At 70.3% G+C, this 89,877-nt stretch carries 80 protein-coding genes and 1 pseudogene (1 of these 81 cut by a window edge); 53 read left to right on the top strand and 28 right to left on the bottom strand.

Features of this window, described 5'->3' with window-relative positions; all coding sequences use genetic code 11:
* Positions 1 to 86 precede the first annotated feature (86 nt).
* Together ACX80L_RS07630 and ACX80L_RS07625 are read left to right on the top strand one after the other, a co-directional pair.
* A pseudogene (locus tag ACX80L_RS07630) lies at positions 87 to 1,331 on the top strand (AMP-binding protein); the annotation flags it as partial.
* The gene (locus tag ACX80L_RS07625) at positions 1,328 to 2,644 is read left to right on the top strand and encodes an AI-2E family transporter (RefSeq protein ID WP_459288783.1); all 1,317 of its coding nucleotides are present in this window, start codon (positions 1,328 to 1,330) and stop codon (positions 2,642 to 2,644) included. The pseudogene ACX80L_RS07630 and the gene ACX80L_RS07625, both read left to right, overlap by 4 nt.
* Positions 2,645 to 2,814: 170 nt before the next feature.
* Here ACX80L_RS07625 and ACX80L_RS07620 read toward each other — a convergent pair whose 3' ends face one another.
* Positions 2,815 to 4,311, bottom strand: a complete 1,497-nt coding sequence (locus ACX80L_RS07620) for a sodium:solute symporter family protein (RefSeq protein WP_459288781.1) — start codon at positions 4,309 to 4,311, stop codon at positions 2,815 to 2,817.
* A gap of 168 nt (positions 4,312 to 4,479) precedes the next feature.
* Here ACX80L_RS07620 and ACX80L_RS07615 point away from each other — a divergent pair, with 168 nt between their 5' ends.
* The gene (locus tag ACX80L_RS07615; RefSeq protein ID WP_133083190.1) at positions 4,480 to 5,058 is read left to right on the top strand and encodes a helix-turn-helix domain-containing protein; all 579 of its coding nucleotides are present in this window, start codon (positions 4,480 to 4,482) and stop codon (positions 5,056 to 5,058) included.
* A gap of 6 nt (positions 5,059 to 5,064) precedes the next feature.
* Here the strand turns inward: ACX80L_RS07615 and ACX80L_RS07610 are convergent, their stop codons facing one another.
* Positions 5,065 to 6,873 carry an amino acid permease gene (locus ACX80L_RS07610; protein WP_133083208.1) on the bottom strand — a complete coding sequence of 603 codons (1,809 nt, stop codon included), beginning with the start codon at positions 6,871 to 6,873 and terminating at the stop codon, positions 5,065 to 5,067.
* Positions 6,874 to 7,261: 388 nt separating this feature from the next.
* On the opposite strand from ACX80L_RS07610, the gene speB reads away from it, so the two are divergent.
* The 3 genes from speB to ACX80L_RS07595 all read left to right on the top strand — a co-directional run bounded on the left by speB (position 7,262) and on the right by ACX80L_RS07595 (position 10,219).
* Entirely contained in the window at positions 7,262 to 8,260 is a 999-nt protein-coding gene (gene speB / locus ACX80L_RS07605) for an agmatinase (protein ID WP_133083191.1), read from the top strand.
* On the top strand, positions 8,261 to 9,952 hold the full coding sequence (locus tag ACX80L_RS07600; RefSeq protein ID WP_459288779.1) for a thiamine pyrophosphate-binding protein: 1,692 nt from the start codon (positions 8,261 to 8,263) through the stop codon (positions 9,950 to 9,952). It begins immediately after the preceding gene.
* 63 nt (positions 9,953 to 10,015) lie between these two features.
* Positions 10,016 to 10,219 carry a hypervirulence associated TUDOR domain-containing protein gene (locus tag ACX80L_RS07595; RefSeq protein WP_133083193.1) on the top strand — a complete coding sequence of 68 codons (204 nt, stop codon included), beginning with the start codon at positions 10,016 to 10,018 and terminating at the stop codon, positions 10,217 to 10,219.
* Between the two features lie 81 nt (positions 10,220 to 10,300).
* Here the strand turns inward: ACX80L_RS07595 and ACX80L_RS07590 are convergent, their stop codons facing one another.
* Positions 10,301 to 10,645, bottom strand: a complete 345-nt coding sequence (locus ACX80L_RS07590) for a DUF3140 domain-containing protein (protein WP_208740586.1) — start codon at positions 10,643 to 10,645, stop codon at positions 10,301 to 10,303.
* A gap of 136 nt (positions 10,646 to 10,781) precedes the next feature.
* On the opposite strand from ACX80L_RS07590, the gene ACX80L_RS07585 reads away from it, so the two are divergent.
* Positions 10,782 to 11,321 carry a hypothetical protein gene (locus tag ACX80L_RS07585; protein WP_133083195.1) on the top strand — a complete coding sequence of 180 codons (540 nt, stop codon included), beginning with the start codon at positions 10,782 to 10,784 and terminating at the stop codon, positions 11,319 to 11,321.
* Between the two features lie 106 nt (positions 11,322 to 11,427).
* Here ACX80L_RS07585 and ACX80L_RS07580 read toward each other — a convergent pair whose 3' ends face one another.
* From ACX80L_RS07580 to ACX80L_RS07570, 3 genes are read right to left on the bottom strand one after another with little or no spacing between them, the layout of a single operon-like run.
* Positions 11,428 to 12,564, bottom strand: a complete 1,137-nt coding sequence (locus ACX80L_RS07580; RefSeq protein WP_459288777.1) for an FAD-dependent oxidoreductase — start codon at positions 12,562 to 12,564, stop codon at positions 11,428 to 11,430.
* A complete protein-coding gene (locus tag ACX80L_RS07575) occupies positions 12,557 to 13,285 on the bottom strand; it encodes a class I SAM-dependent methyltransferase (RefSeq protein ID WP_459288775.1) in 729 nt (242 codons plus the stop codon). Before ACX80L_RS07575 ends, ACX80L_RS07580 begins: the two co-directional genes overlap by 8 nt.
* A complete protein-coding gene (locus ACX80L_RS07570; protein WP_133083198.1) occupies positions 13,282 to 14,511 on the bottom strand; it encodes a 3-oxoacyl-[acyl-carrier-protein] synthase III C-terminal domain-containing protein in 1,230 nt (409 codons plus the stop codon). Before ACX80L_RS07570 ends, ACX80L_RS07575 begins: the two co-directional genes overlap by 4 nt.
* 82 nt (positions 14,512 to 14,593) lie before the next feature.
* Between ACX80L_RS07570 and ACX80L_RS07565 the strand changes: the two genes are divergently transcribed.
* Both ACX80L_RS07565 and ACX80L_RS07560 read left to right on the top strand, forming a co-directional pair.
* The gene (locus tag ACX80L_RS07565) at positions 14,594 to 15,493 is read left to right on the top strand and encodes an SDR family oxidoreductase (protein WP_459288773.1); all 900 of its coding nucleotides are present in this window, start codon (positions 14,594 to 14,596) and stop codon (positions 15,491 to 15,493) included.
* A gap of 120 nt (positions 15,494 to 15,613) precedes the next feature.
* A complete protein-coding gene (locus ACX80L_RS07560) occupies positions 15,614 to 16,282 on the top strand; it encodes a hypothetical protein (RefSeq protein ID WP_459288771.1) in 669 nt (222 codons plus the stop codon).
* A gap of 110 nt (positions 16,283 to 16,392) precedes the next feature.
* On the opposite strand, the gene ACX80L_RS07555 is transcribed toward ACX80L_RS07560, so the two are convergent.
* Together ACX80L_RS07555 and fdhA are read right to left on the bottom strand one after the other, a co-directional pair.
* Complete coding sequence (locus ACX80L_RS07555; protein ID WP_208739344.1) at positions 16,393 to 17,088, bottom strand: LysM peptidoglycan-binding domain-containing protein; 696 nt, start codon at positions 17,086 to 17,088, stop codon at positions 16,393 to 16,395.
* Between the two features lie 409 nt (positions 17,089 to 17,497).
* The gene (gene fdhA, locus ACX80L_RS07550) at positions 17,498 to 18,715 is read right to left on the bottom strand and encodes a formaldehyde dehydrogenase, glutathione-independent (RefSeq protein ID WP_133082908.1); all 1,218 of its coding nucleotides are present in this window, start codon (positions 18,713 to 18,715) and stop codon (positions 17,498 to 17,500) included.
* A 179-nt stretch (positions 18,716 to 18,894) separates the two neighbouring features.
* Between fdhA and ACX80L_RS07545 the strand changes: the two genes are divergently transcribed.
* Positions 18,895 to 19,704, top strand: a complete 810-nt coding sequence (locus ACX80L_RS07545) for an SDR family NAD(P)-dependent oxidoreductase (RefSeq protein WP_459288768.1) — start codon at positions 18,895 to 18,897, stop codon at positions 19,702 to 19,704.
* Between the two features lie 90 nt (positions 19,705 to 19,794).
* Here ACX80L_RS07545 and ACX80L_RS07540 read toward each other — a convergent pair whose 3' ends face one another.
* Complete coding sequence (locus tag ACX80L_RS07540; RefSeq protein WP_459288766.1) at positions 19,795 to 20,211, bottom strand: hypothetical protein; 417 nt, start codon at positions 20,209 to 20,211, stop codon at positions 19,795 to 19,797.
* 223 nt (positions 20,212 to 20,434) lie between these two features.
* Here ACX80L_RS07540 and ACX80L_RS07535 point away from each other — a divergent pair, with 223 nt between their 5' ends.
* From ACX80L_RS07535 to ACX80L_RS07500, 8 genes are all read left to right on the top strand, one after another.
* Positions 20,435 to 20,698, top strand: coding sequence for a YegP family protein (locus ACX80L_RS07535; RefSeq protein ID WP_459288764.1), 264 nt, complete (start codon positions 20,435 to 20,437; stop codon positions 20,696 to 20,698).
* A gap of 122 nt (positions 20,699 to 20,820) precedes the next feature.
* Positions 20,821 to 23,661, top strand: coding sequence for an aconitate hydratase AcnA (gene acnA / locus ACX80L_RS07530; protein WP_133082904.1), 2,841 nt, complete (start codon positions 20,821 to 20,823; stop codon positions 23,659 to 23,661).
* 100 nt (positions 23,662 to 23,761) lie between these two features.
* Positions 23,762 to 24,427: a GntR family transcriptional regulator gene (locus ACX80L_RS07525; protein ID WP_459267383.1), complete on the top strand. Its 666-nt coding sequence runs from the start codon at positions 23,762 to 23,764 to the stop codon at positions 24,425 to 24,427.
* Between the two features lie 2 nt (positions 24,428 to 24,429).
* A complete protein-coding gene (locus ACX80L_RS07520; protein WP_459267384.1) occupies positions 24,430 to 25,464 on the top strand; it encodes a nucleoside hydrolase in 1,035 nt (344 codons plus the stop codon).
* 193 nt (positions 25,465 to 25,657) lie between these two features.
* On the top strand, positions 25,658 to 26,500 hold the full coding sequence (locus ACX80L_RS07515) for an ECF transporter S component (protein ID WP_347876225.1): 843 nt from the start codon (positions 25,658 to 25,660) through the stop codon (positions 26,498 to 26,500).
* A gap of 3 nt (positions 26,501 to 26,503) precedes the next feature.
* A complete protein-coding gene (locus ACX80L_RS07510) occupies positions 26,504 to 27,259 on the top strand; it encodes an energy-coupling factor transporter transmembrane component T (protein WP_459288762.1) in 756 nt (251 codons plus the stop codon).
* Positions 27,256 to 28,764, top strand: coding sequence for an ABC transporter ATP-binding protein (locus ACX80L_RS07505; RefSeq protein WP_459288760.1), 1,509 nt, complete (start codon positions 27,256 to 27,258; stop codon positions 28,762 to 28,764). The genes ACX80L_RS07510 and ACX80L_RS07505 overlap by 4 nt, the downstream gene beginning before the upstream one ends.
* A gap of 42 nt (positions 28,765 to 28,806) precedes the next feature.
* A complete protein-coding gene (locus ACX80L_RS07500) occupies positions 28,807 to 29,661 on the top strand; it encodes an alpha/beta fold hydrolase (RefSeq protein ID WP_459288758.1) in 855 nt (284 codons plus the stop codon).
* Between the two features lie 6 nt (positions 29,662 to 29,667).
* Here the strand turns inward: ACX80L_RS07500 and ACX80L_RS07495 are convergent, their stop codons facing one another.
* Positions 29,668 to 32,964 (bottom strand): DEAD/DEAH box helicase, encoded by a 3,297-nt coding sequence (locus ACX80L_RS07495; RefSeq protein WP_459288756.1) that lies wholly within the window; start codon positions 32,962 to 32,964, stop codon positions 29,668 to 29,670.
* A gap of 161 nt (positions 32,965 to 33,125) precedes the next feature.
* Between ACX80L_RS07495 and ACX80L_RS07490 the strand changes: the two genes are divergently transcribed.
* Positions 33,126 to 34,427, top strand: coding sequence for a cation:proton antiporter (locus ACX80L_RS07490; RefSeq protein WP_459288754.1), 1,302 nt, complete (start codon positions 33,126 to 33,128; stop codon positions 34,425 to 34,427).
* Here the strand turns inward: ACX80L_RS07490 and ACX80L_RS07485 are convergent.
* Positions 34,424 to 35,629: a benzoate/H(+) symporter BenE family transporter gene (locus tag ACX80L_RS07485; protein WP_459288753.1), complete on the bottom strand. Its 1,206-nt coding sequence runs from the start codon at positions 35,627 to 35,629 to the stop codon at positions 34,424 to 34,426. The two genes, ACX80L_RS07490 and ACX80L_RS07485, sit on opposite strands and share 4 nt — an antisense overlap.
* Before the next feature lie 74 nt (positions 35,630 to 35,703).
* Between ACX80L_RS07485 and ACX80L_RS07480 the strand changes: the two genes are divergently transcribed.
* The gene (locus tag ACX80L_RS07480) at positions 35,704 to 36,258 is read left to right on the top strand and encodes a helix-turn-helix domain-containing protein (RefSeq protein ID WP_459288751.1); all 555 of its coding nucleotides are present in this window, start codon (positions 35,704 to 35,706) and stop codon (positions 36,256 to 36,258) included.
* On the opposite strand, the gene ACX80L_RS07475 is transcribed toward ACX80L_RS07480, so the two are convergent.
* Positions 36,259 to 36,420: a hypothetical protein gene (locus ACX80L_RS07475; RefSeq protein WP_459267392.1), complete on the bottom strand. Its 162-nt coding sequence runs from the start codon at positions 36,418 to 36,420 to the stop codon at positions 36,259 to 36,261. It abuts the gene before it with no gap.
* A gap of 141 nt (positions 36,421 to 36,561) precedes the next feature.
* On the opposite strand from ACX80L_RS07475, the gene ACX80L_RS07470 reads away from it, so the two are divergent.
* Together ACX80L_RS07470 and ACX80L_RS07465 are read left to right on the top strand one after the other, a co-directional pair.
* Entirely contained in the window at positions 36,562 to 37,551 is a 990-nt protein-coding gene (locus tag ACX80L_RS07470) for an LLM class flavin-dependent oxidoreductase (RefSeq protein WP_208740632.1), read from the top strand.
* Positions 37,552 to 37,761: 210 nt separating this feature from the next.
* Entirely contained in the window at positions 37,762 to 37,965 is a 204-nt protein-coding gene (locus tag ACX80L_RS07465) for a cold-shock protein (protein WP_026533290.1), read from the top strand.
* Positions 37,966 to 38,127: 162 nt separating this feature from the next.
* On the opposite strand, the gene ACX80L_RS07460 is transcribed toward ACX80L_RS07465, so the two are convergent.
* The gene (locus ACX80L_RS07460; RefSeq protein ID WP_459288816.1) at positions 38,128 to 41,691 is read right to left on the bottom strand and encodes a TM0106 family RecB-like putative nuclease; all 3,564 of its coding nucleotides are present in this window, start codon (positions 41,689 to 41,691) and stop codon (positions 38,128 to 38,130) included.
* A gap of 208 nt (positions 41,692 to 41,899) precedes the next feature.
* Here ACX80L_RS07460 and ACX80L_RS07455 point away from each other — a divergent pair, with 208 nt between their 5' ends.
* The 3 genes from ACX80L_RS07455 to ACX80L_RS07445 are packed head-to-tail and all read left to right on the top strand — an operon-like array spanning position 41,900 to position 42,981.
* Positions 41,900 to 42,358 (top strand): DUF3817 domain-containing protein, encoded by a 459-nt coding sequence (locus tag ACX80L_RS07455; protein WP_459267393.1) that lies wholly within the window; start codon positions 41,900 to 41,902, stop codon positions 42,356 to 42,358.
* 10 nt (positions 42,359 to 42,368) lie between these two features.
* Positions 42,369 to 42,725: a hypothetical protein gene (locus ACX80L_RS07450; RefSeq protein ID WP_133082891.1), complete on the top strand. Its 357-nt coding sequence runs from the start codon at positions 42,369 to 42,371 to the stop codon at positions 42,723 to 42,725.
* Positions 42,718 to 42,981, top strand: a complete 264-nt coding sequence (locus ACX80L_RS07445) for a DUF3253 domain-containing protein (RefSeq protein ID WP_133082890.1) — start codon at positions 42,718 to 42,720, stop codon at positions 42,979 to 42,981. Before ACX80L_RS07450 ends, ACX80L_RS07445 begins: the two co-directional genes overlap by 8 nt.
* A 202-nt stretch (positions 42,982 to 43,183) precedes the next feature.
* Here ACX80L_RS07445 and ACX80L_RS07440 read toward each other — a convergent pair whose 3' ends face one another.
* The 3 genes from ACX80L_RS07440 to ACX80L_RS07430 form a co-directional block, all read right to left on the bottom strand.
* The gene (locus tag ACX80L_RS07440) at positions 43,184 to 44,212 is read right to left on the bottom strand and encodes an isopenicillin N synthase family dioxygenase (RefSeq protein ID WP_459288748.1); all 1,029 of its coding nucleotides are present in this window, start codon (positions 44,210 to 44,212) and stop codon (positions 43,184 to 43,186) included.
* 44 nt (positions 44,213 to 44,256) lie between these two features.
* Positions 44,257 to 44,700, bottom strand: coding sequence for a DUF1232 domain-containing protein (locus ACX80L_RS07435; RefSeq protein ID WP_459288746.1), 444 nt, complete (start codon positions 44,698 to 44,700; stop codon positions 44,257 to 44,259).
* A 130-nt stretch (positions 44,701 to 44,830) separates the two neighbouring features.
* Complete coding sequence (locus ACX80L_RS07430) at positions 44,831 to 45,475, bottom strand: TetR family transcriptional regulator (RefSeq protein WP_133082887.1); 645 nt, start codon at positions 45,473 to 45,475, stop codon at positions 44,831 to 44,833.
* A gap of 65 nt (positions 45,476 to 45,540) precedes the next feature.
* On the opposite strand from ACX80L_RS07430, the gene ACX80L_RS07425 reads away from it, so the two are divergent.
* From ACX80L_RS07425 to ACX80L_RS07415, 3 genes are all read left to right on the top strand, one after another.
* Positions 45,541 to 46,389: an ATP-binding cassette domain-containing protein gene (locus ACX80L_RS07425; RefSeq protein ID WP_459288744.1), complete on the top strand. Its 849-nt coding sequence runs from the start codon at positions 45,541 to 45,543 to the stop codon at positions 46,387 to 46,389.
* Between the two features lie 3 nt (positions 46,390 to 46,392).
* A complete protein-coding gene (locus ACX80L_RS07420; protein ID WP_459288742.1) occupies positions 46,393 to 48,735 on the top strand; it encodes a YhgE/Pip family protein in 2,343 nt (780 codons plus the stop codon).
* A gap of 97 nt (positions 48,736 to 48,832) precedes the next feature.
* Positions 48,833 to 49,153 carry a putative quinol monooxygenase gene (locus ACX80L_RS07415; RefSeq protein ID WP_133082883.1) on the top strand — a complete coding sequence of 107 codons (321 nt, stop codon included), beginning with the start codon at positions 48,833 to 48,835 and terminating at the stop codon, positions 49,151 to 49,153.
* Positions 49,154 to 49,171: 18 nt separating this feature from the next.
* Here ACX80L_RS07415 and ACX80L_RS07410 read toward each other — a convergent pair whose 3' ends face one another.
* Positions 49,172 to 49,726 carry a GNAT family N-acetyltransferase gene (locus ACX80L_RS07410; RefSeq protein WP_459288740.1) on the bottom strand — a complete coding sequence of 185 codons (555 nt, stop codon included), beginning with the start codon at positions 49,724 to 49,726 and terminating at the stop codon, positions 49,172 to 49,174.
* A 93-nt stretch (positions 49,727 to 49,819) separates the two neighbouring features.
* Positions 49,820 to 51,622, bottom strand: a complete 1,803-nt coding sequence (locus ACX80L_RS07405; protein WP_459288738.1) for a bifunctional metallophosphatase/5'-nucleotidase — start codon at positions 51,620 to 51,622, stop codon at positions 49,820 to 49,822.
* A 156-nt stretch (positions 51,623 to 51,778) separates the two neighbouring features.
* Between ACX80L_RS07405 and ACX80L_RS07400 the strand changes: the two genes are divergently transcribed.
* The gene (locus ACX80L_RS07400) at positions 51,779 to 52,765 is read left to right on the top strand and encodes an alpha/beta hydrolase (RefSeq protein WP_459288736.1); all 987 of its coding nucleotides are present in this window, start codon (positions 51,779 to 51,781) and stop codon (positions 52,763 to 52,765) included.
* 149 nt (positions 52,766 to 52,914) lie between these two features.
* Here the strand turns inward: ACX80L_RS07400 and ACX80L_RS07395 are convergent, their stop codons facing one another.
* The 4 genes from ACX80L_RS07395 to ACX80L_RS07380 are packed head-to-tail and all read right to left on the bottom strand — an operon-like array spanning position 52,915 to position 56,782.
* Positions 52,915 to 53,490 carry a dihydrofolate reductase family protein gene (locus ACX80L_RS07395; RefSeq protein ID WP_459288734.1) on the bottom strand — a complete coding sequence of 192 codons (576 nt, stop codon included), beginning with the start codon at positions 53,488 to 53,490 and terminating at the stop codon, positions 52,915 to 52,917.
* 42 nt (positions 53,491 to 53,532) lie between these two features.
* Positions 53,533 to 54,426, bottom strand: a complete 894-nt coding sequence (locus tag ACX80L_RS07390; RefSeq protein WP_459288732.1) for an alpha/beta fold hydrolase — start codon at positions 54,424 to 54,426, stop codon at positions 53,533 to 53,535.
* Positions 54,423 to 55,274, bottom strand: a complete 852-nt coding sequence (locus tag ACX80L_RS07385) for an SDR family NAD(P)-dependent oxidoreductase (RefSeq protein ID WP_459288730.1) — start codon at positions 55,272 to 55,274, stop codon at positions 54,423 to 54,425. Before ACX80L_RS07385 ends, ACX80L_RS07390 begins: the two co-directional genes overlap by 4 nt.
* On the bottom strand, positions 55,271 to 56,782 hold the full coding sequence (locus ACX80L_RS07380) for a flavin-containing monooxygenase (protein WP_459288728.1): 1,512 nt from the start codon (positions 56,780 to 56,782) through the stop codon (positions 55,271 to 55,273). Before ACX80L_RS07380 ends, ACX80L_RS07385 begins: the two co-directional genes overlap by 4 nt.
* Positions 56,783 to 56,852: 70 nt before the next feature.
* Between ACX80L_RS07380 and ACX80L_RS07375 the strand changes: the two genes are divergently transcribed.
* Together ACX80L_RS07375 and ACX80L_RS07370 are read left to right on the top strand one after the other, a co-directional pair.
* A complete protein-coding gene (locus ACX80L_RS07375; RefSeq protein WP_459288727.1) occupies positions 56,853 to 57,962 on the top strand; it encodes an AraC family transcriptional regulator in 1,110 nt (369 codons plus the stop codon).
* Positions 57,940 to 58,923, top strand: coding sequence for a LacI family DNA-binding transcriptional regulator (locus ACX80L_RS07370; protein ID WP_459288725.1), 984 nt, complete (start codon positions 57,940 to 57,942; stop codon positions 58,921 to 58,923). Before ACX80L_RS07375 ends, ACX80L_RS07370 begins: the two co-directional genes overlap by 23 nt.
* Positions 58,924 to 59,101: 178 nt before the next feature.
* Here the strand turns inward: ACX80L_RS07370 and ACX80L_RS07365 are convergent, their stop codons facing one another.
* Positions 59,102 to 60,994: an adenylyl cyclase gene (locus ACX80L_RS07365; RefSeq protein ID WP_459288723.1), complete on the bottom strand. Its 1,893-nt coding sequence runs from the start codon at positions 60,992 to 60,994 to the stop codon at positions 59,102 to 59,104.
* A 225-nt stretch (positions 60,995 to 61,219) separates the two neighbouring features.
* On the opposite strand from ACX80L_RS07365, the gene ACX80L_RS07360 reads away from it, so the two are divergent.
* A complete protein-coding gene (locus ACX80L_RS07360) occupies positions 61,220 to 61,534 on the top strand; it encodes a DUF6457 domain-containing protein (protein ID WP_459288721.1) in 315 nt (104 codons plus the stop codon).
* Between the two features lie 10 nt (positions 61,535 to 61,544).
* Here the strand turns inward: ACX80L_RS07360 and ACX80L_RS07355 are convergent, their stop codons facing one another.
* Both ACX80L_RS07355 and ACX80L_RS07350 read right to left on the bottom strand, forming a co-directional pair.
* Positions 61,545 to 62,804, bottom strand: a complete 1,260-nt coding sequence (locus ACX80L_RS07355; RefSeq protein WP_459288719.1) for an MFS transporter — start codon at positions 62,802 to 62,804, stop codon at positions 61,545 to 61,547.
* Between the two features lie 64 nt (positions 62,805 to 62,868).
* Positions 62,869 to 65,286, bottom strand: coding sequence for an FdhF/YdeP family oxidoreductase (locus tag ACX80L_RS07350; protein ID WP_459288717.1), 2,418 nt, complete (start codon positions 65,284 to 65,286; stop codon positions 62,869 to 62,871).
* Between the two features lie 343 nt (positions 65,287 to 65,629).
* Here ACX80L_RS07350 and ACX80L_RS07345 point away from each other — a divergent pair, with 343 nt between their 5' ends.
* The 19 genes from ACX80L_RS07345 (at position 65,630) to ACX80L_RS07255 (ending at position 86,707) form a co-directional block, all read left to right on the top strand.
* Positions 65,630 to 66,193: a MarR family winged helix-turn-helix transcriptional regulator gene (locus tag ACX80L_RS07345; RefSeq protein WP_133082865.1), complete on the top strand. Its 564-nt coding sequence runs from the start codon at positions 65,630 to 65,632 to the stop codon at positions 66,191 to 66,193.
* On the top strand, positions 66,193 to 68,106 hold the full coding sequence (locus ACX80L_RS07340) for an MDR family MFS transporter (RefSeq protein ID WP_459288714.1): 1,914 nt from the start codon (positions 66,193 to 66,195) through the stop codon (positions 68,104 to 68,106). The genes ACX80L_RS07345 and ACX80L_RS07340 overlap by 1 nt, the downstream gene beginning before the upstream one ends.
* Positions 68,107 to 68,326: 220 nt before the next feature.
* Complete coding sequence (locus ACX80L_RS07335) at positions 68,327 to 69,343, top strand: LacI family DNA-binding transcriptional regulator (RefSeq protein ID WP_459288712.1); 1,017 nt, start codon at positions 68,327 to 68,329, stop codon at positions 69,341 to 69,343.
* Between the two features lie 117 nt (positions 69,344 to 69,460).
* Positions 69,461 to 70,762 carry an extracellular solute-binding protein gene (locus ACX80L_RS07330; protein WP_133082863.1) on the top strand — a complete coding sequence of 434 codons (1,302 nt, stop codon included), beginning with the start codon at positions 69,461 to 69,463 and terminating at the stop codon, positions 70,760 to 70,762.
* Positions 70,763 to 70,855: 93 nt separating this feature from the next.
* Positions 70,856 to 71,818, top strand: a complete 963-nt coding sequence (locus tag ACX80L_RS07325) for an ABC transporter permease subunit (protein WP_133082862.1) — start codon at positions 70,856 to 70,858, stop codon at positions 71,816 to 71,818.
* The gene (locus tag ACX80L_RS07320) at positions 71,818 to 72,726 is read left to right on the top strand and encodes a carbohydrate ABC transporter permease (protein ID WP_459288710.1); all 909 of its coding nucleotides are present in this window, start codon (positions 71,818 to 71,820) and stop codon (positions 72,724 to 72,726) included. Before ACX80L_RS07325 ends, ACX80L_RS07320 begins: the two co-directional genes overlap by 1 nt.
* Before the next feature lie 2 nt (positions 72,727 to 72,728).
* On the top strand, positions 72,729 to 75,077 hold the full coding sequence (gene yicI, locus ACX80L_RS07315) for an alpha-xylosidase (RefSeq protein ID WP_459288708.1): 2,349 nt from the start codon (positions 72,729 to 72,731) through the stop codon (positions 75,075 to 75,077).
* 9 nt (positions 75,078 to 75,086) lie between these two features.
* A complete protein-coding gene (locus ACX80L_RS07310; RefSeq protein WP_459288706.1) occupies positions 75,087 to 75,821 on the top strand; it encodes a glutamine amidotransferase in 735 nt (244 codons plus the stop codon).
* A 180-nt stretch (positions 75,822 to 76,001) separates the two neighbouring features.
* A complete protein-coding gene (locus tag ACX80L_RS07305) occupies positions 76,002 to 76,364 on the top strand; it encodes a hypothetical protein (protein ID WP_459288704.1) in 363 nt (120 codons plus the stop codon).
* A gap of 170 nt (positions 76,365 to 76,534) precedes the next feature.
* A complete protein-coding gene (locus ACX80L_RS07300; RefSeq protein WP_459288702.1) occupies positions 76,535 to 77,794 on the top strand; it encodes an NAD(P)/FAD-dependent oxidoreductase in 1,260 nt (419 codons plus the stop codon).
* Between the two features lie 213 nt (positions 77,795 to 78,007).
* Positions 78,008 to 78,367, top strand: coding sequence for a nuclear transport factor 2 family protein (locus ACX80L_RS07295; protein ID WP_459288700.1), 360 nt, complete (start codon positions 78,008 to 78,010; stop codon positions 78,365 to 78,367).
* Between the two features lie 100 nt (positions 78,368 to 78,467).
* Positions 78,468 to 79,607 (top strand): NAD(P)/FAD-dependent oxidoreductase, encoded by a 1,140-nt coding sequence (locus ACX80L_RS07290; RefSeq protein ID WP_459288698.1) that lies wholly within the window; start codon positions 78,468 to 78,470, stop codon positions 79,605 to 79,607.
* Positions 79,608 to 79,612: 5 nt separating this feature from the next.
* On the top strand, positions 79,613 to 80,521 hold the full coding sequence (gene sigJ, locus ACX80L_RS07285) for an RNA polymerase sigma factor SigJ (protein ID WP_459288696.1): 909 nt from the start codon (positions 79,613 to 79,615) through the stop codon (positions 80,519 to 80,521).
* 139 nt (positions 80,522 to 80,660) lie between these two features.
* Positions 80,661 to 83,390 (top strand): LuxR C-terminal-related transcriptional regulator, encoded by a 2,730-nt coding sequence (locus ACX80L_RS07280; protein ID WP_459288694.1) that lies wholly within the window; start codon positions 80,661 to 80,663, stop codon positions 83,388 to 83,390.
* Positions 83,391 to 83,611: 221 nt separating this feature from the next.
* On the top strand, positions 83,612 to 83,914 hold the full coding sequence (locus ACX80L_RS07275; protein WP_459288692.1) for a hypothetical protein: 303 nt from the start codon (positions 83,612 to 83,614) through the stop codon (positions 83,912 to 83,914).
* Positions 83,911 to 84,678: a DUF4386 domain-containing protein gene (locus ACX80L_RS07270; RefSeq protein WP_459288690.1), complete on the top strand. Its 768-nt coding sequence runs from the start codon at positions 83,911 to 83,913 to the stop codon at positions 84,676 to 84,678. Before ACX80L_RS07275 ends, ACX80L_RS07270 begins: the two co-directional genes overlap by 4 nt.
* 133 nt (positions 84,679 to 84,811) lie before the next feature.
* Positions 84,812 to 85,156: an ArsR/SmtB family transcription factor gene (locus ACX80L_RS07265; RefSeq protein WP_459288688.1), complete on the top strand. Its 345-nt coding sequence runs from the start codon at positions 84,812 to 84,814 to the stop codon at positions 85,154 to 85,156.
* Positions 85,153 to 85,641: an SRPBCC family protein gene (locus tag ACX80L_RS07260; protein ID WP_459288686.1), complete on the top strand. Its 489-nt coding sequence runs from the start codon at positions 85,153 to 85,155 to the stop codon at positions 85,639 to 85,641. Before ACX80L_RS07265 ends, ACX80L_RS07260 begins: the two co-directional genes overlap by 4 nt.
* A 64-nt stretch (positions 85,642 to 85,705) precedes the next feature.
* On the top strand, positions 85,706 to 86,707 hold the full coding sequence (locus tag ACX80L_RS07255) for an acetamidase/formamidase family protein (protein ID WP_459288684.1): 1,002 nt from the start codon (positions 85,706 to 85,708) through the stop codon (positions 86,705 to 86,707).
* Between the two features lie 106 nt (positions 86,708 to 86,813).
* On the opposite strand, the gene ACX80L_RS07250 is transcribed toward ACX80L_RS07255, so the two are convergent.
* Complete coding sequence (locus ACX80L_RS07250) at positions 86,814 to 87,647, bottom strand: alpha/beta fold hydrolase (RefSeq protein WP_133082841.1); 834 nt, start codon at positions 87,645 to 87,647, stop codon at positions 86,814 to 86,816.
* Positions 87,648 to 87,743: 96 nt separating this feature from the next.
* Between ACX80L_RS07250 and ACX80L_RS07245 the strand changes: the two genes are divergently transcribed.
* Positions 87,744 to 88,322 (top strand): TetR/AcrR family transcriptional regulator, encoded by a 579-nt coding sequence (locus tag ACX80L_RS07245; RefSeq protein WP_459288682.1) that lies wholly within the window; start codon positions 87,744 to 87,746, stop codon positions 88,320 to 88,322.
* 50 nt (positions 88,323 to 88,372) lie between these two features.
* Here the strand turns inward: ACX80L_RS07245 and ACX80L_RS07240 are convergent, their stop codons facing one another.
* Both ACX80L_RS07240 and ACX80L_RS07235 read right to left on the bottom strand, forming a co-directional pair.
* Positions 88,373 to 88,666, bottom strand: a complete 294-nt coding sequence (locus tag ACX80L_RS07240; protein ID WP_208739221.1) for a GNAT family N-acetyltransferase — start codon at positions 88,664 to 88,666, stop codon at positions 88,373 to 88,375.
* A 344-nt stretch (positions 88,667 to 89,010) separates the two neighbouring features.
* A complete protein-coding gene (locus ACX80L_RS07235) occupies positions 89,011 to 89,388 on the bottom strand; it encodes a SpoIIAA family protein (RefSeq protein ID WP_133082837.1) in 378 nt (125 codons plus the stop codon).
* Between the two features lie 127 nt (positions 89,389 to 89,515).
* Between ACX80L_RS07235 and ACX80L_RS07230 the strand changes: the two genes are divergently transcribed.
* On the top strand, positions 89,516 to 89,877 hold the 5' portion of the coding sequence (locus tag ACX80L_RS07230) for an SDR family oxidoreductase (RefSeq protein WP_133082835.1). The gene runs 397 nt beyond the window's last position; the window shows 362 of its 759 coding nt (coding positions 1-362); the start codon lies at positions 89,516 to 89,518; its stop codon lies beyond the right edge, outside the window.

Genomic DNA, 89,877 nt, shown 5'->3' with positions numbered 1-89,877 from the left:
CTCTTTCCCCCTCTCTCCCCCTATCCCCCCTTTCCCCCGCACTCGTGCTCTCGCCCTTCTTCGCCGCGCTACCGCCCCCCTGACACCTGGCCCTGAAGCTCCCCGTGCGACGTGCCCGGGAGGCGAAAGGGGCGCTCACGACGTCGGAGAAGCTCACGGGTCCGCGGAAGCTCGTGCCGTGGCAGGCCCTGCTCCGCCACCGTCCCCTGCCCGCGATGCATCCGCGCCCCGCCGCGGAGGACACGGCCGTCCTCCAGTACACCAGCGGGACCACCGGGGTGCCCAAGGGCGCCATCCTCTCGCACCGCAACCTGCTGGCCAATGCCGCGCAGGGCCGGGCCTGGGTGCCGGGCCTGCAGGCGGGACGGGAGACCGTCTATGCCGTCCTGCCCATGTTCCATGCCTACGGGCTGACCCTGTGCCTGACCTTCGCCATGAGCATCGGCGCGAGGCTCGTGCTCTTCCCCCGGTTCGACGTCGGCCTGGTGCTCGACGCCGCGCGGAGGAGCCCGCCCACCTTTTTGCCTGCCGTGCCGCCCATCTACGAGCGGCTGGCGGCCGGCGCGGCGGAGCGCGGGGCGGACCTCCGCAGCATCCGGTTCGCGATCTCCGGCGCCATGAACCTCCCGCAGTCCACGGTGGAGACCTGGGAAGCGGCGACGGGTGGCTACCTCATCGAGGGCTACGGGCTGACGGAGACGTCCCCGGTGGCGGCGGGCAACCCGATCGGTCCCACCCGGCGTCCCGGGACCGTCGGTGTGCCGTTCCCCGGTACCGACGTGCGGATCGTGGATCCGGAGGACCCCGGCCGGGACCGCGCGCAGGGTGACGCCGGGGAGCTGCTCATCCGTGGACCGCAGGTGTTCCAGGGCTACTGGCGCAGGCCCGACGAGACCGGGGCGGTGCTGCTCGACGGCGGATGGTTCCGGACCGGGGACATCGTGCGGATGGACGACGACGGCTTCCTGACGATCGTCGACCGGATCAAGGAACTCATCATCACCGGCGGGTTCAACGTGGCGCCCTCCGAGGTGGAGGACGCCCTCCGTGCGCATCCGGGCGTGGCCGACGCGGCCGTCGTCGGGCTGCCCCGGGCGGGAGGCGGCGAGGACGTCGCGGCCGTCGTCGTCCTGGCGCCCGGCGCGCGCCTCGACGTCGAGGCCCTCCGCTCGCACTGCCGCGGCGCGCTCGCCGCCTACAAGGTCCCCCGCATCATCGTGCAGGCGGAGGACCTGCCCCGATCTTTGATCGGCAAGGTCCTCCGGCGCGAGGTGCGCACCCAACTGCTCAACGATGGCCTCCGTGCCGAAGGAAAAGGTGACAGCCGATGACATCCTCCCCATCAGCGCGGGCGGGAACACCCGCCCCGAACGGCCCCTGGCGTGACAGCCTCGGGAACGCCAGCATCCGTGCGGCGCAGGTGCTCCTGCTCCTGGTGCTGGCCGTGGTGGCCGTCTACGCACTGGTCCAGGTCCGCCTCGTGGTGATCCCGATGCTGCTGGCACTCATCCTGGCAGCCGCGATCGGTCCCTTCGTGAACTGGCTGCGGCGGAAGGGCTGGGGACCGACGGTCGCCACCACGGTCTCCTTCCTCCTGCTCCTGCTCGTCTTCGGCGGACTCATCACGGGCATCGTGTTCGCCGTGGTGGGACAGGCGGGCGAGCTCGCCTCCAGTGCCACCGAGGGATTCGACAAGCTCTACGAGTTCGCGCAGAACGGTCCCATCCCGATCGACGACGGGCAGATCCAGCAGGCACGGGACTGGGCGGTCGACTTCGCGACGAGCAGCACCGTGGGCGCGGGCGCCATCTCCGGCCTCAGTGCGGCGGGCAACTTCACCGCCGGGGCGCTGCTCATGGTGGTCATCCTGTTCTTCTTCCTCAAGGACGGCGAGAAGATCTGGGCGTTTATGCTGCGCGCGTTCAAGGGCAAGCGCCTCGTGAAGGCCCGCCGCGTCGGCTACAGCAGCATGGCCGTCCTGGGTGGCTACGTCCGCGGAACCGCGATCGTGGCCCTGGTCGACTCGGTCTTCATCGGTCTCGCCCTGTTCATCCTCGGCGTCCCGCTCGCCCTGCCGCTGGCGGCGATCGTCTTCATCGGCGCGTTCATCCCGTTGGTCGGGGCGACGCTCGCCGGTGTCCTCGCCGCCCTGATCGCCCTCGTGGCCAACGGCCCGTTCGTGGCACTGATGGTCATCATCGTCGTGATCGTGGTGAACCAGCTCGAGGGGAACTTCCTGCAGCCCGTGGTCATGGGCCGCACCCTGCAGGTCCACGCCCTCGTCATCCTGATCGCGCTGACGGCCGGCACCATCCTCGCCGGCATCATCGGCGCCATCCTGTCCGTTCCCGTGGCCGCCGTGGGGTGGGCGGCGATCAAGGCCTGGAACCAGGAGAAGGACGACGAGATCACGGAGGCCGAGGTCGACGCGGCCGAGAAGCAGACGGCCCTCGACGAGACGGGCCACGGCCTGAGCAGCACGCCCAAGGAGGAGCAGGGGGCCAAGGTGGCCGCCGCGGGCGTCGCCGCGGAGGAGGCCGAGGGCCGGCCGGGCACGCAGGAGCGCAAGATCGACCCGTCCGCGGGCGGTTCGGCCGGTGGCTCCGACGGGGGCCGGGGCGGGTCCTCGACGGCGGGTCGCTGACCGCCCGTCCCCGTATCCGCCAGGGACGGTTACGGCGCAGTCGTCCCCGGCCCCGCGCCTCCACGGAGGACGGCCGCACGACGCAGGAGGGCTCCCGGCAGATGCCGGGAGCCCTCCTGCGTTCCGGTCGCGGGGTGTCGCCCGCGTCACCGCGTCCGTGTGTCGCCCGGTCAGTGGGCGACGCCGACGGGGGCGTCGTCGGGCACCTGTCCGGCGACCCGGCGGTCCCAGGCATCCATCACCTCGGGTGCGGTGGGGCGGGTGAGGAACGAGACGACGACGTACACCAGCGCCGACGCGGCCAGGCCGAAGTAGATCGGCTCGTTGGCGTAGATGCCGTCGTACTGGTTCTCGGCCGTGATCTCGAGGTAGGCCATGACGCCGAGGGTCACGAGGGTCCCCGCCGCCATGGAGGCGCCGGCCCCTATCCCGTTGCCCCGGCGCCAGACGAGGCCGCCGAGGATCGCGACGAGGAGTCCGCCGACGAGGATGTCGTACGCGATCGTCAGCGCCGCCACCACGTCCTGCACGATCACGGCCAGCGCGATCGTGACGATGCCGAGACCGAGGACCCACCAGCGGCTCGAGCGGACATCGTGGTCCGACGTCGCACGCTCCTGGATGTCCCTGCCGAACCACCCGGCGACGAACGGCACGACGTCGGTCCGGGCGACGGTGGCGGCCGCGATCAGCGCACCGGACGCCGTCGACATCATGGCGGCGACGGCAGCGGCGAGGACGAGTCCGCCGATGCCGACGGGCAGGACGTTCAGGGCGATGTCCGCGTAGACGTCGTCACGCGACTCGATCGCCGGCAGGATGACACTGGCACTCATGCCGATGACGGCTCCTGCGACGCCGTAGAGGATGCAGTAGATCCCTGCGGCGGAGCCACCCCAGCGGGCGATCTCCGGCGTCCGCGACGTGAAGACGCGCTGCCAGATGTCCTGGCCGATCAGCAGTCCGAGGGTGTAGACCACGAAGTACGTGATGATGCTCTGGGCGCCGATGCCGGTGATGCTGAAGAATTCGTCCCCGGCGCGCTCGGCGATCCCGGAGAACCCGCCGGCAGCGGCCAGCGAGAAGGGCAGCATCAGGGCGAAGACGCCGATCGTCTTGATGATGAACTGTGCCATGTCGGCCAGGGTGATCGACCACATGCCGCCGATCGTCGAGTAGATCAGTACGATCACGCCGCCGACGGCGATGGAGAGCGCCCGGTCCCACCCGAAGAGCACCACGAAGATGGTGGCGTAGGCGCCGGTCGACGTGGCACAGAGCATGAGGGTGTAGGCGAGCATGACGATGCCCGAGACCCGCGTGGCGCGGTGCCCGTAGCGCAGCGTGAGCATCTGCGAGACCGTGTAGATCTTCAGCTTCTGGATGGTGGGGGCGAACAGCAGGCTGAGCAGCAGGACGCCGGTGCCGATGGCCACCACGAGCCACATCCCGGAGATGCCGTACTGGTAGCCGAGGCCCACGCCTCCGACGGTGGATGCCCCGCCGAGCACCACGGCGGCCATGGTCCCGGTGTAGAGGAACGGTCCGAGGCGGCGTCCGGCCACGAGGTAGTCGCTCGCGTCGCGGGTGCGGGACTTCCCCCACCAGCCGAAGCCGAGCATCGCGACGAGGTAGGCCACCACGATGCCGATATTGAGTGCCTGCATGGGAAGTCCTTCGGTTGAGGTCCTGAGCGATGCCCCGTGGGCAACTATTGTTGACCTGTAAGCTACTCGTGACGGGTGTCACGGGTCAATCATGGCAAGCTCGTGGAACGTCCGGATTTCCGTACTGGATCGGACGGGTTTCCCTGATCGTCGGAGGAGAGGACGAGCATGAAGGCACTGCCTGTTGAGCCGACCAATGCGCCGGTCGCCATCGGCTCCCGCATCCGTGCAGCCCGCCAGGCGCAGCGCATGACGATCGAGCAGGTGGCGGCGTCCACCGGCCTGACCAAGGGATTCCTCAGCAGGGTCGAGCGGGACCTCACGTCGCCGTCCGTCGCATCGCTGGTCACGCTGTGCCAGGTGCTGTCCATCTCGATCGGCGACCTGTTCCTGGTCCCCGAGACGCACCTGACGCGGCTGGAGGAAGCGCCGCGGATCAGCCTCGGCGGGCAGGGCATCAACGAGCGCCTGCTGACGGCCCGCTCCGAGCGGAGGCTGCAGATGATCCGTGCCGTCGTCGAACCGCACGGCCGCGGCGAGGACGAGCTGTACTCCGTGGACTGCGAGGTCGAGACGCTGCACGTGGTGGAGGGCCGCTTCGTCCTGATCTTCCCGAACGACCGGTACGACCTGGAGGCGGGGGACACCGTCACCTTCCCCGGCCGCGAGCCGCACACCTGGCTCAATCCCGACGGCCGTGAGGCCGTGGTGCTGTGGACGCTCGTGCCCGCGGCGTCGGGGAAGTAGCCGGCCTCAGCCGACATGCACCCACGGGCGCCTCGTCACGTCCGGCTCCGCTGCACGCAGCACCTCGCGCGTCACGGGTGCGATCTCGCCCTCGCCCGTGACGAGGAACTTGAAGAGGTTCGCCACGGGATCGCCCTCCGTCCAGCGGAAGTACACGTGCGGCATGAGTCCCGTGATGTCGCGGATGTGCAGCATGACGGCGGCGATGGTGTTCGGCACGTTCGAGCTGTGCACCTCGAGGATGCGGTACCCGTGGCGGACCACGCCGCGCACGCGCAGTTCCGTCTCGAAGTCCGACGAGTCGTCGACCGTCACCTCGATGAAGAGGGGCTTCGCGGTGCTCGGGAAGTGGGAGACGGCGCACGCATGCTGGAGCTTGTGCCGGTAGGCGGAGCCGCTGAGCCGCTTGGGTTCGTGGGCGATCAGCAGGATGTCGCCGTCGTCCTGCGAGCCGACGAAGGACACCGCGGCCTCGTCCATGCGGATGCTCGTGGCCCGGAGCTCGAATGCGCGGCGCGACCGTGAGACGAACGAGATGACGATGATCCCGAGGATGAAGAACAGGGCGATCTTCAGGCCGTCGGGCCGCTCGATCATGTTGACGGCGGTCGTCAGCACGAAGACTCCCGTCGCGAGGCCGAAGCCGAGGGTCCGTCCGCGCTGGTGTCTGCGATGGGCCGACAGGGTGACCGCCACCGATGCGGAGGTGATGAGCGCCAGGACGCCCGTGGCGTAGGCGCCGCCCTGCGCCTCGACGTCGGCGCGGAAGAAGAACGTGACGACGATCGCGATGAGCGTGATCACCAGCACGAGCGGGCGGACGGCCTTGGCCCAGGCCGGTGCCATGCCGTAGCGCGGCAGGTAGCGCGGCACGAGGTTCAGCAGGCCCGTCATGGCGGAGGCGCCGGCGAACCAGAGGATGCTGATCGTCGAGATGTCGTAGACGGTGCCGAAGCCGTCGCCGAGGTAGAGGTGCGCGAGGTAGGCCAGGGCGCGACCGTTGGCCGGACCGCCCTCCTCGAAGGCCGCAGCCGGGATGAGCAGGGTCGTCACGAAGCTCGAGGCGATGAGGAATCCGCTCATGATGAGCGCCGCCGAGGTGAGGAGCTTGTGTGCGCCGGCGATGCGGCCGGCCGGGTTCTCCTCCGTGTCGCCGGGCCTGCCGTCGATCTGTGGCATGACGACGACGCCGGTCTCGAAGCCCGAGAGGCCGAGGGCCAGGCGCGGGAAGATGAGGACGGCGAGGCCGACCATGATCAGCGGGTTGCCGTGCTGCGTGGTGAGCGCCGTCCACCAGTCGGTCACGATGCCGTCCTGCGCCATGATCTGCCCGACGGCGACGACGACGACCACCAGGTTGAGGACGAGGAAGACCGCCACGATGGCGACGGCGATCCCAATGGCCTCGCGGAAGCCGCGGAGGAACACCACGGAGAGGAGCGCGAGGAAGATGACGGTGATCAGGATCTCCTGGCCGTGCAGCCACGTGGGGGCGAACGGGTTCTCGACCAGGTGGGCGCTGGCATCGGCCGCGGAGAGCGTCATGGTGATCAGGAAGCTGGTCGCCGCGAAGCCCAGCAGCACGAGCACGAAGATCTTGCCCCGCCACTTGGGCAGCAGCTTCTCGAGCATCGCGATGGAGCCCTCGCCGCGGGGACTCTCAGAGGCGACGCGCTTGTACACGGGCAGTGCGCCGAACAGGGTCACGGCCACGAGGATGAGGGTGGCGAGGGGGGAGAGGACGCCTGCCGCGGCCGCGGCGATGGCGGGCTGGTAGCCCAGGGTCGAGAAGTAGTCGACGCCGGTCAGGCACATCACCTTCCACCAGGGCTGGGTCCGTTCCGTCTCCGGCTGGTGTGCGGTGGGCCGGCTCGACTCGTCGAGGAGCCAGCGCTCGAGGCGCTTCCTGCTCTCGGGAAGGATCGGTGCCGATTGTCGGGTGCTCACAGTACTCACTGCTTCACCGTAGGACCGCACGAGCAGGCATTCCCCGGTCTTAACGCTTCCTTAACGGGCCATCGGGACATCCGGGTCACCGCCGCTCCTGCCCTGGCGCACGGGGGGGGGCGGTCGGGAGGGGGAGGTGTGCACCGGGTCCGCTGATGTCCTTGACCGGCGGAAAGAGCGCGAATAGCCTTATGCAAAACCTTTGATGCATATTGGGCAACTCCGCACGGGTGGGGGCCCGGATCGGACGGAAGCTGTGGAAGAACTGCGCATTACCGGAGGCGGGCACCTCGGCCCCATCGACTCCTCCCGCATCCCCCGCTATGCAGGGGCGGCGACCTTCGCGCGCCTGCCCCGCCTCGACCAGGTGGACCGCGCCGACATCGCCGTCGTCGGAGTCCCCTTCGACTCCGGGGTGTCCTACCGTCCCGGCGCCCGTTTCGGCGGGAACCATGTCCGCGAGGCGTCGCGCCTCCTGCGGCCGTACAACCCGGCGCTCGACGTCTCACCGTTCGAGCGCGTGCAGGTGGCCGACGCGGGGGACATGGCCGTCAACCCGTTCAACATCCACGAAGCCATCGAGACCGTGCAGCAGGAGGCCCTCGACCTGACGGCCGGCGGGACCCGGCTGGTCACGCTCGGTGGCGACCACACCATCGCGCTGCCCCTGCTGCGCGCGGCCGCGGAGCGTGCCGGATCGCCGGTGGCCATGCTGCACTTCGACGCCCACCTGGACACCTGGGACACCTACTTCGGGGCCGAGTACACGCACGGCACCCCGTTCCGCAGGGCGGTGGAGGAGGGGATCCTCGACACCGAGGCCATCTCCCACGTGGGGACCCGCGGGCCGCTGTACGGGGTACGGGACCTCGAGGACGACCGCCGCTTCGGCTTCGGGATCGTCACGTCCTCCGACGTCTACCGCCAGGGCGTCGACGAGGTGGTCGACAAGCTGAGGGCGCGCATCGGCAACCGCCCGCTGTACGTCTCGGTGGACATCGACGTGCTCGACCCCGCGCATGCGCCCGGGACCGGGACGCCCGAGGCGGGCGGCATCACGAGCCGTGAACTGCTCGAGATCCTCCGCGGGCTCCGCGGCCTGAACCTCGTCGGTGCAGACGTCGTCGAGGTCGCCCCCGCCTACGACCACGCCGAGCTCACCGGGGTCGCGGCATCGCACGTCGCCTACGACCTCGTGACGCTGATGGCCGACACCCTCACGCCGTCCGACGCGCCGATCCGCGGGGACAAGTAGATGGACATCACCGCCGGCGCCGCCTCGGCGCCCCCCACCCCCGTCAGCGGCCAGCGCAACGGCGGCGACCTCGTCGTCGAGACGCTGTCCGCCCTCGGTGCGACGACGGTGTTCGGCATCCCCGGCCAGCACGCACTCGGGCTCTTCGACGCCCTGTCCCGCTCCGACCTCCGGTTCGTCTCCTCCCGGGTCGAGAACAACTCCGCCTTCGCCGCCGACGGCTTCTCCCGCGCGACCGGCGACGTCGGCGTCCTCTTCCTCTCCACCGGACCCGGAGCGCTGACCTCGCTCGCCGGCCTGCAGGAGGCCTATGCCACGGGCGTGCCCATGGTCGTCGTCGCCAGCCAGATCCCCCTCGAGGGACTCGGCGCCCGCCGCAAGGGCATGCTCCACCAGCTCGACGACCAGAAGGCGTCGGCTGCGAACGTCACGAAGAGCCAGCGCCTGATCCAGCACGCCTCCGGCATCCCCTCCGCCATCCAGGACGCCTGGACCGAGGCGGTCTCCTCGCCCCAGGGGCCCGTGTGGGTCGAGGTGCCGCAGAACGTGCTGCTGGACCCCGTGATGGTGCCCGAGGTCGAGGACGCGCTCGCGGAGCCCTTCGACAATCCGCCGCGGATCGAGCTGGTGCGCGAGGCCGTGGCATGGCTCAGGGACTCGAAGCGGCCGGCGATCGTCGCGGGCGGCGGCGCACGGCGCGGCCGGGCCGAGACGTGGCTCCTGTCGATCGCCGAGAAGCTCGGCGCCCCCGTGGTCTGCTCGCCCGGCGGCAACGGCGCCTTCCCGTGGACGCACGAGCTGTCCCTGCAGTCGTGGGTGGAGGACCGGCACGTCACCGAGGTGCTCGAGGATGCCGATGTCCTCCTCGTCGTCGGGTCCTCGCTCGGCGAGGTCACCTCCAACTACTTCACGATGGAGCCCCGGGGCCGGATCATCCAGATCGACGCCGAGCCGCGTGTCCTGGAGTCCAACCGGCCGGCGCTCGGGATCCGGGCCGACGCGGGACAGGCCCTCGCGGCCCTCGACGAGGCACTCCAGCCGCTCGACCGGGATCGCCAGCCCGGCTACGATGCCGCAGCCCTCGTGGCCGAGACGCTCGCCCGGGTGGGCGCGCGTCTCGACGCGCAGGATCTCGGCAAGGAGCGGGCATTTCTGCAGGACATCCGGGAGGCCGTCCCCGCCGGCATGCAGACCTTCTGGGACATGACCATCTCGGCCTACTGGGCCTGGAGCTGCTGGGATGCCCGCGAAGGCCAGTTCCACTCGGCACAGGGCGCCGGAGGCCTCGGGTTCGGTTTCCCCGGCGCCATCGGAGGCGCCGTGGGCCTCGAGTCGCGCGGGCTGCCGGCCCGGGTCCTCGCGGTGTCGGGGGACGGTTCGGCGATGTACTCCATCGCGGAGCTGGCGACCGCGCGGCAGCACGACATCCCCGTCACCTGGCTGATCGTCGACGACGGCGGCTACGGCATCCTCCGCGAGTACATGGAGGGTGCCTTCGGGAAGGCGACGGCGACCGAACTGTCCCGCCCCGACTTCGTGGCACTCGCCGAGTCCTTCGGGGTGCCGGCCCGCCGTGTGGCACCCGAGGACATCGGTCCCGCGCTCGGCGCGAGCCTCGCAGCCGAGGGTCCCAACGTCATCGTCGTGGAGACACTCCTGCGCCTCTTCGCCCCCACCCACCTCGATCAGTAGGCTTTCCTTTTCCCTCCCCGGGTGAGAGTGTCGGAAGCACTATCGCCTCGAGGAAGGAACACCATGGCATTCAGCAAGGGGGACGAGGTCACCTGGAACACCTCCCAGGGAACGACCGAGGGCAAGATCGTGGACAAGCACGAGAAGGAGTTCACCTTCGACGACCAGAAGTTCAACGCGTCCAAGGACGAGCCGTACTACACCGTGGAGAGCTCGAAGTCCGGGAAGAAGGCAGCGCACAAGGAAAGCGCGCTGTCCAAGAAGTAGCCGGCGCACGGAGAGGGCGCCCCGCACCGTCGGGGCGCCCTTCCTCGCTCTTCGGGTGAACCGGGCCAACCGGGCGGAGCCCTATTTCAGGGGATCGTGGCCCCAGTTCATGAGCGAGTAGCGCCACTTCGAGGACTCGATGTCCTCCTTGGTGGGGCGCTGGGCCAGATGGCGGTGGACGTAGCCCACCACCTTGTGCATGTGCTCGACGTCGTCGTCCCCGAGGTCGTCCCGCTTCGTGGTCAGGATCTCGATGATGCGCCGGCCGGATCGATGGCCCACGGACTCGCCGCCGTCCTGCTCCTTCTGGCCGACCGACTGCGATTCCTCCGTGTCAAGCCATTTCTCGAGCTGGGACGCGCTCATGTTGACCGCGTCCTTCCACTGGGGCCAGACCTCGTCGAGATCGTTCGTTTCGTCCGCCATGTGCCTCGGGCCTTTCGTAGCAGTTCCGCGCGAAGGACTCCGCGCGTTTCCAAACTCGAGCTGGCGATAGCTTAATCCTAAGTAGGCTGATAAATGTAGAGGGTAGGTCGAACCAACGTCTAAGGAGCTCTACATCATGGCAGGAAACCTTTTGGCACGATCAGCCCACGACCTCGGCGCCGCAGCATGGTTCGGCGGCACCCTGATGGGCGCTGTCGGACTCAACGGTGCAACCGGCAAGGCGAAGGACCCCAAGGAGCGCACCCGGCTGTCCGCGCTCGGCTGGGCGAAGTGGACGCCGGTTCAGGTCGCCGCATTCGCCGTCCACGCGGTCGGCGGCATCGGCCTGATCCTCGGCAACAAGGGCCGCCTCGCGTCCCAGGACTCCGTGGGTTCGAACACCGTCTGGAAGTCCGTCGTCACGCTGGCGGGCATGGCGCTCTCGCTGTACTCGGGGATCCTCGGCAAGAAGGTCGGCGAGCTCGCGGAGCAGGGTGGAGAGGGCGCAACCGAACCGCGTCCCGGTGCCACCGACGAACTGGCCAAGGCGCAGTCGCAGCTGAAGACCACCCAGTGGCTCCTCCCGCTGATCAGCGGCATCGTCGTGGTGATGGGTGCGAAGCAGGGCGAGATGCAGCGTCCCACCAACGTCAAGAAGGGCCTGCTGAAGAAGTAGTCCTCCCGGCCCCCGGGTCAGCAGACCCCCGTACTGCCCTGTCGCAGGCGCCGATCCGGTGCCTGCGGCCGGGGGGTTACGGGGGTCCTGCTGTTAAGGGGCCGGTCTACTGCATGGTGAAGGCCCGGGCGACGCCGGCGTGGACGGAGTCATTGCGGATCAGCGCCCCGAGGATCCCGTTGCGTAGGCGCATCAGGGGCGTCGGCAGTGGCCGGCCCAGTGCCATGTTGATGTGCGCCTTCCGGCGCGCCAGGGCCGCCTGCGCCCTGCGCTCCTTCTCGTACGCCGCAAGCCTCGCGCCCACGTCCTGGCCGTCCCTCAGCGACGCCGTGATGATCGGCACCAGCCGGACGGCGTCGAGCCAGCCGAGGTTCATGCCCTGTCCGCCGATCGGTGACACCTCGTGCGCGGCGTCGCCCACCAGCACAGTGCGTCCGGCGACGAAGCGCTCGGCGAGCCGGGACTGGACCTCGAAGGCGCTCAGCATCGAATTGGTGCCCGGGTCGACGTCGACGCCCGTCCGTTTCCGGATCAGCTGGGTGAGTGCTTCCGCCGTCGGGCGTTCCACGGGGCAGCCGACGCGGGCCACCCACCGCCGGATCCCGGCGGGGAGGGGGAAGGACTCGACGATCCCGCCGTCCTCGAGGTACAGCACGGCATCGTCGCCGTCGCCCGTGGTGTCCTCGAAATCGCCCATGACGTAGCAGTCGGGGTATTTCCGTGCCGGTGCGCGGATGCCGGCGTCGCCCCGGAGCGAACTGCGTGCGCCGTCCGCCGCGATGACCAACCGCGTCTCCAGGACGGCGTCCTCGCCCCGGACGCGCGTGACGGTCCGGACGCGATCCCCGGAGTCGTGGGCGGCGACGACGGCGACCCCGCGTCGCAGGGTGCCGGGGAAGTCCTCCTCCAGCCGCCGCTCCAGGATCTCCTCGGTGACGGCCTGCGGTACGGCGAGGACGTACTGCTCTGCACCGGGCAGGGCGGCGAAGGACACCGTGCCCACGTGCCGTCCGCCGCTGCGGGCGATGCCGTCGCGGATCCGTACGCCGCGGCTCCGCAGCTCGTCGGCGATACCGCCGGCCTCGAGCGCCCGCAGCGCCGGCGGGTGGATGCCGATCGCGCGCGAATGGCTGCTGCGTTCCGTGCGGCGTTCGAGCACGACGGCGTCGAGGCCCGCCTGGCGTAGGAGCAGGGCCGTGTAGAGCCCGACGGGACCAGCGCCGACGACGACGACGTCACGCATCGCCGGCAGCCCCGCCCGACGTCCGATCGAGCACGAGCAGATTAATGAAGGGGACGGCGGTGCGGACCCGCCAGTGGTCCCTCCCGGCCACGGCCTCGCGCAGTTCGGTGGTCGCATAGCTCCGGCGGATGGAGGTGAGCCCGTCCTGTCGGATGTACGACCCGGGCAGCGGCAGCGTGCCCGCCGAGAACAGGGCGTACGCGAGGGGGTGGCGGGCGATGTCGCTGTGCACTGCGACCCGACGGGCCAGCTGCTCCGTATCGTCGAGGAGACCGGCGAACTCGCCGGGGTCGAGGTGATGGAGCACATGGTTGGAGGTGACGGCGTCGAATCGGGCGCCCTCCCTGACGAGTTCGGTGCTGAGGGCCCGACGGAAGGACAGCCCAGGGACGGCAGGCCGTGACGTCGCATAGGCATGGGCACGCTCGTCGGGGTCGATGGCGGTCACCTCGAGCCGGAAGCCGTCACGCCGCGCCCAGCGGGCGATGGCCCGCGGCACGTCCCCGCCGCCCGAACCGATGTCGAGGAGGGTGTTGGTGCGGTCCTGCGAGAAGGCCGGCCGGAGCAGCGAGGCGTACGTGCGGTGCCACCCCGACACGACGGCATTGACCACGCCGAACTGCGCGTACGTGCGGTCGAGCTTCCGAGGGTCGCAGTCGGGCCGATCCATCTCCTCGACGGCGTCCGGGTCCCGCTGCGCGAGGAACCCTGCTCCGCTCATGCGCCGGCTTGGCTGAGGATGGGCTCGAGGTCCTCGGGCACGGCGGCGTCGGCGTCGTCGGACACGCCGGCGGTCCGGGCCTCGGGAACCGCGGCGGACGCTCCGATCCTGGTGAGGAGCGCGGTCTCGACCGTGAGTCCCGGACCGAAGGCCATGGAACAGATGCGGTTGTTCCCCTCGCTCGCGGGCTGGTCCAGGATGGCCTTCAGGACGAAGAGGACCGTGGCGCTGCTCATGTTCCCGTAGTTGCGCAGGGTCTCGCGCGCCGGCACCAGCTGCTCGGGGCTCAGTCCGAGTTTGGCCTCCACCTTGTCGAGGATGCTGCGCCCGCCCGGGTGGATGGCCCAGTGCTCGATCTCCGAGTAGTCCAGGCCCTTCAGCGACGCGTCGCGGGCGAGCAGGGGTTCGAGGGCCCCGACGATGTGCTCGTCGATGATGTGCGGGACGTACGTGCCGAGGACCATCTCGAAGCCCTCGTCCCCGATGTTCCAGGCCATCGCCTCCTCACCCACGGGCGTGAGCACCGTCTCGAAGTGGTCGAGGCTCAGCGCCGGACCGTCCAGCGGGATGTCCCGCGCGGAGACGATCGCTGCCGCAGCGCCGTCGGCGAACAGGGAGGACCCGACGATGGTGTCGGGGTTGTTCGAGGAGCGGACATGCAGCGAGCACAGCTCGGCGGCGATCACGAGCACGACGGCGTCCGGGTCCGCATCGCAGAAGGCCTTCGCCGACCGGAGTGCGGGGAAGGCCGCGTAGCACCCCATGAAGCCGAGGTGGTAGCGCTGGACCGACGGATCGAGGTCGAGGGCTCGCACCACCTTATAGTCCGGCCCGGGGGCGAAGAATCCGGTGCAGGACGCCGTGACGACGTGCGTGATGTCCGCGGCCTCGATGCCCGGAGCCGCGTCCAGTGCCTTGCGGGCGGCCTCGATGAAGAGTTTGGTGCCCTCCTCCGCGTAGACCGCGTTGCGGGTCTTGGTGCTCGGCGTCAGGATCCGCAGTTCCTTCTGGTCGAAGAACACCGGATCGTCGGACGTCGCCTCGAGCGTGAGCTCCTTGACGGCGGTGTACCGGGTCTCGATCCCCGAGGAGTCGAAGGCCGCCCCGACGAGGCGCTGTGCCAGCCGCGTGAGGCCCGGCTGCGCAGCGAAGACGTCGCGCACCTGGGGCTGCACCATGATCGTGTCGGGTACAGCTGTTTCGAGGGATCTCAGGATCACTGTCATACGTCCATTACTAGAGGACTAACGCGACAAACACAATGACAGTAGGCTTAGTGTTCACCCCCGCAACCATCCCAGGAGCGCAATGGCCAACGAACCGTCAGGCACCCTCGACCAGGAGGACCCGCGCGGTCCCGCCGTCGACGCGTCCCCTGAACTGCAGGAGTATCCCGGCTTCACCGAGCGCATGGACCCGCGCCCCGACCACGGCGAGGACAGCTACACCGGGCACGGTCGGCTGGCGGGGCGGCGGGCCTTCATCACGGGAGGAGACTCCGGCATCGGCCGGGCCGTGGCCCTCGCCTTCGCACGGGAGGGCGCGGACGTCGCCATCGGCTACCTCCCGGAGGAGGAGGAGGACGGCGCGAGCTGCCTCGAGCTGATCCGCGCCGCGGGCCGGACCGCACTGGCTGTGCCGGGCGATCTCCGGGACGAGTCGTATGCCGCCGCAGCCGTCCGGCAGGTCGTGGAAGGGCTCGGGGGCCTCGACATCCTCGTGAACAACGCGGGCTTCCACATCGCCCAGCCGAACGGCCTCCCCGACATCGATGCCGACCAGCTGCGCCGTACCTTCGAGACGAACGTGTTCGGCACGGTCTGGCTGACGCAGGCGGCCCTGCCCCACCTGGGGGAGGGGTCCTCGATCATCAACACCACCTCCGTGCAGGGTTACCACCCGTCGACGAGCCTCATGGACTACGCCGCGACCAAGGCGGCCCTGAACAACCTGACCTTCAGCCTCGCGGGACTGCTGGGCGAGCGTGGCATCCGGGTGAACGCCGTCGCCCCCGGACCCATCTGGACGCCGCTGCAGCCCGCCACGACGACATCCGAGAAGCTGGAGTCGTTCGGCGAGGGTACGCCCCTCGGACGGATGGGCCAGCCGGCCGAGCTCGCCGGAGCCTACGTCTTCCTCGCCTCGAACGATGCGCGCTACGTGTCCGGGGAGATCCTCGGGGTCACCGGCGGCAAACCCCTGGCCTGAGGAGGTCCGGGTGCCGGCACGGTGGGGTGCTGAGCAACGAACCAAGCCGAACCGCGCTGTGGAACGAAGTGCAGGTATCAGCGCCGGCCTTCTCCTGTCCGGCCGACCGGAGGGCTGCTCGTGAAACTCCTGACCGCACTGCCGTCCCGGCGCCGCTCCGCGCTGGCTGCCGTAGTACTGACCGCCTCGCTGGCGCTCGCCGCCTGCGGCAGCGCCGAGGAGAACCCGCTCGGAGTCAATGCGGCCGGACGGGCCGGGACGGCCGAGGACGCCGCCTCCGCGAACGGCGGGCGGGCTGTGCCCGTCGGCGCCGATCTCGGCGAGGACCCGCTGAACGTGGGGGTCGACGGCGCGGAGCTCTGCGGTGTCCAGCCCGACGACAGCCGGCTGCGCTACACGGTGATGCTGCACAATCCGACGCTGGAGACCTTCACCCTGGGGAGGATGAGCCTGGGAGATCCGCAGGGCCTGGAGATCATCTCGTCGATGGTCCAGACGGCGAACCGCGAGGGGCACCACCATCCTGGAGCGGAGACAGACGCCCATGCGCAGCACTCGGCAGCACCGACGCCGTCGGCGTCACCGGAGCCCATCGGCCCTCCGGTCCCGGCCGAGGGCTACGAGTTCGAGCCCGACGCCCACGTGAACATCATCGTGACCGTCGAGCTCGCGCAGGGCGCCACGCACGGCAGCGCGGACAACATCCTCGTGGCATTCTCCTCGCCGGAGCGCGACTACGCGGTGGCGCACAACCTCAAGATCGACGTGGACGCGACGTCCTGCAGCTAGCGGCCGCGACCCCGGAACGAACGAAACCCCCGCCTCGAGAGGCGGGGGTTTCGTTCGTTCCGGACACAGCAACCCGCGAACGCGGCAACCGGCCGGATGAGGCCTGTGGACTAGGCCGGGAGCTGCAGGACGGCACCCGTGAAGATGAGGTCCGCGTGGATCACGGTGTCGGCATTGGCGGCGAAGAGTGCCTGCCAGCCACCGTTGACGCCGAGCTTGCCGGCGATCGAGCTGAGGGTGTCACCCGACTGGATGGTGTAGGTCTCGCCGCTCAGTGCGACGGGAGCAACGGGGGCCTGGGCGACGGGAGCCTGGGCGACGACGGGCGCCTGGACCTGGACCGGAGCCTGGACCTGGACGGGGGCCTGGACCTGGACGGGGGCCTGGACCTGGACGGGTGCCTGGGCGACGGGAGCGACCGGTGCCGGAGCCTGCTGGAACTGCACGTCACCCGGGGCAGCGGTGCTGCTCAGCCCGAGCTGTGCCGAGCAGGAGGGCCATGCGCCCCAGCCCTGGCCGGCGAGGACGTTCTCGGCGACGGCGATCTGCTGCTCGCGGCTGGCGTTCTGGGGAGCGCCCTGGCCACCGAAGGCGGCCCAGGTGGAGGGGGTGAACTGCAGGCCACCGGAGAAGCCGTTCCCGGTGTTGATGCCCCAGTTTCCGCCGCTCTCGCACTGTGCCAGTGCATCCCAGTCGCTGGCGGGGGCAGCGTTGGCCGCTCCGGCCGCTGCGCCGAGGCCGAGGCCGGTGAGTGCTACTGCTGCGAGTCCGCGACGGGCGCTGGTGCTGAAGGAGTGTGTATTCATGGGGTTACGATGCTCCGAAAGGCCACCCGCACTAGGTCCGTCCCCGGACTTCTTCGCGCCGCTGCTCACCTTGACTTGAATAGAGGTCATGGTTCGGCAGCCGCCTGTTGAGCAACGAGCGGTGGAGGGCGGTGCCGGGCATTCATCGCTGCTCGTATGACGGCAGCTTTTTCGCTTCCCCGGACGGGGAACTACCTCCACCGTAAAGTAATTTCGTTTCGTTGCCAAACCGGTACGGCGCGGCGCTTGACATCGGGTCGAATCGAGGGAAGAAAATGTGGCCAAACTGAGGATCCTCTGCGACACTTGCGCGCTGCGGGCCCCGGCAGGGAGCGCGGCAGCCCCACCGCCGCGGAAGGGGCCCGGGCACAGCAGCCCGAGCCCCTTCCCGTCCGTCCGGACGCGCCGGTCAGGCCGCTACGTACCCGTGTGGATCGAGCACGTACTTGGTCGCGGCTCCGGCGTCGAACTCCTCGTAGCCACGCGGTGCCTCCTCGAGTCCGATCGACTTGGCGTTGACGGCCTTCGCGATGGAGACGCGGTCGTGCAGGATGGCCATCATGAGGCTCCGGTTGTATTTCATGACCGGACACTGGCCCGTGGTGAAGGACAGTGACTTCGCCCACCCCGTGCCGAGGCTGAGGGACAGGGAGCCCACCTTCGCGGCGTCGTCGCCCGCTCCCGGGTCGCTGGTGACATACAGCCCCGGGATGCCCAGGGCGCCGCCGGCGGCCGTGATGTCCATGAGCGAGTTCAGGACCGTCGCCGGCGCCTCGGTCGCGGAACCGGAGCCGTGGCCCCGCGCCTCGAATCCGACGGCGTCCACGCCGCAGTCCACCTCGGGAACGCCGAGCAACTGCTCGACCTGGTCGCGGGGATCGCCCTTGGACACGTCCACCGTCTCGCAGCCGAAGCTCCGTGCCTGCGCCAGCCGCCCCTCGTTGAGGTCGCCCACGATGACGACGGCGGCGCCCAGGAGCTGCGCCGAGACGGCGGCGGCGAGGCCGACCGGACCGGCACCTGCGATGTAGACCGTGGAGCCGACCCCCACCCCGGCCGACACGGCGCCGTGGTAGCCCGTGGGGAAGATGTCCGAGAGCATCGTCAGATCCAGGATCTTCTCCAGGGCCTGGTCGCGGTCCGGGAACTTCAGCAGGTTCCAGTCGGCGTAGGGGACCAGGACGTACTCGGCCTGCCCGCCCACCCAGCCGCCCATGTCCACGTAGCCGTAGGCGCTGCCGGGCCGGTCCGGGTTGACGTTGAGGCAGATGCCGGTCTTGCGCTCCTTGCAGTTGCGGCACCGGCCGCACGCGATGTTGAAGGGGACGGAACAGATGTCCCCCTTCTTAATGAATTCGACGTCGCGTCCCACTTCCACGACCTCGCCGGTGATCTCGTGGCCGAGGACGAGGTCCGCCGGAGCCGAGGTGCGGCCCCGGACCATGTGCTGGTCCGATCCGCAGATATTGGTGGTGACGGTCTTGAGGATCACACCGTGGTGGACGGCCCGGCCCACATTGGCCGGGTTCACCCCCGGTCCGTCCTTGAGTTCGAAGGTGGGGTAGTCGATGTCGATGACCTCGACCTTCCCTGGTCCCTTGTACGCAACAGCTCTGTTACCGCTCATGGAACTTCCTCTCCTGCCTGCACTGGTGCGTCCGGTGTGCCCGGGCGCCGTCGCCGGCGCGCCCCGACGAAGGCGACGCGCTGGTAGCGCCGAACCTACAGTGCGGGGGGTCGCATCGACGTTGCATCTCCGCCTCCCCGCATCTTGCGGCCCGGGGCGCGGCGGGGGAGGGTGGCTGTATGACTGGGACCGTGCTCGTGACCGGCGCCACCTCCGGTATCGGAGCTGAATTCGCGCGACAGTTCGCGGCGCGCGGCTGCGACCTGGTGCTGGTCGCCCGGGCCGCCGGTCCGCTCGAGGAGACGGCGGCCGCGCTGCGGACCCGCTGGGGCGTGCAGGTCGAGACCCTCGCAGCAGACCTCCTCGACGAGGACGGCCTGGCCCGGGTGCTCGCCCGCCTCGACGGCGGGCACGACGCGGGCAGTACCGGGTCCCCGGCAGCGGGTCGGTCGCAGCCCGGCGTCCGGCCCGTGACCGTGCTGGTCAACAACGCCGGGTACGGGCTGGTCCGGCCGTTCGCGGACAATACGCTCGACGACGAGGTCCGGCACCTGCGCATCCACGTGGAGGTGCCGCTCACCCTCGCCCACGCCGCCCTGCAGTCCATGCGCCCCCGCCGCGACGGGACGATCATCAACGTGGCGAGCGTCGCCGGCTTCACCCCGAGAGCCACCTACGGAGCGGCGAAGGCGGCGATGATCAGCTTCAGCCGCTGGGCGAACCTCACCTACGGGCCCGAGGGCATCCGGGTGACGGCGGTCTGCCCGGGCTTCGTGCACACCGAGTTCCACCAGCGCATGGGGGCGGACACATCGAGCGTGCCGGAGGTCCTGTGGCTCGACGCCGGGCTCGTCGTCCGCGAGGGGCTGAGGGACACGGCCGCGGGCAGGGCCGTGTCCATCCCGAGTCTGCGCTACAAGGCGCTCACGGCACTGGCGCGTGTGGCGCCGTCGTCGATCGTGGCACGCTTCGCGACGCGCGGCCGCTGACCGGCGGCACTCCGGCCCCTTCCACCGAGCGGCGGCGGACACGGGGCGCCCGAGGGACGCCTGCGCCGTCGTGCCCGTCGGCGGCCCTCGTCAGGACGTCGCTCCTCCGCTGTCCCAGCTGTCCGGCTCGGCCGCCGCGTCCTCGGGGTGGCGATCCTCGTGCGGGGCCGCGGGTGTGCCCTCGCCGTTGAACGCCGCCGGCACGGCGCCTGCGGCATGGGTGTCCTGCTGGTCGCGGATCGTGTCGGCGGGCTGCCCGGCCGATCCCGCGGAAGGGTCCAGGACGTCGTTCCGGCGATCCCCGTCGGGATGGCCGTCGCCGTGCTGACCGCCGGTCGCGTCCGACCCCGGGTCGGCCGTCGCGGGGGCGTCCCCGTTCCCGGAGCCCTGCTCGCTGCGCCGCGCCTCCTTCCCGGCAGGCGGGACCGGCACCGCGGGGCCGAGGGGATGATCGGCGGGAAGGGCTGCGCCGCCGGGGTTCCCTGCGCTGCTGCTTGACTCGGTCATCGTGCTCCTTCTGGTCGGTGCGTCGGGGCGGGCGTCGGCCGGCCCGGGCGGGGAGTGGCATCGCGAACACTACGCGAGGACCGTGGCCCCCTGCCGCCTGCCCGGCCGCTTGTCCAGACCCTGTCCTCTCCCGATGCCGGGACGGCGGGGAGAAGGTCGGTAAGTATGCTTATGATAAGGGACCGCAGGTGACGAAGGATGCCCCTTACAAGGAGGTAGGACGATGGCAGGTTACTTCAAACTGGTGGACGCTCACGATGACGGTTTCCGCGTGAAACTGACCGCTCCGGACGGAACGCTCGTGGCAGTATCCACCTTCTACGCTTCGAAGGAAGAGGCGATCGCCGGGATCGAACTCATCCGGGAGATCGCCGGGACCGGGCCCGTGGTGGACCACAGCCGGGTCGAATCGGTGGACCAGGACGAGCTCCTCCTGGGACTGCAGGAGACACCCGAACGACACGCGAGGGTGCGGCACGACGCCTAGGGGCCCGCCCTCCTCGACACACTGCAGGAGGGCTACCCGCGCGGTGTACGACTGTATACAGTGACGCCGGACGTGGAATAGGATGGGGCTATTCCACAATCTCTCTGAAGGGAGCCAACGTCATGTCGACCGCGGACTCATTCGGCGCGAAGGGCGTACTCGACGTCGCCGGCGCCCACTACGAAATTTTCAGGCTGAGCGCCGTCGAGGGCGCCGAGAACCTCCCGTTCAGCCTCAAGGTGCTGCTGGAGAATCTGCTCCGCACCGAGGATGGCGCGAACATCACGGCCGACCACGTCCGCGCGCTCGCGCAGTGGGACGCGGCGGCCGAGCCCGACACGGAGATCCAGTTCACGCCCGCGCGCGTCATCATGCAGGACTTCACCGGCGTCCCGTGCGTCGTCGACCTCGCAACGATGCGTGAGGCCGTCGCCGACCTCGGTGGCGACCCCAAGCGTGTGAACCCGCTCGCTCCGGCAGAGATGGTCATCGACCACTCCGTGCAGATCGACGCCTTCGGCAATGCCGGGGCCCTCGAGCGCAACATGGAGATCGAGTACCAGCGCAACGGGGAGCGGTACCAGTTCCTCCGCTGGGGACAGACCGCGTTCGACGACTTCAAGGTCGTCCCGCCGGGCATGGGCATCGTCCACCAGGTCAACCTCGAGTACCTGGCCCGCACCGTCATGACCCGTGAGGTCGACGGCGTGGTGCGTGCCTACCCCGACACGTGCGTCGGCACCGACTCCCACACCACGATGGTCAACGGCCTGGGCGTGCTCGGCTGGGGCGTCGGCGGCATCGAGGCCGAGGCCGCGATGCTCGGCCAGCCCGTCTCGATGCTCATCCCGCGCGTCGTCGGCTTCAAGCTCACCGGTGACATCCCCGCCGGCGCCACTGCGACCGACGTCGTCCTCACCATCACCCAAATGCTGCGCAAGCACGGCGTCGTCGGTAAGTTCGTCGAGTTCTACGGCGAAGGCGTCGCCTCCGTGCCGCTCGCCAACCGCGCCACCATCGGCAACATGAGCCCCGAATTCGGTTCCACCGCCGCCATGTTCCCGATCGACGACGTCACGCTCGACTACCTGCGCCTCACCGGCCGCCCGGCCGAGAACGTGGCACTCGTGGAGTCGTACGCCAAGGAGCAGGGCCTCTGGCACGACCCGTCCCGCGAGATCCGCTTCTCCGAGTACCTCGAACTGGACCTCTCGACCGTCGTCCCGTCGATCGCCGGACCGAAGCGCCCGCAGGACCGCGTGGAGCTCAGCAAGTCCAAGGACCAGTTCCGCGAGGACCTGCGCAACTACTCGAACGACCCCGACCTGACGTTCGCTCCGGGCGGCACCGTGGACGAGTCCTCGCAGGAGAGCTTCCCGGCATCGGACTCGCCGAGCTTCACGCCCGGGACGACGTCGTCGGTCACGGACGAGAACTCCGAGCCCCGCGAGACCGTCGGAGCGGGTGCCGGCTCCACTCGGCCGTCGAAGAAGGTCGCGGTCACCATGAAGGACGGCCGCGAGTTCGAGCTGGACCACGGCGCCGTGAGCATCGCGTCGATCACGTCCTGCACGAACACGTCCAACCCGTCGGTCATGCTCGCCGCCGCCGTGCTGGCGCGCAACGCCGTCGAGAAGGGCCTCGTGTCCAAGCCGTGGGTCAAGACCTCCGTGGCCCCGGGCTCGAAGGTCGTCACCGACTACTACGAGAAGTCGGGTCTGATCCCGTACCTCGAGAAGCTCGGGTTCTTCACGGTCGGCTACGGCTGCGCCACGTGCATCGGCAACTCCGGTCCGCTGGAGGACGAGATCTCGCAGGCGATCCAGGACAACGACCTCGCCGTGACGGCCGTCCTGTCCGGCAACCGCAACTTCGAGGGCCGGATCAACCCGGACGTCAAGATGAACTACCTGGCGTCGCCGCCGCTGGTGGTCGCCTACGCCCTGGCAGGCACCATGGACTTCGATTTCGACACCGAGCCCCTCGGCCAGGACGAAGCCGGCAACGACGTCTTCCTGAAGGACATCTGGCCGAACCCGGTCGAGGTCCAGCAGGTCATCGACTCCTCGATCGACGAGGACATGTTCACGTCGAGCTACGCGACGATCTTCGAGGGCGACGAGCGGTGGCAGTCCCTGCCCACGCCCGACGGCGCGACCTTCGCCTGGGATCCCGAGTCCACCTACGTGCGGAAGCCACCGTACTTCGAGGGCATGCAGCGCGAGGCGAGCCCGGTCGAGGACATCGACGGCGCACGCGTGCTCCTGAAGCTCGGCGACTCGGTCACCACCGACCACATCTCGCCCGCGGGATCCTTCAAGTCGGACACCCCGGCCGGCCGCTACCTGACCGAGAAGGGCGTGCAGCGCAAGGACTTCAACTCCTACGGTTCGCGCCGTGGCAACCACGAGGTCATGATCCGCGGCACCTTCGCGAACATCCGCATCAAGAACCAGCTCCTGGACGGCGTGGAGGGCGGGTTCACGAAGGACTTCTCGCAGCCGGACGCGCCGCAGGCCGCCGTCTACGACGCCGCCGAGAATTACCGCGCGGCCGGCACGCCGCTGGTGGTCCTCGCCGGCAAGGAGTACGGCTCCGGCTCGTCGCGTGACTGGGCGGCCAAGGGCACCGCGCTGCTGGGCGTCAAGGCCGTCGTCGCCGAGAGCTACGAGCGTATCCACCGGTCGAACCTGATCGGCATGGGCGTCCTGCCGCTGCAGTACCCCGAAGGCCAGAACGCCGAGTCCCTGGGCCTCACCGGCACGGAGACCTTCGCGGTCAGCGGGGTCACCGAGCTCAACGAGGGTCGCACCCCCCGCACGGTGAAGGTCACGGCGACCCCGGCCGACGGCGGCTCCGCCGTCGAGTTCGATGCCGTGCTGCGCATCGACACGCCGGGCGAGGCGGACTACTACCGCAACGGCGGCATCCTGCAGTACGTGCTGCGCCAGCTCGCGAGCTAGCGTCCACGAGGTTCCGGGCCGGGGGTACCACCTCCCGGCCCGGACCGTCTGCAGGGCACCTGCCCTGCCCACCCGAACCACGACGAACCGAGGGGGCGCCATGGCAGAGTCCACCGATCTATCGGCGCGCGTGGACGGCGACGCGATCTTCCGCGTCCTCCGCAGCGAGATCCTCGCCGGCGTCCACCCGCCGGGGACGGCGCTGCGCGAAGTGGTCATCTCCGAGCGGTTCGGCGTCTCGCGGACACCCGTCCGTGAGGCCCTCAGCAGGCTGCAGCACGAACGCCTGCTCGAACGGGCGGCGCGGGGACTCCAGGTGCCGCAGATCGACCCTCAGGAAGTCATCCAGATCTACGACCTGAGGGTCATGCTCGAGGAGGAGGCCGCCGGGCAGGCGGCCCTCAACCGGGGTACCGCGGACATTATGCGGCTCGAGGCGCTGCTGGAACGGGACCGCGGCGTCGTCGAACCGGACGACACCACCAAGGTCACGAACAACCTCGAGTTCCACACCTCGCTCTGGTCCGCAGCCCGGAACCCCATCCTGATGGACCTCCTGCAGCGGCTCTCCACCCACCTCATCCACACGCCCCGTTCCACGCTGTCCGTCGGGCACCGCTGGCAGGAAGTGCTCGTCGAGCACGAGGCGCTGATCAGTGCGATCACCGATCGGCGCAGCGACGACGCCCGTGCCATCGCCCGCACGCACCTCGAGAAGGCCCGTACGCTCCGCCTGCACCTGCTCCGCACCACCGCGGCGGACTGAGCGTGGCGGACCACCGGACGCGGCTCCTGCTCGACGTCGACACGGGTATCGACGACGCCGTCGCCCTGCTGTACCTGCTCGCCACACCGGGGACGAGCATCGAGGCCATCACCTGCACGGCCGGCAACGTCGGGGCGCGGCAGGTGGCGATCAACAACCTGGCCCTGCTCGAGCTGTGCGGCCGTGCCGGGATCGAGGTGGCCCTCGGCAGCGAGGTCCCGCTCGAGATCCCCCTCGTCACGACCGAGGAGACCCACGGCGACCAGGGGATCGGCTACGCGGTTCTTCCATCCCCCCGCGGGCATATCTCCTCCCGGCACGCGGTGGACGTGTGGCTCGACGCGGTGCGCTGCCACCCCGGGCAGATCACCGGACTGGTCACGGGACCGCTCACCAACCTGGCCCTGGCCCTGCGCGCGGAGCCGGATCTCCCGATGCTCCTGAAAGGACTCGTGATCATGGGCGGGGCGTTCCACCATCCGGGGAACACGACACCGGTGGCGGAGTGGAACACCCATGTGGACCCGCACGCGGCCAAGGAGGTCTTCGCCGCCTACGAGGGCCTGCCCCTGGAGAAGCTGCCCGTGGTGTGCGCGCTCGAGACCACGGAGCGCATCGAGTGCACCCCCGCCCACGTCGACGCCGTCGCGCGGGCGGCGGGCGCGGCGCCGGAGGTCCTGGACCCGGACGACCCCGACGGCACCCGCAGTGGCAGCGACAACGCCGTCGTCGCCTGCATCTCCGACGCCCTCCGCTTCTACATGGAGTTCCACCGGCTGTACGACCAGGGCTACATCGCCCACCTGCACGACCTCTTCGCGGCGATGGTGGCGACCGGCGAGGCGGGATTCGAGGAGCGGCTCGCGACGGTCGACGTCGAGACGGAGTCCCCGCTGACGTTCGGGCAGACGGTCGCGGACGTCGCCGGGATGTGGAAGCGGGCGCCGAACGCGCGGATCGTCACGCGCAACGATCCGGCGGCGGTGTTCGATGTGATGGTCCGCCGCCTGTCGGACCTGGCGAGGATGCACGGCTGAGGGTGTCCGCCCGTGCCTTCGGCAGGGCATGGCTTCCAACTGCGGCGCACCGCCGTCCGGAGGCACGGCCGGACGCCGGGACCGACGCTCGCGGCGGGGCCCCGGTACACTGGTAGCTGCCCGCACCGCCGCGCGGCCGGCGCCGAGGTGACATGAGGTGCGTCCTCCCCGTCCATCGCGCCCAAGGAATATCGTGAGTTCATCCCTGACCCTCGCAGCCGGCACCGCCGTGCAGCGGCCGCGACGCCTGCTCCTCGCCCTCGGCGGAGCACTCATCGTCGCCACCTACCTGTTCCTCGTGATCGTCCAGCCCGCGGAGATCGCCGGCGGCATGGGCAGCACGGCGTCGCTCGTCTCCCTCTTCGGATTCCTCGGCGGCGGTGCGCTCCTGGTCGGCGGCATCCTGCCGATGCTGAGCACCAGCTCGCTCGTGGTCATGCCCCTCGGTATCGCCCTGAACATCGCCATCGGGCAGGTGGCCGGGACGCTGGGCCTGCAGATCTACCTCGATGCGATCGGGACCGTCCTCGTCGCCGTCCTCGCAGGTCCCGCTGCCGGAGCGGCCACCGGAGCGATCAGCAACGCCATCTGGGGGCTCTTCAACCCGTTCGCACTGCCCTTCGCGGCCGGCGCCGCACTCATCGGGCTGCTCGCCGGCATGGCGGCGAAGTACGGTGCGTTCCGCAGGGTGTACCTGGCGCCGGTCGCGGGCCTCGTCGTCGGGGCGATCGGCGGACTCGTGGCCGCACCGGTGGCCGTCTTCATGTTCGGCGCGGCAGGGACCTTCGGGACCAATGCGATCATCGCGGTGTTCCGCTCGATGGGGGACAAGCTGCTGGTCGCAGCGACCAAGCAGGGGCTGCTGTCGGATTCGCTGGACAAGGTCGTGGTCTTCGTCCTCGTGGCGCTCGTCGTCTATGCGCTCCCGCCGCGTGCGGTGCGCCAGTTCCCCTTCGCACGCGCCCACCGCGTCCTCGGCGCCAGGACAGGCACGCCCGCGCGATCGGCGAACGGGAACGACGCCGGCGCCGCCTGACCCATGCCGCGCCGCAGGATCTACAACCCGCTGACCGAGCTGCTCGCCGCAGTCCTGCTGGTGGTCCTCGTCCTCGTGGTGAACCGCTGGGAGTTCTCCCTCGCGGTCCTCGTGCTCGTGGTGGTGCCCGCCGTCCTGGTGTCCGGCAGGCCCCGGCAGATCGGCCTGGCGGTCCTCCTGGTGGCGGGACCGCTCGTCCTGTCGTCCCTGCTGCTGCACGGCCTGTTCTATCCCGAGGGCCGCACTGTCCTGCTCGACCTCGGGATCGCCCGGGTCACCACGGAGGGCCTGTCCTTCGCCGCCGCCATGGGGCTGCGCATGGGCGTGTTCGCCGGGGTGCTGCTTCCGGCCGCGATGACGCTCGACATCCCCGAGCTCCTGGCCACCATGACGCACCGCGGGTGGAATCGGAAGCTGGTGTTCGTCGTGGGTTCCGCCGTGGGGCTCATCCCGCACGTCGCGATGCGTGCACGGCAGATCACGCGCTCGCAGCAGGCGCGCGGACTCGTCGTCGGACGCGGCCCGGTGTCCCGCGTCCGCGCACTGCTGGCCGTCCTGACACCGCTGGTCATCGGCCTCCTCGTGGATGCCTCCGAGCGCAACTCCATGCTCGAGGCCCGCAGCTTCTCGTCCGGTGTGACACGTACGAGCTACCTGCCGGACACGGACACCGTCCGCCAGCGGGGTGTGCGGCGTGCCATGGTCGTCGCGGTCGGGGTGTTCTCCGTGGTCTGGCTCGTCGGCCCGGGCGCCGCATGATCAGCCTCGAGGGCGAATCCTTCGCCTACGACGAGGGCGTGCCCGTCCTCGCCGACGTCGCCCTCACCGTGGGCCCGGGGGAGTACCTGGTCGTCGCGGGAGCCTCCGGCTCGGGCAAGACGACGCTGGCCCGGTTGCTCGCCGGGCAGACCGGTGCGGCCGCGGGCTCGGTCTTCCGCGGATCGATCACGCTCGACGGCGAGACGATCCGTTGTGCCGGTGCGCCCACCGACCCGCGCGTCGACCCCGCAGCCTGGAGCACGCACGTCGCCTATGTGGCGCAGGGCGCGTGGGGACAGCTGTCCATGATGTGCGCCACCGTCGGTGAGGAGATCGCCTTCGGCCCCTCCAATCGCGGCATCCCCACCGCTCAGCTGCGGGACGGGGTGCACGAGATCGCCGCTGCCCTGGCCTTGACCCCGCTCCTGGACCGCGACCCGCGCCGGCTGTCCGGCGGCCAGCTCCAGCGCACCCTCATCGCCGCGGCGATGGTCCAGCGCCCGCGCGTACTGGTCCTCGACGAGCCCTTCCAGGGTCTCGACGCCGACGCGGTACGGGACATCGCGGCAGCCCTGGCCGCCCTGCGGCGGGACGGGACCGCGGTCGTGGTCTGCGAACCGATGCTGCCGCGGACCGCGCCGCAGGACGCCCGCGTCCTGGCGCTCGCGGACGGCCGCCCGGTGTTCGCGGGTCCCCTGGCGGAGGCCCGCCGGGCAGGACTGCGCCGCTACGGCATCGGAACGGCGGGCGATCCGCCGCGCCCCGCCGCAGGCCCCGCAGCGGGTCCCGACCAGCCCCGGACGGTGCCGGCCGCCCCCGCGCTGGTCGCGCTCGAGGGGGTCACCTTCCGTCATCGCGAGGCCGGACCGGCGGCCGCACCCGCCGTGCTGCGGGGGGTCGACCTCACCGTCCTGCCGGGGGAGATCATCGCGGTGAGGGGAGCCAACGGCTCGGGGAAATCGACGCTGCTGCAGCACCTCAACGGCCTGCACCGTGCGGACAGCGGCTCCGTGACGGTGGACGCGGTGCCGATCGGCCGTCAGCCGACGGGTACCCTCGCCGCCACGGTCGGGTACCTGTTCCAGGACACGGACCAGCAGCTCTTCGAGCGGACGGCGCTGCGCGAGGTGACCTTCGGGCCGCTGGCCACGGGCGTCCGCAGGCGTGCTGCCATCCGGCGGGCGTCGGCCGCGCTCGACGGCGTGGGACTCGGAGCGCTGGCGGACGCCCACCCCTACGAACTGGGCTTCGTCCAGCGGCGCCTGGTGGCCCTCGCCTCCATCATCGCGACAGGTCCTGCCGTGTGGGCGCTCGACGAACCGACCGCGGGCCTCGACGAGGCCGCGCGCACACTGCTGGCAGGCCTGCTGGCCCGGCACGCGCGAGGGGGAGGGGCCGTCGTCCTGGCGACCCACGATGCCGCTTTCGCCGATGCCGTCGCACATCGGACCATCTGGCTCGAGGGCGGCAGGATCGTAGCCGGGCGTCCCGGGCCCGACGCCTGATCGCCCTCCCGCAGGGCACGACCAGCCCCTAGGGTGGGACCCATGGACCTCCTACGCGAGCGGCACCGCACCATCCCTACGCGGGGCGCCGACCTCGCCGTCTTCGAGTACGGGGCGGTCCCCCGGGCCGATGCACCGACCATCGTCTTCGTGCACGGGTACCCCGACGACCATCGGGTGTTCTCCCCCGTCCTGCGCGAGCTCGCGCCCACGCACCACCTCGTGGCCTTCGACACCCGGAACGCCGGACGGTCGCGCACGCTGGGCGGCGCCGGCTTCACCCTGGCGGAACTGGTCGACGACGTGTTCGCCGTGCTCGAGGCCGTCGAGGCCCCGGGCGGGGTTCGGCTCGTCGGCCACGACTGGGGGTCCATCCAGGGCTGGGCCGTGCTCCAGGACGAGCGCTCGTACGGGCTGGTGATCGACTACACCAGCATCTCCGGACCCGATCTCCGCCACTTCTCCCGCTGGCTGCGCGGGCGCTTCCGCCGGCCGCGACTGGTGCCGCAGGGGCTCGGACAGGTGCTGCGCAGCTGGTACGTCGGGGCCTTCCAGCTGCCGGTCCTCCCGGAGCTGATGTGGAAGTACGTCCTGACCCGGCGTTACGAGCTGACTGCGCGGCGGAACGTGGGAGCCGATCCCGTCCGCGGTCTCGCCCTGTACCGGACCACCCTGTCCTCGGCGGCCAGGCTGCCCCGGCCCACCCGGGTCCGGGTTCCCGTGCACGTCATCGTGCCGCTGAAGGATCCCTTCCTCTCGCCGCACCTCGTCGACGGCCTGGACGAGTGGATCGAGGACCTGACCGTCACCACCGTCCCCGGGGGCCACTGGTGGATCGCCTCGCGGGGCCGTGCGTTCGCCGAGCTGCTCGATCCCCCGCTGCGCGACCGTGCCTGACCGGCACTATGCCTCGAGCAGCCCCCGGATGTCCTCGGCGGTGAGGGCGGAACTGAAGACGGCGTCGTCGTCCATGACCGAGGTGAAGAGCTTGGCCTTCTGCTCCTTGAGCTTCATGACCTTCTCCTCGATCGTCCCCTTGGACACCATGCGGTAGACCATGACGTTCTTCGTCTGGCCGATCCGGTGTGTGCGGTCCACGGCCTGGGCCTCCGACGCGGGGTTCCACCAGGGATCCAGCAGGAAGCAGTAGTCCGCCTCGGTCAGGTTCAGGCCGAACCCGCCGGCCTTGAGGCTGATGAGGAACACCGGGGCCTTGCCGTCCTTGAAGGAGTCGATGACCTCGCCGCGGCTCCGCGTCGACCCGTCGAGGTAGGCGTACTCGATGCCGCGGGCGTCGAGCTGTTCGGCCGCCTTCTTCAGGTAGGACGTGAACTGGCTGAAGACCAGCGCGCGGTGTCCTTCGGCGAGGATGCCGTCGAGGTTCTCGAACAGCACCTCCAGCTTCGCGGACGGTACGCCCTCGTGCTCCGGATCGACGAGGGAGGCGTCGAGGCTGAGCATGCGCAGCAGGGTCAGCGAACGGAAGACGATCATGCGGTTCCGGTTCATGTCCTCGATCAGGCCGAGGAGCTTCTGCCGCTCCCGCTGCAGGTACGTCTCGTAGATGTGCCGGTGCTCGGGGTGGAGCTCCACCTCGAGGACCTGCTCCTGCTTCGGGGGCAGGTCGGAGGCGACCGCCTCCTTGGTGCGGCGCATCATCAGCGGGCGGATGCGCTTGCGCAGCCGGACCAGTGGCCGGTTGTCACCGATCTTCTCGATCGGCGTCCGGTAGTCCTCCGTGAACTTCCGGGCCGAGGGGAAGAGGCCCGGCGCCACGATGTTGAACAGCGACCACAGCTCCATGAGGTTGTTCTCCATGGGCGTTCCGGTGATCGCCAGTTTGAAGGGCGCGTCGAAGTCCTTGGCCGCCTGGTGCACCTTGGACGCGCGGTTCTTCACGAACTGCGCCTCGTCGAGCACGAGCCCCGACCAGGGGAGGTCCTGGTAGGCGGGGAAGTCGAGCCGGAAGAGCGTGTACGAGGTGATGACGATGTCGGCGTCGCCGACCTGCTCGCGGATGGGGACCCCGGAGGCACCCTGGGTGTCGTTGATCGCGACGACCCTGAGCCCCGGTGCGAAGCGGTGGGCCTCGTTGGACCAGTTCGGCACCACGGAGGTGGGTGCGACGACGAGGAACGGGGCGTCCAGCCCCCGGTTCTCCTTGGCGTAGGTCATGAGGGCCAGTGCCTGCAGGGTCTTGCCGAGCCCCATGTCGTCGGCGAGGACGCCCCCGAGCTGATGCCGCCACAGGAAGGCGAGCCAGCTGAAGCCCTCGGCCTGGTAGGGGCGCATCTCCGCGACCAGGCCGGCGGGGGCGGCCGTGGCCTCGACGTCCTTGAGCTCGAGCAGCCCGCTCACGGCCTCGCGCCACGACTGCGCCTGCTCGGTCTCCTCGGCGAGGTCCTCGAAGTCCGCCCAGAGTCCCGCCTGGTAACGGCTGATCTGCAGGCCGGTCTCCGGGTCCCACTCGCTCAGCGCGCGGGCCTCCTCGATCAGCTCCCGGAGCTGGTCGAACACGGGCTGCTCGAGGGACAGGTAGCTGTTGTCGACGAGCTTCAGCTTCTTCCGGCCCTGCGCCAGGGCCCGGAAGACGGAGTCGAAGGGGATGGTGCGGCCGCTGACCGTCACCATCACGCCGAGGTCGAACCAGTCACGGTTGTCCGTCTCGACGGTGCTGATGCGCAGTGTCGGCGTCTCCGTCAGTTCCGTGTAGTCGGGCTTCTCGCCGACGACCTCCACCGTCACGCCCTCGAGCTCCATCAGCTGGGGCAGCACGTCCTCCGCGAACTCCACGGCCTGCATGTCCTTCAGCTGCAGGGACTTGAGCGGCAGGGAGCCGAGCACGCTCCGCGCAGCAGCGGCGAGGCCGTCCTCGGCGTCGGCGTCGCGGTAGCCGTCATCACTGCCCGGACCGCCCCGGCGGAAGGGCCTGCGCTGGACCGCATCACCCAGCGGGTAGTCGAAGTGCCAGTCGAGGGTCACCGAGCCGTCCGCACCGTAGGCCGTGGTGAGGACGAGGACCGGTGGCTGGATCTCGGGGAGCTCCACGCTGCCGTCGCTGCTGTCCACCTCGATGGACTGTCGCAGCCTGGGGTAGTACTCCTGGAGGAAGAGGGACTTCTCCTCCTCGGGGACGACGACGGCGCGGCCGCGCTGCAGGAGCTCGATGTCCTTCGGCGTCAGCCTCCTGGAGGTCGGCGCCAGGGTGATGGTGTCGTCGGGGGCGACCGTGTAGATGCCGTGCGTGCTGATCACATGCGCGGTGTCCGAGGGGTGGGGCTGCCCGTCGACGTCGAGCGCCGGGCAGAGCTGGAGGGCCCCGTCCTCGGTCTCCGTCGCGTCGAGCTTCAGGGTGGCGCGGCCGGCGAGCTCGATGCTCACGGACTTCTTGGACCCCACGAAGGCGATGCCAAGGCGCTGCGCCTCGTCCAGCAGCTGCCACAGGAGCGGATTGCTGAAGTCGTCGAGGTACAGCCAGGAGTCGTTGTTGCCGAAGTAGTTGACGCCCGTGCCGCGGTGCAGTGCCGGGAACTGCGAGAACCAGCGGTGCTGGTCCGGGTCGAGCTTCAGCCCGTACGTCTGGTAGCTGATGCTGCCCCAGGACAGGTTGTTCTTGATCCACTTGCCCTTGCCGTTCTGGCTGACCGGCCGCACGCCGAGGCGGGTGTTGAGCGTCCGCTGCCCCTGGCGCTCGGCGGCCGACCCCCACCGCTGCACGGCCACTTCGGGCGTCCGCAGCTCGAACTGGAGGCCGAGGGGTGTCAGCGGGGCCGGTGGATCGGTCGAGGGGGCATCGGCCTCGAGCAGGTCCGTCAGTGAGGCCTGCCAGCCCTCCGGTGCGGACGGACGCGGCGCGGGGCGAGCACCGAGGTCGCGCTCGTGCTGGGCCAGCAGGTTCTCGGTGTTGCTCTGCAGGGCGGTGGCGGCGACGTGCTTGCAGTCCGCCCCGACGGGGCAGCTGCAGAAGTTCTCGAGGGGACGGAACCGCCCGTCGCCCTTCAGCCCGAGGCGGAGCTTCGTGCGGTAGTCGCTGGGCGCACTCCCGCGGACCTTCCCGGTCAGCAGCTTCGACTCGGCGTCCCAGGCGAGTGAGCTGACGGCGCCGTCCTTGGCGTAGGTCTGTCCGCGCTGGAAGGCGGCTCCGCCCACGACGCGGATGATGTCGGTGACATCGACCATGGGGTGGGTGGAAGTGGGCATAATTCCATGCTCTCACGCGGTGGTGACGCTCCCCGGCCACGGGGCATCCCTTTCGCTGCGGGTGACAGGCACCGGGTCGAGCGGCTCGATCATGGCGGGCTCTGCCCTACTGTTGGGAAGGGGCTCAGACCGGGCATTACTGGCGGAACGGAAGAGGTCGCGTGTTCGAAGCAGCAAGCATCATCTACGCGGCGGCGGGTCTCGCCGTGTTCGCGGCAGCACTCCTGCCGCGCCTGCTCATGCGCGCGCCGGTCTCGATGCCCATGGTGTTCCTCGCCGCCGGCATCCTGGTGTTCAGTTTCGCGAAGGACCTCCCCGATCCCGATCCGGTGGCCTACAGCGATGTGGCGATCCACCTGAGTGAGGTCTGCGTCATCATCTCGCTGATGGGGGCCGGGCTGGCGCTCGACCGCAAGCTCGGCTGGCGCCGCTGGTCCACCACCTGGCGCCTCCTCGGCATCGCGATGCCCCTGTGCATCCTGATCCTCACGCTGATGGGGATGTGGCTGCTGGGCCTCGGGCTCGCCTCCGCCCTGCTCGTGGCCGCGGCCCTCGCGCCCACCGATCCCGTCCTCGCCTCCGAGGTACAGGTGGGGGAGCCCTCGGAGTCGGAGGAGGACCTCGAGGCCGAGGACGAGGTGCGCTTCGGCCTGACCTCCGAGGCCGGGCTCAACGACGGCCTCGCCTTCCCCTTCGTGTACCTCGCCATCCTGATGAGCACGGTGGGTCTGTCCCCGTCCGCCTGGGGTGTGGAGTGGATCCTGCTCGACGTCCTGTGGCGCATGATCATCGGCTGTGCGTTCGGGTTCGGCATGGGCAAGCTGCTGGCCCGGGTCTTCTTCCGGACGCCGATCAAGAGCGTCCGCCTCGCCAACTACTCCGAGGGGTTCGTCGCCCTCGCGGCGACGTTCCTGACGTACGGGCTCACCGAGGCGATCGAGGGCTACGGTTTCATCGCGGTCTTCGTGTGCGCCGTGACCATCCGCGCCGGGGAACAGACCCACGGCTACCACGGTGTGCTGCACAGCTACATCGAGCAGCTCGAGCGGCTCCTCACCGTCGTCGTGCTCGTCCTGCTGGGCGGGGCCGTGGCGCGGGGCCTGTTCGAGGGCCTCCGGCCGCTGGAGGTGGTGGTCGCCGTCGCCTTCGTCCTGCTGGTGCGGCCCGTCACGGCCTGGTTCAGCCTGGCGCGGGGCAAGACGGGCCCGTGGGAGCGCCGCACGCTCGCCTTCTTCGGAGTGCGCGGCATCGGTTCCGTGTACTACCTGAGCTACGCCCTCTCGAAGGGCGAGTTCGCCGCTGACGAGAGCACGCTGTGGCGTGTCGGAGGCCTCGTGATCGTCATCTCGATCGTCATCCACGGCATCACCGCCGCGCCCGCCATCAATGCCCTCGACCGCGCGCGGCAGCGCAAGGCACGTGAGCAGGGCGACGAGGCGCAGGCTCCCAACACCCCGGTCTAGTGGCGGCCGCCCGGCCGCGGGCGGATCGTCCGTTCCAGGGTCGCGCGTACCACGAGCCCTCCGACGAGGGCCCAGAACGCCCCTCCGATGCCCAGGACGGACAGGCCCGATGCCGCTAGGAGGAACGTCACGGCGCCACTCATCCGGCCCGTCGCGTCTCCGAACGCGGCGGTGACCGCCGTCGCCATGGTGCTGATGAGCGCGAGGCCGGCGACCGCCTCCACGAGTCCGGCCGGCGCGGCACCCACGACGACGACGAGCGCACCCGAGACGGCGGCGAGCACCAGGTAGGAAAATCCAGCGGTGAGGGCGGCGATCCAGCGGCGGTCCCGGTCCTCGCCCGCCCCCTCACCCGCGGACAGTGCGGCGGACAGGGCAGCGAGGTTGACGGCGTGCCCGCCGAACGGGGCGACGAGCGCCGTGCCGGCCCCGGTCACGGCCAGGGCGGGACGCCAGGGCGTCCGATAGCCGAAGGATTTCAGGACGGCCACGCCGGGGAGGTTCTGCGACGCCATGGTCACCACGTAGAGGGGCAGGGCTATCCCCACGACGGCGGCCGGGTCGAGGACGGGCACGGTGAACACCGGCGTCGGCACCAGGTCGGCCGGATCGATCCCGGTCCCGTCGCGGGCGAGCTGGAGGCCGATGACCACCAGGGCCGCGACGAGGGCGAGCGGTACGGCCCACTTCGGGATGACGGCGGAGGCGGCCAGCCAGACGGCGATCACGGGCAGCACCAGCAGCGGGATGGTGCCCAGGGACTGGAACGGCGCCAGGCAGAGGGGCAGCAGCACCCCCGCGAGCATGGCCTGCGCCAGATGCTGGGGGATGCGTGCCACGACCCGCCCGAGCCAGGGCACCGCGCCGGTCAACGCGAACAGGAGGCCCGTGACCAGGAACGCACCCACGGCCGCCGGCCAGCCTCCCGCCGGGATACTCGCCCCGGCCAGCAGTGCGGCCCCCGGGGTGGACCAGGAGAGCGTGACGGGGAGCCTGAAGCGCAGCGCCAGGAGGACGATCCCGAGGCCGACGACGGCGGTCAGCGCCAGGAGCCCCGACGCCGCCTGCTCCGGCGAGGCACCCGTGGCACGCAGTCCGGCGAGCACGACGGCGAAGGACGACGTGAAACCGACGAGGGCCGTGACGACGCCCGCGAGGACGGGTTCGTGCAGGCCGGGCCGGACGGTGGAGCTGGTGTGCACCGCGCATCTCCTGTTCGGAGCGCTGCAGCCCCAGAAGCGTTCTGTATACGGAACGGCAAGCGTAGGATGCAGGGATGCCCGAGGACAAGCCCGCCCGCGATGTGTCGCCGCGGGCCGCCGTCGCCCGGCGCATCGCGGAACTGCGACGAGCACAGGGGTTCACGCTGAGCGGTCTCGCGTCCCGCGCAGGCATCGGGAAGGGGACGCTGTCCGAGCTCGAGGCCGGCACCCGCAATCCGACGCTCGAGACGCTCTACGCGCTCGCCGGTCCACTCGGGGTGCCGCTCACGGGACTCGTGGGCGACGGAACCGGGCACAGCGTCCCGGACGGGGTCGTCGACGCCCGCCTGCTGACCGTCCGGACGCACGACGACGGCGGCACCACCGAGGTCTTCTGGCTCACCATCGCCGCGCGGGGCACGCGGGTCTCACCGCCACACCGCCACGGCACCGTGGAGCATCTCCGGGTGGTGCGGGGGACGGCCTGCGTGGGACCGTCGGGCGCCGAGGTGCTCGTCCGGGCAGGGGAGTCCTCCTCGTGGCCCGCCGACACCCGGCACACCTACGCGGCGAGGGACGGCAGCGCGCAGGGCGTCCTCACCATCGAGACGCCGCCCGGCGGACCCTGATCAGGTGGTGCGGGCCTGTTCCAGGCGCCGCTGCACGGCCTCCAGCTCATCGCTCAGGGACTGCAGGCGTTCGGTGTTCTGCTCGACGGCGAGTGCCCGGACGAGGTGGTCCTGGCGCTCCCGGAGCGCGGCTTCGGAGGTCTGCGGTTCGCTGTTCGGCATGGCCCCAGTCTGTCAGGGCGCCCTGCAGCGCGCGACCGCGCCGTCCTCGGGCGGGCGCAGGAAATAGATGCACCCGGGCAACCGTTCCCTCAAGAGGTCCGCAGCCCCCGCCGCGGTCCCGGAAATCGAGAGGTGCATCCCATGTCTGTCCCCCTGTCCATCCTGGATCTGGCGCAGGTCGCCGAGGGCTCGACGCCCGCCGAGACGTTCGCCTCCAGTGTGTCGCTCGCGCAGCACGCGGAATCGTGGGGCTATCGCCGGATCTGGTACGCCGAGCACCACAACATGGGCAGCATCGCGTCGTCGGCCACGAGCGTGCTGATTGCGCACGTCGCCGCCCACACGTCGACCATCCGCCTCGGAGCCGGCGGGGTCATGCTGCCCAACCACTCGCCGCTGACGATCGCGGAGCAGTTCGGCACCCTCGAGAGCCTGCATCCGGGGCGGATCGACCTCGGCCTCGGCCGGGCGCCCGGCAGCGACCAGGTCACCGCCCGTGCACTGCGTCGTGATCCGATGTCGGCCGACAGCTTCCCCTCCGACGTCCTCGAACTGCAGGGGTACCTGACCGGTGAGACGCGGGTCCCGGGTGTGCAGGCCACTCCCGGCAAGGGCACGAACGTCCCGCTGTACATCCTCGGCTCCTCCCTCTTCGGCGCGCGGCTCGCCGCTGCCCTCGGCCTGCCCTTCGCCTTCGCCTCCCACTTCGCACCGCAGGCCCTGCTGGACGCCGCAGCCATCTACCGCCGGGAGTTCACGCCGTCGGCGCAGGCGGAGAAGCCACACTTCATCGCCGGGGTCAACGTCATCGCGGCCGACAGCGCCACCGACGCCCACCACGAGTTCCACGAGGCGATGCTGCGACGCGTGACACTCCTCCTCGGGCGCGGGCAGACCTTCACCCGTGAGGAGTCCGAGGCCATCCTCGCGTCGCCGGGCGGCCAGCAGATGGCCGACATGGCGCGCTACAGCGCCGTGGGGACCCCCGACGTCGTCCGGGACTACCTGGAGCGCTTCAGCGACCGGATCGGGGCCGACGAACTCATCGTCGCGACCCAGGCCGGCACCACCGACGCCTGGCTGCGCTCCTTCGAATTGCTCGCCGGAACCATGCTCCCCGTCGCCGCCTGAGGGTCACGGATCAAAAAACCTTCGGACTCTGCTTGCCTTTACCCTCCAACGTTTGGTTAAGTGGATCCCGGTTGTAGTGTTGCGCATTTGTATTTCGCGCGGTTTAGCCCTCGCGGGATAGGCCGCGTCTCTGAAAAAGCGGACAAGCACGCCGCGACTGGGGCGTTCCGAAAGTCGGATCGCGTCTGAATTTCAGAAGGATAAACAAAAATGGCAACAGGTACCGTGAAGTGGTTCAACGCTGAAAAGGGCTTTGGATTCATTGCTCCCGACGACGGAAGCGCAGACGTGTTCGCACACTTCTCCGCCATCAACGCGAGCGGCTACCGCTCGCTCGATGAGAACCAGAAGGTCAGCTTCGACACCGAGCAGGGCCCCAAGGGTCCTCAGGCGTCGAACATCCAGCCCCTCTAAGGCTCGGATCTTCAACTAGATCTTTTCGTGGGAAGCAGGTCGGACTCCGGTCCGGCCTGCTTCTTCGTTAAGGGTCGGACCGCACGCGGCGTGGTCTGCTCCCGTCAGACGGCACCGCCCGGGGCGCGTCAGTCGCGCCGTCCGCGCCGTCGATCCGCGCCGTCAGCCCGTGCCGTCGCAGAGGCCGATGAAGGCGCCGAGCTCCTCGAGCGCTGCCGGGGTCGCGGGCAGGTGATGGGTCAGCCGGGGGGAGCGGACGATGACCGCCCGCCACTGGCCGCGTGAGACGGCGACGTTGATCCGGTTGCGGTTCAGCAGGAAACCGATGCCCCGCGGTGCCTCGGCAGCGGACGACGCCGCCATGCTGACGATCACGACGGCGGCCTGCTGGCCCTGGAACCTGTCCACGGTCCCGACCCTGACGTTCCGGTATCCCGCCGTGGACAGGGTTTCCCGGACGAGCTGTACCTGCGCGTTGTAGGCGGCCACCACCAGGAGGTCGGCCTGCCCCAGCGGTCGGGGCGGAGTCCCTGCGTCGGGCGTCCACGGCACGCCGAGGTGCCGCCGGACCTGGGCGAGGACCTCGGCAGCCTCCTCGACGGACGACGTGGCATTGCCGTCGTGGTCCACCGAGACGCACTCGATGCCGGGAGCCTGCCCGGCCAGGAGCCGCTCCCGCGCCGCAGGGGCTGTGGTGAGGCGGCCGTCGTAGGCGAAGCGGGAGACGGCGCGGCAGAGGTCCGGGTGCATGCGCCACGTGTCCGCGAGGAAGTAGCCGACGTCCGGCGGCAGGGTGGCGGCACCCGCCGAGAGCCAGCCCAGCGCCGAATCGTCGACCGGTTCGGGGTGGATCCCCTGGGTGACCTGCGGCAGCTGCTGCGGGTCACCCAGCAGGAGGAGCCTGCGGGCGGCCCGCGCGACGGCCATGGTGTTCGCCAGCGAGAACTGACCGGCCTCGTCGATGACCAGCAGGTCGAGCGACGCGGCGGGGACGGCACGGCCTGTCATCGTCCACGCCGTGCCGCCCACCAGGCAGCCGCCCTCCGCCTCGACGAGGCGGGCGACGTCGTCGTCCGAGCGCCGGCTCCACGGGGTCGCCGCGTCCGCCTCCTTCGGCTTTTTCGCCACGAGCTCCTCGGGGACGCCTGCCTCCATCGCCCGGCAGAGCAGGTTCTCGACGACGGCGTGGGACTGCGCCACGACGCCGACCTTCCAGCCGAGGCGCACCAGCCGTGCGACGACCTCCGCGCCGACGTGCGTCTTGCCCGTCCCGGGAGGCCCCTGGACGGCGAGATAGGAGCCCTGGAGCAGCCGCAGCGCGGTGGTGATCGCCCCCGCGTAGCCTCCGGTGCCGTGCGGGACGGCGGGCAGGGAGGCGCCGACCGGCAGGCGCGGGGGGATCCGCCGGAGGAGGTCGAGCGCAGGTCCCGGGGGCAGGTCGGGCAGTGCCCGGCCCACGCGGTCCGCCAGTTCGACGAGCGCATCCTGCAGGGACCTCGTCAGCAGGGGCTGGTCGGGGGAGAGTGCCACGGGAAGCTCGGGCCGCGGTTCCGCACCGCGCCGGAGCTTCTCCCGGAGGACGGCCGTGGTGGTGCCGTCGCCGTCCTCCGTCAGGTCGAGCACCTCGATCCCGAACCAGCCACCCCTCCCGCTGCCGCCGCTGTCCACGGTGTCGGCTCCGACCGGCACCGGGGCGTCGTAGATCGCGAAGTAGGAGGAGCCCTCACGGATGTCCGCTCCGGGCTGCAGGCGGGCCGTGCCCTTCAGGATCCGTACCGGGTTCGCACGGGATGTCGGTTTCGCCCAGTCCTCGACGACCTCGAGACTGCGGAACACCAGGACGTCCCGCGCCCGGTCCCACTCGTGGGCGGGGGAGGAGAGTCGGTCGAAGTGGGACCACCAGAACTGCTTGCGCTCCCGGCGGTGGTAGCCCACAGCGGCGGCGACGAGTGCCACGGCCTGCTGGTCGGGGTGCCGTGCCTCCTCCGGGGAGAGCCCATCGAGATGATCCAGCAGCCTGGCCTCTTCGGGTGCGGGCCCGTAGGCGGGCAGGGCGTCCTCGGTGATGGCGGGCGGGACCGGCGGGCGCCGGCGGTCGGCGTGCCGCTCCTCCAGGTCGAGCAGCCAGTCGCGGAGCCGGAGCGTGGAGAGGCAGTCGTAGGTGTTGTAGTCGCTGATGCCGGCGAGGATCTCCGCCGCCGCTGCCTCGTCGCCGGCGTCGCGCGCCGTGCAGTAGGCCGCATAGGCCACCACCGAGGCTCCGGCGTCCGTCACGTCCCCGGAGCGGAGCGTGCTGCCCATGTAGAGCGGCTCGAGCTTCTTGAGGCTGTAGGAACGGTCGGAGATGCGGAGGCTGGAGCGCACCGTGTCGTAGAGGTCCACGAGCACGCCGTCGCGCAGTAGCGTGTCCACGGCGTCCTCCCCGACCACGTGGACCAGCGACAGCCGGCGCAGTGCGGTCTTCTCGTAGGCGGCGTAGTGGTAGACGTGCAGGTCGGGGTACTGCTGCCGACGCTGCGCGACGTAGTCGAGGAAGCGGGTGAAGGCGCCGCGCTCCTGCGCCCGGCTGTGGGCCCAGAACGGGCGGAACGGAGGTTCGCCGCCGTCGTCGGCAGGCTGCTCCAGCACGCCGAACAGGTACTCGATGCCCCAGCTCCCGTCCGCCGGATCCTGCCACAGCGGATCGCCCTCGAAGTCGAAGAAGATGTCGCCCCTGCTCGGTGCGGGCAGGGTGGACAGCGTGTGCTGCGGGAGGACGCGGTAGGAGAGCGTCCGGTCCTCGCCGGCGGCGTCGCGGTAGGTGACGCCCCCGTCGACCTCGGCGAGGCCCACCTGCAGCCGCGCCTGCTCCTGCAGGCGGGTCAGGGACGGGTCCTCGGGATGCGGTGCCATGACCGCGAGCTGGTCGATGGTGGTGACGCCCTCGCCGTTGAGCCGCGCCCGGCGCTCGCCCGTCATGGCGGCGACGAGCAGCAGGTCGCGCGTCGCCGCGACCTGCTCGGTGCAGTAGTCGCAGCGCCCGCAGGCGGTGTGGGTGGCGGCGCCCCACGTTACCGGGTCCGCCTGGTCCCGGTGGCCGTGGACGAGATCGAGGAAGCGGGACCGCCGCTCGCGGAACACGGGCAGCAGGTCGGGCAGGCTGTGGACACTGGTGGTGCGGTCGCCCAGCACCAGGGTCACCTCGGGCGACGTCGGGATGCCGGCCGCCTGCAGCTGGTCGCCGTAGGCGGCGAGCTGCAGCAGTGCGCCGACCTTCGCGTGGCGCGCGAGCTTGGTGTCCCAGACTGCGTAGGACCCGTCCTCCTGGCGGACGAGGAAGTCGGAGCGACCGTGGAACGTGCCGTCGAAGAAGGCGGCCTGGAAGACGACGGACGCCCCCGAGCGGAGCGCGCGGAGCGACTCCTCGTGCTTCTCCGCCAGCGTGGCGCGGTCCATGGACGCGGCCGGTTCGACGTCGTACACGCCCCGCGGGTTGCCCGGCGACCAGAGTCCGTGCTCGCCCACCAGCTCGTCGAGGACCCGGCGCTCGTGCACGTCGCCGAGGACGGCTGCCCGCTGCAGCATCGGGTCCGCCGGGAACTCCGCGCGCGGTGCCCGTCCCAGCTTCTCGTCGAGAACGCGCAGCAGCCGGTACCCGCACTCTGACGCCGTCACGAGGTCCGTCGCCGAGAAGACCAGATCGGGACGGCCGGTGCCGGAACCGCCGTCGGCGTCGAGCAGGAACATGGGCTGCGGAACCTCTCGTCGTGCCGGCAGGGACGGCCAGTCCATCACACCCCTCCGACGTCGACGCGACGGGCTCACGGTGGGGCCACGGCGGGTCCGCGCGGATCCATGAGGACCCCTCGGCGCGCGACGCATCCCGGGGGAGGGCCAGTCAAGGATACGGGGATGGAAGAATTGGCACCATCCGACCACCGATCAGGAGCACGCCATGAATCCCCGCACGCTATTCCGCACCGTCGCAGTCGCGGAGGCGGTGACCTGGGCCTTCCTCCTGCTGGGCATGTTCTTCAAGTACGTCGCCCGCACCACCGAGGCGCTCGTGCCGCCGGCGGGAGCCGTGCACGGCTTCGTGTTCCTCTGCTTCGTGGTCACGACGGTCTTCATCTGGATCAACCAGCGCTGGTCGGTCCTGACGGGCCTGCTGGGACTCGCCTCGGCCATCGTCCCGTTCGCCACCGTCCCCTTCGAGCGGTGGATCGAGCGCCGCGGGCAGCTGGCCGGCGCCTGGCGGCTCGCACCGGGGGCGGAGGCACCCCGGAACCCGCTGGAGCAGGTCCAGGCGTGGGTGCTGCGGAGCCCGTTCGTCGCCCTGCTGGTCGCGGTGGTCGGCATCTCGGTGGTCTTCTCGGTGCTCCTGCTCGTCGGGCCTCCCGGGTCCTCGAGCTGACGGGCGGACCATGAAGGATCTGAGCGGCACGAGCGACGACGAACGGTTCTTCCTCTCCGGCGGACGCCGCTGGCGCAGGACCGATCCCTCGCTGCCCGAGGACGTGAAGGCGCGGCTCATGTCCCACCTCGGGCGCGGGCGCTCCGGGGTCCGTAACAGTGCGAAGGGCGACGACGGCGCGGCGCTGCCGCGGGCCCGACGCACCGTGCAGCTGGCGAAGGAAGGACTCGGTGAGCGGGGGACGCCGTGGTGGGAGCAGTCGGAGCCGGAGAGGAGGGCACGGTGGACCGCAGCGCTGAAGGAACTCGATGCGCTGCACCCGCCTCGACCCGACGGTCCGGCGCGGAAGCGATCCGGCGATGGGTGAACGTGCTGCCGACGAGGTGTTGCGGGCGGAGATCCTGCGCATCGCGGAGCAGCGCGGCAGCGACAAGACGCTGTGCCCGTCGGATGCCGCCCGGAGCATCGGCGGCGGACAGTGGCGGGACCTCATGCCTGCCGCACGCCGCATCGCGTTCGAGCTGGCTGCCGAGGGGCGGGTCGACGTGACCCAGAAGGGCGAGGTGGTGGAGCCCGACGCCCGCGGACCCATCCGTATCCGCTGGGTGGCCGGTCCCGCGTAGGACGCACGGGACGTTCTTCGGGAGGAGGACCGTCAGGGGGCCGCCGGCCGCAGGAGGATGATGCCCGGGTGTCGCCGATGAGCGCGCAGCGCGTTCATCCGCCGGACGAGGGGGCGATCAGGATCTGGCCGGGCACCCTGATCGAGGCGCCCGTGACGGCGGCACCCGCGCGGGTGCCGCCGTCGTGTGCTGCTGAGTGCGGCTACCTCGGGAGGAGCTCCGGGTGATGGAGCTCGGTGACGTCCGGGTGTGCGCGCAGGCGGCCCTTGAGCACGTTCGAGCCGTAGGACGAGAGCATGGGGTTCTCGGGGTCGTCCGAGATGCCGCGTGCGGCAGCCCTCAGCTCGTCCGTGAGGGGCACGGGCTCGATCACGGCGTCCAGGCGAGGCGACCAGAAGAACGGGATGGCGTAGCGGTCCACGCCGGGCGCAGGGGAGGTCACACGGTGGATGGTGGCCGCGAGGTAGCCCTCGGTGGCCACCTCGAGCATCTCGCCCAGGTTGACCACGAGGGCCCCGGGGATCGGCGTGACGGGCACCCACTCGTCCGTGCTGTGGGGGAGGACCTCGAGGCCGCCCACCTCGTCCTGCAGCAGGAGCGTCACGAAGCCGTAGTCGGCGTGGGCTCCGACGCCCTGCGACCCGGCGCCCTCGACGACGCCGCCGACGTAGTGCACGAGCTTGGCCATCCAGGCGGGAGTGCGCTCGAAGGGCTCCGCGAAGTAGTCCTCGGGCAGGTGGAGGGCGACGGCGATGGCCGAGAGCAGCTCGGCGCCCACGGTGGACATCAGCCCGGCCCAGGCCATGGCCTGTTCCTCGAGTTCGGGCAGCGCCTCGCGCGGCCACAGGTTGGGGCCCTGGAGCAGCCAGTACGGCTCGTCGGCAGGGTAGTCGCCGAGCGCCTCGCGCTCGGGGGAGAAGTCGATCTGCTCGCGGGCGTCGGGCCGGCCGCGCGTGATCTCGGTGCCGAGGCCGGCGTACCCGCGGAAGTGCGGCGACGACTGGTTGTGGATCTTCAGCCGCTCCTCGAGCGGTAGGTCGAAGAACCGGCGCGTGACGGAGAACAGGTCGTCCACCTGGGTGGGCGCTGCACCGTAGTTGATGACGTGGAAGAAGCCGACGGTGTGGGCGGTTTCGCGCAGTTCCTCGATGAAGCCGGGGTTGAAGGAACCATCGGCGGAACGTGCGGTACTGAGGTCAAGAGTGGGGATCGATCCCGGAGAGTGCTGCATGCGGAGGAGATTACGCCCGTTCAAAAGCCGGTCCTTCCTTTAAGTTACGCCGTATTGCGGCCGGGCCCGCCCGCGTCGGGATCCCTGAGGCCCGCCAGCCTGCGGACCAGGCGGAGGCCGCCGTCGGAGCCCGGCCAGTGCCGCTGCAGCGCGTCCGGGCCCGCGCCGCGCACCACGGCGCGCAGGACGACGGCGACGAGGACGACGTCGTCCGCGTATCCGATGACGGGCAGGATGTCGGGGACGAGGTCGATCGGCAGGACCAGGTACACCACGAGGCCCACGAGCAGGATCCGCACCCGCCGGGGGACGGCAGGGTCCGCAGCGAGGCGCCGCACGAGCCGCAGGAGGTCGGGCCCGAGGCGCACCACGTCGGCCGGCGACAGGACCTCCGGGTGCCGCCGCGCGTATACGGCCAGGAAGAGGAGGAAGGCCGCATAAGTGGCGAGGACGGCGACGGCGATGCGCAGCAGTAGGTCCCAGTCCATGCCCGTCCTTCCCGTGCGGCTTCCGAGGGCGGCCCGCGTGCCGGGGTGTCGCGTCCGGCGGCGCCGGTACCTCCGTCGGCGCCCGGGACCACGGTACCCCCACCGGCTCCGTGGGCAGCGGCGGTGGATGCTAGGCCGCGAGGGCCGCGTGCAGGACGGCCGCGATGCTGTCGGTGATCTGCTCCTCGGTGACGGCTTCGGGGTCCGCGGCGCACTCCACGGCCATGCCGTTCACGGTGGCCAGCAGGATGGTCGCGAACACGGTGTAGTGCTCGGGGTCCGACGGCGCGCCGAAGGCGGCCGCCCGCTCGGCCAGTGTCGTGGCGAGCAGCAGGCGGCGGTTGCGGCGGTGCTCGCGGAAGACGGCGCCCACCTCCGGGTCGCGGCCGGCCTGCAGCGCGAACTCGACGACGAGGGCGTGCCAGCGCTGCTCCCGCAGGACCCCGCGGGCGAGGTAGCGGGCGGTGTGCAGGACGGTCTCGTCCAGCGATGTCACGTCATCGAGCTGACTGAGGACGTCCGCGGCGGTGTCGGCCAGCCGTTCGCCGAGCAGGGTGGCGAACAGTTCCTGCTTGGAGCCGAAATTGGAGTAGACGGCGCCCTTCGTGTACCCGGCGCGTTCGGCGATGGTGTCGAGCCGGGCTGCCACGTAGCCGATCTCCTCGAAGACCTCCAGGGCCGCGGCGAGCAGGCCCGCGCGGACGTCCTCGCGGCGCGGGCGACGCCGCGGCCTGCCCGCCGTCGTGCTCGATGCTGCCGTACCCGATGCTGTCATGTGTCCTCCTCCGCTTACGATACCATTGGTATTGAATACTCTCGGTATTGAAATGAAGGACCGCGATGACCCTCTCCCTGCTCCCTCCGAACGATGCCTCCCGGGCGCATCCCGCTCCGGCCCTCGAGGCCGAGGACCTGGTGCTGCGCGCCGGGCAGCGGACCATCTTCGAGGGCGTTTCCCTCCACGTCGCCGCCGGATCGCTCGCGGTCCTGGCCGGCGCCTCCGGGACCGGCAAGAGCGCCCTCGCACTGGCGCTCGCGGGACGGCTGCCCGTCACCTCGGGGCGGATGACGGTCCTCGGCCTCGCACTGCCGCGCTCCGCAGGAGCCGTGCGGCGGAGGGTCGGCTTCACGGGCAACGCCACCGTGGTGCCGCTCGACGAGACGCTCACGGTGAAGCACCATGTGGCCGAGGCACTCACGCTCGCCGGGCCGTGGTGGAAACACTCGGCATCACGCCAACGGGTGGACCGCACCATCACCGCAGCCAATGACCTGCTCACAGCGCTCGGGGACACGCTCGGCGACGACCCGGCGGTGAAGCCGCTCGCCCAGGCACGCCTGCACCGCACCGAACTCGTCCGCGATGCGTCGCCCGTGGCGCGATTCACGCTGAGCCTCGTCCTCGCCCTCGTCTCCGGCCCCGACCTCCTCGTCGTCGACGACGTCGACCAGCTCCGCACCGCGGACGAACGCCGTGCGGCGTGGGCCGCCCTCCTGACCCTGGAACGCACCCGGGACCGGAACGGCATGCCGCTGACCATCGTCGCCACCTGCCAGGACCGGCAGGAACTGGACGACGTCCTCGACGCCGGGCACCCCCTCGGTGCGCTTCCCCTGCGCCCCGTCCACGTCCACGTCCTCGGCGCCTCCTCGCCCTCCGCAGCACCCACGACCCCCGAAATCAGGTAACCCGTGTTCTCCCTGCTCCGCACGGAACTCTCCCGTTTCCGCATCACCCTGAAGTCCAGGGCCGCGCTGCTGGTCATCGCGATCATCCCTGCGCTGTACGGCGGGCTCTACCTCGCCGCCAACTGGGACCCCACGGGCCAGCTCGGGAACCTCACGGCCGCCGTGGTCAACGAGGACCAGCCGGCCGTCTCGACCGGCCCGGACGGCGCGGAGACCACCGTCTCGGCGGGGGCGGATCTCGTCGAACGACTGACCTCCGCCGACGACGCCGGCTTCACCTGGGTCGCCGTCAGCGCCGACGACGCCCGGGAGGGCCTCGACGACGGCACCTACGCGGCGACCCTCGGGATTCCCGCCGGCTTCTCGTCGCGGCTCGCCTCGATCGGCGGAGATGCCCCGGCCCAGGCGATGCTCGACATCACCACCAACGACGCCGACAGCTACATCGTCGGCCAGGTCGGCAACACCGTCGCCGCGAACCTGCAGCGCCAGGTGCGGTCCGGCGCCACCGAGGACTACCTCGACAGCATCTACCTCGGCTTCTCCTCGCTCCACGGCAGCCTCACGGAGGCCGGCGAAGGCGCCGGCAGGATCGCCGACGGCGCACAGGGCGCGGACGAGGGATCGGCCGCGCTCGTCGTCGGACTGGGCAGCCTCGTCGACGGCAGCGCCGAGCTGTCCTCCGGGAGCACCCAGGTCGCCGGCGGTGCAGCCGACCTCTCGACCGGTGCAGCCGACCTCGCCGGCGGCCTGCAGCAACTCGACACGGCGACGGCGGACCTGGTGCCGCAGTCGCAGCAGCTGGCCGAGGGTGCGGACACCGCGGCCGCCGGAGGGGCAGCCCTCGAGTCCGGAGCCGCCCAGGTCGCCGCCGGCACGCGAGCGGTGGCCGACGGCGCTGCCCGGTCCGCCACGTCCGCGGCCGGCCTGGCCGACGGTCTCGGCGATGTCGCTGCCGGCGTCATGCAGGTCGGGAACGGGGCCGATGCCCTCTCCGCAGGCGCCACCCAGTTCGGGGCGGGGGCGGGTCAGGCTGCCACGGGCTCCCGTGCCGTCGCCGACGGGCTCGTCCAGCTCGCCGCGGTCTACGGCTCCCTCCCCGAACCCGAGCGGCTCGCAGCCCTCCAGCGCCTCGCCTCCGTCGCCGACGCCGCCGCGACCGGCAGCGAGCAGGTCGCGGCCGGCACGGGAGACCTCGCCACCTCGGCCGCCGACCTCGCCGCCGGCGCCGCGACCGCCGCCGGCGGGGCGTCCGCAGCCGCTGACGGGGCCGCCCTCCTCGCCACAGGAACGCAGACGCTCGCGGTGGGGGCGGAGGACACCGCGACCGGTGCCGGCGACGTCTCGCAGGGTGCGTCCGATCTCGCGGACGGGACAGCGCGGCTGCAGGCAGCAACCGCCACGCTCTCCGGCAGCACGCCGGCACTCCGGAGCGGCATCGTGTCGGCGTCGGACGGCGCCGACCGCCTCGCCACGGGAGCCGCCACGCTCAGCAGCGGGGCAGCCGAGGTCGCCGGGGGAGCCTCGACGCTGGCGGACGGGTCCGGGCAGGCGTACGACGGCGCGACCGCGCTCGAGGACGGGCTCGGGACGCTGGCCGGCGGCTCACAGGACCTCGCCCGGCAGCTCGAGCAGGGTGCCGGGGAGGTGCCGGACCACGACGACGCGGCGCGCTCGGTGCTGAGCGGCGTCGGCGCATCACCGGTGTCGATCGGGCGCACCCACACGAACGCGGTCGACGCCTATGGAGAGGGTATGGCCCCCTACTTCATCCCGCTGGCCCTGTGGGTCGGCGGCATCGTGACCTACACGGTGCTCCGGGCCGTGTCGCCGCGCGCACTCGCCTCCACGGCTGCGTCCTGGCGCGTGTCCGCCGCGGGGTACCTGCAGGGCGCGCTCTTCGCGGTACTGCAGGCCCTCGTGCTCCTCGGGATCCTGGTGGCCGGCGTCGGCCTGACCTCTCCCCATCCGGTGGCGCTGGTGGCCTTCACGATCCTCACGGCGCTCGTCTTCACCGCCATCCACCAGGCGCTCGTCGCGCTCCTCGGGGGCGTCGGCCGGCTCGTAGCGCTCGTGCTGCTGATGCTGCAGCTCACGTCGGCGGGCGGCACCTATCCCGTGGCGACCGCGCCGGGCTTCTTCCAGTTCCTCAGCCCGCTGCTGCCGATGACGCATGCCGTCGAGGGGCTGCGCCACCTCATCGCCGGTGGCGACCTCGGCGTCGTGTGGATCGCGGCGGCGCAGCTGCTCGTCTTCTTCGTGCTCGCGGCCGCCCTGTCGGTGCACGCGACCCACCGCAACCGATCCTGGTCGCTGGAGAAGCTGCACCCCAGCCTCGCCATCTGACGACCCGTCCTCCCCCCGGAGGCCGAATGCGCCCTCCGGCGAGACCTTATAGGTTGGAGGAGTACCTGAGCGCATCTCCTTGAGGAAGGCACCATCCATGATCTTCATCGTCGTCAAGTTCACCGTGAAGCCAGAGTGGAGCGACCGCTGGATCGACCTGACCCGCGACTTCACGGAGGCGACGCGGCAGGAACCCGGCAACCTGTGGTTCGACTGGTCGCGCAGCGTCGAGGACCCGAACCGGTTCGTGCTGGTCGAGGCCTTCCAGGACGACGCAGCGGAGGCCCACGTGAACAGCGACCACTTCTCGCAGGCGATGCAGGACATGCCGCAGGCGCTCGTGGAGACGCCGGAGATCATCAGCGAGCGTATCGGAGCCGAGGGCTGGGGCCGCATGGGCGAGCTGACCGTCGGCTAGGCGGAGCCGGGCTGCCGGTCAGGCGGCGGTCCGCGTCCGCGCGGGCAACGCCTGCTCGAGGATGAAATCGTCCTCGAAGCGATCGCCGAGACGGAAGCGCTTGGTCCCCACCCTGCGGAAGCCGTTCTTCGTGTAGAACCGGAGGGCACGGGAGTTCTCCTGGTTCACGCCGAGCCAGACGCCCGGCAGACCGGATGCAGCGGCGAGCTCCAGGGTGGCGGCCATCAGCGCCGCCGCCGATCCGCGGCCGTGATGGTCGGGATGGACGTAGAACTTGCTGAGCTCCACGACGGGTGAGATCGACAGCGCGGACAGCACGTCGGCGTCCGTCGGCTGGTTCAGCAGGATCATGCTGTATCCGGCGATCTCCTCGCCGTCGCGGAGGCAGAGGATCGTGTGCCCGGGGGCGTCGATGTTCGCCTCGAACCGCTCGACGGAGAGCTGGGTCTCGATGTGGCGCCGGATGTCCTCCGGCGGCGAATCGGGTGGGCAGGCCAGTGGGAACGTGATGGCTGCGCAGGCCGCCAGGGCCGCTGCGTCGTCGGCCGTCGCCGTCGAGATCTCGATGCTCATGCCTCCAATCTAGGGCGAAAGAACAGCAGGACGCGGACCCGGCGGGTCCGCGTCCTGCTGTTGCCTGTGCCGTTCCTGCGGGAACGGTCCTGCCTAGTCGAAGACCGGCTCGCCGTTCCGGGTGAGCTTCCAGTTCTCCTCGTAGAAGGAGGCAGGGTCGATCGTGCCCTGCGCGATCAGGTAGTCGATGAGCAGCTGGCGGATCTCCGTGGTCTGGTTGACCAGGACCGGTGCCGTGGCGATGTGCGGGAAATTGCCGCCGCCGGACTGCCGGTAGTTGTTCGTGGCCACGGCGAAGCGCTGAGCGGGATCGATCGGTGCCCCGTTGTAGCTGAGGTCGGTGATGCGCTCGCCCACCGGCTTGCTGATGTCGATGTCGTAGGACACCCCGGACATCATGTCGTAGTTGTAGTCGGGGGTGCCCGCCGCATTCGTGAGCGTCGCGGGGTCCACCGGGGCGCCCGGAGCGGTCTGGGCGAAGTACTTCGCCGAGTACTCGAGGTAGTCCTTGACCTGGGCGCCGGTCATCTCGACGCCGAACAGCGTGTTCGGGAAGACGTACAGACCGGCCATGTCACGGATGGTGACGGGCCCCTCGGGGATCACGGCGGCGCGGTTGAACGGTGCCACGATGGACAGGACCGGCAGGTCGGCGTTCGGGGTCCCCTCCAGGGCCCTGTCGACCGCCTGGGCCTGGACCCCGTTGACGAAGTCCATGACGGCGGTGTCGCGGAAGCGCGAATCGGCGGCGGACATCGTCTCGGTCGCGGTGCCGATCGCGGTGTTCACGTAGTCGATGACGCGCTGGTGCTGTTCTGCGGCGATGGCCGAGATCTTCGGGTCCGCTTCCACGGTATTGGTGTCGAGCAGCTCCGAGTTCGCCGAGGTGACGTCCCACTGGCCGCGCACCTTCGTCAGCTCGAAGTCCAGGACGGACAGGCGCATGCCCCAGTTCTTCGGCTCGGTGAGCAGCACCTGCTCACCGGTCTGCCGGTTGGTGACGAACCGCTCGGGGATCTCCTGGTGCTCGTGGCCCGCGAGGATGGCGTCGATACCGGGCACCTGTTCGGCGATCAGCGTCGAGGCGTTCTCGACCGGCAGCCCGCCCCCGTAGGAGGACGTGCCCGACGGGCCGGAGTGGGAGCTGACGACGACGACGTCCGCTCCCGCGGACTTCATCTCCGGAACGTACTTCCGGGCCTGCTCCACCATGTCGAGGAACTCGAGGTCCCCCTCGACGTTGTTCCTGTCCCAGATGGCGCTGCCGGGCGTGGTCAGCCCGAGGATGCCCACCCGGATGGGCTTCTGGCCCGCGAGCTTGATCGTCTTGATGACGTAGGGCGTGAAGGCGTCCTCACCCGTGGTCGCGTCCTTGACGTTGGCGCCGAGCAGCGGGAAATCGAGCTGGTCCTCGTAGGTCCGCAGGAGGGGCAGTCCGTAGTTGAACTCGTGGTTGCCGAGGGTGGTGGAGTCGTAGCCCATGGCGTTCATCGCGGCGGCCATGGGGTGCAGCTCGCCGGTCTCGTCCACGGGGTCGGTGTTGGCGTAGTAGTCCGTGAGCGACGTGCCCTGGATGGTGTCGCCGTTGTCGATCAGCAGCGTCGACTCCTCGCCGCGGTCGGCGCGGACCTGGTTCACGAGGGTGGAGATCTTCGCGAGTCCGACGTCGTTCCCGGCGGCGTCGTCGTACTCCGCGTTCTTGAAGTAGTCCCAGTTCTCGATGTAGCCGTGGAGGTCGCTGGTACCCAGAACGGTGATCGAGACCGGCTTGTCCTGCGGGCCCTTGCTCCCGCCGGGTGCGGCGGTCGCTGCGGGTGCGAGGGTGAGGGCGGCGGCGCAGCCGACGGCGATGGCCGTGAGTGCGCGACGGTGCCCCCGGGTGAGGCTGTGTGACACGGTGAATCAGCTCCTGTTGGTGTGCGGTGGCGACAGCATATCGGTGACCGATGACACACTGGGAACGGGGATCCGACGGCGGATGAACGTCGCGGATCGCCCCGGGGCCGGCCAGGAAAGGTCCCGTTCACCCGGAGAAGGCAGGAAGGACCGCCAGTGACGACGACACAGCACCAGGACGAGTACCGCGAGGACGTCCTGGGGCCCGGCTACCAGGTGCGGACGCTGCCGCTGCGGCCCGACGACGAGGGGGAGGTCGTCGCGACGCTCGTCCGCAGCCGTGTGCCCGGCGGATCTCGGCGGGCCGTCCTCTACGTCCACGGCTTCGTGGACTACTTCTTCCAGACGGACCTCGCCGACGCCTGGCGGGACGCCGGTTTCGACTTCTACGCGCTGGACCTGCGGAAGTACGGACGGTCCCTCCGCGCGCACCAGACCCCGAACTACATTCCGGCTCTCGAGGACTACGACGAGGAGCTCGACGAGGCGGCGCGCATCATCCGGGAGGACGAGGGCCACGACGTCCTCGTGGTCATGGCGCACTCGACCGGTGGGCTGGTCACGTCCCTGTGGGCCCACCGGCGGCGCGGTCGAGGGATCGTCGACGCGCTGGCCCTCAACAGCCCGTGGTTCGACCTCAACGCGAGCCTCTTCCAGCGCACCTTCGGAACCGCGGCGGTCCACCGGATCGGTACGCTGCGGCCGCGCGTCGTGGTCGGGAAGGTCGGCTCCGCGTACGGCCGGTACCTGCACCGGGAGACCGGCGGGGCCTGGGAGTACGACCTGGCGTGGAAGCCGCACGGCGGCTTCCCCGTCGTCGCGGGCTGGCTGCGTGCCGTCCGTCGCGGCCATGCAGAGCTCAACCGCGGGCTCGCGATCGACTGCCCCGTCCTCGTCGCCTGTTCCGACGCGACCTCGAACCCCACGACGGAGCCCGACCGCATCTCGTCGACCGACGTGGTGCTCGATGTCGCCCACATCGCGGGGCGTGCCCCCAAGCTCGGTCGGCTCGTCACCCTGGTGCGAATCGCGGGTGGCATCCATGACCTCGCGCTCTCGCCCGAGCCGGCCCGTGCCGCGTTCTTCGCCGAACTCGGCCGGTGGCACAGGGCCTACGTCCCGTCGGTGGCCGCCGACCGCTGATCGGGGCGTGCCGCGCCGGTCTCCCGCCCACTGATCGGCCTCGATCAGTGGGCAGGAAACGGTATGCCCACTCATCGGCTCCGACCAGTGGGAGGAACCGAACCTGCGGTGCCGCGTCCGAGCGGGCGTCCTGAACGGGGCTCCCCGCCCTACTGCGGTCCGGGGCGGACGTCGTAGGTCAGGAACGCGAACTGCCCCTGCTGCTCGACGGACCGCAGCGTGAGGCGGTCCGATTCCACGCGCAGGGGCAGCACCGGTGCGCCTCCCGGCAGCGCGACAGGTGCCACGGCCACCTGGATCTCGTCGAGCAGTCCGGCGGTGAGGAACTGGCCGGCGAGGTCGCCGCCGCCGACGATCCAGATGTCCTTTCCACCAGCGGCCTCCCTCACCCGGTCGACGACGGCGCGGACGTCACCGGCGACGAGCCGCACGTCCGCGCCCGCCGGGATCGGCAGGTCCCTGGTGCTGAAGACGAAGGTGGGACGCTCGCCGTACAGTGTGCCCCACCTGCCGGGATCGTCGAGGAGCCCCTCGAAGGCGAGGACCCACTCGTACGTCGTCGAGCCCTGCACCAGCACCCCGACGGTGCCGAGGAATCGCTCGTAGGAGCCCGGCGGGGGCGGCTCGACGGCGAAGAGCCAGTCCAGGGAGTTGTGCTCGTCGGCGATGAAGCCGGTGATGGTCGAGGCCGTGTAGTAGATCACGCGCGTCATGGTCCATCTCATCACGGACCCTGCGCGGAGGTAAGGGGAGGGGGAGCGGCTGGACTAGTCCTCCACGCCTCGGATGAACCGCCGCACGAGGGCGTCGAATTCCTCTTCCCGCTCGATCTGCGGCATGTGCCCGCACTTCTCGAAGAGGTGGAACTCCGCGTGGGGGAACACCGTGCGCGCGTGCTCCAGGTGCGACGCCGGCAGGACGCGGTCCTCGTCGCCCCAGACCACGAGCGTCGGTTTCCGCTGCGCTGCGACGGTGCGGAGCAGCCGGGTCCGCCAGCGCCGGCGTACTCCGCGGGCGGCGCCCAGGTGGCGGGCGACGGCGAGCAGGACGTCGTCGTGGCCGGGGTTCGCGCCGACGGCCTGCGCGTGGTCGAGGCGTTCCTCGGTCACGAACCTCCTGTCGTAGAACAGGGCGCGTTCGGTGCGGTACGCGGCCTTGCGGGACTTGTCCTTCATGAGCCTGCGGCCCACCGGTGTGATGGCGAGGATGCGCAGTGCGAGCGTGACCTCCCTGCCGAAGCCGGCGCTGTTCACGAGCACGAGGCTCCGGACGCGCTGCGGCGCCAGTGCGCTGACCTTCATGGCGACCGCCCCGCCGAGGGAGTTGCCGACCAGGTGCAGAGGCCGGTGCTCACCCAGGGTGTCGAGCGCGGCGAGCACGAACCGCGCCATCGATTCCATCGAGTACCGCCCCCGGGTGCGCTCGGACAGCCCGAAGCCCGGCAGGTCCACGCTGATCATACGGTGGTCCGGCGCGAGCCGGCCGTACAGCCCCTCCCAGTCCTCGAGGCTGCGGCCGATGCCGTGCAGCAGGAGGACCGGAGGCTTCTCCCGGGCGCCTTCGTCCCGGAAGCGGACGCGGATCCCGTCCACCCGCAGGTAGCCGCCGTCGTGCCGGGATTCCGCCGGTCCGGACGCGTGACCGGCCCGTGCCCCGCTCACCGGCGGACCGTCCGGGCGAGGCGGACGAGCTGCGAGGCGCGCCGCTCGAGCATGCCGAAGGACATCGGCGCCACCCGGGCGACGACGTCGGGCACCTTGGCGCTCAACCCGATCAGCAGGCGGGGCCTGCGGGTCTTCACGGCCTCGAGCATGAGCTCGGCGGCCCGTTCCGCGGGGAAGGTGAGGAGCTTGTCGAAGTCGTTCCGGGCAGCCTTCACCTCGGCCTCGTCGAGGTTCCCGCCGATCCGGGCGTTGCGTGCGATGTCCGTCCGGATGCCGCCGGGGTGCACGGTCGTGGTGCCGATGCCGCGCGGCAGGAGCTCGTTGCGCAGGGCCTCCGTGAAGCCGCGCAGCGCGAACTTGCTGGACGAGTAGGCGGTCTGTCCCTTCGGTCCCACGAGGCCGAACAGGCTCGAGACGTTGACGATGTGGCCGCCCGGGCTGATCCTCGGCAGCAGGTGGTGGGTGAGCAGGACCGGCGCGGTGAAGTTGACGGCCATGACCCATTCGAAGTCCGCGATGCTGATCTGGTCGAAACGCCCGGCGAGTGCCACCCCCGCGTTGTTGACCAGCAGGTCCACGGCGTCGGTCGCGGCGAGGAGGTCGGCCGCGAGGCCCCCGACGGCGGCGCGGTCGGAGAGGTCCGCGACGAAGGGCGTCACCCGGATGCCCGGGTAGGTGGCGCGGAGGGACGAGACGACGGCGTCGAGCCGTGCCGCATCGCGATCGACGAGGAGCAGGGTGCTCCCGCGCTCGGCGAGACCGCGGGCAAGGTGCTCGCCCATCCCGCCGGCGGCCCCGGTGACGACGGCGGTGGCACCGGCGAACCGGAACGGGCGAAGGCTCATGCGTGGATCTCCTGTAGCTCGGGTGCGGGGGCGGCGGGCGGTGCGGGAGCATCGAAGACCATGTTCTTCGCGAGATTGCCGTGCAGTGCGGTCGGCGCGTCGAGCAGGTAGTTCTGGCGCATGGTCCACGGCTGCCGGTCGCCCTGCTTGGGGAAGGCCGAGACCGCGCGCTGCACGTATCCGGAGGTGAGGTCGAGGATCGGCCGTGCCGTCATCGCGCCGTCGGTGACGGGCGCACCGTACCGGTGGCCGCGGCGGTCCAGATATTTGATGAGGCGGCAGACATAGCGCGAGCTGAGGTCCGCGCGGAGCGTCCACGAAGCATTGGTGTACCCCACGCAGAGGGCGAGGTTCGGGACCCCGCTCACCATGAGCCCGCGGTAGACCCAGGAGTCGCCGAGGTCCACGGGGTTCCCGTCGACGGTGAAGGTGGCCCCGCCGAGGGGCAGCATCGACAGCCCGGTGGCGGTCACGACGACGTCGGCCTCGAGTTCCTGCCCGGACGCGAGCCGGATGCCGTGCGGGGTGAAGGCGTCGATCGTGTCCGTGACCACGGAGGCCTTCCCGGACTTCAGGGATCGGAAGAAGTCCGCACTCGGCGCGACGCAGAGGCGCTGGTCCCACGGGTTGTAGGCCGGGGTGAAGTTCTCCTGCACGGTTCTCTCGTCGCCGAGGATGCGCTCCGTCTGGGTACGGATGAGTTTCTTGGCCAGTTCCGGGCGGCGGCGGCACAGCTGGTAGAAGGCCTGCGTGAACAGGACGTTCTTGGCGCGGGCCACGTGGTGGGCGAGCCCCGCGGGCAGATGGCGGCGCGCTGCGTCGGAGAACCTGTCACGGCTCGGCACGGCCGTGATGTAGGTGGGGGAGCGTTGGAGCATCGTCACGTGCGCGGCGTCGTCTGCCATCGACGAGACGAGGGTGACGGCGGTGGCGCCGCTGCCGATCACGACGACGCGCTTGTCCGCGTAGTCCAGGTCCTCGGGCCAGAACTGGGGGCGGACCACCTCGCCCTCGAACGATTCGAGGCCGGGGAAGGCCGGCTCGTGCCCGTGCTCGTAGTTGTAGTAGCCGCTGCACAGGTAGAGGAACCCGCACGTGAGCTGCCTGCGCTCCGTGCCGCCGTCGTCGTCCATGACCTCGAGTTCGAGGGTCCACCGGGCGTCCCGGGAGGACCACGCCGCGCTGACGAGTCTGGTGCGGAACCGGATGCGTTCGCGGATCCGCGGGTCCTCCGCGGTGTCGCGGATGTACCGGAGGATCGACGAGCCGTCGGCGATGGCCTTGGCCTCGGTCCACGGGCGGAAGGGGTAGCCGAGGGTGAACATGTCGCTGTCGGAGCGGACGCCGGGGTACCGGAAAAGGTCCCAGGTGCCGCCGATGGCACTGCGGGCCTCCAGCACGGCGAAGGTCTTGCCCGGAAGCTCGGTGGAGATGCGGTAGGCGGCGCCGACACCCGAGAGTCCGGCGCCCACGACGACGACGTCGAGATGTTCGAGGGGGGTTTCCATAGGTCCATTATTTCCGGGGTCGACGCGCGATCGCTTGACTTCACACGACACCTCTTTACCCTTAAACGACATGGGCTCCGTCATCCGATCCGCCGGCATGCGCGGCTTCCGCGCGGTCGTGGAGCAGTCCGGGGGCGACGCCGAGGCGCTCGCGGGCAGGTACCGCGTGCCGCTCGCGGCGCTCGACAGCGACGACGTCCTCGTGCCCGACGTCGCGATGGCGAAGCTCCTCGAGGGTGCGGCGCGTGAGCTGCCCTGCCCGGACCTCGGACTGCGCATCTCCGAGTACCAGGACATCAACATCCTCGGACCGCTCGCCGTCGCCGTCCAGAATTCCCCGACCGTCGGGGCTGCGCTGGAGTGCGCATCCCAGTTCCTCTTCCTGCACAGTCCCGTGCTGCGCTTCACGATCGTGCCCGACCCGGAGGGGCGCCCCGGTGATGTGGGCCTCTGCTACGGGTCCTCGGAAGGGTCACTGCCCCGGCAAGCCACCGACGCCATCCTCGCCTTCGCCCACCGCATGATCCGCTTCCTGCTGGACGGCCCGTACGGGCTCCACTCCGTGCACCTCTCGCACCTGCCGAAGGCGTCCGCGGCGCGCTATGCCGAGTTCTTCGGCGCCGAGGTGCGATTCGGGCAGCCCGCGTCGCTGTTGCGTGTCCCGCGGAGCCTGCTCGACCGGCCGCTCGCAGGCGTCGACGGGACACTCCGCGAGATCGCCCTGGACTACCTCCGCACCCACTTCCCCGAGCCGGGGCGCGTCGTGGCACCGCAGGTCCGCAACGCCATCGACCGCATGCTGGGCACCTCGCCGGCCGGGATCGATTCCGCGGCCAGGCTCCTGGGGATGCATGCACGGACACTCCAGCGCAGGCTGGCTGCCGAAGGCACCTCCTTCGGGGCGCTGCTCGACGACGTCCGGCGGGACTCCGCGCTCCGCCTCCTGACGCGCACGGACCTGCCGCTGCAGCAGGTCGCCGGGCTGGTCGGGCTGTCCGAGCAGTCGGCCCTCACGCGGTGTGTCCGCCGGTGGTACGGCAGAACCCCGAGCGCCGTGCGCTCCGGTGGGGCAGCCGGCGTCCTGCCGGTCCCCCGACGGAGCCCGACCGCCCGCACCTACACTGACAGGCAGGACACGCAGGTGATGAGGGGGAGCGGTGGCAGGGATCACGAGCGCTGACGTCGCCCGCGAGAGCGGGGTGTCGCGCACCACCGTCAGCTACGTCCTGACCGGGCGGGACGGCGTCAACATCTCGGCCGAGACCCGCCGCCGCGTACGGGAGACCGCGATCCGCCTCGGGTACGCCCCGTCGGCGGCGGCCCGGGCGCTGCGCACCGGTCGCAGCGACCTGGTGCTGTGCCTCCTGCCGGACTGGCCCGTCGGCCCGGTGATCGAGACCCTGCTCGACGAACTCGCCGCCGGACTCTCGGGCCGCGGGCTGTCGGTCCTCGTGCACCACGGCCGGGGATCCCGCCCCCTCACCGATCTCTGGCGGGCGGTGACGCCGCGTGCGGTGATCGGCTTCGCGCCGTTCGCCGAGGACGACCTCCTCGCCATGCGCCAGGCCGGCATCCAGGTGCTCGGGACCCTCGGCGAGGAGCACCAGCCCCAACCGGACCTGCCGTCCCGGAGCCAGCTGGAGATCGGCGCGCTGCAGGTCCGGCGGCTCGCGGAACGACAGGGCGCACGGATCGGCTACGCCTGGCCTGCGGATCCCCGGCTCGAGGTCTTCGCCCGCGACCGCCTCCTCGGTGTGCAGCGCGCCTGCTCGGAACTGGGACTCCCGGACCCGCACGTGCTGCCGGTCGCCCTCGACGTGCCCGCTGCCGTCACCGCCGTCCGGGCCTGGCGGGAGCAGGGCGTCACGGCGGTCGCGGCCTACAACGACGACGTCGCGCTCGCGGTCCTCGCGGGTCTGCGGGCAGAGGGACTGGCCTGTCCCGGCGACTGTGCGGTGGTGGGTGTCGACGACGTCCCGGCTGCACGCCTCGCGGCGCCTCCGCTCACGACGGTCTCGCAGTCCATCGAGGTCCAGGCGCGATACTTGGCGGCCCTCGTGTTGGCCGATCTCGACGGCTCGGAGGAGAAGCCCGGGCATCCCGGTCACGGACTGCACCTCGTGGAGCGGGAGTCCGCCTGACACTGCCGTCGGAGGTACCGGTGCCACGCAGGTCGGCAAGCCCGCCCGCGTACACCGCGACGGCAGCGCGGTCCAGAGCCCAGGCACAGGCGTACGGACACAGCACGCAGGAAGGGCCGGAGCAATGCTCCGGCCCTTCCTGTGGACCGTGCGGTCGCGCGCCCGCAGGAATGCCTCCCTACGGGTAGCGCTCCACGTAGCTCGGCGTCCCCGTGTTCGCGTTGCTCACGGGTGCGCCGGTGTCGTTCACCACGTGGTCGATCGTCCCTGCACCGAGGTTGACGGTCAGGACGTGGTCGAGCACCACTCCGGGGGTGTCCGGCACCTCGAAGCCACGCGTGGCGTGGATGGTCGGATCAACGTTGGTGAAGATGTACGAACCGCCGCCCGCCAGGGAGTGGTGCTTCACGTCGTCGGCCACCTTGTAGCCGGCCCAGCCGAGGACGCCGTCGTGCTGCCAGGCGGCCTGGTTGGGCGGATCGTAGGGGAGTTCGTTCTGGAAGAAGACCGTGCGGCCGTTCTCGCCGTTCCAGATGACGTTGTACTCCTGGTAGTGCTCCACGAACAGGCCCGTGGCCGTGACGTCGTCGCCGTTCACGATCACGCCGTTGCGTCCCGTGCTGACGTCCCAGCCGAAGGATCCCTCGTTGCCGTGGTCGGCGCGCCACACCCAGGTGTGGTCGATCAGCACGTCGTCGCTGTTGATCTCGAGGCTCACATCCGCCTTGCCGACGTGCGGGCCGCCGATGCGGAAGTACACATCGCTCAGCGTCGTCGGGTTGGCGGGGTCGCTGTGCTTCGCGCCGTTGTTGCCGTTCTTCGTCCCGACCTGCAGCAGGACGGGGGAGTTGACGGTGCCGCCGTCGATCGTGACACCGGCGATGACGACGCCGGGCACGTCCGCGACCCGGAGAGGCGTCGCGCCGTCCACGGCGGTCAGGGTGGCGTGGCCGAGCCCGAGGACCACGGTGTCCGCCCGCTTGACCGCGATGGTCTGCGCGATGTCGTAGACGCCGGGGGTGAGGAGGAGATGCCTGCCGCGGGCCAGGGCGTTGTTGATCGCCTGCACAGGGTCGCCCGGACGGGCGACGAAGAAGTCGGACAACGCGATGGTGCGTCCCGGCGTCAGGCCGTCCTTCCACGAGATGCCGCGGGAGTCCAGCTGGGCGGCGGGTACGCGGACGCTGTACGAGCCGGAGCCGTCCGCGAACAGGTACGGCTTCTCGCGACTGACCGGCGTCCGGTCGACGGTGGTGTACGGGGGAGTGGGGAAGCCCTCGTCGGAGGGGGCGCCCTCGGTGCCGGCGAAGACCTGGTTCCAGACGCCGTTGGACCAGCTGCCGATCTCGCTGTTGCGCGTCAACCACTGCTGCTGGGAGCCGTTGACGATGTCGCCGGCCTTCGAATCGGCGAGGTAGCCGCCGCTCGCGAACTGGGGACCGGCGGTGCAGTAGTCCATCAGCGAGAGGGTGCCGCCGGTGACGTCCACCCGGCGGAGGGAGACCGCCTGGGAGACGGCCCAGAAGTTGGCCGTGGCCCGGCAGCCGTCCTGGCCGGCGCCGTTGACCTCGAGGGTCAGGTTGGAGAGCGTCCGCCAGAAGTTGTTGAGCGCTATGCAGTTGGTGGTGCCGTCGTCCTCGAGGCAGCGGTTGTAGACCTCGATCTTGCCGTTGATGGTCACATCGGAGGGCGATGCCCCGAGGCCGGCCACCTCGGTGTAGTAGCCGACCTTGAACTGCAGCGGTTCGGCGTCGGTGCCGTACGTGCCGGGCAGGAACAGGAGCGCCTCCCGTTCGGTGCCCATCTCGTTGTCGATCTGCCGGGCGTTGACGGCGTCGACCGCCGCCTGGATCTCGCTGACCGGCATGCTCGGATCGAAGATCGTCACATTGGGCCCGAAGTCCGGAGTGGAGGTCGGAAAGGCTCTCTTCGTGGCGACCGGCGTCGTTCCCGCGGGATCGAGCGGGGGAGCTGCGATGGCCGTTGCTCCTGCGCCGGTGGCCAGGAGCATCGTGGCTCCGAGCACTGCTGCCAGGCGGGTTCGCCCGGTCCTGGCTGTGGGGGGTGTCATGCTGAACGGTTCCTCTCCGTCGAGGTGGTCCTGCCGGGAATCGGCGATGCGGTTGGTGAATCGTGTCACCGAACGATGAGGGAATTACATCCCCGGAGACGGACGAAGTCAAGGCACACCGCAACGAGCTGTGCCTTGATGGACTGCCGTGCCGGTGCTAAAGCTTGGAGGAGCACTGTCGGCGGAGGCCGGCAGCCAGGCACCGCACCGACGCGAGGAGACACCATGGCAACGCCCGACGAAGAAGAGCGCACCCTCAGCGAGTGGAGCCGGACCCTGACCCAGGCCCTGCAGATCCTCGATCTCGAGGTGGACCATCCGCGGATCGTCGAGCTGGCCGAGCGGTCCTCACAGCACGTGTCGCCCTCCGCCGGGGCCATCAGCGCCTTCCTCGTGGGCTATGCCGCCGGCACCGTGACCACGCGCAACCGGGACGAGGCGAGCGCCGCGGTGGAGAAGGCCGCGAACACCGTGACGACCGTTCTCCGGAAGGACGAGGAGACCCGCGAGGAGCAGGGCTGGACGGGCAGCGCCCAGTAGCCTCGAGCGGTCAGGCCGGGACCGTGGTCCGGTCCCGGCCTGCCGCGCGCGTGAGGGTCCACCCCAGCACGACGACGACCGGGACGGCCGCTGCCAGGCCGAGGCCCGCGTAGCCCAGCAGGACGAGCGCCGGCCCGGCGAGGGCGCCGCCCAGGGCGCCTGCGAGGTTCATGACGAGGTCCGACGAGCCCTGCACCGGCGCGCGCTCGGTGATATCGACGGCACCTGCGAGGAGTGCCGACGCAGAGACGACACAGGCGGACCAGCCGAGGCCGAGCAGCACCAGGCTCGCGGTCACCCACGCCTCGGAGCCGGAGCCCTGCCACGCGGTCAGCAGCGCTGCGAGCAGCAGGACCTGGCCGCAGAGGATGCCGCGGGTGTGCCCGGCCCGGTCGGCGATCCAGCCGAAGACCGGCGAGAGGGCGTACATCCCGGCCACGTGGAGGCTGATGGTCAGTCCCACGACCGTCAGCCCGGCGCCGTGGTCGTGCAGGTGCACCGGCGTCATGGACATGAGGGAGACCATGGCTGCGTGGCTCACGGCGATGCTGATAACCGCATACCGCGCGGCGGGGTTCCGGGCGAGGACACCGAGCCCCCGCCGTCGCCCCGGGGGTGCGCTCCCCGCCGGGCGGTCGGCGGCCTGGCGGCGCAGCGCGGTCAGGAGTGGATCCGGGCGCAGCCCCAGCGAGTAGACGGCGGCCGCCGCGGCCTGCGCCGCGGCGGAGAAGACGAAGCCCCCACTGAGCGGGGGTATGCCCAGGACGCCCGCCACGGCCTCCCCGGGTTCGAAGAGGTTCGGCCCGAGGACGGCTCCGATGGTCGTGGACCACACCACGACGGCGAGGCTGCGGCCGCGCGTCGCGTCGGTCGCGAGGTCGGTGGCGGCGAAGCGGGCCTGCAGTCCCGTGGCGGACCCGGAACCGAGGAGCACGAGTGCCACGAGCAGCAGCGGGAACAGGGAGAGCGACGCCGCCGTGATGGCGAGCAGCGCACCGGCACCGGCGACGACGGCGCCCGTCGAGAGGGACACGCGGCGCCCCCTGCGCTGGGCGAGGGATGCGAGGGGCACGGCTGCGGCCGCGGCACCGAGCGTTGCCATGGTGGACGCCATCCCGGACCAGGCGCTGGACCCCGAGGTCTCCGCGGCGAGCAGCGCCCCGAGGGACAGCGTCGCCCCGGCGCCCACGCCGCCCAGGACCTGCGCGACGACGAGGACGCGGATGACGCGACGCTGCTCGTCGTGCTGCTGCTCCCGTTCCTGATCCATCCGGCCCGTCCCTCCTGGTCGCTGACCGGAGCAGTCTACTGGCGGGGAGCCGTCCCGTCGGGCTCTAGGCGTTCGCGGCCTCCGCCTCCTTCACGGGCACTCCCGTTCCGGCGACCGGGAAGCCGTCCGGTTCGGCGTCGGGCACCTGGGCCGTCGCCTCGGCGTCGTGTTTCGACGGCGCCCTGTGCGTGCTCGGCTCGAACCGGACGATGATCTGCTTCGACGTGGGGGTGTTGCTGCCCTGTGCCACCTCCTCGAGGGGCACCAGCACGTTCGCCTCGGGATAGTACGACGCCGCGCAGCCGCGGGCGGTCGGGTACGAGACGACGCGGTAGGCGCGGAGCACGCGCTGCACGCCGTCGTCGTACACGCCGTGGATGTCCACGTTCTGGCCGTCCTTGAGGCCGAGTTCGGCGATGTCCTCGGGATTGATGAACACCACGTGCCGGCCCTTCTTGATGCCGCGGTAGCGGTCGTTGTTGCCGTAGATGGTGGTGTTCCATTGGTCGTGTGCGCGCAGGGACTGCAGGATCAGCGTCCCCTCGGGGCGCTCGAGATACTCGAGGTCGTTGACGGTGAGGACGGCCTTGCCCGTGGGGGTGTTGAACGTGCGCGAGTCGCGCGGACCGTTCGCCAGGATGAAGCCGCCGTCCTGCCGGATCTTCCGGTTGTAGTCCTCGCAGCCCTCGACCACGTGCGCGATGTGCTCGCGGATGAGGTCGTAGTCCTTCTCGAAGCCCTCCCAGTCGGCGTCGATCTTCCCGTCGATCGTCGCGCGGGCGAGACGACTGATGATGGCGGGCTCGGAGAGCAGGTTCTCCGAGACGGGCTCCACGCTGCCCCAGGAGGGGTGCACCGCGCACACGGTGTCCTCGACCGAGACGAACTGGACGCCCGTGGCCTGGCGGTCGATCTCGGTGCGGCCCCTGCACGGCAGGATCAGCGCCTCCTTGCCCGTGACGAGGTGCGAGCGGTTGAGCTTGATCGAGATCTGCACGGTCATGTCGGTGTTCTCGAACGCCTTCTCGGCCACCTGCGTGTCCGAGATGGCCGCGACGAGGTTCCCGCCGAGCGCCACGAGCACCTTGACCTTGCCGTCGCGCATGCGCCGGATCGACTCCACGGCGTCGGCGCCGTGTTCCCGGGGCGGCTCGAAGCCGAACTCCTTGCCGAGCGCGTCCATGAACACCGGCGGCATCTGCTCCCAGATGCCCATGGTGCGGTCGCCCTGCACGTTGCTGTGGCCGCGGATGGGGGAGGCGCCCGCACCCGGCTTGCCCATGTTGCCGCGCAGCAGCAGGAGGTTGATCATCTCCTTGATGGTGGCGACACCCTTCTTCTGCTGGGTGATGCCCATGGCCCAGGTGATGATCACCTTGTCGGCGGCGATGTACCGGGCGGCGAGCTCGTCGATCTCCTCGGTGCGCAGGCCCGTGGCTTCGAGGACGGTGGCCTCGTCGAGGGTCAGCAGGTAGTCGCGCAGCTCGTCCAGGCCCTCGCAGTGCTCCTCGAGGAAGGCGTGGTCCAGGACCGTGCCGGGGTTCTTCGCCTCGGCCTCGAAGACGCGCTTGGACACGGCCTGCAGGAGTGCCATGTCGCCGCCGAGGCGGATCTGGAGGAACTGGTCCGCGATCTCGGTGCCCTTGCCGATGACGCCCCGGACCAGCTGCGGGTTCTTGTAGCGCTTGAGCGATGCCTCGGGAAGGGGGTTGACAGCGACGATCTGCCCGCCGCTGCGCTTGCAGGCCTCCAGTTCGGTCAGCATGCGCGGGTGGTTGGTGCCCGGGTTCTGCCCCATGACGATGATGAGGTCCGCGTCCGCGTAGTCGTCGAACGTGACGGTCGCCTTGCCGATGCCGATGGTCTGGCCCATGGCCCAGCCGGAGGACTCGTGGCACATGTTGGAGCAGTCGGGGAGGTTGTTGGTGCCGTAGGCGCGGGCGAACAGCTGGTACAGGAACGCCGCCTCGTTCGAGGTGCGGCCACTGGTGTAGAAGGCCGCCTCGTCGGGGGAGTCGAGGCTCTTCAGCTTGTTCCCGACGATCTCGAAGGCCTCGTCCCAGCTGACCGGGCGGTAGTGGTCCTCGCCGGCCGGCTTGTAGACGGGCTCGACGAGGCGTCCCTGCATACCCAGCCAGTAGTCGGAATGCGAACGCAGGTCGCTGAGGGAGTGCTCGGACCAGAAGTCGGAGGAGATGACGACGGGCGTCGCTTCCCAGGTGACGGCCTTGGCGCCGTTCTCGCAGAATTCGAAGGTCTTGCGCTTGTGCGGGTCCGGCCAGGCGCAGCTCGGGCAGTCGAACCCGTCCTTGTGGTTCATCTTGAGGACGGTCTTCAGGGTGCGCTCCACGCCCATGTGCTCCAGTGCGGGCTTCATGGAGTGGTAGACGCCGGGAATGCCGGCCGCCCACTCCTTCGGCCGCTTCTCGACCCGCAGCTCGCTCTCGTCGACTTCTTCTACACGGGGTTCCTTGCGCGTCATGGCGAACGTCCTCTTCCGTGGCCCGGGTGCGGGCACTCCTCGACAGGTGGTCCGGCCTGCCCTTGTGTATCAGGCCTAACAGGGGGTGAGCCGGGACCGCAAGTATCCGGCGCAGTCGGCCGGCCTCCTTGACGCGGCGTCGTCCGCAGATCCGGGCGGTTGCGGGACGGGCAGACCCGCCGCTGCACAGTATGCGACGACGGTGGATGTGCGGTCCACCGGTTCCAGGGACGGAAAGGAGGTTGAAGGCGACGGGCCGGGAGGTGTTTATTTAGTTGACCTAACGAAACGGCGGGCGTACAGTTACTTAGAGCAACGAAGTATATGAGGCCAGGAGTTCCACATGTCGGTAGCGCAGCACACGGCTGCAGAGCTGGTGCACAACATCTTCGACCTGCAGCGCGCGCTGCGGGGAGTGACGGCTGCCGCCATGAAGTACTCCGAGCTGGGACCGGCCCACACCGGCGTCCTGTTCTTCATCGGGGAGGGCGGCCCGATGCGCGCCTCGGCGCTCGCGGGCAGGCTCGGTATCGGACCATCCGCGTTGAGCAGGCAGCTCGCGGACCTCGAGCAGTTCGGCTTCGTGGTCCGCACCCCGGACCCGCTGGACGGGCGGGCCTGCCTGCTCTCGCTGTCGGGAGAGGGCCGGACGTACCTCGCCGAGACCTATGAGCACAGGGCCGAGGCACTGCGGGAGATCCTCTCCGACTGGACCGAGAGCGAAGCCGAGGCGGCGTCGTCGTCCGTACGTCACCTCACGGCCGCCCTCCGCTCCGCAGCCTCGCACCCTGGCGGGCCGGCACACCCCGTCCCTCAGGATCCACTCCGCACCACCGCACACCGCACGGGCAACGACGGCCGTCACCACCTGGACCCCGCGTCCGAGACTCCGAAGGAAGAACTCTGATGGCCACCCATCCCACCGAGGCGAAGGTCGCCGAAGCCGCTGTACGGCAGCCGGCCGACGCCGCCCACCACCGCAGCAGCGAGCCCATGAGCCACAAGCAGATCCTGCAGGCCCTCACGGGCCTGCTCGCCGGCCTGTTCACGGCGATCCTGAGCAGCACCATCGTGGCGAACGCGCTGCCCACGATCATGAGCGACCTCAACGGCTCCCAGACGGACTTCGCCTGGGTCATCACCGCCGCGCTGCTCGCCAACGCAGCGACCACCCCGATCTGGGGCAAGTTCTCGGACCTGTTCGACAAGAAGGTCCTGGTGCAGGTCAGCATCGTCATCTTCGTCGCAGGCTCGGTGCTCGCGGGATTCGCCCACACCATCCCGCTGCTCCTCACCGCCCGCGTCATCCAGGGCATCGCCATGGGTGGCCTCACCGCCCTCGCGCAGGCCATCATCGGCACCATCATCGCGCCGCGTGAGCGCGGCCGGTACTCCGGCTACATGGGCGGCGTCATGGCCGTCGCCACCGCCGGCGGACCGCTGCTCGGCGGCTTCATCGTGGACTCGCCGCTCGGCTGGCGCTGGACGTTCTTCGTCTGCGTCCCGCTCGCGATCATCGCCCTGGTGCTGCTGCAGGTCACCCTGAAGCTCCCCGACACGCGCCGCAAGGCACGGATCGACTGGCTCGGTTCCATCCTGCTGACCGCCGGTGTGAGCCTGCTCCTCATCTGGGTCTCCTTCGCCGGCAAGGAGGGCTACTACGAGTGGTTCTCCCGCGAGAGCGCCCTGATGGTGGGTGGCAGCGTGATCCTGCTGGCCCTCCTGCTCGTCGTCGAGGCGAAGGTGGCCGAGCCCATCATCCCGCTCACGATCATCTCCGAGCGCACCACGGCCCTGGCGATCATCGCCTCGATCGCGGTCGGCATCGCCCTGTTCGCCAGCTCGAGCTACCTGGGCCAGTACTACCAGGTGGCCCGCGGCGCCACGCCCACCGAGGCCGGCCTGCTCACGCTCCCGATGATCGCCGGAAACCTGATCGGTTCCATCGGTGCGGGACAGCTCGTCACCAAGTACGGCAAGTGGAAGAGGTACCTCATCGCGGGCGCCCTGTTCCTCATCGCGGGCCTGGGCCTCGCCGGCACCATCGACCACCTGACGGAACTGTGGCTCGTCGGCATCTACACCTTCGTGTTCGGCCTCGGCCTGGGGCTCATGCTGCAGAACCTCGTCCTCGCGGTCCAGAACACCGTGGCGGTCAAGGACATCGGCTCCGCGAGCGCCTCCGTGGCCTTCTTCCGCTCGATGGGCGGAGCGGCGGGCGTCGCGGTGCTGGGCGCGATCCTCGGCACCCAGGTGGAGGACAAGACCACCGAGGGCCTCGCCGCGGCCGGCATCCCCGTCACCGGCGGAGCTGCAGGCGGATCACTCGACCTCGTCGACCTCCCTGCCCCTATCGCCGACATCGTGCGGGCCGCCTACGGGGACAGCACGGCCATGATCTTCCTGATCACGGCGGTCATCGCGGTCCTCGGGCTCGTCTGCGTACTCTTCATCAGGGAGACGCCGCTGCGCCGCACGGTCGACTTCGCCCAGGCCGCTCCCGCCGGTCCTGCCGCGTCGATGTCACCTGCGGCAACAGGCACCACGCCCGCCGTCGCCGGTGCGCCGGCAGAAGGAGTCGCGGCCGGCGCGCAGGCCGGAGCGCAGGCCGGAGCCGGCTCCGGGGTCGCTTCCCGTCGGGGCGGGGACACCGTACGGCAGGGCGCGGCGGGGGAGTCCGAGGTCGTCGCGGTGCAGCCGTCCCACGGGCGGCACAGTGCCGGGCCGGTCGAGATCCTCAAGGTCGACCTCGACCGCGTGGCCCGGGAGCTGTCCGAACTGGACATCGAACTGCCGGACGCCGCCGGAGCGCGCCGCTGATCCGGCACACACCCGACAGCATCGACGGAACAGGCCATCGGGATTCCCCGGTGGCCTGTTCCCGTTTCGCGCCGGACACCTTTGTTCCCTTCTTCGACAAACCCCTTGTCGGGAGCAGGAATGTGACGTAGCGTACTGGCAACCGGTCGTCGAAACGTTTAGACGACCGGCAGCCGGAGGATCTCCTCCGGCCCGCGCACCAGCAGACATCGGAGTCGGCATGGCCAATATCCACGACGTCGCCCGCGTCGCCGGTGTGTCCATCAGTACCGTCTCCTACGCGCTGAGCGGCAAGCGGCCCATCGGCGAGAAGACCCGCCGGCGCATCGACGAGGCGGTGCGGGAACTCGACTACATGCCCAATGCCGCCGGTCGGATGCTGGCCGGGACGAGGACGCGCATCTTCGCCCTCACGGCACCCCTGAGGAGCGACACCTACGCGCCGGCGCACATGGCATTCGTGCTGGCAGTGGCGACGGCGGCGAGGAAGTACGACTACGACGTCCTCCTCCTGACCGAGGACGAAGCGACCGACGGCCTCCACCGGGTCTCCTCGAGCAGGCTCGTGGACGGGATCATCGTCCTGGACGTCTCCCTGCATGACGAGCGTGCGGACCTCGTGCGTTCGCTCGGTGTCCCCGCAGCGCTCATCGGCGTGCCGGCGGACACGGAGGGGCTGGTCTGCGTGGACCTCGACTTCGAGGCCGCCGCAGCACTGGCGGTGGACCGGCTGGTCGACGCCGGGCACCGGTCGCTGGCCCTTCTCGGCCATCCCCCGATGGTCTACGAACGCGGATCCAACTTCCCGATGCGGTTCCGCGACGGCTTCCTGCGCAGGGCGGCGGAACGGGGCGTCCGTGCATCCTTCTCGATGGTGGAGAAGGATGCGCCCCACGTCCGGACCGCGCTGGCCGGCGTCCTGGACGCTGATCCGGCACCCACCGGTGTCGTCGTGCACGCCGACGAGGGCGTCCACAAGGCGGTGCTCGAGGCCATCGCGGCGCGCGGGCTGTCCGTCCCGGACGATCTCTCGGTCATAGCGGGGGTGCCCACCTTCGATACGTCCGGCTTCACGCCACCGCTGGACGCCATTCCGCTGATCCCGGCGGACTCCTGTACCCGTGCGGTCGAGCTGGCGGTCCAGCAGCTCGACGGCACCGTCGAACCGCGCGTCGAACTCGTCGCGCCGAAATACCGCGACCACGGTTCGGTCGCGGCACCCCGCCCGGGCAGCTAGCGCCGGCGCCATCCACCCATCGGTTCCACCCGACGCGGCACTCCATGGCCGTTCGTCGAAACGTTTCGATAAGATCCGCCCGTCCCCGTGACGGACGACCACTACAAGGGAGTAGGCATGAACAAGAGCAGATTGATCCTGGGGGCCGCCTTCACGGCCGCCGCACTCACCCTGTCGGGTTGCTCCGGCTCCGGCTCGGACACCGGATCCGGCGGTGAGGGCGACACCCTCAAGCTGTGGCATTTCGAGAGCGAGACCAGCGCCATGGGAATCGCCTGGACCGAGGCCATTAAGATCTTCGAGGAGGAGACCGGCGCGACGGTCGAGTTCGAGGAGCGCAGCTTCGAGCAGATCCGTTCGACGGCGAGCCAGGTGCTCAACTCGGACGAGGCCCCGGACCTCCTCGAGTACAACAAGGGCAACGCCACAGCAGGCCTGCTGTCCAGCCAGGGCCTGCTGAGCAACCTCGACGACGCCGTGGAGGAGTACGGCTGGGACGACAAGCTCGCCCCGTCCCTGCAGACCACGGCGAAGTACGACGAGCAGGGCATCATGGGCTCCGGCAGCTGGTTCGGCGTCCCGAACTACGGCGAGTTCGTCGAGGTCTACTACAACAAGGACATGTTCGCCGAGGCCGGCCTGGAGGTCCCCACCACGCTCGACGAGTTCGAGGACGTGATGCAGGCGTTCACCGACCAGGGCGTCACGCCCATGGCGGAGTCGGCGGCCGAGTACCCGCTCGGCCAGCTCTGGTACCAGCTCGCCCTCACGCAGGCTGACCGCGGCTGGGTCGAGGACTACCAGCTCTACACGAACCCGGTGGACTGGCAGGGCGAGGAGGTGTCCTTCGCCACGGAGACGGTCAAGGACTGGACGGACAAGGGCTACATCTCCACCAACGCCACGGGTTCGACGGCGGAGGACGCCGGAACGGCGTTCATCAACGGCACGAACCCGATCTTCTTCTCGGGCAGCTGGTGGCACAACCGGTTCACCACCGAGGCCACGGGCTTCGAGTGGGGCACGTTCCTCTTCCCCGAGGCGGAGCTCGCGCCGGGATCCGCGGGCAACATGTGGGCCGTGCCGGAGAACGCCGCGAACAAGGAGCTCGCCTACGAGTTCATCGACATCACCATGCGACCCGAGATCCAGAACCTCATCGGCAACAACGGCGGCGTCCCCGTCGCCGCCGACCCGGCCGACATCACGGACGAGAAGAGCTCGGAACTCATCGCGAACTTCAACCAGCTCACCGAGAAGGACGGCATCGCCTTCTATCCCGACTGGCCCACGCCCACCTTCTACGACGAGCTGAACGCAGGCCTCCAGGAGCTCCTGAACGGCACGATCTCGCCGGAGGAGTTCCAGGAGCAGGTCGGCGGGCAGTACCAGAGCGGCGTCGACGACATCGTCGGCTAGTTCCCCGCATCCGTCCGTGCCGCCGGTCCCCGTTCCCGGACCGGCGGCGCGGACGGCACCCCGCCTGTCCCCGCCCTCGGAAGGTGCAAGCCCATGGCGATCGCAACCCGGTCGAAGGAGCGCGCCCAGCGCTCCACCGCCACCCCCAGCCTCATCCCCGGCTCCCGTAGCAGTTCCTTCTGGTTCTACCTGCTGCCCGGCCTCGCCCTGCTCACGCTCATCATCGTGGTCCCGCTGCTGTGGAACGTCTACCTGACCTTCACCTCGTACCGCGGTATCCGCCCGCCGGAGTTCATCGGCCTCGAGAACTGGGTGGAGCTCTTCGGCGACACCACGTTCTGGACCTCGTTCCGCAACTCCGTGGCCATGATCGTCGCGATGGTGGTGGTGCCCACGCTGCTGGGCCTCGTCCTCGCCGCGATGCTGTTCGACCTGATCGGCCGGAAGTTCGGCGGCCGCGTGGCGAGTTTCCTCCGCGCCACCTACTACCTGCCGCAGATCCTGCCCGGTGTCATCGCGGCCATCGTGATCGGCTGGATCCTCCGGCCCGAGAACGGCGCCCTCAACCAGGTGCTCGCCGCCGTCGGGCTGGGCGGCCTGCAGAGCAACTGGCTGGGCAGCCCCGAGACGGCACTCCCCAGCATCATGGTGATCATGGTCTGGGTGCAGCTGGGCTACCCGGTGGTGATCTTCATGGCGGCGCTGCAGCGCGTGGACCCAGAACTGTACGAGGCCGCGGAGCTCGACGGCGCGAACTGGTTCCAGCGCTTCCGGGCCATCACCGTCAGCATCATCCGGCCCGAGATCTTCGTGGTCACCCTCACGTGCGCCATCGCCGCACTCAAGGTGTTCGGTCCCATCTACGCGCTGACCGGCGGAGGACCCGGCAGCTCGACGATCGTCCCCGCCTACTACGCCTACAGCGAGTTCTTCCAGTCCCAGCAGGTGGGCTACGGCGCCACGATCGCCACCGCGCTGACGGTCGTCATCGCCGTCGTCAGCATTCTCTTCGTCCTCGTGCAGACGAGGCTCGAACGCAGCGAGGAGGCACGCTGATGGCCATCACCGAGACCACAGCAGGGAAGACCGCACGTGAAGCGGTCCAGGAACCGCCGCGGCAGCGACGACGCAGCGGGCGGGCACGCAAGACCGCCGGCGACTGGGTGATCCTCGCGGTGGCCGTGCTGATCGGGCTGCTCATCGCCGTCCCGTTCCTGCTCATCCTCGCCAATTCGTTCAAGTCACCCACGGACTACGCCTCCGGCGGGCCGCTCTCGCTCCCGTCGTCGCTCTACTTCGACGGCATCACCGCGTTCTGGGAGCGCGTCGACTTCCCGCGCAAGCTCTGGAACAGCTTCTTCATCAGTTCCGTGGTGGCGGTGCTCGCCGTCGGGATCTCCATGTTCAACGCCTTCGCCCTGGGCATCGGACGCGTGCGGGGCCGGACCTGGCTGGTGCTGCTGATCCTGCTCGCCAACATGCTGCCGCAGGAGGTGCTGCTGTACCCGCTGTACTTCATGTTCCGGCAGGTGGGCCTCTACGACAGCCAGTGGGCCGTGATCATCATCTTCACCGTCATCCAGAGCGCGTTCGGCACCTATCTCCTGGCCTCGGTGTACGGCACCTTCCCGAAGGAGCTGCTGGAGGCGGCGTCACTCGACGGCGCGAGCCGCTGGCAGATCCTGTGGCACGTGATCTTCCCGATCTCGCGGCCGACCCTGAGCGTGCTGCTGATCTTCTTCTTCATCTGGACCTGGAACGAGTTCCTGATCCCGCTGACGTTCCTCGTGGGCAACGACAACCAGACCGTCCCCGTGGCGATCACGGTCCTGCAGGGCGACCGCCTCATGGACGTCACCACCACCAGCGCCTCCGCCCTCCTCGGGCTCCTTCCCACCCTGATCTTCTTCCTCATCTTCCAGCGCACCCTCACCCGGGGCATCACGGCAGGAGCAGTCAAGTAACCATGAAATTCACCGACGGATTCTGGCATGTCCGCCCCGGCGTCGATGCACAGTACGCGCAGGAGGCCTACGACATCGAGGTGGCGGACGGCCGGCGCCTCGTGGTCTCGGCCCCCACCAAGGTCATCGAGCGGCGCGGCGACACGCTCAACCGGGCGCTGCTGACGGTCACGCTCAGCAGCCCGCTCGACGGGATCATCGGTGTGCGCATCGAGAACCACCGCGGCGACAGCCCGCACCGCGGCTTCGATCTCGTCGGTGCGCACGGGGGGACCACCACGGCCACGGCCGCGACGGACGACGGCGGCGGCACCCTGGTGGCGGGTCCGCTGACGGCACGGATCCCCCACGGAGCCCCGTGGGACCTGTCCTTCGAGGCCGACGGCCGGACGCTCACCTCGAGCGGGCACAAGTCCGTCGGACGCATGGGCCTCGCACCCGACGCACCCGTCACCACCGAACCGGTGGGCGTCGCGGGCGTCGCGCCCACGGGACGCGCGCCCTCGCCGTCGTACCTGCACGCGCAGCTCTCCCTCGGTGTGGGCGAGCTGGTCTACGGGCTGGGGGAGCGCTTCGGTCCCCTCGTGAAGAACGGGCAGACGGTGGACATCTGGAACGCCGACGGCGGCACCTCCAGCGAGCAGTCCTACAAGAACGTGCCGTTCTACCTGACCAACCGCGGCTACGGCATCCTCGTGAACCACCCCGAGCACGTCTCCTTCGAGGTGGGCTCCGAGTCCGTCGAGCGCGTGCAGTTCTCGGTCCCGGGGGAGGTGCTCGAGTACTTCGTGATCTACGGGCCGACGCCGGCGGACATCCTCGAGCGCTACACGCGCCTGACCGGTCGCCCCGCACTGGTGCCCGCCTGGTCCTACGGCCTGTGGCTGTCCACGAGCTTCACCACCGACTACGACGAGGCGACGGTGACGAGCTTCGTCGACGGCATGGCGGAGCGCGACCTCCCGCTGAGCGTCTTCCACTTCGACTGCTTCTGGATGCGGGAGTTCAACTGGACCGACTTCGAGTGGGATCCGCGGGTCTTCCCCGACCCGGTGGGCATGCTGAAGCGGCTGCACGACAAGGAGCTGCGGGTCAGCGCCTGGCTCAACCCGTACATCTCCCAGCGGTCGAAGCTCTTCGACGAGGCGGCCCAGGAGGGCTACCTCGTGCGGCGCGAGGACGGCACGGTATGGCAGTGGGACATGTGGCAGGCGGGCATGGGCCTCGTGGACTTCACGAACCCCGGTGCGACGGCGTGGTTCCAGGACAAGGTGCGCACCCTGCTCGGCCAGGGCGTCGATGCGATCAAGACCGACTTCGGTGAGCGCATCCCGCTGGGGGTGCAGTGGCATGACGGCACCCCCGCGGAGACCATGCACAACCTCTATCCCCAGCTCTACAACCGCGCCGTCTTCGACGTCCTCGAGGAGGTCCGCGGGCAGGGCGAGGCGGTCCTGTTCGCCCGCTCCGCCACCGCCGGCGGGCAGCAGATGCCTGTGCACTGGGGAGGCGACAACTCGTCGTCGTTCGAGTCCATGGCGGAGACGCTGCGCGGCGGGCTCTCCCTCGCGCTCAGCGGCTTCGGGTACTGGAGCCACGACATCGGCGGGTTCGAGGGCTCACCAGATCCCGCGGTGTTCAAGCGGTGGGTCGCCTTCGGCCTGCTCTCGAGCCACTCGCGCCTGCACGGCTCCACGAGCTACCGCGTCCCGTGGGCCTTCGACACCGGCGACGAGCCCGAGGGCCAGAGCGCCGTCGAGGTCACACGGGCCTTCGCGCGGCTGAAGCTGTCCCTCATGCCCTACCTCTACGCCGTCGGCGCCCAGGCCCATGCGACGGGCACGCCGTTCATGCGACCCATGCAGCTCGCCTTCCCGGAGGACCCCGCCGTCGCGCACCTGGACCGGCAGTACATGCTCGGCCCCGACCTGCTCGTGGCTCCCGTGTTCTCGGCGGACGGCGCGGTCGAGTACTACCTCCCCGCGGGGACCTGGACGCACCTGCTCACGGGCGAGGTGGTCGCGGGAGGAGGCTGGCGGCGTGAGACCCACGCATTCGACAGCCTGCCGCTCTGGGTGCGGGAGGGGGCGGTCCTCGTCACCGGCAGCACCGACCACCGACCCGACTACGACTACCTCGACGACCCGCTCGTCACCGTGTACCCCGGTGCCGCCGACGGCAGCGCGGCGCGCGTGGTCACGCCCGCGGGGGTCGAGGGCGGGTTCCGTGTGTCCCGCTCCGCGTCCGGCTACCGCGTCACGGGCCCTGACGGTGTCCCCTTCCGGGCACGCCTGGCCGGAGGAGCACAAGCACGGTCCGACGGCGGAACCGTGGAGCTCGGGGGCCAGTAGCATCGGAGGGTGAAACCGTTTCTCCTGCTGGCCACGCGTGCCGAGAACTACGCGGCCGACGCCGAATACGTGAGCTTCCTGCGCTACGGTGGCCTCGCCGGGAAGGACCTGAGGCGCATCCGCCTCGAAGCCGGGCCCCTGCCCGAGCTGGACCTCGCCGACTACTCCGGCATCTTCCTCGGGGGCAGTCCCTTCAACTCGTCGGATCCCGAGGAGTCGAAGAGTGCCGTGCAGCTGCGGGTGGAACGCGAGCTCGGGGGGCTGCTGGACCGCGTGGTCGCGGCGGACTTCCCCTTCTTCGGTGCGTGCTACGGCGTCGGCACCCTCGGCAGGCACCAGGGAGCCGTCATCGACTCCACCTATGCGGAGCCGATCGGTGCCATCGAGGTCACGCTGACCGCGGACGGCGCGGCCGACCCCCTGCTGGCAGGTCTGCCGACGTCGTTCGCCGCCTACGTTGGACATAAGGAGGCGTGCAGGACGCTGCCGGAATCGGCGGTGCTGCTGGCGTCGTCGGACACGTGCCCCGTGCAGATGTTCCGCGTGCGGGAGAACGTCTTCGCGACGCAGTTCCATCCGGAACTGGACGTCGAGGCGCTCGTGGGCCGGATCAGCACCTACCGCCACGCCGGATACTTCCCCCCGGACCAGGCGGACGAGTACATGGAGCGGGCGCGCGCCTCGGTGGTGGACCAGCCGGAGGCCATCCTCCGTGCCTTCGTGACGCGGTACGCGCGGGACTGAACCGCGGCGGGGAGTGCCCGTGCGTCGTCGTCCGCCGCCTCACGATGCCGGACGGCTCCGCGGGGCGGCCCGGCCACGACCGGGCAGCTCGATGGAAGCCGGCTGTGCGGCGATCCTGCCCCAATACTGAGGGTCGTCGCCCACCCTGCCGACCTACGATCGGAGGGTGGGGGATCAACGATGATGAAGGCGGCGGGTCGCGCGTGGGATGCGCAGGACGCGCGGCAGGACCGGGCGCAGCCGGCGGCGGAATCCGCCGAGCTGTTGCGCCAGGAGCTGAGGCGGGCGCGGATCGACCTCGAGCTCTTCGAGCGCAACCGGTCCCGGAGCGAGGCGGCATCTCCTCCTCCGGTGAGTGTGCCGGCGCGCCGGCGGTTCCCCGGTGCCCCCGGTCCGACGCGTGGCGTCGGCGTCGGTCTCTGGCTCATCACGTTCTACCTGCTGCTCGTCGCGCTCGCCCACGGCAGCCCGGACGCGGCCCCCGGCCCCGACTCCTCGAGGGCATCCACCTCGGTGGTGCGCGCCTGGCAGCTGGACGGCTGACCCCGGACCGGTGCTCCCTGTCGTGCGTCGGTGCCTCGGAGTACTGTCGGAGGACATGCCGCGCACGGCGAACAGAAGAGGTAGCTGCCATCGGTTCCAGCACGAGCACCCGGCCGGCACGATCCACGGTCCCGGTCGTCCCTGCTCCCGGCGAGAAACGCCACCACCAGGTGCTCATCATCGGTGGAGGCAACGCCGGCGTGTCCCTGGCCGGGCGCCTGAACCGCTACCGGGTGAAGGACATCGCGGTGATCGAGCCGAGGAGCCGCCACCTCTACCAGCCGCTCTTCTCGCACATCGCCGGCGGCACGGCGGATGCCTTCGACGCCGTGCGGCTGCAGTCCGCCGTGATGCCCAGGGGCGTCACCTGGATCCAGGACAAAGCCACCGACGTCAGCACGGGGACGAAGACCGTCCTGCTGGAATCCGGTTCGGCCGTCACCTACGACCACCTCGTCGTCTGTCCGGGGATCCAGAACGACTGGGCGGCCATCCCCGGGCTGAAGGACGCCATGGAGGGCCCGTACGGGGGATCGAACTACGAGTACGAGCTCGCTCCGAAGGCCTGGAAGCTCTTCCGGGAACTGACGAGCGGCACCGTGGTCTTCACCCAGCCGCCGGGACCCGCCTCCTGCGACGGTGCCGCCCAGAAGCCCATGTACCTCGCGTGCGACTACTGGCGGCGCACGGGCGTCCTGAAGGACATCCGGGTGGTCCTCGTGGTGTCCACGCCGACGATCTTCGGCATGGACATCATCGACGAGGAACTCACCCGGAAGATCGACGAGTACGGGATCGAGGTCCGGTACAGCACCGAACTCGCGTCCGTGGACCCGGAGGCCCGGACGGTGGTCCTCCGGCCTTCTCCCGACGGCTCGACCGGCGCTCACGGCTCCACGGGCGGCTCCACAGGCGGTTCCATCGGCACGCCCACGGGCACTCCCGCTGGCAGTCCCATCGAGACGATCCGCTACGACGTCCTCCATGCCGTGCCGCCGCAGTCCGCGCCGGAGTGGCTCAAGACCACGGACCTGCCGGCGCCCGGCAGCCGCGGAGGCTTCGTCGAGGTGGACCCGGTGATCCTGCGGCATCCGCGCTTCCCCGACATCTGGTCCCTCGGGGACGCGGCGTCGACGCTCAACTCGAAGTCCGGAGCGGCTCTGCGGATGCAGACGAAGGTCCTCGCCAAGAACCTCAAGGCCGTGCTCAGGGGCCGCAAGCCCACCATGCAGTACAACCACTACTCGGCGTGCCCCTTCGTGGTCAGCCGCAACACCGTGGTGTTCTCCGAGTTCGACGACAAGTACTCGCCGATGCCCACGGTGCCCGGCTGGGACAACCTCGCCCGCGAGCGGCGGCTGACCTACATCCTCGAGCGGGTCGTGCTGCCGCAGGTCTACTGGAAGCTCATCCTGAAGGGGCGTGCCTGAGCCGAGGCCGGAGGGCATCATTGGAGGGCGCCGTTGGAGGGCACCGTTGGACGGCACCGCCGCTGGACGGCGCCGTTGGAGGGCGCCGTTGGAGGGCACCGGTGGACGGCACCGGTGGACGGCACCGCCGCTGGACGGCGCCGCCGGTCCCGGCCGGGCAGGACGTTCCACCGTGCTCTGGACAGGGGTGCCCGCGCCGATGAGGATCGGTGCATGGACCTCACACCCCAGGAGACCGTGCGGCGGTTCGTCCGCGCATTCCAGGAGCAGGACCGGGCCGCAGCGGAGTCGCTGATGGCGGACGGCTTCGACTTCACCAGCCCGCAGGACGACCACCTCGACAAGGACGCCTGGCTGGAGCGGTGCTTCCCGTCGGCGGATCATTTCGACAGGCCGGCGGTGACCCTTCAGCTCACCGAGGTCGGCGGCGTCGTCCTGCACCGGTACGAGTACGACGTCGACGGCCGCACCTACCGCAACGTCGAGGCGAGCCGTGTGCGCGACGGCCTGGTGCACGAGGTGGAGGTGTACTTCGGGGGAGCCGCCCGGCGCTTTGGCACCACCCCGGGCTGAGCCCGCGCTTCGGCGATCGGGACCTCTCCGGGCGGGTGTCACAAAGCAGCGGTGGCCGGTGTCTTGTCGGTGTCAGCAATTCCTGAGGAAGCGAGGCATCATGTCCGGGACGGTACGTGCAGTGGTGGTCGGCGGCGGCTATGCCGGGGTGATGGCGGCGAACCGGCTGGCGGGGAGCAGGCGTGCACACATTCCCCTCGAGGTGACCCTGGTCGACCCCGCACCCGGGTTCACGGAGCGGATCCGGCTGCACCAGCTCGGTGCCGGCCGGCGGGCATCGGCGGACGTGCCCTGGATGGACGTGCTGAACCCCCGGGTACGCCACCTGCCGGCCCAGGCGCTCCGCATCGACGCCGACCGACGCAGCATCGGGCTGGCGGGCCGGGAGCCCCTGAGTTTCGACTGGCTGGTGTACGCGGTGGGCAGCGGCGAGACATCGACGTCCCTGTTGTCGGTGACCAATCCCGAGGCGGCACGCGCCACCCGCACGGCGATCGGCGAGCTCCGCCCGGGATCAGCCGTCACGGTGGCCGGGGCCGGTCCGACCGGCGTCGAGGTGGCCTGCGCGGTCGCACTGGCGAGGCCCGACCTGCACATCACCATCGTGTCGCCGTCGGGCCCGGTGCATCCGCTCACGGGACATCCCGCCGTGGGCCGCCGCCTCCGGCGCCTGGGCATCGCCGTCGAGAGCGGGACGGTCGACCGGATGACGGGAGCGATCACCACGGGGGAGGAAAGCCGCCCGGCGGCCCCCGCGACGATCTGGACGGCCGGGTTCGTCGTACCGTCCCTCGCCGCCGACAGCCGGCTCCCCTTGACCGGCGACGGACGACTGCTGGTCGACGGGACCCTCACGGTGCCCGGGCACGACCGCATCCTGGGGGCCGGTGACGCCGTCTCCGTGGCAGGACCGGCCGCTGCGCACCTGCGGGCTTCGTGCGCGACGGCCCTCCCGCTCGGCGCCCATGCCGCGGACTCCGTGCTCGCCCGCCTCGGCGGCCGCGAACCGTCGGCGATCGACCTGGGGTACGTCCTCCAATGCCTCGACCTCGGGTCGGGGCAGGGGCACGTGCGCTTCGTGCGTCCTGATGACTCGCCCCGCCCCTGGGCGCTGGCGGGACGGGCCGGCGGGTGGACCAAGGAGCAGATCTGCAGGATGACCGTGGCCTGGCTTGCGGGGGAGGCTTCGACACCGGGTTCCTACCGGTGGCAGGCGGGCCCGCGCCTGCCCGTAGGCTGAGGGACGTGGCCCCTTCGACGGAGCAGGACGAGCTGTTCACGACGCACCGGTCGATGGTCTTCGCCATCGCCTACGAGATCCTCGGCACGCGTGCCGATGCCGACGACGTCGTCCAGGAGACCTACCTGCGCTGGGCGGGGGTGGACCTGGACGGGATCCGGTCACCGAAGGCGTACCTCGCGACGATCGCCGGGAGGACCGCCCTCAATGCGCTGCGGACGGTGGCCCGGCGCCGGGAGGACTACCCCGGGCCGTGGCTGCCTGAGCCCCTGGTGACCGACGGCGAGGGTCCGGAGCAGCGACTCCTGATGGAGGAGCAGCTGACCTATGCGCTGTCCGTACTGCTCCAGCAGGCCACACCGGAGCAGCGGGCGGTCTTCCTGCTCCGGGACGTCTTCGGGCTGCCCTATCCTGCCATCGCCGAGGCGGTCGGCAAGACCCAGGCGGCGGTCCGGCAGATCGCCCTCCGGGCCCGGACGCGGCTCACGGCCGGCGACCGAACGCCGACGGTCGCCGAGGACACCGCCCTGGCGCTCACTGCCTTCCTCGACGCCGTCGCGACGGGCGACCTCCAGGCGTTAATGGACGTCCTGGCCCCGGACGCCGTGCTGCTGTCCGACGGCGGCGGGAAGGTCGTCGCGGCCCGCAAGCCGATCGTGGGAGCAGGGGCCATCGCGGCATTCCTGCTGAGGATCGCGCTCACGCCGACGCCGGACCTGACCGTGGTCATCGGTCCGCTCAACGGTGGCCCGGGGATCCTCATCCGTTCCGGTACCCGCCTGGAGCTGACCGTCGGCGTGGCGGTGGACGGCCGGGGCAGGATCGCGAGTGTCTACCTCGTGCGCAATCCCGACAAGCTGCGCGAGCCGGCGATGCCCGAGCCGGTGGGACGTCCATCACCTCTCCCGCGCTAGTCTCGAGGTGGGCGGCGGTTGTCCGGCCGCGGCTCGTGCAGACGGTCGACGCCGGGCGGCGAGCGCCGGCGGCCGTCGGGACCGGAACCCGTGGCCGGGGCCGTCCGGCCGAAGGAATCCTCGGGGAAGGAACACGACCATGGCGGGACCGCTTCTCGACGCCAAGCTGCGCGTCCCCCTCCGACGTCGCGGCGTGACGGAGCGTCCGAGGGTGGACGGGCTCCTGGAGCGTGGCACGGAGTGCACGCTCACGCTCGTGTCGGCTCCGGCAGGGTTCGGCAAGACGACGCTGCTGGCCGGCTGGCTCGAGTCCCTCGCCGCCGCCGGCTGGTCGACGGCGTGGCTCTCGCTCGACCAGGGCGACAACGATCCCGCACGGTTCTGGACCTACCTCGTCACTGCGCTGGAGACGGCATCCAGCGGCGTCGGCGCCGTCGCGCTCTCGCTGCTCGGATCGGCGCAGCCACCCACCGACGTCGTGCTGGGCACCCTCCTCAACGACCTCCGCGCCGTCTCCGGTGACGTCGTCCTGGTCCTCGACGACTACCACGTCATCGAGGCCCGGGAGATCCTGGAGGGCATCGCCTTCCTGGTGGCCCACCTGCCTCCGCACGTGCACCTCGTCCTCGGCGGGCGGGCCGATCCGGTGCTGCCCCTGGCGAGGCTGCGGGCACGGGGCGAGCTGCTCGAGCTCCGCGCCGCCGACCTCCGCTTCACCGGGAGCGAGGCCGCGTCGTACCTCAACGGGTCCATGGGCCTCGGCTTGGGCGTCGAGGACGTGGCAGCACTTGGCACCCGTACCGAGGGGTGGATCGCGGCACTCCAGCTCGCCGCACTGTCGATGCAGGGCCGGGAGGACCCCACCGCGTTCATCGCCGATTTCGCCGGGGACGACCGCTACATCGTCGATTTCCTGACCGAGGAGGTCCTGCAGAACCAACCCGACGACGTCCGGGGCTTCCTGCTCCGGACCTCCGTCCTGGAACGGCTGAACGGACCCCTGTGCGACGCCGTCACGGGGCAGGACGACGGCAGGCTCCGCCTGGCCGCGCTGGAACGGGCGAACCTGTTCCTGGTGCCGCTGGACAACCACCGCCAGTCGTACCGCTATCACCAGCTCTTCGCGGATGTCCTGCAGGCGCGCCTTGTCGAGGAGCGCGGTGAGGAGCTCCCGGGCCTGCATCGGCGGGCGAGTACCTGGTACGAGCAGAACGGGGCGGCGGCCGACGCGATCCGCCATGCCCTGGCAGCCGGAGATGTCGAACGGGCCGCGGACCTGATCGAACGGGCGGTCCCCGCGATCCGGCAGGACCGGCAGGAGGCCCTGCTGCGCGCCTGGTCGACGGTGCTTCCCGATGACATGGTCCGCTGCAGGCCGGTGCTCGGCGTGGGCCTGGCCGGTGCGCTGCTCGTCGGTGGTGAGATCGGGGGAGTCGAGGCCCGGCTGCAGGACGTCGAGCGCCGGCTGGATCCGTCGGCCACTGCCGCGGCCGACGTCGGGCCCGCGATGGTCGTCGTCGATCCCGAGCAGTTCCGCCGCCTTCCGGAGACGATCGCGGTGTACCGTGCGGCGCTGGCACTCGGTGTAGGCGACATCGCCGGGACGATCGGGCATGCCCGGCATGCGCTCGCCCTCGCGCCGACGGACGACCACCTGAGCCGTGCCGCCGCACGCGGATTGCTGGGGCTCGCCTACTGGGGGACCGGGCAGCTCGAGGCGGCCCACGGCGTGTACGCGGACAGCATGGCCGGCCTGTACCGCGCCGGCCATGTCGCGGACACCTTCGGATGCGCGATTGCGCTGGCGGACATCCGGCTCGCCCAGGGCCGCCTCGACGACGCGATGCGCACCTACGAACAGGCCCTGGCGAACGCTGCCACCGGGCGTGATCCGGTGCTCCGCGGAACCGCCGACATGTACGTGGGCCTGAGCGGGATCTGCCGGGAGCGCGGCGACCTGCAGGGAGCGGCCCGGCACCTGGCGCGCAGCCAGGAATTGGGCGCCGGCAGCGAGCTGCCGCAGAACCTGTACCGCCGCCGCGTCGCGATGGCACGGATCCGGGAAGCGGAAGGAGACCTCGCCGGCGCGTTCGACCTGCTCGACACGGCGGAGCGGCTCTACGTCGGCGACTACTTCCCCGACGTGCGGCCGGTCGCGGCGCTCAAGGCGCGGATCCGGGTAGCGCAGGGACGGGTGGGCGATGCGCTCGGGTGGGTGCGGGACCGCGGTCTGTCGCCGGACGACGAGCTCAGCTACATCCGCGAGTTCGAGCACATCACCCTCGCCCGGGTACTGCTGGCCCGATCCACGGCGGAGGGCTCGGTACACCCCCTCGACGAGGCCACCCGACTGCTGGGGCGGCTCCTCGACGCGGCGGAGGATGGTGGGCGGACCGGCAGCATCATCGAGATCCTCGTGCTGCAGGCATCCGCGGAGCACCTGCGGGGTGACCTTGCCGCCGCGCTCGCACCACTGCAGCGGGCCCTGACGCTGGCCGGGCCGGAGGGTCACGTCCGGGTCTTCCTCGACGAGGGCGCCCCGATGGCCTCCCTGCTCAGGGCTGCCGCGAAGCAGCAGCCGTCGTCGGTCCAGCTCCGCCGCCTGCTCGCGAGCGGGGACGACGTCGACCAGGCCGCCCCCGGGAATCCGGGGTTGATCGAACCCCTGAGCGATCGGGAACTGGAGGTCCTCCGGCTGCTCGGAACGGACCTCGACGGTCCGGACATCGCCCGGGAACTCATGGTGTCCCTGAATACCCTGCGGACCCACACACGGCACATCTACACCAAGCTGGGCGTGACCAATCGCCGTGCAGCGGTCCGCCGGGCGAGAGAACTGGACCTGATCGTGCACTCCACCGGCCGCTAGCCGGCCCGGCCTACGCGGGCGCTGCCCATGCGCCTCCGGCCCACGAGCTTCCGGCCTACGTGGGCGCTGCCCATGCGCCTCCGGCCCACGCGGCGACGAGCAAATCACCACGGCTCTCACCACATGTGGTGACGCGCGCTCATCAGGTCTCCCCCTACCGTTCGATCAGGACGACAGAACGTGCCGAGGCCGGTCCGGTCACACGATGCGGAGGGAATGCCATGAGCGAGGAATCCATCGGACGGCACGACGGCTCCGGATGCTTCGAGATCCGGCTCACCGGGCATCTGGCTTCCCGCTGGATCGCCTGGTTCGACGTCGTCGCGCTGACCAACGAGGAGGACGGCACCGCCGTCCTCCGCAGTCCGCCGACCGACCAGGCCGGCCTGCACGGCCTGCTCCGGAAAGTACGCGACACCGGGTTGCCGCTGGTGTCCGTCGTCCGGATCCGGTCCGCGGGGCCGGCTTCCCAGGCCGACGCCTCCACCCCACCCGGACAACCGACCCAGGAGAACACGCCATGACCACCCACCAGCCCGGAACAACTGCGCGACGAGCGCCACTGAGCTCCCTGCGCAAGACCTCGCTCACCGCGGGGGTGCTCTATCTGATCACGTTCGTCTCGATCCCGACGCTCGCCCTCTACGGCCCGGTGCGATCGGACCCCGGCTACATCGCAGGCCCCGGCCCGGACACCTCCGTGATCGTCGGCGGCGTCCTCGAGATCATCGTCGCCCTCGCCTGCATCGGAACAGGCGTCGCCCTGTACCCGGTAATCAGGCGGCAGAACGAAGGGGTCGCGCTCGGGTTCGTCGCCGTGCGGGTGCTGGAGGCCGCGACGATCTTCGCCGGCGTCGTCGCGCTCCTCGCCATCGTCAGCCTCCGGCAGGCCGGGGCGGGAGACGACGCGCTGGTCACAGGCCAGGCCTTGCTCGCCCTGCACACCTGGACCACGGCCCTCGGACAGGGTTTCCTCCCGGCCGTGAACGCCCTGCTGCTGGGATCGCTGATGTACCGGTCGAGGCTCGTGCCCCGCATCCTCCCGGTACTCGGATTCCTCGGAGCACCGCTGCTGGTGGCGTCCGTGGCAGGGCTGCTGTTCGGGCTCTGGGGGCCGGTGTCCCTGCTGTCCGGGCTCGGCGCACTCCTGCTCGCGCTCTGGGAGTTCTCCCTGGGCGTGTGGCTGATCACCAGGGGCTTCCGCTCCACGCCGATCACGCAGGACCTGGCGCTCGCCGTTCCGGCGCCGGTCCGCAGGGGTGCCTCGACTGTCCCACCGGCGCTGTAGGAGCTGCACCGGGCAGGCCGTCCGGGCGGGTGATGACGACGGCATCCTCCGGCAGCAGAAGCCTTGTGGACGGCAAGGCCCGGTCCTACACTGATGTAATCAACCAAATGGTTGATCAACGAGGAGGTGGATCATGGAGGACGACACCCTCGATGCCGCCTTCTCGGCGCTCGCGGATCCGGCCCGAAGGGCCATTATCGCGCGACTGTCGCGCAGTTCCGCCACCGTCAACGAACTGGCGGAGCCGTTCGCGATCAGCAAGCAGGCCGTCTCGAAGCACATCCAGGTGCTCGAGCAGGCCGGCCTCATCACCCGCACGCGGGACGGGCAACGCCGTCCCTGCCACCTCGATCCGGCCGCACTCGAAGCGCTGACGGGCTGGATCGACACCTATCGCCTGGAGGCCGAGCGGCAGTACCGACGGCTCGACGGCGTCCTCTCGACCCTGAAGGACCAGCACAGCAAGGAACGATCATGAGCAATCCAACCTCCATCGCCGCGCAACCGGACCAGCCGTTCGTCGACATCGTCCGCGAGTTCGACGCCCCGCGGGACCTCGTCTTCCGGGCGTTCACCGAGCCGGACCTCGTGCGGCAGTGGCTCGGCCCGCACCGCATCACCACGGAGATCGTGGACTTCGACGCCGTGACAGGCGGCATCTATGCCTACACACATCGCGACGGCGAAGGCAACGCCTACGGCTTCCGCGGCATCTTCCACACCGTGATCGCGCCGGAACGGATCATCCAGACGTTCGAGTTCGACGGCGCGCCGCACCATGTCAGCCTCGAGAGCATGACGTTCGAGGACCTCGGCGACGGGCGGACGAGATGCTCCGGGCGTTCCGTGTTCCTCGCTGTGGAGGCGCGTGACGCGATGATCAGCAGCGGCATGGAGGCCGGCGTCAACGAAGGCTACGAGCGTCTCGACGACCTGCTCTCCTCCCTCTCCGTCGCGAGGTGACCCGGCCGGCCGCGGGGTGGTCCCGGCCCTTGTCCGGGCAGGGGCCGCCCCGTAGCATCCGGTCATGGAGATCATCGAGTACCACCCTCGGCGGGACCAGCTCGTGTACACCTTCGGTGGCAGCGCACCCGTGCTGACCGTCCGGCCCGGCACCGCACTCCGACTCTGGTCCGAGGACGCCTTCAACAATGCGCTGACCTCGGTGGACGACGTGTCCGGCGAGAAGGTGGACCTCAACTTCATCAATCCGCAGACCGGCCCGTTCCACGTGGAGGGCGCCGAACCCGGTGACACCCTCGCGCTGCACATCGTGGACCTCACGCCGGCCCGCTCGTACGGTGCCTCGGCCACCATCCCGTTCTTCGGAGGGCTGACCAGTACCGACCGCACCGCCACCCTGCAGGAGCCGTTGCCGGACATCACGTGGATCTACCAGGTCGACACCGAGCGCCGGACGGTCGGCTTCCAGTCGCGGCTCGGGGACTTCGAGGTGGCGCTCCCGCTCGAGCCGATGCTCGGCACCGTCGGCGTCGCGCCGCCCGGGGGTGAGGTGCGCTCCTCGCTCGTACCGGAGCGGTTCGGCGGCAACATGGACGCGCCGGACGTCAAGCCCGGCACCACGGTCTACCTCGGCGTGAACGTCGAGGGTGCGCTGTTCTCCATCGGCGACGGACACTATCGCCAGGGCGAGGGGGAGGCCTGCGGCACCGCCGTCGAGGGCGCCATGCACTCGACGATCATCGTGGAACTCATCAAGGGCGGGGCGCCGTCCTGGCCGCGGCTCGAGACCGACTACCACTGGATGGCCGTCGGGTCCTCCCGGCCCATGGAGGATTCGTGGCGTATCGGCCAACTCGAGATGGTGCGGTGGTTCGGCGAACTCTTCGGGCTGCACCACCTCGACGCCTACCAGCTCCTGACGCAGACCGCGCTCGCCCCGATCGCCAACGCGGTCGACGCCAACTACAGCGTCGTCGTGAAGGCACCCAAGGCGCTCTTCCCCGCCGTCGACGCCTATGGCGGACTCCATGCCCACCTCCGGCGGCAGGCCGCCGAGCTCCGCTGATCCCGATTCGCCCTATCGACGGGCGTCGCGGGGAACCGTTCCACAATCGGCGTCCGGAGACACTGCGGGCGCCGGTCCGGGGACCGGCGCCCGCAGTGCGGTGGGGTTACTTGGCGAGGAAGCGGAGCAGGACCTCATTGATCTCGGCGCCGTGGGTCCAGAGCATGCCGTGCGGTGCATCCTCGATCTCGACGTACTCGGCGGAGGGGAGGCGCTTGGTGAATTCGCGCCCCGTCGCGTCGATCGGCAGGATGCGGTCATCGGTGCCGTGCACGATCAGCGCAGGCACGGTGACCTTCTCGACGTCGGAGCGGAAGTCGGTGAGCCAGGAGTCGACGACGGCGAACGACGCGTACCAGGACGACCCCGAGGCGACGTTCCACGCGTTGCGCAGTGCTTCCTCGCTGAGGCGGTTGCCGAGGAAGTTGTCGGTGTTGAAGAAGTCGTCGTAGAAGTTGGTGAACCAGGCGTAGCGGTCCTCGATGGCCGCGCTGCGGATGCCGTCGAAGACGGTCGAGGGGACGCCGGTCGGGTTGTCGTCGGTCTGGAGGAGGAACGGTTCGAGCGAGGCGAGGAAGACCGCCTTCGCGATCCTCGACTCCCCATAGGTGCCGATGTAGCGACCGACCTCCCCGGTCCCCATCGAGAAGCCGACGAGGACGGCGTCGTGCAGGTCGAGCGTCTCGAGCACGGTGTTGAGATCGGCTGCGAACGTGTCGTAGTCGTAGCCGGTGGTGGGCTTGCTCGACTTCCCGAAGCCGCGGCGGTCGTACGTGATGACGCGGTATCCGGCGGTCAGGAGGGCGGCGGTCTGCTTCTCCCACGAGCCGCCGTCGAGGGGATAGCCGTGGATCAGAACGACGGGCTGGCCCGTGCCGTGGTCCTCGTAGTAGAGCTCGATGTCCGTGGTGTTCTCGGTGCCGACCTTGATGAAGCCCATGTTCCTGGTCCTTGTCTCGAGCGGAGAGAACGTTCGTTCTCTCTCGGTGATCACATCGTATAGAACGATCGTTCTCCATTCAAGTAGAATGGCTTCATGAATATTTCCGAGGCCCGCACACGGATCGTGGCGAGCGCCGACGAGCTCTACAACGCGCGGGGGATCCAGGCCGTCGGCATGGACGAACTGCGCGCAGCGGCGGGTGTCTCGCTCAAGAAGCTCTACCAGGAGTTCCCGTCCAAGGGGAGCATCGTCATGGCCGTCCTCGAGCGCCGGCACCGGTCCTGGGCCGAAGGGCTGGACGCGACGGTGCGGCAGGCTCCGACGCCGCGCGCCCGCCTGCTCGCGATCTTCGACTACCTCGCGCAGTGGTTCGGCGAGGACTCCTTCCGTGGCTGCGGCTTCGTGAACAGCTTCGCCGAACTCGGCGCCGTGAGTCCTGACGTTGCCGATTACGCACGGCAGCACAAGGAGTCGTTCCAGGAGTACGTGGGGAAGCTGGCCGAGGACGCGGGCGCACCGCCCTACCTCGGACCACAACTGTCGATCCTCGCCGAAGGCGCACAGACGACGGCGGCGATCGCCGGCACCGTCGACGCGGCGGTCCAGGCGCGGCAGGCGGCCGAGGTGCTGATCGATGTGGCGCTGGGCCATGAGGTCCGAGGTGCGGCCTAGTCCGGGAGAACCCGCCTGCGCACGCCGGGACGGACGGAAGCTCCGGGGGGTCAGCCGACGAGGTCCTGGTACTCGGGATGGTCGGCGATGAAGGCCGCGACGAACTCGCACCTCGGCACCACCGTGAGGTGCTGGGTGCGGGCGTCGTCGAGCGCGTACCGGACCAGGGTGCTGCCCACTCCGTGGCCCTCGACGTCCTCGTCCACGACAGTGTGCGTGAAGACGATGGTGTCGCCGGAGCGTTCGTAGACGGCGACGCCCGCCGGTTCCCCGTCGAGGCTCGCCGTGTAGCGGCTCTCGTCCTCGTTGTTGCTGACCTGGATCTCGTTGTTTCCGGTACTCATGTTTGTCACTGTGGCACCCGGCCTGCAGGGCGGTCAACGCCCAGGGGTGCGTTGTGCCGCCCGGCGCAGCACGCGCGCGACACTGCTGTCCATGGCTGCCGTTCCGCGATGTGGGAAGGATGTCCTGCGACGGATCCGGACGCCGTCGTGCCGCGGATCCGGTGCGTCGTCGTGCCGTGGCGCTGCGCGCCCGTCGTGTCCTAGTCGCGTGGGGCCGGCGTGCCGTGGCGCTGCGCGCCCGTCGTGTCCTGGTCGCGTGGGGCCGGCGTGCCGTGGCGCTGCGCGCCCGTCGTGTCCTGGTCGCGTGGGGCCGGCGTGCCGTGGCGCTGCGCGCCCGTCGTGTCCTAGTCGCGTGGGGCCGGCGTGAGACCCTGCCGGACGGAGCTTCCGTTGAGCAGCCAGGCGACCGCTTCCGCCTCGGAGGTGAAGAAGCGCGTGTCGGTGGGGGAGCGGTGGGAGAAGCCGGACATCACCTCGTCGACGGCGTCCTCACCCACGAGTGCCACTCTCGAGAAGCCGCGGTAGGCGGCCATGCCGACGCGTGCCTCGGGGGTGATGCCGGTGATGCCGTGCATGTGCACCAGCAGCGGCAGTGTTGCCGGGCCGTGGAACTCGGCCAGGGCGCGAGCGGCGGCGACAGCGTGAGGATGGGTGATCTCGACACCGCGCCTCCACCGCAGCCACAGGATCCCCTTGTCGAGGTGGGCGCTGAATGGGTCCATCGTGGTCCTTACCGGAGGAACAGGGGCAATGGTGTGTCAGCGTAGCAAGGTGCACCCCCGAAGTCGGCTGCGCGTCCACGGTATGGTTCTCGTTCCGGGCCCCTAGGCAGCGGGTAGCGTCTCGTTCATGACACTGAGCATTCTGGTGACGGGAGCAAGTCGCGGTATCGGTGCGGCGATCGCGCACGAGCTCGCCGGCAGGGGACATCGCGTATGCGTGCACGCCGGTCGCGATCTGCAGGCCGCCGAGGCCGTCCGGGAGGCGTTGCCGGGTACGGGACACGCCGTCGCGATCGGGGACGTCGCCGATCCCGAGGCGTGCCGGCAGCTCGTCGATGCTGCCACCCGGGACCTCGGCGGGATCGATGTGCTCGTGAACAATGCGGGCATCTTCGAGGCGCATCCTGTCGACACGGTGTCCTTCGAGGACTGGCAGCGAGCATGGCGGCGGACGCTCGACGTCAATCTGGTGGGGCCGGCGAACCTGGC

This window comes from Arthrobacter sp. MDT1-48-3, assembly GCF_054511015.1.
Note: the sequence above shows the minus strand (reverse complement) of the source record. Positions and strands in the feature narration are given on the sequence as shown.

Bases quoted from the DNA above. Each gene is read 5' to 3' on its own strand.
- ACX80L_RS07625 (WP_459288783.1), top strand. From the start codon at position 1,328: ATGACATCCTCCCCATCAGCGCGGGCGGGAACACCCGCCCCGAACGGC.
- ACX80L_RS07620 (WP_459288781.1), bottom strand. From the start codon at position 4,311: ATGCAGGCACTCAATATCGGCATCGTGGTGGCCTACCTCGTCGCGATG.
- ACX80L_RS07615 (WP_133083190.1), top strand. From the start codon at position 4,480: ATGAAGGCACTGCCTGTTGAGCCGACCAATGCGCCGGTCGCCATCGGC.
- ACX80L_RS07610 (WP_133083208.1), bottom strand. From the start codon at position 6,873: ATGTGCCTGACCGGCGTCGACTACTTCTCGACCCTGGGCTACCAGCCC.
- ACX80L_RS07600 (WP_459288779.1), top strand. From the start codon at position 8,261: ATGGACATCACCGCCGGCGCCGCCTCGGCGCCCCCCACCCCCGTCAGC.
- ACX80L_RS07595 (WP_133083193.1), top strand. From the start codon at position 10,016: ATGGCATTCAGCAAGGGGGACGAGGTCACCTGGAACACCTCCCAGGGA.
- ACX80L_RS07590 (WP_208740586.1), bottom strand. From the start codon at position 10,645: ATGGCGGACGAAACGAACGATCTCGACGAGGTCTGGCCCCAGTGGAAG.
- ACX80L_RS07585 (WP_133083195.1), top strand. From the start codon at position 10,782: ATGGCAGGAAACCTTTTGGCACGATCAGCCCACGACCTCGGCGCCGCA.
- ACX80L_RS07580 (WP_459288777.1), bottom strand. From the start codon at position 12,564: ATGCGTGACGTCGTCGTCGTCGGCGCTGGTCCCGTCGGGCTCTACACG.
- ACX80L_RS07575 (WP_459288775.1), bottom strand. From the start codon at position 13,285: ATGAGCGGAGCAGGGTTCCTCGCGCAGCGGGACCCGGACGCCGTCGAG.
- ACX80L_RS07570 (WP_133083198.1), bottom strand. From the start codon at position 14,511: ATGACAGTGATCCTGAGATCCCTCGAAACAGCTGTACCCGACACGATC.
- ACX80L_RS07565 (WP_459288773.1), top strand. From the start codon at position 14,594: ATGGCCAACGAACCGTCAGGCACCCTCGACCAGGAGGACCCGCGCGGT.
- ACX80L_RS07555 (WP_208739344.1), bottom strand. From the start codon at position 17,088: ATGAATACACACTCCTTCAGCACCAGCGCCCGTCGCGGACTCGCAGCA.
- fdhA (WP_133082908.1), bottom strand. From the start codon at position 18,715: ATGAGCGGTAACAGAGCTGTTGCGTACAAGGGACCAGGGAAGGTCGAG.
- ACX80L_RS07545 (WP_459288768.1), top strand. From the start codon at position 18,895: ATGACTGGGACCGTGCTCGTGACCGGCGCCACCTCCGGTATCGGAGCT.
- ACX80L_RS07540 (WP_459288766.1), bottom strand. From the start codon at position 20,211: ATGACCGAGTCAAGCAGCAGCGCAGGGAACCCCGGCGGCGCAGCCCTT.
- ACX80L_RS07535 (WP_459288764.1), top strand. From the start codon at position 20,435: ATGGCAGGTTACTTCAAACTGGTGGACGCTCACGATGACGGTTTCCGC.
- acnA (WP_133082904.1), top strand. From the start codon at position 20,821: ATGTCGACCGCGGACTCATTCGGCGCGAAGGGCGTACTCGACGTCGCC.
- ACX80L_RS07525 (WP_459267383.1), top strand. From the start codon at position 23,762: ATGGCAGAGTCCACCGATCTATCGGCGCGCGTGGACGGCGACGCGATC.
- ACX80L_RS07510 (WP_459288762.1), top strand. From the start codon at position 26,504: ATGCCGCGCCGCAGGATCTACAACCCGCTGACCGAGCTGCTCGCCGCA.
- ACX80L_RS07505 (WP_459288760.1), top strand. From the start codon at position 27,256: ATGATCAGCCTCGAGGGCGAATCCTTCGCCTACGACGAGGGCGTGCCC.
- ACX80L_RS07500 (WP_459288758.1), top strand. From the start codon at position 28,807: ATGGACCTCCTACGCGAGCGGCACCGCACCATCCCTACGCGGGGCGCC.
- ACX80L_RS07495 (WP_459288756.1), bottom strand. From the start codon at position 32,964: ATGCCCACTTCCACCCACCCCATGGTCGATGTCACCGACATCATCCGC.
- ACX80L_RS07480 (WP_459288751.1), top strand. From the start codon at position 35,704: ATGCCCGAGGACAAGCCCGCCCGCGATGTGTCGCCGCGGGCCGCCGTC.
- ACX80L_RS07475 (WP_459267392.1), bottom strand. From the start codon at position 36,420: ATGCCGAACAGCGAACCGCAGACCTCCGAAGCCGCGCTCCGGGAGCGC.
- ACX80L_RS07470 (WP_208740632.1), top strand. From the start codon at position 36,562: ATGTCTGTCCCCCTGTCCATCCTGGATCTGGCGCAGGTCGCCGAGGGC.
- ACX80L_RS07465 (WP_026533290.1), top strand. From the start codon at position 37,762: ATGGCAACAGGTACCGTGAAGTGGTTCAACGCTGAAAAGGGCTTTGGA.
- ACX80L_RS07460 (WP_459288816.1), bottom strand. From the start codon at position 41,691: ATGTTCCTGCTCGACGCCGACGGCGGTTCCGGCACCGGCCGTCCCGAT.
- ACX80L_RS07455 (WP_459267393.1), top strand. From the start codon at position 41,900: ATGAATCCCCGCACGCTATTCCGCACCGTCGCAGTCGCGGAGGCGGTG.
- ACX80L_RS07450 (WP_133082891.1), top strand. From the start codon at position 42,369: ATGAAGGATCTGAGCGGCACGAGCGACGACGAACGGTTCTTCCTCTCC.
- ACX80L_RS07445 (WP_133082890.1), top strand. From the start codon at position 42,718: ATGGGTGAACGTGCTGCCGACGAGGTGTTGCGGGCGGAGATCCTGCGC.
- ACX80L_RS07440 (WP_459288748.1), bottom strand. From the start codon at position 44,212: ATGCAGCACTCTCCGGGATCGATCCCCACTCTTGACCTCAGTACCGCA.
- ACX80L_RS07435 (WP_459288746.1), bottom strand. From the start codon at position 44,700: ATGGACTGGGACCTACTGCTGCGCATCGCCGTCGCCGTCCTCGCCACT.
- ACX80L_RS07430 (WP_133082887.1), bottom strand. From the start codon at position 45,475: ATGACAGCATCGGGTACGGCAGCATCGAGCACGACGGCGGGCAGGCCG.
- ACX80L_RS07425 (WP_459288744.1), top strand. From the start codon at position 45,541: ATGACCCTCTCCCTGCTCCCTCCGAACGATGCCTCCCGGGCGCATCCC.
- ACX80L_RS07415 (WP_133082883.1), top strand. From the start codon at position 48,833: ATGATCTTCATCGTCGTCAAGTTCACCGTGAAGCCAGAGTGGAGCGAC.
- ACX80L_RS07410 (WP_459288740.1), bottom strand. From the start codon at position 49,726: ATGAGCATCGAGATCTCGACGGCGACGGCCGACGACGCAGCGGCCCTG.
- ACX80L_RS07395 (WP_459288734.1), bottom strand. From the start codon at position 53,490: ATGAGATGGACCATGACGCGCGTGATCTACTACACGGCCTCGACCATC.
- ACX80L_RS07385 (WP_459288730.1), bottom strand. From the start codon at position 55,274: ATGAGCCTTCGCCCGTTCCGGTTCGCCGGTGCCACCGCCGTCGTCACC.
- ACX80L_RS07380 (WP_459288728.1), bottom strand. From the start codon at position 56,782: ATGGAAACCCCCCTCGAACATCTCGACGTCGTCGTCGTGGGCGCCGGA.
- ACX80L_RS07375 (WP_459288727.1), top strand. From the start codon at position 56,853: ATGGGCTCCGTCATCCGATCCGCCGGCATGCGCGGCTTCCGCGCGGTC.
- ACX80L_RS07365 (WP_459288723.1), bottom strand. From the start codon at position 60,994: ATGACACCCCCCACAGCCAGGACCGGGCGAACCCGCCTGGCAGCAGTG.
- ACX80L_RS07360 (WP_459288721.1), top strand. From the start codon at position 61,220: ATGGCAACGCCCGACGAAGAAGAGCGCACCCTCAGCGAGTGGAGCCGG.
- ACX80L_RS07355 (WP_459288719.1), bottom strand. From the start codon at position 62,804: ATGGATCAGGAACGGGAGCAGCAGCACGACGAGCAGCGTCGCGTCATC.
- ACX80L_RS07350 (WP_459288717.1), bottom strand. From the start codon at position 65,286: ATGACGCGCAAGGAACCCCGTGTAGAAGAAGTCGACGAGAGCGAGCTG.
- ACX80L_RS07345 (WP_133082865.1), top strand. From the start codon at position 65,630: ATGTCGGTAGCGCAGCACACGGCTGCAGAGCTGGTGCACAACATCTTC.
- ACX80L_RS07340 (WP_459288714.1), top strand. From the start codon at position 66,193: ATGGCCACCCATCCCACCGAGGCGAAGGTCGCCGAAGCCGCTGTACGG.
- ACX80L_RS07335 (WP_459288712.1), top strand. From the start codon at position 68,327: ATGGCCAATATCCACGACGTCGCCCGCGTCGCCGGTGTGTCCATCAGT.
- ACX80L_RS07330 (WP_133082863.1), top strand. From the start codon at position 69,461: ATGAACAAGAGCAGATTGATCCTGGGGGCCGCCTTCACGGCCGCCGCA.
- ACX80L_RS07325 (WP_133082862.1), top strand. From the start codon at position 70,856: ATGGCGATCGCAACCCGGTCGAAGGAGCGCGCCCAGCGCTCCACCGCC.
- ACX80L_RS07320 (WP_459288710.1), top strand. From the start codon at position 71,818: ATGGCCATCACCGAGACCACAGCAGGGAAGACCGCACGTGAAGCGGTC.
- yicI (WP_459288708.1), top strand. From the start codon at position 72,729: ATGAAATTCACCGACGGATTCTGGCATGTCCGCCCCGGCGTCGATGCA.
- ACX80L_RS07305 (WP_459288704.1), top strand. From the start codon at position 76,002: ATGATGAAGGCGGCGGGTCGCGCGTGGGATGCGCAGGACGCGCGGCAG.
- ACX80L_RS07295 (WP_459288700.1), top strand. From the start codon at position 78,008: ATGGACCTCACACCCCAGGAGACCGTGCGGCGGTTCGTCCGCGCATTC.
- ACX80L_RS07290 (WP_459288698.1), top strand. From the start codon at position 78,468: ATGTCCGGGACGGTACGTGCAGTGGTGGTCGGCGGCGGCTATGCCGGG.
- ACX80L_RS07280 (WP_459288694.1), top strand. From the start codon at position 80,661: ATGGCGGGACCGCTTCTCGACGCCAAGCTGCGCGTCCCCCTCCGACGT.
- ACX80L_RS07275 (WP_459288692.1), top strand. From the start codon at position 83,612: ATGAGCGAGGAATCCATCGGACGGCACGACGGCTCCGGATGCTTCGAG.
- ACX80L_RS07270 (WP_459288690.1), top strand. From the start codon at position 83,911: ATGACCACCCACCAGCCCGGAACAACTGCGCGACGAGCGCCACTGAGC.
- ACX80L_RS07265 (WP_459288688.1), top strand. From the start codon at position 84,812: ATGGAGGACGACACCCTCGATGCCGCCTTCTCGGCGCTCGCGGATCCG.
- ACX80L_RS07260 (WP_459288686.1), top strand. From the start codon at position 85,153: ATGAGCAATCCAACCTCCATCGCCGCGCAACCGGACCAGCCGTTCGTC.
- ACX80L_RS07255 (WP_459288684.1), top strand. From the start codon at position 85,706: ATGGAGATCATCGAGTACCACCCTCGGCGGGACCAGCTCGTGTACACC.
- ACX80L_RS07250 (WP_133082841.1), bottom strand. From the start codon at position 87,647: ATGGGCTTCATCAAGGTCGGCACCGAGAACACCACGGACATCGAGCTC.
- ACX80L_RS07245 (WP_459288682.1), top strand. From the start codon at position 87,744: ATGAATATTTCCGAGGCCCGCACACGGATCGTGGCGAGCGCCGACGAG.
- ACX80L_RS07240 (WP_208739221.1), bottom strand. From the start codon at position 88,666: ATGAGTACCGGAAACAACGAGATCCAGGTCAGCAACAACGAGGACGAG.
- ACX80L_RS07235 (WP_133082837.1), bottom strand. From the start codon at position 89,388: ATGGACCCATTCAGCGCCCACCTCGACAAGGGGATCCTGTGGCTGCGG.